Below are 85,277 nucleotides of genomic sequence, written 5' to 3' on the forward strand. Positions count from 1 at the left end.
CTGAATTCTACAAAATGACCCGAAATTGCCTCAAGTGTGAGAAATCCGCGACGAGATTGCTGTCAGCAGACAAACCAGCAACACCGTTGGCAACACCAATATCAGTTTTTAAAACTGCGTTACCCACGGCGGCAGTAGCAGCCGCTGCATCGGCAGAAGCCTGTGTTGCTGTGGCATTGGCGTCAGTGGCATTGGTAACGGCCGTGGTAACCGCAGTCGCATTATCCCCAACAACTTTGCCCAGATCGGCAAGCGTCTGGCTGGTCGTGCCGCCCGTGGCAGTTACAGAACAAGCAGAAAGATCAAGGCCCGTAGGTGCGCCGTAAGTTGTAGCCATTGTAAAATTACTCCGAAACGGCGCAAAGCACGCCGACATTATTGATTGTGTTAGGGAAGAAAACGCTGCCGTCTGTCAGAACAATTCCGGTATCGGCATCTACAGACAGGCCAGCAGGCAGAGATGAAGGATTGCTGATGTAGGACGCAGGCGCGACATACACATTCCCGTTCACAGTGAAATCGGCAGGAATAGTGCCCGTAACGCTAGGCCGTGCTACTACAGCAGCGCCCAAAACAGTCAGGTAATCATCATCCTGCATGGCCGTAGCCATTTCAGAAAGCGCAATATCACCTGATAATGTCCGCACTTTTGAGCTTTCGTCCAGCGTTAAAAGTGGTTTGAGTGTGGCTGGCTGCGTCTGTGTGGCAGGTGTAACAGCCAGTGCAGATTGCAAAGCCGTGCCGTCTGTCAGTGCCAGATTGCCGCTTGCATCCAAAGCAGCCACACCATTCGCTTTGCCGCGTGCTGCGTTTACACCATTGGCTGCATTCTCGGTTGCCTGTTCTGCTTGCGCTGCGGCTGTTGCTGCCGCTGTCTGAGCCGAACTTACCGCATCCGACAAACCGATAGTTTCTGAAATACCCTGAGCCAAAACAGAAATCGGAACCTGTTCGGCCTGTGTGGTTCCTGATGATGTAACGACACCCACAAGTGTATCCGTAGCAGATACAGCATTCGCCTGTGGCAAAGACGAAATAGGGGTGCCAGAGGACGTGGTCGTTCCCGACATTATTTACGTTCGTCCAAAAGAACGCCTCCATTTTTGAAATGGGATTCCGAGTGCCAATATGTGACATTATTCGGAAAAATCTTGAATTTTACATCTGGAATGATGTTTTTCATTTCCGAGATGATAAAGCAGAGATAGCAGTGACCACGCAAGAACATAAAAAAACAAAATTAGAACAAATGTTCACGCTATAAAAAGAACATCCGTCCAGGTCTGAAAAATCTGGTTCAGAAGATCTGCGCCGGATGGAGATGTTAAATGCGTGCCATCAGTTGACAGCAGGCGATCTAACGAAATCTGATTGGTATGACTGCGATCTAGGGCCAGAATGGAATTGTCCGGAAGCCGCAATGCATTGGAAATTACAGGATTTCTGTCTGAGAATTCTGTAACTGGGTTGGCAATGCTGGCCACGCCGCTGACAATAGCAATTAAAACATCCTGAGAAATTACACGCCCTTGCTGCGTTGTTATTTCTACATTGACTGTCTGTGTAGTGCCCGGCTCACCTCCACCCAACAAGACGCAAGTCAGACCATCCACAATACTGCACCATGAAACAGATAGGTCTGTGGGGAGCCCTTGTGCCGTTAGAACCGATGCTGAAACATGAAATATGTAATCGTTCGTGCAGCAAAGAATTTCAGATGCATTCAGGGAAAAATCAAAATTCTTCGCACTACTTTTAGGCGCCCATGAAAGAGGGATAATGCTCGCTACGAGCCCCCTCGCCCGCAGGTTTGTAGGCTCCGGTATTACGATAGTTTGCGCCCAAGCAGGCTGCCATATTGGGAACGGGATTGGCGGGGGCATTATGCGTAATACCCATACGATGTGACAGTTACCTCACCCCCAGCAGCCCATGCCCCATTTGTTGGATATTTCGCCCATAGGCGCGCTTGTGTGGCATTTTCGACTTTGCTTGACACAGCATAGACATTTGTTCCGATGCCACATGCTGTCACAAATGAATAGGTAGTCCATCCTGTAGGGATGTTAACTAGCCATCCCTCTGCTGGGCAGGGATTTGGAATTGCCTCAGAAAATACCTGACAGAGCATTCCTTCTGGAAGCGGCAACTTACTTTCAACTGTCGTAATATTTGCTTGCAGAGTATTATCAGCATTGGTGCGGGCCGTAACTTCCGAGCTAATGGCTGCACTGACCATATTTAGAGTTGGGACGGCAAACGAAACCCCGCCTGCCGTCACCTGCACATATGCATCAGGATTATTTTCTGTCCAGTCAACCCCTTGTAAATTGGTTACAGAGGCATTTGATGAACCCGAAGCTGCGGCGAAATAAGCCTGAATGTCTGACAAAAAAACAAACGTATTTGCCCCAGAAGTAACTCGATCCGATTGATTGAACAGCCAAATAAATTGAGAAGCCCCACTTGTGCCGGGGAATATTAAACGTAACGCCCCCGCTGTCGCTGTACCAACATTCTCCTGTACACACATACCGAATTCGCAATTACGGCCAGAAATCACGCAACCGAAATGCGGGCTGGCATTAAACGCGCCCGTTGTGGTCGAAGGATTTATATTTGTAACAAGTTGGTCACCCGTAGAGGTATCGCCCGCCTTCTTCACATATGTAAAAACGGCGATTGCATCAGTCAGTTACCCATCAAACAAAACATTCCAAGTCGCCCCACTAGCCCCAGGCGTTGTGACGTTGCTATCTGCCGTAGAAACCCAGAAGGAACCAGGGGTAGATCCTGACACGATAGCGCCAGCAGGATACCCGCCGATGGCCTGCGCAAAGGTAGTATTGAAAGGGCCAACGTAACCCGCCTGCAAAACCTGAACGGCGCGAGATAGGCGATTCAGAAACCCGTTCATGTCTGCACCACGAGGAGGCGAGCCGCCAGCCGCACGGTCAATAAAGGTCTCTGGGGGGAACCCTAACGCAATACTGGCGCTGCCATCTCCTGCTGTGGCTTGCGTGTCTGGAACAGTTGATACGTTTCCAGATGCCGCTGCTGCCGCAATAAGGGCGTTAAAAAGCCCCAGATCATCAGACTGTTTCATCAGGAAGAACTTTTTATTGAATAGGAGATTGCAACGCCTGCAGGTCGTGGCAGCACGCCAGAATTTTCGATGATTGAAACCTGCACGTCGGTCGGCACAAAATTGAACACGTAAGTCATGCTCATATTGCCGTTGTCCTGCACATAGGCATCCCCCTGCCCCACAAAGAGCGTTGTTAGAATCTTGTTGATTGAGAAGACCGAGCCGTCAGTGATGTTAGCGAGTGCCTTGGCTTTTATGAGCTGGCGATATCCATCATCAGACAAGCTGTAATTGTCTGTCGCTGCATTTCCCGCGAAGAAAGGAGCGCTGTTAAACCCTTCCTCTGTCAGATCATTCGCTTCGGAAAACCCGAAGTATTTACTGGATGTGACCTTGAGAACGCGGCTGACGCCAACAATACGGCCCCATACATCCAGCCCATACCCTTGGGCAGTATCCAAATCCCAGACATCTGCGTACCACGCGTCTATCAAGGTGGACGGATCTAGCGCCTGATTCCAGCCTTCAATCAAAGAGCCAATGGTTGGCGATGATGAATACTGAGACAGTATTGTTTTCTGGACGTTTTGCATGTCACGCGATTGCGACAGTAATGTTCGCCGCTTCTATGGTGGGAATCTGATCGGCCTGCATTTTCAGTGTAAACCCGGCTTGATTGGCCGCTATACCTTTGGTGATTTCAACAATCTGCACCCATGAGCCCAAGGCCGCTATTGGTGCATAATACCGGCTGGCAAAAAGCAAACTGGCAATACGCGCCCGCGTGCCACCATCCCGACCATTGAAAGCGGAAATGATGGCCGCCTGCACATCTCCCGTTGCCGTTGAAGGAACAGAAAAACCTCTTTTAAGATTTACAGCAATGTAAACTGGCGTGGGCGTGGCGCGCGCAAACTGCACCGTATAGCTTGGCTCTGTAGTGTAGCCACTGTTTAGGTCGGTCACGGTCACGCTGCTGGTGCCGGTATAACCACAACCTGGCGGCTTTTTGCTCAGGATGGCGCGCGCAATATCTTCATCCGCTCCGCCATTCACACATACAAACAAGCTAGCCTTGCAGATATGCAATATCATGGGCCTGCGCCCCTCCCCTCCCACAGATAAACGAAATGCTGGCAGGGAAATATTCGATACCAGTTATTCAAACTGCTTTGCGTGTTTGGTACGCTCTTGATGAGTGCAACAGAACCGATGCCGATGACATGATCCTTCTAGAAAAGAATGGGCTCATGACTAGAGAAGTTGTCGAAGACACAAATAATTTTGAAGATTTGGAGACAGGCGAGACAGTTTGGCACTTTAACGCTGCTGGACATGCATTGGCCGCTGCCATCCGCAACCTAGGAACTGCGGCATGAAATATGCATCCCGCAGAGGCCCTTGGGATAGATGGAAGTTTACGAATGAAGATTGGCTTGCCGAAAGCAAAGAGCATCAAGGGGGGGAAGTGGTATGGGGGGCTAGCATGACTGAACGCAAGAAATAGGTATCCGCTCTGGCATGCGCCATATTCAATAAGCATACAGATATAGATGAGTGCATCGCCATTGCTAACAAATACATCCAAGAAGTCGAGGAGCGCGCCCAGGCAGAGTGTGCGGCTGATACGCGGCGGTTGGAGTGGTTGGCAGATATGAAAGTAGGAGTTGAATACAGAAAAGAATTCGGTTGGGGAGTATATGAAATGCCTGAAGGAATGCTTGGAGACGCACCAACCTTACGTGCCGCTATGAAGGGCGGGGAATGACTGACGCACGCATTGAGGCGGCTCTTTCTTGCTGCTGCTTGGAATGAGCCATGCCTGCTCGGTGATCCTATTGCATGCCATAACCTTGATGAGGTGTGCATGCATAAGACCCACCAAGAAAAATATCGCGGCAATGAAAGGTGTTGTTCGAAAGATGATAATTGCCACCCTCCCAGCAGCAGACGCAGCCACAAAATCCCATATCGTGCCACACAACATCCCAGCCGAACGCATGCGAATGGCAAAGAACACCCTATACTGTTGGAAAGGTGGCGCTTTCACCAATGAAGATGCAATCAGTATGATTGTTTGTGGCGTTGCTAATCCGCCATTAAAGGAGGGTAGGAATGGGTGAGACGCTGCCTGATCTTATGACCACAAAAGATGTTCTGACGCGCCTTCTGGAGCATCTAGAGTATAATGGTGGCCCTACGCATAGACGATGGGGAAAGAAGTTTGTTTTCTTCCCCGATGATTACCAAAGACTTATCGAGAGTATGAAATATCCATCAAACTCGTCACGTTCTCCCACACGAAAAATTTTTTTATCAAGGGGACGAGTGGGGGTAAGCGAATACTGGAAAGTACGGGCATAGCAAATCGCCGCCTCGCAGAAGAATATCGGACAAAAAGAGAAGCGGAGTTCTGGCAAGAAAAACTCTATGGAACCCGCGCTGTCATAACCTTTGCCGATGCGGCCACGGCATATACGAAGGATACGCCATGTTCCGCAGCAACAGGGCGTTATGTAGATAGGCTCGTGAAATACTTTGGAGAGACCAAGCTTTCCAGTACCAATAACGCCTCACTTCGAGGGACATATGCCAAAATATTAAAGGCTGAAGAAAGCGCATCTCCATCCACAAAGAAGCAGGCAATCAGAACGCTGTTGCTGGCAATTCTAGAGTTTGGGGCAATACAAGGCTGATGTGATCTACCGGCCCTTGCACTAATCACCATTAAGCGCTTCCTGTTGCCCGAGCAGGCAACGGCACTTGTCCAACACGCAGCTCCCCATTTGCAGCCTTTATTTGTATTTCTGCTGGGAACTGGATGCCGACTATCAGAGGCGTTGGATCTCCAGTGAAAGGATATCAACCTGCACGGGGCGCGTGCTGTTGTCTGGCAAAAGCAAGGTCGCCAGAGGCATGTTGATTTATGCCCGGCCGTAATCCGTTGGCTATCATCTATAAAATGGTGTGACAGCTATGTATTTAGGCCAGAGAAGAAAACCGTGCATGACATCATAACGGGGAACGCTACGATTCCGGGCGCCAGTACGGAGGCCAGATTAAAAGCGGATGAGCGGGCGCTTGCCACCGCGCCGGGTTATCAGGCCGAATTTGGGAATGGGTTCCAAGATGGCGGAAAAAGGCAAAGCAGGCTTTCGTGCCAGAGTTCACACCTCATGACCTGCGCCACACATGGGCATCATGGCATTACTGCGTACACAAGAATCTTCTGCTGCTGAAATCAGATGGAGACTGGTGCAGCATCAATACCGTGACGATATATGCCAAACTCATGCCGCCAGTTTATCGGGAGGATATTATCAAATGGTGGCGGGATGGCCCGCGCATCATTCCGCATCCATAAAAACTAGTAACCACTTCATAACCACACACCGTAAAATAGTGCGTGTAAAAGCGGTTTATCATGTACCGATTTGGATTGAAGATATTTTCTAAATTTTCGAAAAATCCGCAGAAAACTTCTGGTTAGGGATGGTGGGCGCAACAGGGATTGAACCTGTGACCCCTACCATGTCAAGATAGTGCTCTACCGCTGAGCTATGCGCCCATCCGTAACCGTGGGCCGCCTTTTATCCTTCTTGCGTGGCAAACGCAACCCCTTAGAATACCAGCAACATGAAAAACCTTGCCCATTCCCTGCTGCCACGCCATTTGGCACGTTTGCTGGAAAACACATCAGAGGCAGACTTGCCAGATCAGACAAGCCGGGCCATCGCGCCTGCTCCGTTTGTGGTGCAAGGTAGCGTGGGTGCGCCAATTGTGCTGGCCTCCCCTCATTCCGGGCAGTTTTACCCAGAAGCCTTTGTGCAAAACTCCCGCCAGCCTCTTTCTGTCTTACGCAGTGGGGAGGATAGTCATATTCACCTTTTGGCAGAGCAGGCACATGCCTTAGGGCCAGCCTTGCTACATGCCACCTTCCCCCGCGTATTTTGCGATGTAAACCGTGGCGCGTGGGATCTGGATACGCGCATGTTCCATGGCCCCATTCCTGCTTTTGTACGCCCTACAGAACGTGGTCTTGCCGGTCTTGGCTCCATTCCACGTATTGTTGGCAACAGAAAACCTATTTACCGGCATCGCCTGCCTTTTATGGAAGCCGCCCTGCGCATCCGCCATTACTGGATGCCTTACCATGCCATGCTGGCCGATATGCTGGACAAAACACGCGCAAAACACGGCACCTGCCTGCTGCTAGACTTACACTCCATGCCCGATGTGCCTGAAGCGGCAAGCCCGGACTTTGTGCTGGGCGATGCCCACGGCACCACATGCCACCCAGATATTATCAGCACAGCCGAACAGACCTTACAGAGCCTGGGCTTCCGCACCACGCGCAACCAACCTTACGCTGGTGGATATATCACCCGCCATTATGGCAGGCCGCCGCCAAACCCCCCTGCCCCGCCAATTGGCACAGCCGAACAGACCTTACAGAGCCTGGGCTTCCGCACCACGCGCAACCAACCTTACGCTGGTGGATATATCACCCGCCATTATGGCAGGCCGCTGCAAAACCTGCATGCCCTGCAAATTGAAATGCGCAGAAGTTTGTACATGGATGAAGAAACCCATATCTGCCACGCAGGCTTTGCACCGCTTTCCAACGCGCTGGCCACGCTTACGGAAAAGTTTCTGAAACTCTTTCCCGCTTCCCACGGTTTATAGAAAAGAAGCATGCGTATTATCTAACGGAGTGGATATTGAAAACGCAGCGCAACCACCACATCTGATAATCACATAAAAGCAAACAATGCATTACAGGACGTGAACATGACAGAAACAACCCAGAACACCACACCCAATGCCGAAACGCGGGAGTTTAGTGCAGAAGTTGGGCGGATGCTGGATCTGGTTGTCCACTCTCTTTATTCTGAAAGAGAAATCTTCCTGCGTGAACTTGTGGCCAACGCAGCAGATGCCACAGACCGCAGACGATTTGAAGCCCTGACAGATGGCGCTCGTGCCCTGCCAGAAGATGCCAAAATTCATATCAACCCGGATAAAGACGGACGCCTGCTGACCATTACCGATGATGGTTCGGGCATGACCAAGGAAGAACTTATTAACAACCTTGGCACCATTGCACGTTCTGGCACCCGCGCCTTTGGCCAGCAGCTTGAAAACGCCAAACCGGAAGATCGCCCCAGCCTGATCGGTCAGTTCGGTGTGGGCTTTTATGCGGCCTTCATGGTGGCAGATAAAGTGGATGTTGTGTCCCGCCGCGCGGGTTCTGATGAAGCATGGCGCTGGACTTCCGATGGACGTGGATCTTACACGCTAGAACCCGCCACGCGTGATAAGCCGGGCACAGATATCACCCTGCACATCAAATCTGATGCTGAAGAGTTTCTGGACCCCACCCGCCTGCAAACCATTATTCGCAAATGGTCGGACAACATTGCATGGCCAGTTACAATCCTGCATGACGGTAAGGAAGAAACCGCCAATGAAGGTAAAGCACTTTGGCTAAAACCCAAAAGTGAAATTACAGAAGAACAGCTTGAAGAATTCTACCGACACCTGACCCACAACTTCGATAAACCGTGGGATACCCTGCACTGGCGCGCAGAAGGCACCATTGAATTTGCAGCCCTGCTGTTTATCCCTTCCATGCGACCTTTTGAATTTGCGGAACAAACGCGCGAAAGCAAGCTGCGCCTGCATGTGCGCCGCATGTTTATTACTGATGAAGCCGAAATTCTGCCGCCGTGGCTGCGCTTTGTGCAGGGCGTTGTAGATACGGAAGACCTGCCGCTTAACGTTTCGCGCGAAATGTTGCAGGCTACCCCTGTGCTCGCGCGCATTCGCAAGGCTGTCACCAGCAAGGTGATGGGTGAGCTGAAAACCCGCGCCAAGGATGCCGAAAGCTACGCTGCGTTTTGGGAAAATTTTGGCCCGGTGTTGAAAGAAGGCATGTGGGATGACCCAGCGTACCGCACGGAAGTTGCCGCACTCAGCCGCTTCCGCTCCAGCGCTGTAGATGGTCTGACCTCTCTGGATGACTACATCAGCCGCATGAAGCCGGAACAGGATGCCATTTACTATGTAACGGGTGATAGCGCAGAAGTGCTGGCGGCATCTCCGCAGATTGAAGGCTTCAAGGCACGCAGTGTGGAAGTGTTGCTGCTGTCTGACCCGGTTGATTCCTTCTGGCCAGAACGTCTGGGCACGTATGAGGGCAAAGCCCTGCGCAACGTGGCACAGGGTATGACTGATCTGGAAAAATTTGGTGCGCCAGAAGAAACATCTGCCGAAAAGGCAGACATGGAAGCCCTGATTCCAGCCCTGAAAGAAGCACTGGGCGAAGATGTTTCAGACATATGCGCCACAGATCGTCTGGTTTCCAGCGCAATGGTGCTGAGTGCGCCAGAAGGTGGGCCGGATCTGCAACTGCGCAAACTGCTGCAACGCAGCGGGCAGAACATGCCAGAAGCGGCACCCATTCTGGAACTCAACCCGGCACATCCTATCGTGCATACGCTGGCACAAAAGGTAAAAGCTGGTGAAAAAGTGGATGCCTTGGCCCATATTCTGCTGGATGTTGCCAGCATTCAGAATGGTGACACTCCCAAGGATGTAAATGCCTTTTCTCGCCGCCTGATGGAATATCTGGCGCAGGGCACACAGCCAGAAGCCCCCAAGGCCTAAGGCTCGGCTTCACAAAATATTTATATGTTTCAAAAAGGCCCGGTTCTGCCGGGCCTTTCCTTTTTGTAAAACAAGATTTTCAAAAACTATTTTACAACAACAGCGCAGCAAGATCTGACCAATTACAGTAGAAAAGAACTTTTCCCACTCTGGCGCATTCTAGTAGGCAGAACCCGCTATTGCGCTTTTATTACAAAAGATAGCGGCACTTTTTTGAATAAGACCTGTTGTATGGAAAATTTTGAAAGGGCTATCTAAATGTTCTCCACCAAAAAAACAATAATGGCTGCAAGCTGTATTCTGGGGCTCAGTGCCGCAAGTATGGCACACGCACAGACCACACCTTCCCATCTTCCAGCAGGCACCACATTTCCGACCACTCCTGCAGATGCCCTTCCGGTAACAGATCCGGCCCATCCGGCTTCTGCTCCTACAAATGGCGCACAGGTTGTGGGGAATGTTTCGGGCACCTCTACCACAGCCACCCCCGGCGTTTTGGGGGAAGGTGGCCTGCCATCAATAGAAAACGCAAGCACCGGCAACGTGGCGGGGCTGCTTTCCTATTGCGTGCATAAGAATTATGCCTCTGGCACAACACCACGCAGTGTGGCCCGCAATCTTTCCAAACGCTCCGATGTGCGGAACGATCAGGGATATTCTTTAGGGGGGCAAGGGTTGCTACAAAACAGCACATCCAAACCCTTTGATATTGCCACGCTTGAGCTTTCCAAGCGCGTAAAGCTGTGCAGCGACCTTACAAAAAAGGGCCAAAGCCTGACAGACTAATATCCTTCATACATGGGCAGGCCATAGCAGCCTGCCCTACTTTATAAATATGCCAAACCTGCCTCTGCTGGCGTTACTTTTTACTTTCTGCTTTTTTGACATCCTTCCAAATACCATCAAGCATTTCCACGCTTTGGTCTTGCATGGAAAGTCCCTGTTCCGCCAGAACAGCCTCCACACCTTCAAACCTGCGAGTGAATTTGTCACATGCCTGGCGCAAGCAGGCTTCCGGGTCCAGCTTCAGCCTTCGTGCCAGACTGGCAATAGAAAACAGAACATCGCCCAGTTCATCCTGCATGCGCTCACGATTACCGGCTTCCAGTTCAACAGAAAACTCTTCAATCTCTTCATGAACCTTGGCCACCACGCCAGAAATATCTGGCCAGTCAAACCCCACACGTGCAGCCCGCGCAGCCAGTTTGGAGGCACGTAATAATGCAGGCAATGCTGGCGGCACTCCCGCCAAGGCACCCGGTATAGCTGCCCCTTTACCAGTTTGCCCGGCACTACGTTGCCGTTCCTGCGCCTTCAACGTCTCCCATTGGCCGGGAATGTCCTGCTTTGGTTGCGGCGTATCCGCTACGGCATGGTCTTCCAGCACATCGGCTCCAAACACCACATGGGGGTGGCGGCGGATCATCTTTTCCGTAATCATGCGGGCTACGGTTGCAAAATCAAACCGCCCCTCTTCCTGCGCAAGCTGGGCTTGATATACAACCTGTAGCAGCAGGTCTCCCAATTCATCGGGAAACGCATTCCAATCTTTTTTCTGGATGGCATCCAGCACTTCATACGCTTCTTCAATGGCGTAGGGTGCTATGGTTTCATGCGTTTGCTCTCTGTCCCATGGGCAACCCTCCTTGGGGTCTCGCAAACGGGCCATAAGGGCGAGCAGACGTTGCAATTCGTATGCTGCTTGCGGGCTATTGCCCTGTTGTGCGCTTTTTGTTGGTTGGCGGGATGCGGGGGAAGTGGTCATGCTTGTTTCTGCCTTTGGTTTGCATACATACACCGCTACCCGGTGCAAAAAGATATAATGGCATTTTGCCATAAACAGCCGTGCCGTCTATGCGGCAGCACCCAGAAAGCCTAATCTGCCGCCAGAACCAGAATGAGGTAAGGCATGACACAGAAACCCGTAGTCTTTATTGATGGTGAAGCCGGCACAACAGGGCTTGAAATTCGCGAACGCCTTGCCCCTTTGCCTGTCACGCTCCATTCCGTAGAACACGCACACCGCAAGGACCCAGCCGCCCGTAAGGAAGCCATGCAGGCGGCCGATCTGGTTGTGCTGTGCCTGCCTGATGATGCCTCCCGCGAGGCTGTTGAAATGGCCGCAGGCCTAGGCGATGCCGCACCCCGCATTCTGGATGCCAGCACGGCTTTCCGCACAGCACCCGGTTGGGTTTATGGCTTTCCCGAACTGGAAGTTGGACAGGCTGAGGCTATTGCCATTGCCCCCCGCGTAGCCAACCCCGGCTGTTACCCCACAGGTGCCATTGCCCTGTTGCGCCCGTTGGTGGATGCCGGTGTGATGGATGCGCGCTACCCGGTGTGTATTAACGCTATTAGCGGATACTCCGGCGGTGGCCGCAGCATGATAGAAGCGCATGAGCGCGATGGTGGCCCTGCATTTGAGCTGTATGGCCTGAAGCTTGAGCACAAGCACGTGCCCGAAATTCATCAACATGCGGGGCTTAAGCGCAGGCCGGTTTTTGTGCCTTCTGTTGGGCATTTTGCGCGCGGCATGATTGTGTCCATCCCGCTGCATTTGGATGATCTGAACGGAAACGTGAGCGGGGAAGACCTGCACAACATTCTGGAAAAACGCTACGCAGGGCAAGACCATGTACGTGTGCTGGCCGCAGAGCCAAAACTTTCTGCCGAAGCCCTTGCGGGAAGCGACAGAATGGAACTGCGCGTGCATGCCAATACCCAGAACCGACAGGCACTGCTTACCGCCCGTTTGGATAATCTGGGCAAAGGGGCATCTGGCGCTGCGTTGCAGAATATCCGGCTGATGCTGGGCCTGAACGCCGCCTAAACTCTGCCCCGCCCACGCAAAATAGAAGAAAGGTTAAAGACTATGAGCAACCGTGTTGCGCTTGTAACCGGCGGAAGCCGAGGCATTGGTGCCGCTATTGTTGAGGCTCTGGCAAAAGATGGCTACGACATTGCCCTGTCTTACGCCAACAGTGCAGAGGCTGCCGAAAAGGTTGCCCAGAAAGTGCGCGCACTTGGCCGTAAGGCCGTTACAATCAAAGCCAATGGTGCCACGGTAGAAGGCAACAAGGCCGTTATTGCCAAAACCATTGCAGATTTTGGCCGGATTGATGCGCTGGTGTGCAATGCGGGCATGTTTCCTTATGGCCCAATTAACGAAACCAGCGTTGAAGATATTGAAAAAGTTCTCAACCTGAACGTGCGCGCTGTTATGATTGAAACAGCAGAAGCCACAAAGCACATGCAAAAAGGTGGGCGCCTTATCTTTATCGGTTCTGCCTTTGGTGCGCGTGCGCCTTTCCCCGGCATTTCCCTTTACGCCACCACCAAAGCGGCACTCCGCGGCTTTGCCAAAGGCGTTGCGCGGGATTTGGGGCCAAAAGGCATTACGGCCAACGTGGTGGAACCCGGCCCGATTGATACGGACATGAACCCGGCTGAAGGCGAAGTTGCAAAACTGATCAGCAGTTTTGTCGCAACCGGTGCTTATGGCACCGTAGCAGATATTGCTTCTACTGTTGCCTTCCTTGCCAGCCCGCAGGCTGAATACATTACGGGTGCAGCCATTCCGGTTGATGGTGGTCTGGAAGCTTAAAAAGCTACCCATTTTCTAATGGGATTTTATTATGAGCCCCAACATCTGTAAAAAGATGTTGGGGCTTTTTCTATTCCGTAGCCCCTGACAGCAGAAACTATGCTGACAACACAGCATATTCCTGTTGGTCGGCCTGTACAACATATGGGCCAGCTGCTCGGACTTCCAAGCTAAGAATACCCATTTTGCTTGTTACGATGTTGTGCAGTGGCAACAAGGCATTGCCGTCTGTCCATGCGCAATCTTGCCAGCCCATATCATGCCACCCTTCTGGCTTGGATGGCACCAGATGCTCCTGAACCTGCTGCGACACCCGGATAGAGCCAAAATGGATTTTGCCAACAGCAACACCCATTTGACGACGATCATCCACAAACGGTCCGATAGAATCACAAGGGCGGCTGGAACGAGATACCACGCGCACACTCTCCACCCCTGCGGGAAGCATGAAGCTGTAAATATTCTCGGATTTTTTGAATGGATAAATAGTTGCCCCACTGTTGGTAATTAACTTGAGGTCCGGGTCTTCAATAAGAACTTTTGGTTCTGCGCGGCCCTCGATTCCCAGACCTTTTGCTTTTTCTTCCAATTTTTGGAAAATTGGTTCAACAAAATCACGCTGAACACCCAATGGTGCAGCGGCATGTTCCTCCCAGTTTTTCTGCTTTCCACCAATTCTGATAACTTTGCCCGCCTGCCGGAAGTTACGACGGTTTCCTGTATCCAGATAGCTTTCAGTCAGCATTCCATCTGCCATAATGACTGAATGTTTTTCCGTTTCAATATGATAGTAATCATAAGATGTCATGGTGGTATCATAATAAATGGAACGACCATTTACCAACATACGTGCAGGAACAAACTTTCCTTCCACAAACAGACAGTGTTCGGGTGTTATCAACATATCTTTAAAAGGTACGTTTTCTGCAATAGAATTTTTTAGAATCCGTATAGGGCATCCAGCTTGATCTTCTGGCAAATTGGCATTGACAACAATATGTGCTGTTCCTGCCCATACCACTTCTTTTTGTTCTTCTGTACCATCAATAAAAACAGAAACCTTTTCACCGGGAGCAATATCCTGCACCGGCATATATCCATTTTGTGTTTTTATTAAAGAATCTTTTAAAAAACATGAAAATGTATCGCTATACGTTCCATCTGTTGAAATAGTTTTAGGTGTTTCCTTACCATCCAAACTAGGTTCGATACCTAGAGGATTAATAACTGTAGCTGTATCTGGGATCACAACGTACAAGTCTTGGTTGCTATAACCAATGCCTGCGTTAAGATTTGTACTGATAATTGTTACTTTATTTGTTGAATCATAGAGTGCGAATAAATCAGATCCAAAATTAGAAAGATCTAATGTGAAATGGTAATCATATGGATTGCTGATTTCATAATAATTGGAACCTGTCAGTCCGGATGCACCCGAAAGAGATACATCCTGATTTGATGAGGTAATTTCTATAGTATTTGAATCTGACATTTGAGAATCACCATATAATTTCATGAAAACATGCCAAAACGTAAGAGGTTTTGAAGCATGCCTATGAATGCAAAAATTACATACCTGATTTGATTATTTATTTTTGATAAGCATTAATGAACAAAATAAATACACAACATATAATATACATTGGTTTATTTAATTAATTTGTTAGGTATTCTTTTATTTGTTACTTTACTATACTATTGTCAGAAAATATATTTTGCCAGAATATAGGTCTGCCGCAATGGCACAACTTTCTTAGTCGAAGGTGAAAACCTATGAAAACTCTGAACGATTCCGAAATCGTTATGGTTGCTGGCGGCACGCTGGGCGATGCTCTGGGCACCACACTGACAGACACACTGGCTGGTCTGGATGTTGGTCTGGCCACCATCCTTGGCGGCGTGAACAGCACGGTTAATGCTCTGGTTCCTGCTGTAACAAGCGGCGTAACCACGATTGCTGACGGCCTGCTGACGGGTCTGGACGCCACGACCAATGGCGTGACCTCCCTTCTGGGTGACGTTCTGAAAGTTTAATTTCAGAAATTTCCAGGCGGTTTGCAAAAAGCCGCCTGGTTATTTTGCAAAAATACTTAAAGTGGTAAAACCTTGCACTCTTCAAAAAAGCCTGCATGAGTTCGGACCTTTTTAGGCGTGAGGTTCTGGAAGCACGGCGCCAATCATGGCTTGGGCAGGTTCAGGCCTCTCAACCGCTTTCTATCCGGATTGCGGCATGGTTCACGCTCGCCCTTGTGGTACTGGCCATTCTCTACACTATCTGGGGTGTTTATACCCGGCGTGTGCACGCTACCGGCTTAATGGTTCCCCCTTCGGGTCTTATTACCGTTAACGCCAATACAACTGGCACCATTGCCCAACAAAACGCCATGGAAGGTCAACACGTTAAAAAAGGTGATGTTCTGTTCACCATAGATCTGGAAGCCACATCCTCATCAGGCCCCACGCAGGAGCATATTCTCTCCCAGTTACGCCACCAGCGCGATCTGTTGCAGCAGCAAAAAGATATTCGCGCCCAAGATGCGCCCGTGGAAAAACAATCCATGGTGACCCAGATCCGTTACCTCAACCAGCAACACCAACATATCGGGCACCAGCTTGATAACGATGCCCATGTGCTGCCCGTGGTAGAAGCTGCCGTACGCCGTATGCAAACGGCACAATCCGCACATCTGGTGACAGAAACACAGTTCCAGAGCCAGCTTTACACCTATGCCCAACTGCTCAGCAGTCATGCACAGTTTTTGCAAAGCTATACGGATACAGAAGGAAAGATTGCGGACCTTACCACAAAGCTCATCCGTTACGATGGCCAACTGGCGCATGATCTAAATGATCTGGACAAGCAAATAGCCCAGATTGACCAACAGATTGCCGAAAGCGAAGGCCACCGCAGCAGTATTATCCTTGCTCCGGATGATGGCACCCTCACCGCCATTCGCGTTAACCCCGGCCAGCAGGTTTCCTCTGGCACACCTTTGCTCACGTTATTGCCCACAGGCCATGCTCTGGAAGCTGAATTGTATGTCAGCTCTGCCTCTATAGGGTTTTTGCATGAGGGCGAACCCGTGCTGCTGCGCTATGCTGCCTTTCCCTACCAACGTTTTGGTTTGTATCGCGGTCATGTCAGCGAGATCACTCGCGCGCCCGTCACCGCAACAGATGGCACAGGCCAGAAAGCTGCCCCTTCAGACAAAGACAAAACGCAATCCCAAAATCCGGGGCAAGATATTTACCGCATTCGTGTGCGCCCCGATCAGCAGTTTGTTGAAGCCTATGGCCAACACAAGCCCCTTGAAGCTGGCATGGAAGTGGAAGCCGATATCGCTATTGATACTCGCAGATTGTACCAATGGATTTTCGACCCTGTTATTAGCATGCGCGATGATTTTTACGCCGTGAGCGGAGGATTGAGGTAATGGGCGTAACCCTCAAATCCCTTGAATTCGGGTGGCGTTCGCGCACGCCTGTTATTTTACAGGTAGAAGCCGCAGAATGTGGTTTGGCATGTCTGGCCATGATTATGGGCCATTATGGCAATCAGATTGATCTGGCCACATTGCGCAGGCGTTATTCCATATCCGTTAAAGGCGTTACTCTGCGCGATCTTATCGCCACGGCTGATACGGTGGGCCTCTCCACCCGTGCCGTGCGGCTGGAACTGGAAGATCTACCCAACCTGCGCATGCCTTGCATTTTGCACTGGAGCATGAACCACTTTGTGGTGCTTACGCAGGTTAAAGGCAACAAAGTTACCATTCATGATCCAGCAGTAGGCCGCCGTACACTGAGCATGGGCGAAGTCTCGCGCGAGTTCACGGGTATTGCCCTGGAAGCCACCCCAAACGATAGCTTCCGCCGCGAGGATGACCGAGAAACCCTGCGCCTGCGCGATCTGTTTCGCCATGTAGCAGGGCTACGCCCAGCCCTTATGGTGCTAGGTGCGCTTTCTCTTGGGCTGGAAGTGATTGCGCTGATCATGCCCATGGTCTCGCAGGTCGTGATTGATGAAGTGGTGGTAACGGCCGATCACGAACTGCTTATTACCATTGCCTGTGGCATGGCCCTGCTTTTGCTCTTGCAGATGCTTATTGGCTGTGTGCGTCAATGGGCCGTGCTACTGCTGAGCACACGGGTTGGCCTGCAATGGAACACCAGCCTGTTCGACCATCTCTCTCGCTTGCCGCTGGATTACTTTTCCAAACGCCATGTAGGCGATGTACTCTCACGCTTTAACTCACTGGGTACCATCCAAAAAACCATCACCACCGATATGGTCCAAACGGTTATGGATGGGCTGATGGCCGTGGGCATGGCCATCATGCTGTTCATTTATGGTGGCTGGCTGGGCATGGTGGCTATGGTGGCCACGGGGCTGGATGTGCTGTTACGGCTGATTACCTACCGCATCTACCGTGAGGCATCTGAAGAACAGATTGTTATTGATGCCCGCCAGCAAAGCCATTTTATAGAAACCCTGCGCGGCATGGCCAGCGTAAAGCTTTTGGGCCTGCGCGAGCGCCGCCGCACCACATGGCTGAATTTGCTGGTGGACAGCATTAACATCCGCCTGCGCTTACAACGGTATGATCTGATCTATGGCCGCATGGGCGATCTGATTTTTGGCGCTGACCGCCTGATTATGATGGTTCTGGGTGCGGGTGCTGTTATGAGCGGCCATATGACAGTAGGCATGCTGGTGGCTTTCCTGTCCTACAAAGATCAGTTCGCCACACGCATTGGCAATCTGATTAGCAGCGGCTTTCAGATACGTATGCTGAATGTGCAGACAGACCGTTTGTCCGACATTGTGATGACAGACCCGGAAGCCACAAGCACCACGGCTGCAGTGCCCCCACCCCGCTTGGGTGAGCAACGGGCCAATGGCACGCTCAGTTGCTCTGGCCTGTCTGCACGCTATGGCTCGCAGGATCCGTGGATCTTCCGCAACATCTCACTGGAAGTGCCTGCAGGCAGCAGTGTAGCCATTGTCGGCCCTTCGGGCTGTGGCAAAACCACATTCCTTAAGGCCCTGATGGGGCTGATGGAAACGCAGGAAGGCAGCATCCGGCTGGATGGTGCGGATTTGGAAAGCCTGACGCTTGAAGGCTATCGCAACCGCATTGCCGGCGTATTGCAAGATGATGGCCTGTTCTCTGGCTCCATTGCAGACAATATCAGTGGATTTTCCGAACAGGTGGATGAAGCATGGCTGGTAGAGTGCGCCACCCGCGCCGCCATTATTGATGATATCAAACGCATGCCAATGGGGTTTGAAACCTTGGTAGGTGATATGGGCAGTGGGCTTTCTGGCGGGCAAAAGCAGCGCGTCATTCTGGCACGCGCGCTCTACCGCAAACCTGAAATCCTGTTTCTGGATGAAGCCACCAGCCATCTGGATGAACTGACCGAACACAAGGTGGCCGAGGCCCTACGCGATATGAACGTAACCCGGATTATGGTTGCACATCGCCCGGCAACCATCGCACATGCGGATACCATCTATATCTTCCAGCCCGGTGGGGTTCTGACGCAATATCAACCACCCAATAAGCAAAACAGAGCTGCGTCTTAACCTGTTAGTTTAGGGAATACGCACAACCAGCCGCCCCCGCACATGGCCTGCCAGCAGCATATCTGCAGCCTGCGGGGCTTCCGCCAGATCAATCTCACGCACCATGTCATCAAGCTGCCGCGGGTTTATTAGTTCAGCAAGGCGCGCCCATGCCTCCTGCCGCTCTCGCCTCGGGCATTGCACGCTATCAATGCCTACCAATGTCACACCACGCAAAATAAACGGGGCAACCGTTGCGGGAAAATCCATCCCTCCGGCTAATCCACACGCTGTAACCACCCCTTGCGGGCGCATACTTGCACATACAGAGGCCAGAACCTGCCCCCCCACAACATCAACCGCACCAGCCCAACGCGCTTTTTCCAACGGGCGGGATGGCGTGGTAAAATGCGCACGCGGTAATACTTCAGCAGCCCCCAAACTGTGCAGGTAAGGCTGTTCCTCTAACCGCCCGGTTACAGCCACAACCTGATACCCCAACCGCGACAGCAGCATGATAGCCACACTGCCCACCCCACCGCTGGCACCCGTTACAAGTACTGGCCCGCTTGCTGGTTCCACCCCTTCACGCTGAAGGGCCTGCACACATAGCATGGCTGTAAAACCTGCCGTGCCGAGCGCCATAACCTGCCGCCCGTTCAACCCCAAAGGTTGTGGCAAAGCCCATAAACCCGGCACGCGCGCCAGTTGGGCAAACCCGCCCCAGCGGCTTTCCCCCAAGCCATGCCCAGTCACAATAACATCCTGCCCAACAGGAACTGCCGGATGTGTAGAGGCTTCCACTTTGCCTGCCAGATCAATACCCGGCACCATGGGCCAGTTACGTATGATCGGGCCTTTACCTGTAAGGGCAAGCGCATCCTTGTAGTTGAGGGATGACCACTGCACCCGGATTGTTGCATCCCCTTCTGGCAGGTCTGCTTCATCCAGTTCGCGCAGCGTAACCTGCTGGCCAGTTTGTGTTTTTTCTACATACAGGGCTTTAAACATGTTTTTTCACCGCTGGTTAAGCTTTTGCCACCCATCAACCGGCCAAAATCTGGAGCACGGTACGCAGTACACCAACGCATGCAAAGCCCATCTGTGCCTGCATGACAGTATTTTGAAGTTTCCTCTCATTCCTGTTGGGAACAAAAATTAAACTAGGTATCTGTTCGGCCTGCGGGTATAGATGAAGCCACCATTACAGGTTTCACTTTATTTCGGACGTTCTCTTGTTCCTGTTTATTATGGGTCTGCTGACCCTTGTCCTGCTGATTGCTGTCAGCATTCTGATTTCACTTTCCGAGATATCCTTCGCAGCCGCGCGGGAGGTCAGGCTTCGCAGTCGTGCAGAAGCAGGAGACAAGCGCGCCCAAGCCTTTTTGGCCCTGCGCCGTAACAGCGGGCAGGTGATGACCGCCATCCAGATCTGCCTGAACGGTGTAGGCATTCTGGGCGGTATTGCCAGTTCCGAAATGTTCACCCCGCCTGTCACCGAATTTTTAAGCCGCTGGGGTATGTCAGACTGGTGGGCACAAAATCTGGCCTCTACCTTCAGCTTTATTTTTGTAACCGGCGCCTTTGTTCTGTTTGCTGACCTGCTGCCCAAGCGCGTAGCCATGAACAACCCGGACAAGGTGGCCATGGCCGTAGGGTGGTTCCCCCGCGTAGCCCTGCGGGTGCTGTATCCGTTTGTATGGATTTTCTCCAAAATTTCCGATGCCATTTTGCATGCCCTGAAAATTCCGGCAGCTTCTGCGGTGGAACCCATAACGCCGGAAGACCTGCATGCCATTCTGGCCGCTGGCACGGCATCCGGGGTACTGCTGCAACAGGAACACCAGATGATTGAGAACGTGCTGGCCCTACAGGCACGTTCCGTAACCTCCGCCATGACCCCGCGTGATGAAATCATCTTTCTGGATATTCAGGACTCGCCCGAACATAACCACGAAAAGGTACGCACCAACCCTTATTCACGCTATCCGCTGTGCAATGGTGGGCTGGATAGAGTTATCGGCTCCATCCGTGCGGAAGACGTTCTAGCATCTGTGGTGGATCCTTCCATTGCACCCTCTGGCCGCCCCCACAGCAACCCCATTGCCCGGATGCGACGTGAAGTTCTCTCTGTTCCCGAAACGCTGAATCTTTGGGATACACTGGCCCAGTTTGATACGCACGGCACCGGCTTTGCCCTGATTGTTAATGAATACGGGCTGGTTGTGGGGCTGATTACCTTTAAAGACATTATGGGCGTGCTGATGGATGGGTTAGCTAGCCCGTTTGAAGAACAGGCCATAGTCAAGCGTGATGAAAACTCATGGCTGGTGGATGGTGCCGCCCCGATTGGTGATGTCATCCGCGAGCTGCATGTATTGGATTTGCCCGATAGCGAGCAGTTTGACACAATTGGTGGCTTTATTATGCACCGTCTGCGCCGCATGGCCCGCAAGGCAGACCGGGTAGATGCCGCTGGTTTCCGCTTTGAAGTGGTGGATGTGGAAGGTTTCCGTATCAACCAGCTGCTTGTGACACGTATGACCGAGACCTCATGAATTTTCCCTGCTTCCGTTCCTCCCCTTTCCTTTTTGCCGGCCTTCTGGGCACCACTTTTTCTCTTTTTCCACCTGCAATCATTATTCCAGAGGCATTTGCTGCACAGACAGATGCCTCTGATGCCACATTGGAACGGGTTGTGCTGGTTTCCCGCCACGGAATACGCAGCCCAACCAAACCTTTGGACAAGCTGGAAAAAAAGACCCGTCATACATGGACACCATGGCCTGTTCCCCCCGGTGAGATGACAGCACATGGCCAGTTTGATCTGGGCCTGATGGGGCAGTTTTTAAAAAGCTATTACCACATTGCCAGCAGGGATAGCTCCGCCCGTTGCCTGCTAGAACAGCCAGCTTTTATCTGGGCAGATTCCGCCAGCAGCCGCACACAACACAGCGGTGATATTCTAGCTGCGGCCTTGAGCGATGGGTGCCAGACGCAGGCCCGTTCTATGCCTGCCAAAACGCATGATCCACTGTTTAATGCCCTGGCGGCCCAAAAGACCGCACTAGATACGAATGACGTTGAAAAAGTTTTAGATCCTGAACCAACACCAGATACACAATTGCCACCACCTGTGCAGTCTGGCATTGCAACCTTGCAGGCCCTGTTTGCCCCCAATGCCTGCACCACTGGTACATCACCGTGTTTTTCCAAACACGCGCCGCTCTCATGGAAAAAAGGTACGCCTCACGCCGAAAATGGCATGGCGTTAGGTTCTACTGTTTCGGAAGCTCTGTTGCTGGAATATGCGCAGGGGCTTCCTTCTTCTATTACCACAGCAAATGCGGATGCCGTGCAGACACTTAATAGCGTTCTGCCTGTGCATAATTACCAAAGTGCACGTATGCGGCGTACTCCAGCCATTGCCATCCCTCGTGGTGGCAAGCTGGCCCAAGCTATTTTAACACTCTTGAATGAACAGCCCCTTCCCTTACCGGATGGTAGCGTGCTGCCTGCGCAAGCCCGTGTGGTGATGTTTGCCGGGCATGATACGACGCTGGATATGCTGACAACTCTGTTTGGGTTGGACTGGACCTTTACAGACCAGCCAGACCCCACCGCCCCAGATACAACTCTGGCTTTTGAAACATGGAAGCACCCTGATGGACGCAAAGAAATCCGCTTTGCTGTTTTCCATCAGTCTCTCGCCCAACTGCGAGACGGCCTGAAGCTGGACAATGTTGCCGGGCAAGGTGCGCCCATGCCGTTAACCAGCACACTGTGTAACCAGCCTGACAATGAAACCTGTTGGCTGGAAAACCTGAGCCAAAACGTGCCGCAACATTAACCTTATACTGTGCCTGTGCATTGCTACCGCAGTACACAGGCAAACACATTAGTTACTGCATGGGTTTAAGAAACCGAAATACAGAGCGTGTAATTTTGTTACCCTTGTAACGCACCTGCGTTTTTTTGGGCAAAACGCCAAAATGTTCTTTTACCCGGTAAGTATCCAGGCTGAACCCTGCTGCCAGCGCTTCCTTGTAAAGCTCATCAAACTTCTGTTGCAGATCTGGGCGCGGATGGTTGTAAATTGTGCCATCAAACCAGTGTTTGCGATCTTCCCCCTTCAAACGTTGCAAGGAATATTTGTGGGAGAACTGCGTGCCCATATCCGAATAATGCAGGAACTTTAACGCTTCCAGCGACATGCCATCGCCATCCAGATTGCTAAAGGCAGGATCTAGCGGCTGGATATATTCGGGATGCTTTTCAAAAAACGTTTTCAGCTTTTTGTGGGCCGAAGCGTCTTTCTTGATTTCTGCCAATGGGGGCAAAAGCTTCATGGCGGCTTCGCAATCCCACATCAGGGTACCCAGCCGCAAATCTCGCCCATGGCCAGATGCGAGCATCACCTTACCTTGTGGAATAGGCTGGTTCCACAGTTCAGCAATATCTGAAAGGGCAAAAATATCAGCATCCATATACAGCGCACGGCCTTTGCCACCACAATAGGCAGGAATCCCCCAACGGAAGCCAGAAAAAGGCGTTGGCCATTCCGTTGTATTCCAGCCTTCCTCCGGGTTCAGGCCAGAATACCAAAAACTGGAAGGATCACGCGTAAGCTGCATGAAAGTAATATCAACCGGCAAACTGCTATATTTTGTAATACTATAGTGTAACACCATTAACTGTTCGAGGTCACAATCATTTGGATCACAGCCAACAAACAGTTTCACTACGGCATTCATTCGTAAGTCTTTCATATTGATTTTTTGTTATTAGAATAAACGTTTGCATAACAGAAAGAGCCAACGCTTCAAACAGAAGTAAGGCTAGTTTATTTCTTAATTACTACAGGACCGTTTATCTTGTAAAAAAGCTTTTCTTGGTCATATTTTCATTCTTTCTTTTCCTTAAAAATGGCATGATTATCTACCATATATACGTATGTATCATGGCTTATATACAGAGGACAAATATACATGAAACTTCATAAAGCAGCGTTTGCCTTTCTGCCGGCACTTTTGCTGGCTGCTTGCGCTGAAACGCCCATGGGCCCGACTGCACAGGTATTGCCCGGCCCCGGTAAGGATTACGGTACCTTTCTGCAGGAACAGAATTTCTGCCGTTCTCAGGCTGCTGCTGCTGTTCATGGTCAGGCCGGTAGCCAGAATCGGAAGGTCCTGTATGGCGGGCTGGCAACCACTGCGCTTGGCGCTGGCTTAGGTGCTGCTGTTGGTGGCGGCACGGGTGCCGGCATTGGCGCCGCAGCTGGCGCATTGGGTGGTGGCCTTGGTGGCAGTGCATATTCCAACAGCCAGCAGGGTGGAATTCAGACCCAGTACAACAATGCGTATGTAGCCTGCATGGTTGCTTACAAAAACGTGCTGCCTGCGCCCAATGCTGGCTACATGCCTCAGCAGTAAACGCTACGCTTTATCAGCCCATACATATTACGCGGGCTAATAACAGCAAAAAGGGATCGTTCCTTGCGGAACGATCCCTTTTTTAGTGGCAAAATATTGGGTTTAGAATGCCGCCTGCACACGGGCAGCAACGGAATTTCCGTCGCGTCCAAGAATGTTATAGGCTTGGCTGTTACGCGTTACGATAAAGTGGTTGAAGTCCAACATCACGCGGAAGTGGCGGTTGGGATACCAGTTCACCCCACCAGACCATACTGTCTGGCGGCCACCGCGCACACTGTTTGCCGTATCATCAAAATCAGCCACACTGTAACGGCCAGAAAGTTCCAGCGCACCCCAGTAACCATGTGCGGGGTCAAATTCGTGTTCCACACCCGGTGCAGAGAAAGCACCTTCTTTTTCGTTATACATACGCGGCTTGCCAAACAGCGTATAGTTGGCCGCGCCATAGTAACCCTCGAACGACAGAGACGGCAGAGACTGCCCGCCCTGCTGCTGGTTACGGGTTACGCCGATGTGGTAATATTCACCCTTCAGCACCAGCTTTTTCCAGCGGAAGCCGAGTTCCGGACCCGCAGACCACACGGAACCAATGTTGCGCAGGGCTCCTGTGTTCAACAACGCTGTTGTTGTCAGGTTAACTTCTGGTGCTTCCTTAAAGGTATATGTGCGACCATTTGTGCCATCGTTCACTTTGAACGCACTGATGGCAGAAAGACCCAGATGCACGTCTATGTCTTTAGAAACATAGGGGCGCCCGGCAACACGGAAGGTGCCGCCTGTCTGGCTATCGCCAATGTTGGTATCCTTGGCGCGGTTACCAAATGTCTGGCCTGTGAAATACCCTGCAATCCACCAGCGTTTTTCATAATGCAAGCCACCAACACTAAAGCGGGCATCGCCTGCGGCAATGTTACGCACGATATCCGTGATGGCAGGACGTTCCATCATTTCGAAATCGTTGGAGCTTTCGGAATCTTCTTCCGTCACGCGAGGCTGGAAGTAGCCTACTGTCAGGATGGTGTTGTGCAAGCCGGTATAGTTCAGGTTGGCTTCATACAGGCCATCAGACCCATCCGCGCTGCCGGACCCGAAATCAGGCGTTACGTTTGCCACCCAGTCTTTATACCGGAAGGTGAATGGAATACGCAGGCGGCGTGCGTTTTCTGTAAAGCTGGAGAAATCACCCTTGGTCTCGCCCCGACGCGGAGACATACCCATAAAGCCCCCGAAGTCTTCATGGAATGCCAGACCAATGGACAAACCGTAAGCTCCATCTTCAGATGCAACCGTAAAGCGTCCTTTGGGGAAACCGATGGTCATGCCACCAACGTGCACGTTTTCGTCCTGCTGCGTCGCTGCCTTGAAATCTTTCCATGATGTCGTCATGCCACGATCAGAAGGAGGCGTGCCAACACCGTTGTTCAGCAGAATGTTTTTATGCGGAACTTGTTCACCAAACTTTACGTTGGGATCTACATCGTTATCAGCATATTTTTCAGGGAACTTATACCCGTTCTGTGCCGTTGTACGTGCAGTCCGGCGTGAAACAGGGCCTTTCTGCCGTGTTTCATTTTGAGCGATCTGAGATTTAAGATGTGTGATCTGCCCCATCATTTCACGCCGCATTTCAGCCATTTCGGCTTTTAGGGCGCGGATCTGGGCATCATCTGAACTGGAAGCCTCGGCCACTGGGGCGATTCCAGACATCAAAATAGAAGCAAATGCAAAAGATGGAAGAAGCGGTGAACAACGACGCATCATGGCCATTCCAAAACAGAAGAGGAGCGATGCGTGGTGAATAACTTTATTCCAACTTTTTGTGCGTGACGCTTAGATGATGGTTTCATGACAGTTTCATGAAAAAAGCGGCCCACAAAGGGGCCGCTTTCCATGATAAAATATATTATTGAAATAAGGGTATTAAAAACTGCTTATTTACCAGCCTGCCATGCGGATTGAATGCTATCCTTAACAGCCTTGGGCAGTGGCACGTAATCCAGCTTTGCTGCAATGGAATCGCCCTTGGCAAAATCCCAGATAAAGAAGCGCTTTACAGCTTCATCACGCGCAGGGTTACGTGCAGGCAGCGGCACCAGCACATAAGTGGCAGAAACAATCGGCCATGCCTGTGCGCCAGAAGTATTCAGCAAATTGACAGAAAAATGCGAAGCATTTTTCCAATCTGCAGCTTCTGCTGCCTGAGAGAAACTAGCCTGAGAGGCTGCAACGGCCTGACCAGAACTGTTCTTGAGGCGAATGGTGGTCAGGTGGTTACGGCTGGCATAAGCATATTCCACATACCCTACACCACCTTCGGTATTCTGCACGGTGGCAGATACGCCATCGTTCCCACGTGCGCCCAAACCACCCGGCCAGCTGATGGATGTGCCTGCGCCGTACTGATCATGCCAATTTTTGGAAGACTGATCGAGGTAGGATGTAAACACAAACGTTGTGCCAGACCCATCTGCACGATGGATAGGAGCAACAGCCGTATCTGGCAGGGAAACACCCGGGTTGAGTGCTGCAATTTTTGGATCATTCCAGCTGGTGATATCGCCGGAATAAATAGAAGCCAGCACATCACCGCTCAGCACCAGCACATCTGCCTTAATGCCCGGAATGTTCACAACCGGCACAATTCCACCCATAACGGTGGGGAACTGAAAAAGATGTGCACTTTCCAGCTTTTTGGCATCCATAGGTGCATCAGATGCCCCAAAATCCACCGTGCCAGCCAAAATCTGGTTTTGCCCAGCGCTGGACCCTACAGTCTGATAATTTACATTAACACCTGTATCTGCTTTGGCGGCAGAGGCCCAAGCCTCATAAATCGGGGCAGCAAAACTGGATCCCGCACCAGTTACACTTTGTGCATGAGAAAAAGAGGGCACAGCAGCCAGCAAGCAGGCAACCGCAGCAGCACAGGTTTCAGACCGAAAAGAAAAACGCATTTTGGGGAGCATCCCTAAGCATCAACACAAAACGGCACCAGTACATGCCGCCTCTGCTTCGTAAAGGAGGGAACGCAAAAATGGGTTACGTCTGCAAGACAGTTTGGTGACAGTTTAATGAATGATCAGCCACTAACGGCAAAAGTGGCAGCCAGATATGGCAGGATGTGCCCTGCCCCACTGCACTTTCCACCACAAAACGTCCTGCATGCCGGCTGACAATATGCTGCACAATGGCAAGCCCCAACCCACTACCCTGCACAGCCGCCGCAGTTTTGGCCACGCGGTAAAACCGTTCTGTTAAACGGGCCAGATGCCGGGCCGGAATACCGGGGCCATTATCTGTTACACTCAGCACAATACCTGGCGCAGATGGCCAACGTTGATCAGCCTCAGCCTGTTGGCAGGTTATGGTAATAGAGACAGGTTTACCGGCCTTTGTTTTTTCTGAAACAAGGCTATATTTTATGGCATTTTCAACAAGATTAACCACAACCTGCAAAAGCTGTGTTTCATCCCCGGCAACCTGCCAGTTCTTGTCTTCTGGCGGCTGCACATCAACCGTAACAGGCAAACCGGCAGCCAGAAGATCCCCTTCTGTCTGGCACTGATCAAACAGATCAACCAACTTCACCGCTTCCCGCGGTTTTTGGTGTTCCTGCATTTGCACGCGGGAAAGATAAAGCAGACTGTTCAGCAGGTTCTGCATCCGCTTGGCCTGCTGGGCCATAATTTCCAAAAACTCTTTTTGTGCCACAGGGTCATCTGCAGCTGGCCCTTGCAGAGTTTCTATAAATCCTAGCAATGCGGCCAAAGGCGTGCGTAGTTCATGGCTGGCAAAGGCCACAAAATCTGTGTGCTGGCGTTCTGCAACAACAGCATCTGTTTCATCATACAGATCAACAAACACCAATGTTGTTTGCGCATTGGGGGATGTGTTTTCCCGGCGCATACTTATTGGCAACAAGGCTGCTGGCAGAGTCTGTTTTTGTAAAACAGCCTGAACCACCCGTAGCCGTGGAATATCCAAAATAACACGTACGCGCCCCGGCTGTGTGCTCCCTGCCTTTTGCGCAAGCACCACATCCAGTTTGGCCTGAAACGCCGGATGGCGCACTATACTGCCAAGGTCTCCATCAAACTGTTGTTCAGCCATTTTGGAAACCACGCACAAACCGCGTGTTTCATTTATCACCAGCATGGCAGTCGGCAGGCAGGCCATAACCTGCTCCAGGCAAGGTTGAGAAACTTCCTTACTGGGGCTGCGCCGAGCCAGAACAGGCACACGGCTTACAGAGGCTCGCATACGCCCAAGCACCATGCCACCCAAAGTTGCCATGGCTGCACCAACCATGGCCCCTTCCCCCATTATCAGCCATGCCTGTGCAACCATGCCAAAAATTTACCCTGTTCTAGCCGTGCGGCAGATCCAGCGCATACCCTCTGGCTCGCACTGTACGGATAAGATCCTGCTCATCCCCTTCATTCAGGGTTTGTCGCAGGCGGCGGATATGCACATCCACCGTGCGCAATTCCACAAAAGAACTGCGTTCCCAAGCATGTTTCAAAAGCTCCTCGCGAGAGAAAACTTTACCCGGGTTGAGCATAAAGAATTCTAGCAGACGGTATTCGGTTGGCCCCAGAGCCAGCAAACGTCCGCTACGTTCCACCTTGTGGCTCACCCGGTCCATCACCAGTGTATCAAACCGCAGGGTTTTATCTGCTGGCGGCAAGCGGCGCAGCATGGCTTTTACGCGCGCAAACAACGCCTCCATGCTGAAGGGTTTTACAAGATAATCATCCGCTCCGGTATCTAAACCGCGGATCGTATCTGTTTCTTCCCCACGCGCACTTAACATCACAATAGGAAGCGTTGCTGTTTTGGGCTGCCCTCTTAACTGGCGGCACACTTCCAAGCCAGAAATACCTGGCAGCATCCAGTCCAGCAGCAACAGGTCAGGGCGTTTTTGGCGCACTTGTTCAAGCGCTGCTTCACCATCCCCAACAACGCGGACTGCATATCCCTGCTTTTCAAGATTGTAGCCGATAAGCCGGGAGAGTGCCGGATCATCCTCAACCACCAGAAGATCTGCCTTATTCATGCTTTCCCTGCTTTTTGTAACATGATTGAAAGATAGGGGGTTCTCACAGCAAAAAACAACGTCCCGCCACCTCGCAAGAAAGAGATCATGTGTGAAAACCGCTTATATATCGGGCAAAAAGTACCCGTATGAAAGTTTTGTGAAACCCTCACAAAGTTGCAACAAAAAAAGGCCTTCCCTTATGGAGAAGGCCCTTTTGTTACAAACGCATTGCCTGCCGGATCAATCTTCAAACGGGTCGCGCATCAGAATGGTGTCATCCCGATCTGGGCTGGTGGAAAGCAGGGTAACAGGTGCACCCACCAGCTCTTCAATACGGCGCACGTATTTAATGGCCTGCGCTGGCAGGTCTGCCCAGCGGCGTGCACCGTGGGTGGTTTCCTTCCAGCCTTCCAGCGTTTCATAAACCGGGCGCACACGCTGCTGCGCTGCCGGGGCGGACGGGAAGCGTTCGATCTTCTGGCCGTCCAGTTCATAGCCAACGCAAATCCGGATTTCATCCAGACCATCCAGCACATCCAGCTTGGTAAGCGCCAGACCGTTTACACCACCAACGCGCACGGCATGACGCACCAGAACGGAATCGAACCAGCCACAACGGCGCGGACGGCCCGTGTTGGTGCCAAATTCATGCCCACGTTCGCCAAGGCGGCGGCCTGTTTCATCATGCAGTTCTGTGGGGAACGGGCCTTCACCCACACGGGTGCAATACGCCTTGGCAATACCCAGAACAAAACCCGCAGCCGTTGGGCCCATGCCCGAACCCGTACCCGCATTGGCAGCAACTGTGTTGGAACTGGTAACAAACGGATAGGTGCCGTGGTCCACATCCAGCATGACAGCCTGCGCACCTTCAAACAGAATGCGGCGGCCTGCACGACGGGCGTCATCCAGAATATCCCAAGTAGGCGCCATATAAGGCAGCACTTTAGGGGCGATATCTGTCAGGAACTTAAGCAGTTCTTCTTTGGTGAATACGGGTGCACCCAGCCCTGCCAGCAGGGTGTTGTGATGCAGCAGCAGTTCATCCAGCTTCCAGTCCAGCGTTTCTGGCTCGGCCAGATCACACAGGCGGATAGCGCGGCGGGCCACCTTATCTTCATACGCTGGGCCAATGCCACGGCCCGTGGTGCCAATTTTACGATCACCACGCGCAGCCTCACGCGCGCGATCCAGTGCACCGTGCACAGGCAGAATCAGGGGGGCATTTTCTGCAATCTTGAGCGTATCGGGCGTAACTTCCAGCCCCTGTTCCTGAATACGGCCAATTTCTGCCAGCAGCGCCTGCGGGTCCACCACCACGCCATTGCCAATAATGCCCAGCTTGTTGTTCACCACGCCGGAAGGCAGCAGGGAAAGCTTGTAAACCTGATTGCCCACAACCAGCGTATGCCCGGCATTGTGCCCACCCTGAAAGCGCACAACAATATCGGCCCGACTGGCTAGCCAATCTACGATTTTGCCTTTGCCTTCATCACCCCACTGGGCGCCAATCACGGTTACGTTGGACATGGATGGTGTGCTCCTGAAAGAATCTTGCCGCTAACTGAAAGAGAATACAGCCCCTTACGGGGAAAAATCATGACAAGGCCATGCAGTTGGTACCACGCAATACATGCGTGCAGCCCAAACGGCGTGCTTCGGCCTCTGGCTCTGCGGTGAGAGAAGATGCCGCCAGCGTGGCGTAACCTTGCGTGCGCAGGCGTACGGCCTCCCGCTTATCTGCTCCCGGTGCCAGATAGACACGAGGGCGCGCAGGGGTTGGCGGAATCATGCGGAACAGCACATCTGGGCGCAACGTCAGCCCACAGGCGGGTTCATTATCATTACACAGGTAACGACCACCGCGCCCCAGCTCTTCCGAACGACCAACGGCAAACAGCGTCACACACACACCTGTATGATATTTCCAGCCCCGAAACTCTACCGGGTCCACCGTCATCCGCAGGTTGGGGCACTGCTCACGCAGGGCGGCCACCGTATCTACCAGACGGTCCAGAACAGCACGCGCCTTGGGTGGAAGGGTAATTTCCGTCAGCCGCGCTACGGCATGTTCGGCCAGACCTGTGGCTTCCAGCAATGCAATAAGCGTACTGGCCAGTGCCCCACCCTGCTCGGCCACAGCGGCGGAATCCTTACGGTCCAACGCACGCATAAGGGCTGCACGCTGCGCTTCGGGCACTTTGCTTTCTTCCAGCAGGGCCGGAATAAAGGGCGGCATGGTGAGATCGAAGGAAACATCCTTCACACCCAGACGCTCAAGAGCTTCCGCCCCAACAGACATCACCTCTGCATCCGCCTCTGGCGAATCCGGGCCTATCAGTTCGATACCTGTCTGCATAATCTGGCGGCTGCTTTCTTCCGCCGCCACGGGGGACACCACAACACACACACCGGCGTAGGAAACACGCAGCGGGCGCGGTGTGCTGGCCACACGCGTTGCCGCCATACGGGCAACCTGCGGCGTAATATCCGGGCGCAGCACCATCATGCGGCGGGTATCCGGGTCCATCACCCGGAAACTCTGTTCCGCAAGGGCCGCACCGGCACCCGCCAGATACGTGTCCTCAAACTCTATAAGAGGAGGCCGCACGCGGTCGTATCCGTGGGATGCAAACACGTCCATAAGCGTGGCAACACCCTCTGCCTCGGTTCGGGCATCGGGTGTTAAAAAATCTACAAAGCCTGCGGGCAGCAGCGCCGGGCTGAAAGGCGGGTCTTCCGTCATGCTTCGGGCTATAGCACTGCATGGCGTGCCCGTCATGCCCGCAAAGGGGCACTTTTTGCGCTATATGCTTCTAACAGGTGTGGTTTTTTCAGCCATCTGCGTTGCCGGGCAGGGTTTCCCACCCTGTGCCAATAAAAGTCAGCACCCGGCGGCCCATGCCATCTGCACGCAAAACAATCAGATTCTGGTCTTCCAACCAGCCTAGCAAACGGCGCGCACGCCCTTTTGAAACCGTGCCATACACCCGCGCAATAGCGGCATCAGATGGGCATGGCTGCCGCTCCAGCGCAGCACGGGCCAGAAAAAGCCCCACAGCCTGAAGGTCCTCCGGCAAGGTGGAGGCCAGAGCTTCGGCCTCCTGCCATTCGGGCTGGGTGGATGTTTCTTCATCCACCCCACTACGGGCTGTAGCCAAGGCCCGGTTAAAGCGCCGCATATCCAGCGCATTGCGCCCAAGCCCAGCAATACGGCACCGCACCAGAAAATCCTGATACAAAACAGGTGCCGGACGAAAAGCTGCTTCCTCATCCTCCATCATGTCACGCAGGATGGCGCGCATCCGGGCTTCACGCTCGGTTTGGGTTTCGGATGTTTCTTCGGGGGCTTCCTGCTCGGCTTGGGCGGCCTGTGCCTCACCATGTGCAGCAAGTTGGGTGAGCAAATCAGGCGGCGGAGGCGCAGGTGCCTTGCGGGGGCGGACAGGCATATCCTGCACAGGCACGGGAGCCAGAATAAGATCATGCACAGGCGCTGGCGGCGGCTCAAACGGTGTAAGAACCGGCCCGGCAGAACGGCTTTCTGTTTCTACCGTGCCAATACGCACCGGCGTTGGCCTGCGGCACAGGGCCGGACCAAGAGCAACAAAGGTGCCGCGCGCCAGATCACGGAACGATTCGGCCTGCCTACGCTCCATCCCCAGCAGATCTGCCGCGCGGGACATATCAATATCCAGAAATGTCCGGCCCATTAAAAAGTTGGAAGCCTCTGCGGCCACGTTTTTAGCCAGCTTGGCCAAACGCTGTGTGGCAATAACCCCGGCCAGACCACGTTTACGACCACGGCACATCAGATTTGTCATAGCGCCGAGGGATGCCCGCCGGGCTTCGTCCGAAACCTCCCCTGCGGCGGCTGGGGCAAAAAGCTGGGCTTCATCCACCACCACCAGCACCGGATACCAGTATTGGCGCGGCACCTCGAACATGCCGCCCAAAAATGCAGCCGCCCAGCGCATCTGCTGGTCTGCATCCAAGCCTTCCAGATTCAGCACAACAGACGCACGGTGCATGCGCATACGCTCACCCGCCGCATGCAGCGCCATTTCGGAATGGTCTACGCCATCGATCACCAGATGGCCGAATTTTTCCGCAAGGCTGACAAAATCCCCCTCCGGGTCAATAATCGCCTGCTGCACCATGCGGGCAGATTGCTCCAGCAACCGCCGCAGCAAATGCGATTTACCAGACCCCGAATTGCCCTGCACCAGCAGGCGCGTGGCTAGAAGTTCGGCCAGATCTAATTGCGCCGGGCCACCCCCCGGCACTTCACCCATTATAATCATGCTGCTCATGGCTGGAGGGGATACCGCTTAGCCCCTGTATCCTGCAACCATGCCTGTAGGCCCTTTGCCGCCGCGCGCCCTGTGGCAAGGCAGGCATGCAGCAGATAGCCGCCGGTTGGGGCCTCCCAATCCAGCATTTCACCCGCCACAAACACACCGGGCACTGCACGGAGCATAAAACCATCTGTGCAGGAGTCGGACGTAATGCCACCAGCGGTGGAAATGGCACGGGCAAGCGGTTGCGGAGCGCTCAACACAACGGGTACAGCTTTTAACCGCGCAGCCAAGGCTTGAGGAGAAGAAGGGATATCCTGCCCCCCTTCACGCAGCAGTGCAACGGCAACAGGCGGCAGGCGCAATGCCTTGCGTAATTTATTGGAAAGGCTCTCACGCGGGCGGGTGGCGGCCAGACGGCGGGCTATTTCCTGTTCTGGCATATCCGGGCGCAAATCTACCATCACAATGGCCACGCCTTCTTCGGCAATTGCAGCCCGGATAGGAGCAGACAGCGCATAAATCGCGCCGCCTTCCAGCCCGTTGGCCGTTACCATCACTTCACCCTGCACACGTTGCCCTGCAAAGCTGAGAGCTACAGGCTTAAGCGGCACGCCTGCAAAGCGCTCCTTAAACAGATCAGACCACGCTGTTTCAAAACCACAATTTGCGGGCTGTAATGGTGCTATATTTACACCCTGCTGCGCCAGAACCGAAACCCAGCCCCCTGCACTGCCCAAGCGTGGCCAGCTTGCCCCGCCTAGCGCCAGCAATGTGGCATCTGCTTGCATGGGGTGTGGTTCATCCTGCCCTTCGCGCTGCACAAGCAGGTTGCCTTGGGCGTCCCACCCTTTCCATGCTGTGCGGGTATGAAACACAACTCCAAGCTCCCGTAGCCGCGCCAGCCATGCACGCAGCAACGGAGATGCCTTCATGGCCGAAGGAAATACGCGGCCGGAAGACCCTGTAAAATGGGCTTGCCCCAGCCCTTCCATCCAGTGCTGGATATCTTGGGTTGTCCACGCATCCAATGCTGGCCGTAACCAAGATTGCGCCACCCCATAACGCCGCATCAAGGCCTCATGCGGTTCGGAATGCGTGATGTTTAGCCCACCCCGCCCCGCCATAAGCAGCTTGCGGCCAACACTGGGCATACGCTCCAGCACCTGCACGCAGTATCCAGCCTGCGCCAGATACTCCGCCGCAGCCAGCCCCGCAGGGCCAGCCCCGACAATAACGATGTTTGCGGCTGAAGCGTGTGTCATGGACAAAATATTACTGGAATCGGAAAAGCGGAATCATACCGCCTTTCCGTCAGCACTGCGCACGGCTTTTGCCAGATCTTCAATCTGCGCCAACACGCGCGGAAGCGTTTCTGCCGTAGCGCGGCCTTTGTCATCCAGCGTTTCCGCCAAAGTAGAAAGCAGGGCCGAAGCCACAACCGCACCATCTGCAATGCTGGAAGCATTAGCCGCCTGCTGCGGCGTACGCACACCAAACCCAATGGCAATCGGCAATTTGGTAACCTTGCGCAGACGTGGAATAGCAGCTTCCAGATCATGCGTAGTGGCAGAACGTGTGCCCGTAATGCCCGTAATACTGACGTAATACACAAAGCCAGATGCGTGAGAGAGCACATAAGGCAGGCGCTCATCCGATGTGGTAGGTGCCACAAGCCGGATGATGTCCAATTTATTGGCCTTGGCAAATGGTGCCAGCACATCGGCTTCCTCTGGCGGCAGATCCACCAGAATCAGCCCGTCCACACCAGCGCTGGCGGCATCACGGCAGAAGCGTTCATACCCGTAGGATTCTACCGGGTTCAGATACCCCATAAGGATAATGGGGGTTTCGTTATCCTGCTGGCGGAAGTCCGTGACCATATCCAGCACACCTGCCAGCGTGGCCCCGGCTTTAAGGCCACGGCGGGCAGCAGCCTGAATAACCGGGCCATCGGCGGAGGGATCTGAAAAAGGCATGCCAATTTCAATCAGGTCTGCGCCAGCAGCGGGCATTTTGCGCAGCAGTTCGAGCGATGTATCCCAATCCGGATCATACGCTTCCAGATACGGAATAAGCGCGCCGCGGCCTTGGGCCGCAAGTGCTTTAAAACGGGCTGCTATACGGCTCACAGCTTGACCCCCAGATGTTCGGCAACAGTGAAGATGTCTTTATCACCCCGGCCAGAAAGGTTGACCACCAGCAGGGTATCCTTGGAAAGCGTAGGCGCAATTTTGGCGGCATATGCCACAGCATGGGCGGATTCCAGCGCAGGAATAATACCTTCCATGCGTGTGCAGAACTGGAAGGCATCCAGTGCCTCATTATCCGTAATGCCTACGTATTCTGCGCGGCCGATATCATGCAGCCATGAATGCTCCGGCCCTACTCCGGGGTAATCCAGCCCAGCGCTAATGGAGTGTGCTTCTTCAATCTGCCCATCTGCGTTCTGAAGCAGATATGTGCGGTTGCCATGCAACACACCGGGGCGCCCACGTTCAATAGAAGCTGCGGTTTTGCCGCTATCCAGCCCGTGGCCAGCGGCTTCCACACCAATCAGACGCACAGATTTGTCATCCAGGAACGGATAGAAAATCCCCATAGCGTTGGAACCACCGCCAATGGCCGCCACCACAACATCTGGCAGACGGCCTTCGGCGGCCTTCATCTGGGCCTTGGTTTCCGTGCCGATCACGCTCTGGAAATCACGCACCATAGCCGGATACGGATGCGGGCCTGCCACTGTGCCAATAAGCATGTAGGTATCGGCAATATTGGCCACCCAATCACGCATGGCCTCGTTCATGGCGTCCTTCAGCGTGCCTGCGCCGGAGGTAACGGGCACCACCTCCGCACCCAGCAGACGCATGCGGAACACGTTGGGCTTTTGCCGTTCCACATCGGTGGCACCCATGTAGATCACGCATTTCAGGCCAAACAGGGCACATACGGTTGCCGTGGCCACACCATGCTGGCCGGCACCGGTTTCCGCCACAATACGGGTGCGACCCATACGCCGAGCCAGCAAAATCTGCCCCATGACGTTATTGAGCTTGTGTGAGCCCGTATGATTGAGTTCTTCACGCTTAAGAAAAATTTTAGCGCCACCCAATTCTTCCGTCATGCGCTGGGCAAACCAGAGTGGGCTGGGGCGGCCGACATAATCTTTCAGATAATAATCCAGCTCCTTCCGGAAAGCCGGATCAGCCTTGGCGACCTTATAGGCCTCATCCAGTTCCAGAATGAGGGGCATAAGGGTTTCCGCTACAAAACGGCCCCCATGACGCCCACCAAAATGCCCCCGCTCATCCGGCTGGTGCCGGAGGGAATTGCTATGCACCGCTGACGTGCCGTGTTCCTTCGGATCTGCCATTTCTGGTCTGCCGCTCCCATACCGCGTGAAAAACCGCGCCTGCCAGATATGTAAAAGCCTGACATCGCCTGTCATAACGAAGCCGCAGGCTTACCAGATACCGTAAGGCGTTGCACAGCCCTGCAACCACGTAACCTTGCCAGAAACATGTAGAAGGCCGCATAATTTGTAACAGTTGAATATTTGCAGCCCACATCGCCACCTGACATTCTGTGTTCAGAAAACAGTGGCCCTGCCTGCCTTCGGTAGCGCGCGCACACAAATGGAGAATCGCATGTTCCTGGCCCACCGGCCTGGTATGCCCGCACGGGCTATTGAGACCGCAGCCGACGCCGCCGATGCCGTATGGCTGGACCTTTTAGACCCCACACCGCAGGAACAGGCTCTGGCAACCCAGTTATGTGGCCAGCCCATTCCTACACTGGATGATCTGAACGAAATTGAAAGTTCATCCCGCATTAGTGTGCGCAATGGCGCGGCCTTTCTTTCCTCCCCTTTATTACAAAAAACCGGCCCGGAATTTCAGACAACACCCGTAGGCTTTATTCTCACGCAAAACCGGCTGTTCACTATTCGCTTTCAGGCTTACCAATCTTTTGAAACCGTGGCGTTGCTTGTGGCGGACCATGCGCAGGTTATGCCCACCCCCCATGCCATTCCCACGCCAGAAACAACGGCTCCTACGCCTGCATCCACCGCGGCTCCCTCTGCCCCGTTACACACCCAGCATGATGCGACCCTGCATGCCGGGGAAATTCTGGTGGCATTGATTGAAACCATTGTAGACCGGCTGGCCGATATTTTGGAAAGCGTTGGAGACCTGCTGGATACCCTCTCTCACGATATTTTCCGCACCCGCCCTTCCGGGTCTGCAGTGCGCAACATTGCCTCTTGGCAGCGTGACCTGCTTCAGCGCGTGGGCAGTTCGGGCAATCTGTGTTCACGTATGCGCGATACGCTTTTGGGTATGGAGCGCATTGCCCTGTTTTTGAGCGAAAGCCGCAAAACGGCCAGCGCCATCCCCACCCCCGGATATATGCTGAGCACACGCCACATCACCACGGATTCCGTACCCCAAGAGGGGGAAAGCAATACTGCCGCCGCTTATGCGCTTTCCAACCCGCTGCGGATGCGCATTACCACCGTAAGCCGAGACCTTTCCTCGCTAGATGCCTATGTTTCCCAAGCGCAGGACAAAGTGGAATTTCTGCTAGATGCCACGCTAGGCTTTATCAACATTGAACAGAATGGGGTGATGAAGGTACTGACAGTTGTCAGCTTCATTGGGGTGGCCCCCACTTTGATTGCCGGCATCTATGGTATGAACTTCAAGAACATGCCTGAACTGAACTGGTCTTTCGGATACTGGTATTCACTCGGGCTTATGGCCTCCACCATTGTATTGCCTCTACTGTGGTTCTGGAAAAAAGGCTGGCTGGGAGGAATTAAGTAAGATGCAACAGTTCTGGAAAACGGCTTTTTTCTGCGCCTCTCTTATGGGGGCCGTTGCTACGGCACATGCAGCTTCTTCCACACCGGTTCAGGCTCCGCCACCCAATGGGTATCAGGCATTTTTTGATCATCTCAGCACCGAGCCGCTGCGTTATGCCGCCATTTCTTCGCACAATGGCAAACGGCTTCTTGTGGGGCTTCACCCCTCAACAGAAGGCCATGTAGCTGGAGAATTAATGCTGCTGGATACCACCATGCGCCCATTGCTCACTGCGGATGTAGAAGGCACAGCACCTGACCTGCAAAATGGGCAAACAGGTACGTGCCAACTCACAACCACCCTGAAGGAAGACAGCCTGCACCTGAACGGCCCGTGTTCGCGGGACCAGATTTCCGGTGGGCTTACGCGCACTATGCACCCTTCCCAACTGTGGTCTCAGGTCAACAGCTTTATCTCTCCCGATATGTCAGTTTCTGCCGTGTGGCTAACGCGCGCTGGGTGGAATGCTGCCATTACGCCCGCACCCACGCCATAAAGCCCACCCCACAAGGTTATTGACGATACATCTGGCCGTCGTTATTATACGGCCCCATAGTGCTGGCTGACTTCACCTGCCCAGTGCATCCTCCCTTTAGTCTGGATTATTCTGCCCCGGCATCACCTTCCAGCAAGGTGTCTATTTGCCATAGCCACGCGCTTTCGGCAGCCGATGGCATGAGAAATCCTGACATATCCCTTATGAACTTTTGCCAGTCAGGGCATTTCCTAGATGCATCTTGCGGAACTCAAGGCCAAATCCCCAGCGGATCTTCTGGCCTGCGCTGAAGACCTGAATATTGAAAACGCGTCATCCCTGCGTAAGCAGGACATGATGTTTGCCATCCTGAAGGCACTGGCCGACAACGACCAGGCGATCTACGGCGAAGGCACGCTTGAGATCATGCATGACGGGTTTGGTTACCTGCGTTCCCCCGAATCTAACTATCTTCCCGGCCCGGATGATATTTATATCTCCCCCACTCAGGTGCGCCGCTTTGGCCTGCGCACGGGTGATACGGTAGAAGGCCAGATTCGCGCCCCGCGTGACGGTGAACGCTACTTCTCCATGCTCAAGATCAACACGATCAACTTTGAGCCACCGGATGCCGTACGCCACCGGATCAACTTTGATAACCTGACCCCACTTTACCCTGAACGTCGCCTTCAGATGGAAGTGGAAAGTCAGGCAACCGCACCAGAACCGAAGGCAGAAAAAGGCAAGAAAGGCGCGCAGAAAGACTTTACGCCGCGCGTTATTGATCTTGTTTCCCCCATCGGTATGGGCCAGCGTGCCCTTATCGTTGCGCCGCCCCGTTCGGGTAAAACGGTTATGCTGCAAAGCATTGCCTCGTCCATCAGTGCCAACCATCCGGAAGTTTTCCTGATTGTTCTGCTGATTGATGAACGCCCCGAAGAAGTGACCGACATGGCGCGCTCTGTGCGCGGTGAGGTGATTGCTTCCACCTTTGATGAACCCGCACACCGCCACGTGCAGGTTACAGAAATGGTGCTGGAAAAAGCCAAGCGCCTTGTTGAACACAAGCGCGATGTGGTGATCCTGCTGGATTCCATCACCCGTCTGGCCCGCGCCTACAACACCGTTGTGCCCTCATCCGGCAAGGTGCTGACCGGTGGTGTGGATGCCAACGCCCTACAGCGGCCCAAGCGCTTCTTTGGTGCTGCCCGTAATATTGAAGAAGGCGGTTCCCTCACCATTATCGCCACGGCGCTGATTGATACCGGCAGCCGTATGGACGAAGTGATCTTTGAAGAATTCAAAGGCACGGGTAACTCCGAACTGGTGCTGGATCGCAAGCTGGCAGACAAGCGCACCTTCCCGGCTATCGACATCACCAAGAGCGGCACCCGTAAGGAAGAACTGCTGGTGGATCGGGCTACGCTGTCCAAAATGTGGGTTCTGCGCCGTATTCTGGCCCCTATGGGCACGATGGACGCCATGGACTTCCTGCTGGACAAGCTGAAATACAGCAAAACCAACAACGACTTCTTCGAAGCCATGAACAACTGAACGGGCAGGCTTTTTCGCCTCTCCCTCTATCAGTTCTTTTCTGCAGAGCGCCTGCTTCGGTTTACGAAGCAGGCGTTTCCTGTTTTTTGCGCAGTGTGAGCACCACGCTACCATCGGGCTGCGGCACATCAGACAAAATGGTATGCCCCAGCGCACGGGCAGACCGGCTGATATTCTTCAGCGGCTCCTCCCCTTTCAGGCGCACCGCCAGCAAGCCACCCGGCGGCAGGCCATCCAGCGCCAAGCGCGTGCGCACAAATGTCATGGGGCATTTTTCTGTTGTAATATCCAAAACGGCAATGCGCGGCTCTTCCTGCACGTTAAAATCGGGCACATAGGCAGCAGAACGAGTCATTCAGAAACTCCACAAAAGGACGAAAAACATAAGCTCATCTGCAAAAGATAGGGGCCTGCATCGCATAAAAAAACTGCCAGCGAGTGTAAAATTGGACAAACCCTATCACTTTCGGCTACCTGAAACCTGAAACACAAATTGTAACTCAAAGCAGGATTTGTGATCTTGAAGGCACAGTCGGCAGAATCGCGGATCGAGCAGCTGTGTGTTGAACACGGCCTGAAAATGACCGGACAGCGGCGCGTTATTGCGCGTGTTCTGTCTGAAGCAGACGACCACCCAGATGTGGAAGAGCTGTACCGCCGTGCCTTAACGCTGGATTCCCGCATTTCAGTGGCCACGGTATATCGCACCGTACGCCTTCTGGAAGAAAAAGGCATTCTGGAACGCCGCGATTTTGGCGGCGGGCGCGCACGGTATGAAGCAACGGAAAATGGGCGGCACCATTATCATCTGATAGACGTGGATAATGGGAAGGTTATAGAGTTTGAAGACCCGGAACATGAAGCCTTGATGAAAAAAGTGGCTGATCGGCTGGGCTTTGAATTTGTTTCCATGCGGCTGGAGCTGTTTGGCCGCAAAAAATCCGCTGCAAAGTCGGGCACCAAAACATCCTCTCGTGCCCGCCAGAAAGGAAATGCTGCATGAGTGCAACGCGCAACAACGGAGGGGGGCTTTCTGCGCTGGATCTGGAACGCAAAGGCTTTCCTGAACTGCGTGGTGGCACCCTGAGCGTACGCATTGCAGAAACAGAGGCCGAGCTGGAAGCAGCCCAAGCCCTGCGCTATCGTGTTTTTTATGAAGAAATGGGCGCACGCCCTGAGGGCGAAACCCTGCGTCTGAAACGCGATATTGATGAATTTGACAATGTAGCAGACCACCTTCTGGTTATTGACCACGCCATTGCCTCAGACGCACGTGGCGTAGTGGGCACATATCGGCTGGTGCAAAGTGACGCCGCTAAAAAAATCGGGCGTTTTTATTCTTCCAGCGAGTATGACATTACGCCGCTAAAAGAATTCCCCGGTAAACTGCTGGAAGTAGGTCGGTCCTGCGTAGATAAAAACTACCGTGGACGCACAGCCATGCAGTTGCTGTGGCGCGGTATTGCCTCCTACATTTTCCTGCATCAGATTGATCTGCTGTTTGGCTGCGCCAGCCTGCCGGGAACAGACCCGGACAAAATGGCAGATGAACTGACGTATCTGTATCATAACCACTTGGCCCCTCCGGCCCTGCGCGTGCGTGCATTGCCAGACCGGAAAGTGGAAATGCTGCGCACAGACCCGCACAGCCTGAACCTGCGCCGGTGCCTGGCTGGGCTGCCACCGCTTATTAAAGGCTATCTGCGGCTGGGCGGCTATGTGGGTGATGGCGCTGTGGTGGACCCACAGTTCAACACCACAGATGTGGCTATTCTGGTGAAAAGTGAGCTGCTGGCAGATAAATATTACAGGCACTACGAACGCCGCCTGCGCGATGCGCTGGACTGATAACGGACAGCTTTTTCAACGTCCGTTTTCTTTTTCTGTCAGTCAGTAAACTAAGGTTTGCGCCGTGGTAAAACTGCCCGCGTTTTTTCAAACGGCGCATACCCGCCTGCGTCGATGCTGGCGGGAAAATTGGCGTTTTATGGGGTTCATGCTGGGAGTTGGCGCTCTTTCTGCGCTGGCTCTGCCCCCTTTGCACTTTTTGCCCATATTGCTGCTCACCTTTGGCATACTGGGCCGGATACTCAACACCACAACAAGTTGGAAACACGCGGCTTGGGCTGGCTGCCTGTTTGGCTTCGGCTTTTACACGGCCGGGCTTTACTGGCTGGTCAATGCGGTGCTGATCCGCGCAGATGAATTCTGGTGGTTTGTGCCCTTCCCTTCCATGGGGTGCGCCCTGATTCTTGCACCGATGGTCGGTGTACCCGCAGCACTCAGCACATTTGTGCCCTCAGGGTTGCGGCGTCTGGCATTTTTTGCGGGTGCGTGGACTGTATTTGATATGGGCCGCACATTTTTATTCAGTGGCTTTACGTGGAATGCACTGGGGAGCTGCCTTGCCATACCCGGCCTTGTTGGGGACCTGCTGATTCAACCTGCCGCATGGGTGGGAGAAGATGGGCTGACCTTAGCGCTTGTACTGGCAAGCCTGCTATGCGGAAGTGCCTTGTTAGACAGCCTGCATCTGCACACACCATTTACACCACAAGCAGCAGCACCGTGCTGCACATCTACAGCGCGGCGCAGAATTTACGCGGGCAGTTTAGCTGCCTCTGTGCTTTGGCTTGGTGTTGGCGCAGTACGCTTTTACAGCATTCAACCGCAAGGCGAATCCGGACCGATAGCTGTTATGGTGCAAGGCAATGTGCCGGAAACTGAAAAAGTAGGTAGGTTACGCCCCAGAGATATCTTTTTGCGTTACCTGCGCCTTACTACCCAAGGTGTGCAGCAAGCTCGGCAGCTTCAGATTCAGCAGGCAGCCTCTGGCACACCTTACCGCCCTATTGTGTTTTTATGGCCAGAAACCTCTTTCCCCGGCTATGATCTGCTGCAGGATACGCCCAAGGCTCGCGAAGTTATTATGGATTGGGCGCTGGGGGCAGATGCAGGGATTATTGGGGCACTCCGCCAAGATGATAATGGGCGTTACCGTAATTCCGTTTTAGCTTTAGCGCCCGATGGTGCCGTAAGTGCTGTGTATGACAAAGCACGCCTTGTACCTTTTGGAGAGTATCAACCCTCCTTCATTCCTTTGCAGATTGTACCACAAGGCGGATTGGCTGCTGGCCCGGGCCCTCAAACATGGCATTTGGCCAACATTCCTCCTGTTGGGCCGTTAATCTGTTACGAAGTTATTTTTTCAGGTGATGTCACCAACCGTCATGATCGGCCCCGTTGGCTTGCCAATATCACAAATGATGGGTGGTTTGGCAACAGTGCGGGACCGCGCCAACACTTGGAATCCGTGCGCTTGCGCGCCGTAGAAGAAGGGCTGCCCATTGTAAGGGCTGCCAATACAGGTATTTCTGCGGCCTTTGATGGCAGAGGCCATCTTCTGGCCAAATTGGGGTGGGACAAAACAGGTGCACTCGTTTCTGCTGTACCTGCGGCCCTGTCTCGCACGTTTTTCGGGCATTACGGACAGGCTGTTCCTTTACTATTCTGCATTTTGCTGATTCTCGGGGTGTCTATCCGGCGCAGAAAAGCCTAACTTTTTCTTAATTTCCTGTTCACCGTTTTTTCAGTTTTATGGCGCAGTTGCCTTAAAGCAGGTGTCTGCGCTGTTTTTCTTTTGGAGGAGACGGCAAACATCTTTATAAAATGTTAACCTTCTTGAGCATATTCCCTCGTGAAAGCAGGAAAAGTTTCGAGGCGTGAAACATACGGAGCAGGAACCGATCGACACCACCATGATCCAGCCTCATGCTACTGCCAGTGCTATTGATGCCCATGTTGGCAAACGCATAAGACTACGCCGCACATTGCTGGGACTTTCTCAGGAAAAGCTGGGAGAAGCTTTGGGAATTACCTTCCAGAAAATCCAAAAATATGAACGCGGAGCAAACCGGGTAGGTGCTTCGCGATTGTATCATATTGCCTGTGTGCTGGATGTGCCGATCAGCTTCTTTTTTGATGATATGCACCCCGTCGGGGCTGTTTCCAACAAACATGCGCAGTTTTCGGAAACACGTAAAAGCTTTGACACAACATCAGACAAAAATGCGCCCGCAACCCCTGCAACAGATACAAAAAGCATTTTCAAAAAGCAGGAAACACTGGAACTGGTGCGTGCATATTACAGTATTCCAGATGCGCAAATGCGCCGAAAAATTCTTGAGCTTATGCTAACAATGAGCAACCCCAAATAAACAAAGGGCGGCCCTTAAAGCCGCCCTTTTTAATTGAGTGGATCAGAAGCTCTGATCGTCTCCGCCACCCCAGTCTCCACCGGCGTCTCCGGCATCTCCGCCCCAGTCAGAACTGTTCGCGTCAAAGTTGGGGTCTGCGCTGGTGCCAGCACCACCAAATGGATCTGCGCCGGCGGCTCCAGCGCCAGCTCCCGCATCACCATAGTAGTTGTTAATGGTTTCCGTGGGGGCTGCACCCCCGCCCCAACCTGCATCACCACCGGCTGCACCTGCATCATGGTGCCCGCTGAAAAGGCTGGTCAGCGCATTGGCGGCCATCATACCACCCGCAACACCTGTAGCTGTGGAAAGCGCACTGCCCAAAAAGCCCGAACCACCCTGAAACATGGAGGGGCGCATACCATAAGGCATGGGCTGCGGCTGATACTGCGGCGGCATGGGAGCTGCAGCAGGGCGACCACCCCAACCCGGAGGAGCTGCCGTTGGCTGCGGTTGCGGCTGCGCATTCTGCCCACCACCAAACAGGCCGCCAAAGAAACCACCAGATTTCTGCTGCCCGGCGCCCTGCTGCTGCTGTGCCTGTTGCAACGCCTGCTGAGCCTGCTGCAACTGGAACTGAAGCTGCTGAATACGGTTTTGCGCTTCTACCAGTGCGGCTTCCTGCACAACTGCCATCTGGGTAATGCGGTAACGCGCTTCCGGGTATTTCTGGAATTCCTGCGCAATAAACTGGTCTGCCTCCGGGTCAATCGGGGGCAGGTTGGGCCGCGTAGAGGGCACACTGGCAAAACCACCCTGTGGTGCACCGCTTACACGCGCAAAGAATTTTTCGATCAGATCGCGTTCGTCGTTATTCATCCCATACCTTCCCTGCCCTTTTGGGCCTAACACTGGCGGCTATAGCCTTTGTTTTTACGCCAACACTCTGTCCAAGATGTGGCGCGGATACAAGCCCGATGCAAGAAGCCCTGCGCAGGAAGAATTGCACCATGGCCTGCCTTCTCTTCCGGTTCGGCGCATGGGGCTGTATGGTGTGCCCGCACGCAGCATGTATGAGCTGCATTATAACGTAACCTACCGGAGTAGCACCCTGATCATGGACCCGGCGTCTCCCCGCCCCACTGAGCGGCCTCTTTCCTTTCAGGATCTTATCCTGACCCTTCACCAGTTCTGGTCCAAACAGGGATGCGCCATTCTCCAGCCCTATGATCAGGAAATAGGTGCGGGCACCCTTTCCCCCCACACCACCTTGCGCGCCCTTGGCAGCAAACCCTGGAAAGCGGCCTATGTGCAGCCCTGCCGCCGCCCGTCTGATGGCCGGTATGGGGAAAACCCAAACCGCTTGCAGCACTATTATCAGTATCAGGTTCTGCTCAAACCCACGCCGGAAGAAAGCCAGAAACTGCTACTGGACAGCTATCGCGCCATCGGGATTGACCCGGAACTGCACGATATCCGTTTTGTGGAAGATGACTGGGAAAACCCCACCATCGGTGCATGGGGCCTTGGCTGGGAAGTCTGGTGTGATGGTATGGAAGTCACGCAGTTTACGTATTTCCAGCAGGTTGGCGGTATTCCCGTAACCCTGCCCTCTACCGAGTTGACATACGGTCTGGAACGTCTGGCCATGTATGTGCAGGGCGTAGAGAACGTGTACGATCTGGATTACAACGGCGCGGGCCTGACCTACGGCGATGTTTTCCTGCGCGCCGAAAAAGACTATTCCCGCCATAATTTTGAACTGGCGAATACGGACCTGCTGTTCCAGCACTTTACAGATGCGGAAAAAGAAAGCGTGGCACTGGCAGAAGCCGGTGTGGCCCAGCCTGCATATGACCAGTGCTTAAAAGCCAGCCATCTGTTCAATCTGCTGGATGCGCGCGGCGTTATCAGCGTGAGCGAACGTGCCGCCTATATTGCCCGAGTGCGTAATCTGGCCAAGCTATGCTGTGAAACCTGGCTGGCTGGCGAGGACAAGTAAGATAATGCCCGAACTGCTGATAGAACTGTTCTCTGAAGAAATTCCGGCCCGCATGCAAAGTCAGGCAGGGGAAAACCTCCTGCGCTTGCTGACAGAAGCTCTGGCCCCTCTGCACCCGCAAAATGCCGTGGCGGCCACTGGCCCGCGCCGTATTGCCGCCAGCCTGAACATTGATGCCACCGTACCCGGCCGCACGGTTTCTGAACGTGGCCCACGTGAAGGCGCGCCAGACAAGGCGCTGGATGGCTTTACCCGCAAGCACGGCGTAACGCGTGATGCGCTCACGCTACAGAACGGCTTCTGGATTCTGGAGCGTGAAGAACCAGCCGTAAGCGCACAGGCCCATATTGCGGCTGTGCTGCCTGATCTGCTGCGGCGCTTCCCTTGGCCCAAATCCATGCGCTGGGGTGCTGGCAGCAGCTTTACATGGGTGCGCCCGCTGCGCCGCATTCTGTGCATTCTGGATGGTGAAACCGTGCCTTTCTCCCTCGCTCAGGGTGAAGATAACGGGCACAATCTGGTAGCTGCCAACCTTACAGAGGGCCATCGCTTCCTCAACCCCGGTGCTGTGGCTGTTTCCAGCGCTGCAGAATGGCGGAAAACCCTGCATGATCGCCATGTAATGGTGGATGCTGCAGAACGCCGCAAAACCATTACAGAAGGCCTGAACGCTCTGGCAGCCTCCGAAGGGTTGCAGATTGTGCCAGATGCCGGATTGGTGGACGAAGTGGCCGGGCTGGTGGAATGGCCTGTGCCGTTCCTTGGCCAGATTGATGCGCAGTTTATGGAACTGCCGGCTGAAGTGATGCAGGTTTCCATGCGCGTAAACCAGCGTTACTTTGCCCTGCGCAACAGCGATGGCACGGCCGCGCCGCGCTTTGCTTTTGTGGCCAACATTGTACCCGCAGATGATGGCACACTTATTGTCACCGGTAATGAACGCGTGCTGCGTGCCCGCTTTGCAGATGCCCGCCACTTCTGGGATCTGGACCGCAAGCAAACGCTGGCTTCCCGCCTGAAGGCGCTGGATTCCATCACCTTCCATGCCAGCTTGGGCTCTCAGGGTGATCGCACGCGCCGCATGGTGCGTCTGGCCGGTATTCTGGCCGACATGGTGGGCGCCCCCAAGGCCGATTGCGAACGCGCAGCCGAGCTGAGCAAAACCGACCTGACAACCGGCATGGTTGGAGAATTCCCCGAACTTCAGGGCGTGATGGGCGGTTACTACGCCAAGCATGACGGCGAAAGTGCTGCCGTGGCGCAGGCCATTAGCGAGCAATACACTCCGCGCGGCCCCGGTGATTCGGTGCCAACTGCTCCGGTTTCCGTTGTGCTGGGTCTGGCTGACCGCATTGATATGCTGGTGGCCTTCTTTGCTGCGGGTGAAAAACCTTCCGGTTCGGGAGATCCGTTCGGTCTGCGCCGCGCAGCCTTGGGTGTTATCCGCCTGATCCGTGAAAACAATCTGCGGCTTGATCTGGTGCGCCTGTTTGTTCTGGCAGCCGAAGCTCTGCCTGCTGATTTGCAGGATGCGCCTGATCTGGATCTGCTGCCTCAGTTCATTGCTGAACGTCTGCGCGTGCAGGTGCGCTCTGAAGGTGCGCGGCATGATTGTCTGGCCGCAATTTCCGTTGATAACTCCGATACTGACATTGTGCGCCTGCTGGCCCGTGCCCATGCCTTGCAGGACATGCTGGAAACGGAAGACGGCAAAAACCTGCTGGCCGCCACGCGCCGCGCCGCCAACATTCTGCGGATTGAAGACAAGAAAGACGGCCCGCACGAAGATACGCCAGACCCCGCCCTGTTCACGCAGGATGAGGAACGCGCCCTGTTTGACGCGCTGGAACGTGTGGAACCTGCCGTGGAAAAGGACTTTGCCGCCGAACGCTTTACCGATGCCATGCGTGAAGCCGCCAGCCTGCGCGAACCGCTGGATAAGTTCTTTGAAGTGGTAACGGTAAATGCCCCAGAACCAGAACTGCGGCTGAACCGCTTAAAGCTGCTTTCCCGCGTTGTGCGTATGATGCGGCTGATTGCAGATTTCAGCCAGATTGAGGGGTAATTACCCAGATAACCTTAACGTGGCTTGCTGCCTGTAAACGCGGCAAGCCACGGTAAATTCTGCCAGCAAAACCCCCATACAATGCGTTGCACGCAGGCGTGTAGCTGATACCCACAAAAAGCATAGTGTCTGCCCCAATACTCTTTTAGACAGACACGAACCTTTCTCCGGCAAACCAAAGCTGGAACAGGCTTTTCCAGTTTTTTGCATGGTAGAATAGAATGACGTCTTCCCGCTCTCTCACCCTTGGTGTGCTTAATGGTATGGGAAGCGGTGCGTTATGGGGCACTGTATTTATTGTTCCCCTGCTTCTGCATGATTTTACATCTCTGCAAATGACAGCCGGGCGTTACATTGTTTACGGCCTGATCTCTCTGGCCTTACTATTGCCCCGTTGGAATATTCTTAAAAACATTCTGGGAAAAGCCGAATGGATTGCGCTTATCCGCTTATCTATTCTGGGCAATGTTCTGTATTACATTCTGCTTTCCACCGCCATTACAACCGTAGGCGGCCCCGTAACCACGCTTATTATTGGTTTTTTACCCATTGCCGTGCTGATTATGGGCATACGGGCCGGTAGTAGCATCCGTGTCAAACAGATTGCTGCCCCCATGAGTCTCAGTATTATTGGCATTCTGCTGATTGTTTCGCGCAGTTTTACGGCTCATGCCACAGCCACTCCGACGCATTCAGTTGCTTTTTCCACCCAGATTATTGGATTGTTCTGCGCTGTAGGAGCCTTGGCATCTTGGACATTGTATGCCGTTGAAAACACACGTTGGCTGTTAAAAACCTCTACGGTGAGTGACCATGACTGGTCCCTGCTGACAGGCGTTGTAACTGGCGCACTAGCCCTTGTGCTGGTTATTCCCGCTTTTGTTTTTCATGCTGCGCCCCATGCTTGGCTAGATTGGGCACGTTTTTGGGGCGTATGTAGTGCTACGGCGCTTTTGGCTTCTGTAGTCGCCAACGGGTTATGGAACCGAGCCTCCCGCCTGCTGCCGCTCACACTTTCTGGACAGATGATTATTTTTGAAACGCTGTTTGCTCTGCTTTACAGCTTTGTATGGGCGCATCGCTGGCCAAGTATTGTAGAATTTTGCGCCATTATCTGCCTGATAACAGGTGTGCTGTGGTGCACGGCAGCCCACCGTACACCACACAACACATCTGAATAAAAGCTGAAATCAGGTTCGGGGTGTGCGGCCAAAAAAGAGGCTGATCACCAGCAGCACCACAAACACAAACAGCAGAATTTTCGCTATTTCTGTAAAGTTGCCTGCCGCGCCAGAAAACCCGAATATGGATGCCAGAAGGGCAAAAATTAGAAAAATCAGAACCCAGCGTAAAATAGCCATCTACTTTCTCCCTTCCGCCACACGTCAATACGTATGACTGTTAGTCACCTGTAGTAGAAAGACTAACGCACAAAAGCGGCAACAGTTTGCTGTTACCGCTTTGAGCTTACGTTGTACGCCTCTAGGGCGGCTTTAGTGTTCTTCTGCGCCGGGAATAATATCATAAGCTGGGCTACCGGCAGGTGGCCCGGGTGGCGGGGCATCACCTACCGCAATACCCACCATCTTTTCGGCTGATGCACCAATTTCTCGCGCATCAATGGCCGTGCCAAGTTCACCACTGCTGCCTGTGCCAACAGCATAGAGCATTTGGCCCGGTGTAAGCAGATTAGCCACGCGCGTAGCTTCACGCGGAGCAATGCAGATAACGGAGTGATCTTTCAAAATCACACCGGAAAGTTCCCCATTGGCATTGTAAAGCTGCTGCCAGATTTCGCCATGCAGCACCAAATCCGGGCCGGCAATCATTTCTGTAGAATGCACAGGCATGGCAATAAAGTTATCCTGCATGCCACGGCCACGCGGGCTGGTAATTCCAAATGCCCGAATAATAGGCAGTGTGCGGCCTTTTAACCCGCGGATGGAAATAGCATCCCCCGGTTTAACCAGCCCAGCCAATGCATGCGTTTGTTCAGGAGAAACAAAAACCTGCGTGCCATCTTCCAGCACCAGCCCAAACACACCCCCATGAGGAGAAGGCAGAAACTGCGCGACCTTACCGCTAAAGGAAGGCAAGCCAGAAAGATCATACACACCATCTGCCTGCTTTTCTGTGTGTGTCTGCCGAGCAGAAAATGACTCTGCCTTGGTGGCAGGCGTTTTATGTGCTGGCGCGGCTACAGCCACGGAAGACACGAATAAGGCAGCAGACAAAGAAAGCAGATAGCGCATAGTCCAACCGATTATGAAACGCCGCCCCCGCCCATATGTGCACGGGGGACAGCATTGCGTGAGATTCGTGGCCCTATTCTTTGCCACGAACTGTCATTCCCGCAAGAGCGGGAAAAGCGTGTCAGTGGCGGAAATGGCGCATACCAGTAAACACCATGGCAATACCGGCAGCATCTGCTGCGGCAATCACCTCGTTATCACGGATGGAACCACCGGGCTGGATAACCGCTGTGGCCCCAGCGGCAACAATGGTTTCCAGACCATCTGCAAACGGGAAGAACGCATCAGACGCAGCAACAGAACCCTGCGTAAGCGGCGTGTCCTGCCCGGCAGCCTTTGCGGCCTCACCACTTTTGGAAGCCGCAATACGCGCAGAATCCACACGGCTCATCTGGCCAGCGCCAATGCCTACCGTGGCGCCATCCTTGGCATACACAATAGCGTTGGACTTAACGTGCTTAGCCACACGGAATGCAAAGATCAGATCCTGCATTTCCTGTTCCGTAGGGGCGCGCTTTGTCACCACCTTCAGGCCTTCACGGCTGATCTGGCCGTTATCACGCGTTTGAGCCAGAAAACCACCGGCTACGGAACGCACCACAATGCCTTCTGCCGCAGGGTTAGGCAGGCCACCGGTTAGCAGCAGACGCAGGTTCTTTTTGCGGGACAGAAGCGCCTTGGCATCTTCTTCCGCATCGGGAGCCACAATCACTTCTGTAAAGATGGTGGAAATTTTTTCTGCCGTGGCAGCATCCAGCGTGCGGTTAAGGGCCACAATGCCCCCAAAGGCAGAAACCGGATCGCACCGCAGGGCCTGATCCCACGCAGCTGTCAGCGAAGGTGCAACAGCCACACCGCAGGGGTTGGCATGTTTTACAATTACAACGGCTGGGCTATCAAATTCGGCAACAGCCTCAAACGCAGCATCGGTATCATTGATGTTGTTGTAGGACAGAGACTTGCCCTGCACCTGCTGTGCCGTTGCCACGCCCGGGCGCACTGTGCCATCGCGATAGAAAGCAGCCTTCTGATGCGGGTTTTCACCGTAACGCAGAATTTCCGCACGCTGGCCAGCCATAATAAACCGTTCGGGGAAAGGCTGCTGAGCCTGCTTAGCAAACCATGCAGCAATAGCGGCATCATAAGCGGCAGTGCGGGCATACGCAGCACCCGCATAGGCACGGCGCATTTCCAGTGTGGTGCCACCATCGCCCAGCGCATCAATCAGCCCTTCATACTGGGCTGGGTCTGTCAGCACCACCACATGGGCGTGATTTTTGGCGGCTGCGCGAATAAGTGCCGGGCCGCCGATATCAATGTTTTCAATGCACGTGTCTGCATCTGCGCCAGAAGCAACCGTTTTTTCAAACGGATACAGATTCACAGCCACCAGATCGATCGGGCCAATGCCGTGTTCTTCCATCTGAGCCACGTGGGCTGGCAGATCACGCCGCCCCAGAATGCCGCCATGAATTTTGGGCACCAGTGTTTTTACCCGGCCATCCAGAATTTCGGGAAAGCCTGTGTAATCCGAAACTTCCGTAACAGGGATGCCCGCATCGCGCAGCGCCTTGGCAGACCCCCCGGTAGAAAGAATTTCCGCTCCCTGCGCTGCAAGAGCGCGGGCAAGGTCAAGCAGACCCGTTTTATCGGAAACAGAAACAAGGGCACGACGGATAGGCAGCGTCGTCTGGCTCATGGCGGACCTTTCGCATGGCAAAAACGTAATGCGGGCTGATGAACCCACATGCCACATGCAGACCATCAGCCGAGGGGTGAAAAACGACAAAACCCGCCTTAGCGGCGGGTAAATGTCCAGTACATAGGCTGGCGGCCAGCAGCAATGGCCTTGGCTTCATACCGTGTGGGGAACCAGCCTTCTGGCCGGGTTAAAACGGGTTCGGGCGCTTCAAAGTAATCCTGAACTGCCATAACTTCCTGCACCCATGCCTGATAGGTAGGATCATCACTGGCAACGCGCCATACGGCACCGGGCTTAAGCACACGTGCAGCCAGCGCCACATTTTGCGGATGCACAAAGCGCCGCTTGGCATGGCGAGCCTTGGGCCACGGATCTGGGAACATCAGGAACAACCTGTCCAGACACGCATCGGGCAGAACATTCAGCACTTGCCGGGCATCATCATCCCACAGCCGCAGCATTTCTGGCACAGGAGCCGTTGCTTCCTTTCCTACCGGCACAAGGCGGCTTAACAGGGAGCACAAACCGTTATGGAAAACTTCGGAGGCAATATACCCCACTTCGGGGTGTGCATTGGTTTGGGCAAGCACGTGCTCACCACCACCAAAGCCAACCTCAAACCAGATCTGTTCTGGCTTATGGCCAAAAACAGACGCCGGATCTGCCGCGCGTTCTAGCGGAAAGCGCATACGCGGCAGGGTTTCATCCAGCAGCCGTTCCTGACGGGGGCGCAACGGATGCCCACGCTGGCGACCGTACAGCCGCTCCGGCGGGGGTTTAACATCTGTTACCACAGGCTGACCATTTTCAGCCGAACCTTTAGCCTCCGCCATGAACAGAACGCCCTAAACTTAGCGGTTCAGCGCGCTACGCAGGGCATCAACCAGATCGGTCTGTTCCCACGTAAAGGTGTCCAGCTTTGCATCTGGCGTGCGGCCAAAGTGACCGTAAGCAGATGTGACAGCATAAATCGGACGGTTCAGGCGCAGGTGCTTACGGATACCACGCGGGGTGAGATCCATAACTTCACGCAGAATATCACCCAGACGGTTTTCATCCACGTCCTTGCCGGTTTCATCCAGATCCACATAAACGGACAGCGGATGAGACACGCCAATGGCGTAGGAAAGCTGAATGGTGCAACGGTCTGCCAGACCAGCGGCCACAACGTTTTTGGCCAGATAGCGGCAGGCATAAGCTGCGGAACGGTCAACCTTCGTGGGGTCCTTACCGGAGAATGCACCACCACCATGCGGAGCTGCACCACCATAGGTATCCACAATAATCTTACGGCCTGTCAGCCCGCAGTCACCATCTGGACCACCAATGACGAACACACCCGTAGGGTTGACGTAGAATTCTTTTTCCGGCGGCACCCAGCCTTCGGGCAGCACATTCTTAACCACTTGGCCCAGACGACCACGCAGTTCTTCCTGATTCACACCTTCATCATGCTGGGTGGAGATCACCACAGAGGTGGCACCAACCGGGCGGCCATTGACGTAGCGCAAGGTTACCTGGCTTTTGGCATCCGGCTGCAGGCCAGCCACAATCGGGTCACCCGCACGGCGCAGATCACGCATTTCATGCAGAATGCGGTGCGCGTAGTAAATGGGAGCCGGCATAAGGGTATCGGTTTCGTTCGAGGCATACCCGAACATGATCCCCTGATCGCCTGCGCCTTCATCTTTCTCGGCTGCGCTATCAACGCCTACCGCAATATCGGCAGACTGCGCATGCAGGTAATTGGCTGCTTCCGCACGGCGCCAGGAAAAACCTTCCTGATCATAACCGATATCTTTGACAGCTTCGCGCGCCAGTTCAATCAGCTTGTCCGATGTAACGGAAGATGGGCCACGTACTTCACCCGCAAGAATGATGCGGTTGGTGGTTACCAGCGTTTCACAGGCAACGCGGGCTTCCGGATCTGCCGCAAGATAAGCGTCCAGAACGGTATCGCTGATCCGGTCAGCAACTTTATCGGGATGGCCTTCGGAAACAGACTCCGAAGTAAACAGAAAATCGCCGTCTTTACGCATGATGGTGCCGTTTGCCCCACGCACTGTGAAAAAGGAAACAGAAGCCCGCCCTAAAAAAGGGGGACGAGGTCGTATGAAGGGATAGAAAGCAGCGGTCAAGAGTATTGACTAAACAGGCCAACCAGAATCGCCGTTTTCAGCCTTGCGCCCAACGCGGGGCGGACACTGCCCGCCCCTTTGTTCTGGCATTATAGCGGGGGCAGACCCAGCACATCTTCCATGCTGTAAAGACCGGGTTTGTGCCCTTTTACCCACTTGGCTGCACGCACCGCACCCGTGGCAAAAATGCGCCGATCAAACGCGCGGTGACCCAGAACAATCTGCTCATCGGCTGATGTGAACAATACTTCATGTTCGCCCACAATCTGCCCGCCACGTAAGGCTGCAAAGCCAATGGCCCCTTCCTTACGGGGGCCTGTATGGCCATCACGCCCGCTTTCACGCACGTCTGCCAGCTTTACACCACGCCCCTGTGCCACGGCCTCACCAATAGCCAAGGCCGTGCCAGATGGTGCATCCACTTTCTGCCGATGATGCATTTCCACAATTTCAGCATCGTAGGAGTCTGCTGGCAATACGCGGGCCATCATCTGCGCCAAACGCTGCACTAATGTGACGCCCGGAGAGTAATTGGCAGCATGCACCACAGCAATTTTTTCTGCTGCTTTGTTTACGGCTGACTGCTGCTCTGCTGAAAGGCCGGTTGTGCCCAGCACCCATGCCGCGCCCGCGGCAGCCAGAGCCTGCGCGTTCGGGATAACGGTATCAGCGTGGGTGAAATCAATCACCACATCGCTGTTGGCTGCAAGCTCGGCCATATCCTTAAACAGCGGCACACCTTGGGGCAGACCACTGGCTGCTTCCGGCTTACGTGTTGTGCCGCCAGAAAGGGTTGCCCCTGCGGCCTGCACTTCCTCCACTAACAAACGGCCCACGCGCCCCGTTATGCCTGCAATACCGATACGCATGAGCGCTTATTCCTTCCCTTCAAAAAAGTCCCGAACACGGCGGAAGAAGCCCGTATGTTCGGGGCTCTGCTTCACATCCTCACCGGCTTCTTTTTCAAATTCTTCCAACAGTTCACGCTGGCGCTTGCTGAGGTTTTGCGGCGTTTCCACCGTAACCTGAATGTACATATCGCCACGAGCGGTAGAGCGCAGAACCGAGAAGCCTTTGCCGCGCAGGCGGAAATGTGCACCGGTTTGCGTGCCAGCCGGAATTTTCACCTTGGTGCGGGAGCCATCAATAACAGGCACTTCAATTTCTGTACCCAAAGCAGCCTGCGCCATGCGCAACGGCACGCGGCAATAAATGTTGGCACCATCGCGCTGGAAAATACCATGTTCCGTAACGGAAACGTGGATATACAGATCACCCGGCGGCACACCGTTGCCCCCGGCCTCTCCTTCACCAGAAAGACGGATGCGGGTGCCATCTTCCACACCGGCAGGAATCTGCACTTCAACCGTGCGTTCCTTTTCCACTGTGCCTTCGCCGTGGCAAACCTTGCAGGGGTTTTTCACTACCTTGCCAGCACCATGACAGGTTGGGCATGGGCGTTCCACAACAAAGAAGCCCTGCTGCGCCCGCACCTTGCCTGCGCCGTGACAGCTTGGGCAGACTTCAACGCCAGATGCGCCATCATCAGAGCCGGTGCCGTGGCAGGCTTCGCACGCCACGCGGGTTATCACCCGCACATCTTTCTTTACGCCGCTGAAGGCTTCTTCCAGCGTGATTTCAACATGAGTCTGGATATCGTTGCCGGTGCGAGCACGGCCACCGCGGCGGCCACCCATCATGTCACCAAACATCTGTTCGAAAATATCGCCCAGACCACCGCCACCAAAGCCACCGCTAAAGTCAAACCCGCCGGGGCCAGGGCCACCGCCTTCAAACGCGGCATGGCCATACTGGTCATACGCAGCGCGCTTTTGTTCGTCCTTCAGGATATCGTAGGCTTGGTTGATTTCCTTAAACTTGGCTTCTGCTGCATCATCCCCCGGGTTCCGATCGGGATGATACTTCATGGCCAGCTTGCGATAGGATTTCTTGAGTTCATCGGCCGTGGCTGTTCGGGAAACTTCAAGAATTGCGTAGTAATCGAGCTGAGTGGCCATGGAAGTCCTCTTGTCGGGGGCTGCCTCTAAAGCATGAGCACAGCATGTGTCCGAAACAACAAAAAGCGCCCGCCTTACAATGAAGCGCGGACGCCAGAAATAAAGTAAAGGGTGACTATGTTTGTCACATAGTCACCCTTGTGCATAGCGTCCGATCAGGACTTCTTGGTGTCGTTCACGTCTTCAAAGTCGGCGTCAACGATTTCTTTTTCGTCCGGCTTTGCTGCTTCTGCTTCCGGAGCAGCTTCACCAGCCTGACCAGCCTTGTAAGCGGCTTCACCCACCTTCATGGCTGCCTGTGTCAGGCGTTCGGTTGCGCTTTTCAGAGCTTCTGCATCTGTGCCTTCCATAGCGGCCTTAACAGCAGCAATGGCGCTTTCAGCTTCGCTCTTTTCAGCGGCCGGAACCTTGTCACCAGCTTCGGTCAGAGACTTTTCAGTCTGATGCACCAGAGCTTCGGCATTGTTGCGCAGTTCTACCTGCTCACGCTTGGCTTTATCGGCTTCAGCGTTGGCTTCAGCGTCCTTCACCATCTTGTCGATATCGGTATCGGACAGACCACCAGAAGCCTGGATCTTGATCTGCTGTTCCTTACCGGTTGCCTTGTCCTTAGCAGACACGGACACAATGCCGTTGGCATCGATATCGAAAGTCACTTCAATCTGCGGCACACCACGCGGAGCTGCGGGAATACCGGTAAGGTCGAAGTTACCCAGCAGCTTGTTATCGGCTGCCATTTCGCGTTCGCCCTGATAGACCTTAATGGTCACAGCGCTCTGGTTATCTTCCGCCGTGGAGAACACCTGGCTCTTCTTGGTCGGAATGGTTGTGTTGCGGTCGATCAGACGGGTGAACACACCACCCAGCGTTTCAATACCCAGAGAAAGCGGCGTTACGTCCAGCAGCAAAACGTCTTTAACATCACCCTTCAGAACGGCACCCTGAATAGCCGCACCAATGGCCACAACTTCATCGGGGTTCACGTTACGGGCAGGGTCTTTACCAAAGAAGCCTTTAACCGTTTCGATAACCTTAGGCATACGGGTCATACCGCCAACCAGAATGACTTCGTCAATCTGAGAAGCAGACAGGCCAGCATCCTTCAGCGCTGCCTTACAGGGTTCCAGCGTACGCTGCACCAGATCGTCCACAAGGCTTTCCAGCTTGGCGCGGGTCAGCTTCAGAACAAGGTGTTTCGGGCCAGACGCATCAGCTGTGATGAACGGCAGGTTGATTTCTGTTTCCTTGGAAGAAGACAGTTCGATCTTGGCTTTTTCTGCTGCTTCTTTCAGACGCTGCAGAGCCAGCTTGTCAGACCGCAGATCAATACCCTGTTCGCGTTTGAACTCATCTGCCAGATAGCCGATGATGCGGTTATCAAAGTCTTCACCACCCAGGAACGTATCACCGTTGGTGGATTTCACTTCGATCACGCCATCGGAAATTTCCAGAACGGAAACGTCAAACGTGCCGCCACCAAGGTCATACACAGCCACGGTGCCGCCGCTTTTCTTTTCCAGCCCGTAAGCCAGAGCAGCTGCTGTGGGTTCGTTGATGATACGCAGCACTTCAAGGCCGGCAATCTTACCTGCATCCTTGGTGGCCTGACGCTGGGCATCGTTAAAGTAAGCCGGAACAGTGATAACGGCCTGAGAAACTTTTTCACCCAGATAGGATTCAGCCGTTTCCTTCATCTTGCCCAGAACGAAGGCGGAAATCTGTGAGGGGGCATATTTTTTGCCGCGCGCCTCAACCCATGCATCGCCGTTGTCACCTTGAACAATGGCGTAGGGCACCATTTCCTTGTCTTTCTGGACTGTCGGATCATCAAAACGACGACCGATCAGACGCTTAACAGCGTAGAAAGTGTTGGCCGGGTTGGTAACTGCCTGACGCTTTGCAGCCTGACCCACCAGCATTTCACCACCTTCGGTGAAAGCCACCATAGACGGGGTGGTACGTGCGCCTTCGCTGTTTTCGATAACCTTAGTTTCGTTACCTTCACGCACTGCAACGCAGGAGTTGGTCGTACCAAGGTCGATACCAATAACTTTACTCATTATATATTCCCTTTCAGCGACCCCATCTGGCCCGAAGCACCAGAAAAGGCCCTTGCTTTCATTTACCCGCCCGCTCTGCCCGTAACGGGGTAAAAGCAGGCCTGAATGATAAACCTGATGTATGGTGGCGTTTTCTCTTTTTCAAGAAGGGAAAACACCTTGGCAGGCAGGATTTTTTTACCTGCCGCCATGCCGTAACCTCCTGATCAGGAAGCCTTGGCAACCACCACCATGGCTGGCTTAAGCAGGCGCCCGTACAGCGTCCATGTTGGCGTCCATGCCTGCATGACCGTACCGGGTTCGTGCCCAGCACTCGGCTGTTCTGCCATTGCCTGATGCAGGTTGGCATCAAACGGCTTGCCTGCCGGGTCATCACACTTGATGCCGTGGCGTTCCAGAATGGAAATGAAGGAGCGTTCCGTGCTTTCAATGCCTTCACGCATTTTGGTCAGCACAGAATCTTCGCCTTCCTGCGCAGGTGGCAGGCTGGCCAGCGCACGGCGCAGGTTTTCTGCTGCTTCCACCACGTCACGCGCAAATTTCTGCACGGCGTACTGGCGGGCATCATCCAGATCACGCTTTGCACGAGCGCGCAGGTTCTGGTTTTCAGCCTCTGAGCGCAGCCACTTTTCTTTAAAGTCAGCAGCGGTCTGCTCAAGTTCCTGAATACGCGCTTCCGGGCCGCTTGGCTGACCGTTCTGCGCAGCTTCAGCAGCGGCTTCGTGTTCCGGAGCCGTCTGCTCGGCCGGGGCCGGCTGTGCTGCCGGCGTTTCGACCTGTGTGGGATCTGTATCTTGGGTCATGCCTTTTGAAGTAAGCAACACAAACGCCGCCGACAAGACCCGCCACCCCTGCCATGTGCATGATTTTATGCCCTATCTACACAATACAGAAAAAAGCTGGCCGATTCTGGACAGGGGCACTTGGCAGGATAGGATGGCAGGGCCTAGTCTATAGGGCTTGCTCGCATGGCAGCAGGGAAGGACAACGCAGACAATGACAGAGCGCACCAAGCAGACAATTGCGCTGGTGGATGATGACCGCAATATCCTGACATCGGTGCAGATGACGCTGGAGGCAGAAGGCTTCAATGTTCGCACATATACAGATGGCGAATCGGCCTTGCAGGGTTTAACGGCTTATCCGGTTGATCTGGCTGTTCTGGATATCAAGATGCCCCGCATGGATGGCATGGAACTTCTGCAACGGTTGCGCACCCGCTCCAACCTGCCTGTCATTTTCCTGTCCTCCAAGAACGAGGAAGTTGACCAGCTTATGGGCCTGCGCCTTGGGGCGGATGATTACATCACCAAGCCGTTCTCCCAACGTCTTTTGCTGGAACGCATCCGCGCTCTGCTGCGCCGGAATGAAGTGAGCCGTGCAGAAGCCAATGGGGAGCCTACGGGCGGCGCATTGGTGCGTGGCAACCTTTCCTTGGATGAACTGCGCCATAAATGCACATGGAAAGGGGAAGATGTGCCCCTGACCGTAACGGAGTTTCTGCTGGTAAAAACACTGGCCCAGCGGCCCGGACTGGTGAAATCCCGCGATCAGCTGATTGATGCTGCGTATGGCGACACCGTGTATGTGGATGACCGCACCATCGACAGCCATATCAAACGTGTGCGCAAAAAGTTCCGCCAGGTGGATGACGAATTCAACCAGATCGAAACCCTATACGGTATCGGTTACCGATATCGGGAAGACTGATCGCGGTTCATGACCAGCCCGCCCGCCCCTTCTTTTTTTAAGGCGCTGGCAGGCCGCATTGGTGGCCTGCATTATCTGTCCATGCCGGGCAACAAGCCCCGCAAAGGCAGTATAGAAGCCACAGCGGCTTATCAGGCCTCTCGCACACGGCTGATTTCTCCGCTGATGCGGCGGGTCTTGCTGGTTAACATTCTGCCGATTGCCCTGCTGGGCGTGACCATTCTGTTTCTGAACCAGTTTCGGAACGGCCTGCTGGCAACAGAAGTTACCGCCCTGCGTGAACAGGCCCGAATTTATGCGGGCGCATTGGGGCAAAGTGCCGTACGCGCCGCACATCCCCATGCTACTAATCCGCAGGACCGTGACTATGTGCTGGAAGAATCTCTGGCCCGTCCACTGTTGCTGCGGCTTACAGAGCCAAGCCCCAACGCCCATGCCCGCCTGTTTGGGCCAGATGGCCGCTTGGTGGCTGACAATCTGGCAGACTGGCCCGAAACGGCAGAACCCGCCCCGGCCACACCGCGCAATGAGCAACGTGTTAAAACCATTCCTTTTCCACCAGCCACGCAGCCCGGCATTTATGAGCGGTTTCTGACATGGCTGTGGGGCAGCCATAATTCGGGCATTGTCACGCTGAATACGGATGAAGAAGACATTCCTGCCCGGCCCTCCGGCACAGCTGTCGGCACAAAAGGCGCACCGCCGCCACCTCCGCTGGAAGCGCCGCCCTATATCCGGCGTACCGCACGGGGGCGCCTGATTATTACGGTAGCTGAACCTGTCATGCATGATGGCAGCACCATTGGCATTATTCAGCTAACCCGCGTGGCCTCACAGGTTGATCGGTCCCTGTTTGCCATTCGGTCTTCCATTCTGTCCGTTTTTCTGATGGCTCTTGTGTTGACGGTACTGCTCTCGTGGTACCTCTCACTCACCATTGCGCGGCCACTGTTGCGGCTGGCCGCATCAGCACAGGTTATGCGTGATGCAACAGGCCGCACTGGCACCGTGCCCGCACGACTGCTGGCCAGACGTGATGAAATTGGCGATGTAGCGCGTGCCCTGCAAGCCAGCGCACAAGCGCTCTGGAAGCGTATGGACGCCATTGAACGCTTTGCCGCTGATGTCAGCCACGAAATTAAAAATCCACTGTCTTCCATCCGCTCGGCCATTGAAACACTGCTGCGTATTGAAGACCTGAACCAGCAACGCCGCCTGCTGACCATTATCAACGATGATGTGCGCAGGTTAGACAGGCTGATTACCGATATTTCAGACGCCAGCCGTCTGGACGCCGAAATGTCGCGCGCTAAGGCTGAACCTGTTGCCATTGCGCCGCTGCTTTCTGTTTTGGCAGAAATTCAGCAGGCTACCCGGCAAGATGGGCAACCCATTGTGCAAACAAATGTGCAGGGCGATACCCCAGAAAGCCCATTGGAAGTTCTGGCTGTAGAAGATCGTCTTGTGCAGGTTTTGCGCAACCTGATTGGTAATGCCATTTCCTTTTCTCCGCCCAACGGCCACATCACGCTCTCAGCTATGCCAACAGGCAAGATGGTCACCATTTCTGTGGCAGATGAAGGCCCGGGCATTCCGCAGGCCAAGCTGGATTCGATTTTTGACCGCTTTTATTCCGAGCGCCCGAAGAATGAAAATTTCGGCCAACACTCAGGCTTGGGGCTTTCCATCAGCCGTCAGATTATAGAAGCCCTGCACGGCACGATTTCCGTTGATAATCTGCACAACCAGAATGGGCAGGTTATTGGAGCCTGTTTTACCATTCAGCTCCCGCGGGTCATTGTCACCCGTTAGCCCGGTAAAACTGAGTGCATTTAGAAGGCGTAATCTTCTTCCTGCGCTTCAGCCACTTCTTCCTGCACAACCAGCTCAAAAATAATTTTGGGCTGGGAAGAAGGCGCATCCTTTAACCACATCAGTGTCATGATTGGGGAAATGGAAGGGAAAAACTGCCGAAAAACGGGAAAACAGGATGGAAAATTTTCGGCATCCGCAACGGTGCAAAGAATATGGGTAACATCATGCAAGGCATGCCCCTGTTGGGCCAGAAGCTCTACCCCCTGCTCCAGTGCTGCACGGCACTGCTCAGCCATATCAAGCCCTTTGATATGCGGCGCCGTTATGCCTGAAAGAACAAATCCGCCCGTTATATGTTTAAGATGTGGTGTATGCTGTTTCACCAAAGCCCGATCTGCCTGTTGTTTTTGCGTCATGACAATGTCAGGACGTAAGGCAAGAATGAACAGACCGCAATTTTCTCTTTCGTAACAAACGCCTTGTTTTACGTCACAAAACGCAACGATGTGTTACGAAGTGATGCCTGCCTTGAGGATAATGCCTTCTCACAACGGGCCAAACTGCAGTAAAGTGGCTGAGCAAAGCACTTAACAGGTTTACTGGCTGATTCCAGGTTCTGGCATCTTTCTGCATCATCAACCAGCACCTGCCAGCCTCAAGATGGAGAGGAAAAGCCGTTCATGGTTACGGCAGATGATACGCCCGCACCACGCCGCATTCTGCTGGTGTCCGGCCTATCTGGGGCGGGCAAATCCTCCATCCTGCGGATTCTGGAAGATCTGGAACACGAAGTTATCGACAACCCTCCACTTGGGATGTTGGATGATATTGTTGCCCGTGCAGAACGCCCTGTTGCCATTGGGGTAGATTCCCGCACCCGTGGGTTTGATGCTTCCGCCGTGCTGGAAGCCATGGCCCGCCTGCGCATGAACCCGCACCTGCGTGTTGAACTGATTTATGCCACAGCAGATGAAAGCGTGCTGCTACGCCGCTATACGGCAACACGCCGCCGCCATCCGCTGGCACCGCACGGCAGTATCAAAGAAGGTATTGAAGAAGAAATAGCCCTGACAGCTCCACTACGGGCTGCGGCTGATCTGGTGATTGATACAACAGATATGCCCCCGCCGGAGCTACGCCAGTTTGTAGAAAGCCGCTTTAGCCCGTGGACAGGTGGGGCGCAGGAAGGCCTGACTGTAGCGCTGATGTCCTTCGCCTACCCGGCGGGCCTGCCGCGTGAAGCTGATATTGTTTTTGATGCCCGCTTTTTGCGCAATCCGCATTATGTGCCCGAACTGGCCCCAAAAACCGGGTTGGATGCTGACGTAGCAGAATATGTGGCTGAAGACCGCGATTACCTGCCCTTCCTGAACCAGATTCATGCCATGCTGCAACTGGTGCTTCCGCGCTTTGTGCAGGAAGGCAAGAAATACGCCACCATTGCCATTGGCTGTTCAGGCGGGCGGCATCGCTCCGTAACCATTGTGGAAGCCTTGGCCAAAAGACTTTCCGCGCCTGACGGAATGGGGAAGTATGAGGGCGCGGGAAAATGGCCCATCATGGTCATGCACCGTGAACTGGCCCGGCAGGGCATTACCTCTTGGCGTTGGGCCAGAAAACCTGTGGAGCCTGCCTTGTCTGATTCTTCACGCACACTCTAATTCCAGACGGAAACATACTGCCCTCAGGCATGGCCCACCTGTCCGCTCAAGCGCAATGGGTCGATATTGATAGAAGCCAAGGCACGCCGCCATTTGGCTGCATGGTCGCTCCCAAACACAATATCCCGCGTGGCGGGTGCCACCAGCCAGGCATCCTGCTGAAGAATTTCTTCTTCAAGCTGTCCGGCTGTCCAACTGGCATGGCCCATAGCCAACAGGGCTTCTTGCGGGCCTTTGCCTGCGGCAATTTCCTTCAGCACATCCACGCTGCCTGTCAGGGCAACATTTGGGCTGACACTCAGGCTATTTTCCCCTTCCCATTCAGCGGAATGCAGCACAAGGCCCCGCCCTGCATCTACCGGGCCACCTGCACACAAACCAATCCGCCGGACCGGAGGCATGGGCTGGATATCAAGTTGGGCTAACAATTCATCAAAGCTGGCCACAGCCAAGCGCTTGTTCACCACCAACCCCATTGTGCCCGTATCTGGCGCATGTGCGCAGATATAAATCACACTCTGAGCAAAAGGTGTTTGCGCCAACATGGGGGAAGCCACCAGCAACATACCTGCGAGAGAATGTGTTTCTTCTGGCTCGGATGGCGCAGAAATAGAAGAATTTACGGATATCATACTCAGAATATGAGAAGCGCCTCTTTTTTTGACAAGATTGAACCTGCCTTTATGACTGACATATGCCCCGCCGCAATCTGTGAAGGGCAAATATTTTGTAAGGCAATTATAGCATGAATACCCTTTCGCGCTTTCTGGATGCGCTAGACAGCTATCATGTTACGGATGGCAGCAAGTTTAAACTAAGCGCGCATAATCCGAATGATGACGGCAATCTGGGCCTGACAAAAGCAGATGGAAAACTTCTGCTGCGCAAAGTCAAAAGCCTTTTGCAAATATTGCAAGAACTTCTCTACGCCAACCAGACCCACTCTCTGCTGATCATTTTGCAAGGTATGGATGCTGCAGGCAAAGATGGCACTATCAAGCATGTGATGTCTGGGGTGAACCCCCAAGGGGTTTCCGTAACGTCTTTCAAACAACCCGGCCCGACTGAACTGCAACACGGCTTTTTATGGCGCATCCATACCGCCGCACCGCAGGCAGGGCGTATCGTTATTTTTAACCGCAGCCAGTATGAAGATGTACTGGTAACCCGCGTGCATCCAGAATTGCTCCAGAACGCTCATCTGACGGGGGAAGTAAACACCCCTGAATTCTGGCAAGGCCGCTTTAGCGATATCCGCCATCTGGAACACTATTTTAGCCGCCAGGGCACTGTGGTGCTTAAGTTTTTCCTGAATATCTCGCCCGAAGAACAGCGGAAACGCCTATTGGCCCGGCTGGATATTCCGGAAAAGCGCTGGAAATTCTCACCTTCCGATTTGAAAGAGCGTGAATTCTGGAAGGAATATGCCACAGCTTATCAGGATGCCATTGCCGAAACAGCGCGCCCGTATGCGCCGTGGATTATCGTGCCTTCCAACCACAAATGGTATGCGCGCCTTGTGGTAATTGGCACCATTATTCGTGCTCTTAGAAACCTGCATCAGGTTACACCCAAGCCTGCGCCAGAAGTTGAACACTTTCTGGATGAATACCGTGCCCATCTTCTGGCTGAAAAAGGCCAGATCCCCACTCCACAGAACTGAACCTGAATGATGTCTTCACGTTTTCCCGCACTTATGCTGGCAGGCCTTACGGGTCTAGCAGCCTCTTGCCTCTCCTCCCCGGCACAAGCCCGATGGGGCTGGAAGCAGGAAGCCCCTGCTGCATCCTCCATGCCTGCGACCTGCAATAATCAGGATTTCCTGAACAAACAGCAGGATTATGAAAATGGCGGTGCCAAAGGGGATACACCCGTCCATATCTGCGGCACCGTGCGCGCAGTCAGCGCCAAGGCGCGCCATACACGCAGCGGGTGGCATGGATATTTTTATGTAACCGTTGCCCCCAACATTTCCATCCGCATTGTGACCAATCTGGATGAAATGCACACACCCTCATGGCCGTGGGTCAATAAGGGAGACCAGGTGGAAGTGGTGGGGCGTTATTATTACGATTCCTACCGCAAGCAGGGCATTGACTGGACACACCGTGGCACTGGCAAATCTTGGCCAATTCCGGGTTCTGTTACGGTTAACGGCACCAAGTACGACTGATCTTTTTCAGTTCCCGCAGCACATACAAACAGGGCCGCCAGATATTTTCTGGCGGCCCTGCAGTTATTTACGCACGTGGCAGACATTCATCAGCCCGTTGCTTCTTCCTCATGCTCACTGCCGTGGGTGTCTTCCCCATTGTTGGATGAGCTATTGCTTTCAACAATATCAAACGCCAGTTCACCGTTCTTCAGGCCAATTTTAACGGCTCCACCCTTTGCCAGCTTGCCAAATAGCAGTTCTTCGGCCAGCGGCTTCTTGATGGATTCCTGAATAACGCGCCCCAGAGGCCGTGCGCCATACAGCCTGTCATACCCACGCTCTGCCAGCCATTCCTTGGCTGCGGAAGACAGTTCGATGGTCACATTGCGGTCTGCAAGCTGTGCTTCCAACTGGAGCACAAACTTTTCAACCACCTGCCCCACAATTTCAGGCGAGAGGTGTGCAAACGGAATAATGGCATCCAGACGGTTGCGGAATTCTGGCGTAAACAGGCGTTTGATGGCCTCTTCATCCTCACCTTCACGCACCTGACGACCAAAGCCCACGGCTTCCTTGCTCATATCCGACGCACCGGCATTGGTGGTCATGATCAGGATAACGTTGCGGAAATCGACCGTCTTACCGTTATGGTCTGTCAGCTTTCCGTTATCCATCACCTGCAACAGCACGTTGTACAGATCTGGATGTGCCTTTTCGATTTCATCCAGAAGCAGCACTGCGTGTGGGTGCTGATCAATGGCATCTGTCAGCAAACCGCCCTGATCGAACCCTACATACCCCGGAGGCGCACCCAACAGACGAGAGATGGAATGCCGCTCCATGTATTCGGACATATCGAAGCGAACCAGTTCAATCCCCAGCGCTGTTGCCAGCTGACGGGCCACTTCTGTTTTACCAACCCCGGTGGGGCCAGAGAACAGATAGTTGCCAATCGGCTTTTCTGCATCACGCAGGCCAGCACGCGCCAGCTTGATAGCCGCAGACAAGGCATCAATGGCCTGATCCTGCCCGAACACCATCCCTTTCAGATCGCGTTCCAGAGAACGCAGCACTTCCTTATCATCCGCAGAGATGCTTTTGGGTGGGATGCGGGCAATACGCGCGATAATGTCTTCCACATCCTTCAGGTTCACCGTCTTGCGGCGGCGGCCTTCTGGCTGAAGCATGCGGGAAGCACCTACCTCATCAATCACGTCAATCGCCTTATCGGGTAGCTTGCGATCATGAATGTACTTGGCAGACAGTTCCACTGCCGCACGAATGGCTTCTTCCGTGTAACGCACCTTGTGGTGTTTTTCGTAGCTGCCTTTCAGGCCGCGCAGAATTTTCACCGCATCATCAATGGTGGGTTCAGGCACATCAATCTTCTGGAAGCGCCGCACAAGTGCACGGTCTTTTTCGAAGTGCTGCCGGAATTCCTTATACGTTGTGGACCCGATGCAGCGCAGAGTGCCTGCCGCCAATGCAGGTTTAAGCAGGTTAGAGGCATCCATCGCGCCGCCTGATGTTGCCCCAGCACCAATAACGGTGTGGATTTCATCAATAAACAGGATGGCGTGCGGGTCCTGATCCAGCTCTGTTACCACAGCTTTCAGGCGTTCTTCAAAATCACCGCGGTAGCGTGTACCTGCCAGCAATGCGCCCATATCCAACGAATAGATGGTGGATTTCAGCAGCACTTCTGGCACGTTACCTTCCACAATGCGGCGGGCCAGCCCTTCCGCAATGGCGGTTTTGCCTACACCCGGATCCCCCACATAAAGTGGGTTGTTCTTGGTGCGGCGGCACAAAATCTGAATGGTGCGTTCAATTTCCGTATCGCGCCCGATAAGCGGATCTACCTTACCGGCAATCGCCTTATCGTTCAGATTGACGCAATAGGTAGACAGCGCATCCTGATTGCCCTTCTGGCTTTTGCTTTCTGTCCGTTCGGGTTCTTCCCCGCCCTTTTCTGCATTGGATTCCGTACCCGCAACCGGGCGGCGCGTGGAACGATCCGGCGCTTTGGCAATACCGTGAGACAGAAAGTTAACAGCATCCAGCCGCGTCATATCCTGCAACTGCAGGAAATACACTGCATGGCTTTCCCGTTCGGCAAACAGGGCCACAAGCACGTTTGCGCCTGTTACCTCATCCCGCCCGGTTGATTGCACATGAATAGCCGCCCGCTGAATAACGCGCTGGAACGCGGCGGTAGGTTTTGGTTCTGTTGGCCGATCAGATGCCAGCCCGGCCAAATCCTTATCCAGAAAACCTGTCAGATCCGTGCGCAGGCGGTCCAGATCCACCCCGCACGCCCGGAACACCGTAACGGCGTCCGCATCATCAACCAGGGCAAGAAGCAGATGCTCAAGCGTGGCGTATTCATGATGCCGTTCACCGGCCAGAATGAGCGCCCGATGTAGAGTCTGTTCGAGATTGCGTGACAACATGACGAGACGCTCCTTTCCCCAGACATTGCAGGCACGGTAGCAACGCTACCCACCATACCCGCAGCCCTTGTTATCATATTTGGCTGCTTCTTCAGGAAATGCGAGTCTTATTCCGCGTAAAAAACGCGTATCATGCCGTTTTTTGGCAATAACGTTGCAGAAGTGATCAGTCTTTTTCGATCGTGCACTGTAATGGGTGCTGGTTTTGCCGCGCCAGATCCATAACTTGCGCCACCTTGGTTTCTGCTACTTCATAAGTGAACACACCGCACACCCCAACACCACGCCGATGCACATTCAGCATGATGTCTGTGGCCTCTTCCCGATTCTTCTGAAAAAAGCGTTCGAGCACGTACACCACAAATTCCATTGGGGTGTAATCATCATTCAGCATCAGCACTTTGTACATGGCCGGTTTGCGGGTTTTGGGTTTGGCCCGCACCACCACGCCAATATCAGCGCCATCATCTGAAGAATCCGCGCCTCCGCCACGGCGCAAAGGCCCATTACCCGTATGCAGAACAGGATCGCGATGCAGAACCATTATGGGCAAACTCCGGCAGCAGGTCAGACAAAATCATGGGGCTGTATCTTCCACCATATTGGTTACGGCAACCCCATATGGAAGAGGACATACCACGCCATACCTTTATAACGTGCCTATGCTCTGTGCACTGCCATATTTGTGCCACATAGGCAGAACACACGAAAACAGACACACTACCACGCCGCTAAAACTGAAACCCTGATTCGGATTTTTCCAGATTTATGCAGTCGTGGGCTTGCGATCTTAAGCGGCAGACGGAATAGTAACCCTGCAGGAAGCAGGTGGGGGTGGCAGTGGCAGACAGGACAGTAATGCGGCACGCAACAACGGCAGAAAACAATAAACTGCCCAAGCTGAAACGTAAAAAAACGCCATCTTTGCGCAAATGGATTGGCCTGCTGGCAGGATTAGCCGTTGGCACCACCGCCACTTATGGCAAAGCGCATGCACAATATGCGGGGCAGTTAAGCTCCATTGTGGTAGATGCACGCACAGGCGCTGTTCTTTCGCAAGATGATCCAGACCTCCGCCGCTACCCGGCCAGCCTGACAAAGCTGATGACCCTGTATATGACATTCAACGCCCTGCGCGCTGGTGCCATCTCACTGGATCAGGCTGTGCCCGTTTCCATCCATGCCTCTACTATGGAACCTTCCAAACTCGGATTGGTTCCCGGCTCGCATCTTACGGTTGAACAGGCGATTCTGGCTCTTGTTACAAAATCCGCCAACGATGCCGCCTGCGCATTGGGTGAACTGATTGGTGGCGGCAGCGAACCCCAGTTTGCCGCAATGATGACGCAGCAGGCCCATTACCTGGGCATGAGCAACACCACCTTCCGCAATGCCTCTGGCCTGCCTGACCCGGACCAGATGACAACAGCGCGCGACCTGTCCACTCTGGGCCGCCGTCTGATTTCTGACTTCCCGGAATATTACCACTACTTTTCAACACCGTATTTCAGCTTCCACCGCCGTATCATTCCCAACCACAACCCCATGCTGAAAGTGTATGCAGGGGCAGATGGCATGAAAACCGGCTACACACAGGAAGCCGGGCGTAACCTTGTTACCTCCGCCATTCGCGATAACGTGCGGCTTGTGGGCGTGGTTATGGGGGCTTCCAGCAATACCCAGCGCTCATTGGTTATGGCCAATCAGCTAGACCGTGGGTTTGATGCAGAAGGTGTAGCCCCTGTTGCACGGCCCCTTATGCTGGCCCGTGCCCAAATTGGCACACGCACAGCCCGCAACCATCATGCACTTATCATGGCGGCATCTGCCCACCGCCGTGTGGTGGAAGTGGCCTCAGCCCCTGCGGCACGCCGTGGCCGACACGTTCTGGCCATGCCAGTTTCTGGCGGCCACCATGTGCGGCTGATTGGTGCCAAGGTGCGGCCTGCAACGGCAACTTCTTCCAGAAGTGCAACCAAACACCGCACAGCACATAACCATACCTGAGTTTTTTCTGCCGATTCTTCCGGCTTAGGCAATCCGCAACGGCATAAGCGGGTTGCCTTTGCTGCCTGCTAGTTCCATCTTGCGGCTGACTCGTTTAACGCCTGCAAAATTTAGGGAGCAGCATTATGGCCGGCAGAGGCGGAATTATTCTGCATACTGAAGAAGATTTTAAAATGTTGCGTGCTGCCGGCCGTCTGGCAGCTTCTACGCTGGATATGATTACCCCTTACGTCAAACCCGGCGTGACCACTGGGGAACTTGATCGTATTATTCATGAATACACGCTGGCGCATGGCGCCGTGCCCGGCCCGCTGAATTATCGCGGTTACCCCAAATCCTGCTGTATTTCTGTTAACCATGTTGTGTGCCATGGCATTCCCGGTGATCGCGTTCTGCAGGAAGGGGATATCGTGAATATTGATGTCACCCCCAAGCTGAACGGCTGGTTTGGTGATAGCAGCCGCATGTACACAGTGGGCAAGGTTGCTATCAAAGCAGCCAAGCTGATTACGGCAACCTATGAAAGCATGATGCGCGGGATTGAAGCCGTACGCCCCGGTGCCACGCTGGGTGATATTGGGTACGCCATCCAGAGCTATGCAGAAAAACACCGTTATTCGATTGTGGAAGACTTCTGTGGCCACGGCATCGGCCAGACCTTTCATACCGAACCCAACATCCTGCACTATGGCCGCCCCGGCGAAGGCATGAAGCTGAAGGCAGGCATGGTATTTACCATTGAGCCCATGCTGAACATTGGCAAAGCCGATGTGAAAATTCTGGAAGATGGGTGGACAGCTGTAACGCGAGATCGCTCCCTTTCCGCCCAGTTTGAGCACATGCTGGCTGTAACCGAAAAAGGTTATGAAATTTTCACGCTTTCTCCTGCTGGCTATACCTGCCCACCCTACCCTGTAAAAGGATAAGCCCCCATGCCTGCTCCCATACAGCGTTTGTCCCTCCCCTCCCGTTTGGTGGCGATGGCAGTGCTTTGTATGGGAGTGGGGGCTACCACCATACAGCCGCTATGGGCAGCGGCACCCGTGGCATCTGCGCCAGACCCGCTGGCATTCAGCACAACGCAGCCTGATCACCTCCCACCTTTAGCACCCACACGTGGGGCGCACGGCATGGCCGTTTCTGCCCAACGCCTTGCATCTGAAGCCGGAGCGCACATTCTGGCCCAAGGCGGCAATGCAGCAGATGCAGCCGTAGCTATGGGGTATGCATTGGCTGTTGTTTACCCTGCGGCGGGTAACTTGGGCGGCGGTGGCTTTATGCTGCTGCGCCCACCGGGCAAACAGCAAAGTGTTTTTCTGGATTTTCGGGAAAAAGCTCCCGCTGCGGCCACCCCCACCATGTTTTTGGATGAGCACGGCAATGTGCTGCCCGATCAGTCCGTCATCGGGTGGAAGGCTGTTGCCATTCCCGGCACTGTTGCTGGACTGGAGGAAGTTCATAAACGCTGGGGCAAATTGCCGCGTCAGGCTGTGCTAGCCCCGGCCATTCGGCTGGCGCGTGAAGGCTTTGTGCTAGAAACGGGAGATGTGGCGCTGCTGAACACCTCTACCGAGGCTTTTCGTAAAGACCCCTATGCACGGGCTATTTTCCTGCGCCCCGATGGCTCTCCCCTACAGGTGGGAGACAAACTGGTGCAAAAAGACCTTGCCCGCTCGTTGGAACAGATTGCCCACCACGGGGCAGATGCGTTTTACAAAGGCCCCATTGCCCATGCCATTGTAGATGCCTCTCGCAAGAATGGTGGCATTCTCACCCTTGCAGATTTTGCACATTACGCACCGCGCGAACTCCCTCCGCTAACGTGCCATTATCGCGGGTTGGAGGTGGAAACCGCACCACCCCCAAGTGCCGGTGGTGTTGCCCTGTGTGAAATGCTGAACATTCTGGGTGGCTACAATATGCAAACCCTTGGTTTGCACACAGCCCCAGCTTTGCAGCGTGAAATAGAAGCCATGCGCCACGCTTATTCTGACAGGCGTGATCTGGGTGATCCGGCTTTTGTGCCCAACCCCAGCCAGCATTTGCTAGACACAACTTACGCAGCCGAAATACGGGCGCAGATTCCCACAGATCATGCTGTGCCTTCTACATCCCTGAAAGCCGGGGATGCCTCTGCCGAAAAACCTGAAACCACGCAGTTTTCTGTAATGGACAAAAATGGCTTTGCCATTTCCACCACCTACACACTGAACGGATGGTTTGGCGCCAAGGTGATTGGTGGCAATACCGGCATTTTCATGAATGATGAGATGGATGATTTTTCCATCAAACCCGGTGCGCCCAATATGTTTGGTATTCCCGGCAGCACAGCCAACGCCATTGCTCCGGGTAAAACACCTCTTTCTTCCATGACACCCACCATTCTCTCCCGTAATGGCAAGCCCGTTATGGTGATAGGCAGCCCCGGTGGCTCGCGCATTCCCACCATTGTGCTGTCTGTTATTCTGGGTGTTGTGGATTACGGATTGGATATCCAACAGGCCATTGATCTTCCGCGCCTGCATGAACAGTGGATGCCCGATGCGGTAGAAATAGAATCCGGCGCGGTTTCTTCTTCCGTAGAACATACGCTGGAGCATGAGGGCTACCATTTTGCCCCCCATGCGCCATGGGGCATACCAGAGGGTATTCTGGCCGGTAGCCCACGCTTAACAGACCAGACCACAGGTACCCCGCCGTATTTTGGCGGGTATGACAGGCGCCATCCCGGCGGTGCCGCTATAGGCGAGTAAGCCTATAGCCTGTCCAACTTGTGGGTGGTTCCCTTTGGGTCTTTCACTTGCTTGGAGCCTTGCACATAGTCAGGCCCCAACGGCACCTTGCCGTAACCACCGGGAATATCCAGCACATAGAGCGGCCACGCCAAACCGGTTACGCGCCCGCGCAACCCTGCAAGCAGGCGCTGCCCTTCCTCTACCGGCACATGAAAATGCGCCGTGCCGGGGGCTGGGTCCAACTGGTGCAGGTAATACGGGCGCATGCGGGTTTCCACCATGGCACGGAACAGGTCTTCCAACGCCTGCTCGCTATCATTCACACCACGCAGCAGAACAGATTGCCCCAGTAGCGGAATACCCCTGCGCACAATGCGCTTAAGGCATGCCCGCGCGGGCTCGGACATTTCCCGCGCGTGGTTGATGTGTACAGCCATCCACATGGCTTTGTCTGTTTCCAGCGCATCCAACAGGGCATCTGTTACCCGCTCCGGGTCCGCCACAGGCACACGGCTATGCACACGAATAGTCGTGACATGCGGCATGGCCGAAAGCGCTGCCACAATATGCCCAAGTCGACGCGGAGAGAGCATCAGCGGATCTCCCCCTGTCAGAATCACTTCGCGAATCTGCTCATGCGTGCGCAGCCACTCCAGCGCCTGTTCCAGCGCGGCATCATCCAACACGCCCCCATCTGGCCCCACATGCTCGCGCCTAAAGCAGAATCGGCAATAAAGCGGGCAGATCAGCAAAGGCTTTAACAACGCCCGATCTGCATAACGGTGCACAATGCCGGGCACGGGTGAAAGCGCGTTATCCCCAATAGGATCAGAGCGTTCCTCGGGCGCAATCTCCAGTTCCTGCGCAGAGGGCACAACCTGTACGCCTATCGGATCACCCGGCGAGGTGATTAAATCCAGAAAAGCTGGTGGAATGGCTGTGGCATAATGCTGGGCAACATCATCCAGCATCTCATGCTGTTTGGGGGGCACCAAACCGGCTGCTATCAGATCATCCGGGGTGCGCAATGTTTTGCGCCGTGAAAAAGAGGGCTTGACCGGGAAAGACATGTCACGCCTCTACTCCTCTCATGTCAGACTCTGCAACTGTTCAGCCTGATCCGGGTATGAAAGACCCCGATCATATTCTTGACCGGCTTCCTTTTCTGCTACGCCGTAATCTGGTTTTACGCGGAGCCCGCGCCTTTCTGGAAGCGCGTGGTTGTGTGGAAGTGGAAACACCTTACGCCGTGCCTACACCGGGGGAGGAGGTACATCTTCAACCCTTCCATACGGTACAAGAAGCACCTGATGGCGTGCAACAAAACCTGTTCCTGCACACCAGCCCGGAATTTGCCATGAAGCGTATTGTGGCGGCCACCGGGCTCCCTGTTTTTCAGTTTGCGCGTGTCTGGCGAAATGGCGAGGACAGTCACCTGCACGCCCCAGAATTTACCATGCTGGAATGGTACCAACCCAACATGACACTGGAAGGGCTGATGGATGAAACCGAGGCCCTTTTACAAGCCATATTGCCGCCGATTCTCCACCATTCTGGCCATAGCCTGAACATATCCGGCCCGTTTGAGCGGCTGACCATGCAAAAAGCCTTCCATCGCCATGCCGGTGTCGACCTTCTGCCTACAGAAGGGAATGCACAGGCATTGGCAAACGCGGCAGGCTGCACATTGCGTGAGGGCGAAACGTGGGAGGATCTGTTCTTCCGCCTGCTGATGGAGCGCATAGAACCAGCCATTGGCCGCACGCGCCCCACGTTTCTCACCCATTGGCCAGCCAGCCAAGCCGCCTTGGCGCGCAAAAGCCCGCAAGACCCACGTATGGCCCTACGATTTGAGCTTTATGCTGCGGGCATGGAGTTAGCGAACGCTTTTGAAGAGCTGACAGACGCCACAGAACAACGCCTCCGTTTTGAGGCCGACCGCCACCAGCGCAAAACCCTCTACCCCAACCGCCCAGATTGGCCGTTGGATGAAAAACTGCTCAGCGCCCTGCCCCATATGCCCACCTGCTCTGGCATTGCGCTGGGATTTGATAGGTTGGTTATGCTGGCTTGCGGCACAACACGTATACAGAACGTCTTGTGGATAAACGGTTAGTCTGCAACATTTGGCGCAACCATAATATGTTGTTCAACATTTATCCGTATGATGCCCGGTTACAAAACTGCCGGCGGGAGCCAGAGCTGCCATGATGCATAAAAGATTTATCCTGCTGCTGGGCGCTCTGGCCCTAACGGGTTGCCAGGTACCCAGCAAAAAGGAACGGCGCCAGCTTGATTCCATGATCGGCAAACAAACAACCGATGTGGTGCGTACATTTGGCGTGCCAACGCGGCAGTTTGTTTCTGGCAACCACACCTTTCTGGCCTATATCAACCAGCAAACCGACTACACCATGCCCATGAGCGGTTGGGGATGGGACGGCGGCTGGGGTGGCTGGGGCGGATACGGCCCCGGCTGGGGCATGGGCGGCTGGGATGGTGGATGGGGCGGCATGGGTGGTGGCATGGGCACAGCCTACACCTACACCTGCCAGACCACGTTTGAGCTGGTAAACGGTATTGTAACAGCCTGGACAATGCGAGGAGACGGGTGCTGAGTATACCCGGTGCGGTCTTCTACTTCATGAAGCCAGTCTTTCTTTTAGCGGCATGATCTTTTGGGAGACATCCATGCACTCTAAGCGTGTTCTGTACAGAACAGTCTTTACCTCACGTGCGCTTGCACCCGCAGCCATAGGCATTGCAGCCTTGGTGCTTGGCGGCTGTACGCAAAGCCGCGCACGGCAGGATACGTATAAAGTTGCCAATTCAACCTGTTCATACATGATGCCAACAGTTTCGGGCACACGCACATACGTACCCACCCAACAAAGCCAGAACTTTGCTGGGGCCGAACCAAAAGGTGCCCCAGATAGCAAGATTGCCTATCCCAATCCAGAAACACCGGCTTTTTGCGACCGTCCTTTGTCAGACACGCTTCCGAGTTCTCTGGAAATGGCAGATTACACCCATTTGCTCACGGCAACCGGGCTGCTTGCCATCCTCCAGCAAGATGGACCGTTTACAGTTTTCGGTATCCCGAATTCTGCGCTGGAAACCTATGATGCCCAAACAGGCAACAAGCTGACAAGCCCGGACAATACGGCAGTTATCAAGGAAATACTGTCTTACACCATTGTAAAAGGGCGGTGGCCTCTGGCCAAAATCAAGCAGGCGGCTCTGGCCTCCCCCACCCAATCGGTCGGGTTGCCTACCCTGAATGGCCAGTTGCTTTCAGCGTGGGTGGATGGGCCGTCTGGCCAAGTGGTTATTGGCAACGGACAAGGCATGACATCCCACCTATGGGTTACGGGAATTCCGCAATCTAACGGTGTGCTTTACTTCACGCAGGATCTTGTTCTTCCACCTGTTGCGCAACAAAACGCAGCTACCAGCACATCTGCTTCTGCGGCCTCTGTAACCCCTGCAAACCCACTGCCCACAGCACAGGCACAGGCACAGGCACAGGCACAGGCACAGGCCAACACGGTGGCCGCACGCACGCAACCGGCTACAGCCACCTACACCTCTCGCAAGGAAAACCTTACAACGCCGCCTGTTTTACAACTGCCCTGAAAACAGTTTGAGAACACAAAAAAGCCCCTGCCAGTGTAAATACCGGCAGGGGCTTTTTTATAGATGAAGCAGGCAAGAAAGCCTGCTGACATCACCGCAGAATTAGAGGGCAGACTGCGCCTTATCCAGCACCATGCTGCACAGCTTGGTTTTGAGTTCACCCTTCAGGTTTGCCAAGGAGAACATCTGGTTATTGCCAGTCTGCAGCAGGCCACGCTGGCCAGCTTCATACGCGCTGGAAGATGTCACGCCCGGCTGCTGTGTCAGGCTACCCAGAACGGATTGCGCTGTAGAAGAACTCTGCTGGAGCACATTGTTCTGCACACAGTAACCAAGAATACCGGCCAGATTGCCTGTGCTGGCGGAAGAAAGGCTTGGCAGCATGCTGGATGCCATGCTTGTGCCCTGACTTGCCACACCGCTTTCAGCACCAGACAGGGCACTTTTACCGATAGAGCCCAGTCCGCCGCCAAAACCCTGTGCATGCACAGCCGGAGCAGCCACAACACCAGCAGCCATAGCCAGCATCAGGAATGTTTTTTTATTCAGCATGGAAAATATCCAGTTCTCGATAATCGTGCCGCTTCCTTCATCTGCAGATCAGCATGATCTGTTTGATCAGAAAGCGCGTTCTGATACTTAGCATTGCCCGCAAACATGGCAAAAACCCGTATCAAACCCGACAAAAATCAGCCTTGCCACGCATCCGGCTGCTGCCACCACTGTTCAGGTGGCATAACAAAATCTGCCCCACTGGCATTTAACACCGCCAGATCTGCCGGTGTTTGTGCCTGCGCCACCACGGGCAGTTCCATCATCAAGGACCACCAGCGCGTAAGAGCAGAAACAGTTTCAAGCGATGCGCCATCTTCTGCACCAAAGCAGATATAATCTGCGCCATCTTCACCAGCGCACATGGCGGCATCTCGGCTTTCCCCCACAGCCACACCAAGCTGAAGATCCGGCCCGATAATACGCCGCACATCTTTTACAGAAGCCGCTGTATATGACGCAGAAAGGTGCACGCCATCACACCCGGTTTCCTGCGCAAGAGTGGGAGCGTTTTCCAGCATCAGGGCGATATCACGCGCCTGAATAACCGGTTTAAGCAGCAATACGGCCTGACGAGCCGCAGAAGCAGGCATATCCACCAGCCGCAGCAACACGGCTGCGGGCTGATGGTGCACTAAACCTGCCTCAAGGACAGGTAGAAAAGCCTGCGCATCAGACACAGCAGGCGTTACAGGATAAAGATCAGACATAGTGTTCCTTATCTCATGCCCGCTGCGCAGATACTACGGCTGTTTCAGCCTTTGAAAATGGTGGTGATTTTGTCCAGCAGGGCCAGAGCTTCTGCCTTCGGACGCTGGAACACGTTACGGCCGATAATGGAACCGAAGCCACCGCCATCCTGAATACCCTGAATGGTCTGCAGCAGTTCATCCGTGCTGGTATGCGCACCACCGGAGAAGATCACGATACGGCGGCCTGCAAAGCAGGACTGCACCACATGCTGCACGCGGGCAGCCAGAGTGGCAACGTCAATCTTGTTCTGCTCATACGCTGACTTGTTGGCATCCAGCGCCACAACTTCCGTTGGCGGCTTTACCTTGATGATGTGCGCACCCGTCAGCGCTGCCATATGTGCGGCATAAGCGCATACATCCACTGCGGTTTCAGCTTTTTTGTCCAGCACGGGGCCACGTGGGTAGCTCCATACAATAACGGCCAAGCCAGCAGCTTTGGCTTCTGCTGCCAGTTCGCGCAGTTCTTCCATCTGCTCGAAGCAGTATTCGGAACCCGGATAGATGGTGAAACCAATACCGGAGCAACCCAGACGCAGTGCATCAGACACGGTGCCCGTTACAGCCTGATCTTTTTCCGTTGCAAGACTGTTGGAGCTGTTGCACTTCAGAATCAGCGGAATTTCGCCAGCATATGTTGCTGCGCCGCATTCCAGCATACCCAGCGGTGCTGCATAGCCGCTCAGGCCAGCTTCAATAGCCAGCTCAAAGTGATAATGCGGGTCATACGCTGCCGGATTGGCTGCAAAGGAACGGGCCGGGCCATGCTCAAACCCCTGATCAACCGGCAGAATCACCAGCTTTCCCGTGCCACCCAGCTTACCTGCGTTAAGCAGACGAGCCAGATTCATCTTGGTGCCGGGATTATCGCTCTCGTACTGGTCGAGAATAGCCTTAACCTTGGGGGTAAGTGTCATGGGTAACAATCCTTTTTTTGCCTTGTGTCCGGCAGTTTATTTTCCGGATCTGAGGATTGGCAATAACCGTCGGTGAAATACCCGACAAGAGAAGACGTGTGACATAATGATGGTATAAGGTGAAATGATGGCGGCCGGGCACGCAACAACGTGCCAGATTCCTGCATATAAACCGCTTTTACCGCCTTAAACTGGGCCGTAGGAGCCTGCAACACTGCGTGTTTTTGGCCCATACGTACGGCACCCAATGCATAAGCTGCGCTGCCACCGCAATCCAGCGCATGCCAAAATGCACAGCCTACCGAATCCTCCAGCGCTGCAATAAGTGCCAACCACCAGCCCGCCCCCATAAAACCAGCCGCACCCGGGGCAGACAGAAAACCAAAACGCGCGCTTGTGCCGTCTATCATGCCCGCCACTTCACGCGCAGCACGACAGGCAGCCATGCCAGATTCGTATCCATCAATCGTAAACAGCCTGTCTGGCTGCAATTTTGGCAAGAAAAGTGAAGCGTTTTTGGTTAGCATGCTTGACGCCATCGCGTTTGCGGGTGATTCCTGAGCGCAGTTGACAAAAACAAGAATGCAGGATCAAGCCGTGGAGCCGTCTTTGCCCCAGACTGACGAACACGCTGGTAAACAGCACCCGGCCACACAGCCACCGGCTGGGCAAGACCCCATAGCCCGGCTGGATCGTGCCTTGCAACGCATTTCCTTTGCTGTTGAAAAAGGGCTGCAACAGCAAACCCGCACGGGCACGGAAAAACAGGAACTGGTGGCTAATGTAGATGCCCTTCTCTCCCGCGTGCGTGATGCGCTGGAGCGGGCGGATAAGCCATCCCCCCTTACCTTTTACAACCCGGCAGAACACGAACAGGGAAACTGATAGAGCATGGCACTTGTTTCGGTTCGGATTAACGGCCACAGCTATACGGTAGGGTGCGATAACGGGCAGGAACGCCACGTTCAGGCCATGGCCCAGCAGGTGGAGCGTCGCGTGCAGCGCGTGCGGGACATGGGCTTTAGCGGAGATGCCCGGGTGCTGGTGCTGGCCGCCCTTTTAATGGCGGATGAGATACAGGATCTTTCTGGCAGCCGCGTGCCAGATGCCACCATACAAGCTGCAAAAGATGCCGAACGCCTGCGCGCAGAGCAGGCTTTGACAGCCAGCCGTTTGGCTGATTTGGCCGAACGTGCGGAATCTCTTGCAGCGGAGCTTGAGCGCGCCTACATAGATGAGGCGGGGCTGCCCAACGCGTGAGGCAAGTCATCCCCTGGGCCGATAAGCACTTCCTAGGGAGCTGGCTCTGTTGTGGCCCTGGTCACATTATCCGGCGCCCACCTGCACTCGCAGGTCCTGGAGGTTGAAAGACCCACGGTTCATGGTGGCTCCGCACATTTCTTCCCCACAAGGTGATCCGCCTGCTGTTGCCGCGCGCAAAAAAGAATTGCGCCAGCACTGCATGGCTACGCTAAAGGCGCGTGATGAGGCGCTGGATAGCGGTATTCTCACCCACTTGCATACGCTTCTGCGCCCCCTGCTGCCTGCCGTTGTTGCTGGCGTGTGGCCTCTGCCGCATGAAGTGAACTTATGCCCGCTGTGCCACACATTAGTGGATGCAGGCGCAACCATGGTCCTGCCTGAAACACCACCACGTGGGCAGCCCCTTATTTTTCGGCGCTGGACGCCCCATACCCCCATGATGCAAGGCCGGTTTGGCACAGAATTTCCAGATGGCCCGGTGCTGCAACCCGCCATCATATTGGTGCCATTGCTGGGGTTTGACCGCACAGGCAACCGGCTAGGATATGGCGGCGGATATTATGATCGCACTCTGGCCGCCATGCCCGATGCCCTTAGTATTGGGTATGCACCATCCTGCCAGGAATTAGACAGTCTGCCTGCTGGCCCGTATGACAGGCCACTTTCCTGTATTGTGACTGAAAAGGAGATTCTCCGTTTTGACTAACTGCAAACACAGGAAACCCTTGGCGTGAGACTCCTTTTTCTGGGTGATATTGTAGGCCGCACTGGCCGCGAAGCCGTTTTAAGCCGCCTGCCCGCCCTGCGTGAAAAACTGGCGCTGGATCTGGTTGTAGTAAATGCCGAAAACGCCAGCCACGGCTTTGGCCTTTCCCCCGCTATTGCAACATCCCTACTGCAAGGCGGCGTAGATGTTCTTACCCTTGGCAACCATGCGTGGGACAGGCGCGATCTGATTGGGCACATTACCTCCGAACCCCGCATTGTGCGCCCACTCAACTATCCCCCCGGCACGCCCGGCCAAGGCAGTGTGGTGGTAGAATTGGCAGATGGCCGCAAAGCCCTTGTGGTCAACGTGATGGGCCGTTTGTTTATGGACCCGCTGGATGACCCATTCCGGTGCATGAATGAACTGCTGAACAAGCATCGCCTTGGCACCACCATACAAGCGGCTATTGTGGATGTGCATGCAGAAGCCACGAGCGAAAAGTGGGCTATGGGCCACATGCTGGATGGCCGCGTTTCTTTGGTAGTGGGCACGCATACGCATACGCCCACGGCAGACCATCGGATTCTGGCAGGCGGCACTGCGTTCCAGACAGATGCAGGCATGTGCGGAGATTACGACAGCGTTATTGGCATGACCAAGGAACCCGCCGTAACCCGCTTTGTGCGCAAAATGCCGGGCGAACGCCTGCAACCCGCTGAAGGCGAAGCCACAATATGCGGAATTATGGTGGAAACAGAAGATGCCACCGGCCTTGCCCGCCGTGTGGCTCCTCTGCGCCAAGGAGGCCTGCTGGCCCAGACACTGCCTGATTTTTAAAATCAGGCAGTGCGTTTGTAGCGCAGTTTTAGGCGGCCTGATCTTTCAAGGCAGCTACAGCTTGCTGTGTGGCAATAGTAAGGGATTGAGGCAGCGCATCCAGCGCAAACCATTCCAGCCCATCATGCTTATGTGGCTCGCAGATATGAGGCTGCCCGGTGTACTGCTGCACCGTGTAAACAGGGGCAACCCAATGTGCGCCTGCGGCCGGATCAATCTGATCCACCACGCAAAGTAGCGTACCCAACTGCACGGCTAAGCCGGTTTCTTCCTGCACTTCGCGGATAACAGCAGCCGGTACGGTTTCAAACGGATCAACCTTACCGCCCGGCAAGCCCCAGCAGCCTGCTTCTGGCTGTTTAAGGCGACGTATAAGCAGAATCTGGCCAGCATTATTCAGAATGGCTGCGCCACATCCTACTGCTGGTAAAGTCGGCTGCGCGCTCACCACACCAACCTTTTAATAGCGGCAACCGGAGCCAAACCTGCGGCCTTGGCTTCTTCTTTTGCCAACTGGATATCATCCCCAATCATTTCCTGATGGATACCACCCAGAATCCACAGCCCGGCCACATCTACAGCAGAAGCACCGCGCATATCGGTGGCCAGTGCATCGCCAATGGCCAAAATACGCTGGCGTGGCACATTCAGCATCTCAAAAACAGGTTCGTACACACGGGAGTATGGCTTACCAATCCAGCTCACCTTGCCGCCCTGTTCTGCATAAAAGGCAGCAAGTGCACCCGCACAAATCTGCCGTTTACCGCCTTTTACCACCACCATATCCGGGTTGGCGCATACCATTGGCAGGCCCCGTTCCAGACAGGCACGCAGTTCTGGCAGATACGGGTCTAGCGACCCCACGCCGCGTTCAGCATCTGGCCCGGTGTTCATGATAAAATCAGCATCGGCAGGCTGCGCCACGCGCTGCACGTCCAACCCATCATACAGGCCCAGATCATGCGTGCCGCCAATATGCAGCACTTTGGGACCAAGATTGGCAAACCAGGGGTCTGTTCGCGCTTTTAACAAGCGGCGGGTTTCTTCACCGCTTGTCATCACGCCATCATGCAATTCACGGGAAATACCAAAGGCTTCAAGCTGCGCGCACACCACATCTGCCGGACGAGGCGCATTGGAAAGCATGACAATTTTTTTGCCCGATGCACGCAGGGCCTGCAAACAGTCCACAGCACCGGGATACGGCTGCACACCGTCATGCACCGTGCCCCATAGATCTATGATATAGCCATCATACTGATCTGCCAGCGCGGCAAGGCCTGTAATCTGCTGCATATCTTCTACAGTTTGTTGCGATGTCATAGATCCTTACCCCGAATATCATCCAGCGTTTCAATGCCCTGCGTACGCATGATGTGCTGCATTTCGCGCTTTAACCGCCCAACCAGTGCGGGGCCTTCATAAGCAAATGCTGTGTAAACCTGCACCAGATCAGCCCCAAGGCGGATTCGGGTCAGAATGTCTTCCCCGCTTTCAATGCCACCACAAGCCACCAATGCCAGACGGCCAGCCGCAGCCTGCGCAACCAGACGCAGCATTTCCGTTGCGCGTGGTTTGAGCGGACGGCCAGAAAGACCTCCGGCTTCTGTGCGATACGGGCTTTGCAGGGAATCGGGGCGTGCCAGTGTGGTGTTGGTAACAATCAGCCCCTGCGCGCCACCAGCTACGGCAGCTTCTACAATCGGGCCAATGGCATCATCTTCCAGATCTGGTGCCAGCTTAATTAGCAACGGTGGTCGTTCTGCATGGCGAGCCGAAATAGCATCCAGAATCCCTCGCAGGCGGGCAGCATCCTGCAAACCGCGCAGGCCCGGCGTATTGGGGGAAGAAACATTCAGCACAATGTAATTCACGTATGGCTTAACGCGGGCCACCAGTTCTGGATAATCACGCTCCGGGTCTGCGCCGGTTTTGTTAATGCCGATATTGGCACCTACGGGTGCCCCGGCCCCACCGCCCCGGCCTGATGGCAACGGGCGAGACAGACGCGCCAGACGCACCGCAAACTTGTCGATCCCCTGGTTATTAAAGCCCATGCGGTTGATAACCGCCCGGTCTTCCGTAAGGCGGAAAAGCCGGGGCTTGGGGTTGCCAGCCTGCGGGCGTGGCGTAACGGTTCCGGCTTCTACAAACCCGAATCCCAATTGCGCCAAGGGGCGCAGAACACGGGCATTCTTATCAAACCCAGCGGCAATGCCGATGGGGTTGGAAAACCGCATACCCAGCGCGCGTGTTGCAAGGGCAGGATCATCCTTGGGCCGCTTTATGGGTACGGATACGCCCAGTGTCAGGGCATCCAAAGCCAGTTCATGGGCCTGTTCCGGATCTAACCGGCGCAGGAACGGAAGAGAGAGTGAGGCAAGCACAGACATGCCTTGTGTACTGCCCCAAGCCCAGCCTCAAGAAAAGCAGAAAAAACAGAGCCACCACACAAGCGTGAGAAAAGTTGATGCATTTTTATCTTGATAATGAGAATTATTCTCATCTAAATAGAGTTATCGCACACATGCCACACAAAGGATGAAGGCTTCTGCCTTCAGGAATGCGCCATGACACGTTCACCTGTTTACCTGACGGATCTTGCCTGCAGCGAACGGCTGACACTTTGGACCATTCGCCGCCTTGCAGGAATACAAACAAACCCCCACACGCCCACAACCGGGCCATCGGGCGGCCTGTTTCTACCCTGCTTCAGGCAGGAGTTTCTGGCTGTTGCACAAACCTTTCATGATGCGCTGACAGATATGGCCGCGCTGGAAATGCCTGCACTGGATATTCGGGTTGGCTGCGCTCTGTCTGTCACCAGCACAGAGTATCGTCTTTTATTGGCAACTGAAGCCGCGCAGAATGAGCGCAATACAGATATGGACACCCTGCTTCAGCCACTTGTGCCTTTTGCTGGACTGCGCGCACGTCTTGCTTCTGCCATTACAACGCTGGGGGCTTGCCTTGCCGGGGCGGGATACTGGCTCTCTTCTGTGGTTACCGTCCGTTATGCAAGAGTTTTCTGACCCATATTGACGTGT

The 85,277-nt window shown here is 54.2% G+C and carries 82 protein-coding genes, 1 tRNA gene, 1 other RNA gene and 1 pseudogene; 40 read left to right on the top strand and 45 right to left on the bottom strand.

Features of this window, described 5'->3' with window-relative positions:
* Nucleotides 1-7: 7 nt before the first annotated feature.
* The 7 genes from APA10_RS03455 to APA10_RS03485 form a co-directional block, all read right to left on the bottom strand.
* A complete protein-coding gene (locus tag APA10_RS03455) occupies nucleotides 8-337 on the bottom strand; it encodes a hypothetical protein (protein WP_050998007.1) in 330 nt (109 codons plus the stop codon).
* A gap of 7 nt (nucleotides 338-344) precedes the next feature.
* Nucleotides 345-1,070, bottom strand: a complete 726-nt coding sequence (locus tag APA10_RS03460; protein WP_035367320.1) for a hypothetical protein — start codon at nucleotides 1,068-1,070, stop codon at nucleotides 345-347.
* A gap of 183 nt (nucleotides 1,071-1,253) precedes the next feature.
* A complete protein-coding gene (locus APA10_RS15620) occupies nucleotides 1,254-1,883 on the bottom strand; it encodes a phage fiber-tail adaptor protein (RefSeq protein ID WP_456304105.1) in 630 nt (209 codons plus the stop codon).
* A complete protein-coding gene (locus APA10_RS03470) occupies nucleotides 1,883-2,563 on the bottom strand; it encodes a hypothetical protein (protein WP_124326499.1) in 681 nt (226 codons plus the stop codon). The genes APA10_RS15620 and APA10_RS03470 overlap by 1 nt, the downstream gene beginning before the upstream one ends.
* Nucleotides 2,564-2,695: 132 nt before the next feature.
* Nucleotides 2,696-3,106: a hypothetical protein gene (locus APA10_RS03475; protein ID WP_003631221.1), complete on the bottom strand. Its 411-nt coding sequence runs from the start codon at nucleotides 3,104-3,106 to the stop codon at nucleotides 2,696-2,698.
* Entirely contained in the window at nucleotides 3,106-3,681 is a 576-nt protein-coding gene (locus tag APA10_RS03480) for a DUF2612 domain-containing protein (protein ID WP_035366721.1), read from the bottom strand. Before APA10_RS03480 ends, APA10_RS03475 begins: the two co-directional genes overlap by 1 nt.
* 1 nt (nucleotide 3,682) lies before the next feature.
* Nucleotides 3,683-4,183: a hypothetical protein gene (locus APA10_RS03485; RefSeq protein ID WP_174714284.1), complete on the bottom strand. Its 501-nt coding sequence runs from the start codon at nucleotides 4,181-4,183 to the stop codon at nucleotides 3,683-3,685.
* A gap of 35 nt (nucleotides 4,184-4,218) precedes the next feature.
* On the opposite strand from APA10_RS03485, the gene APA10_RS03490 reads away from it, so the two are divergent.
* The gene (locus tag APA10_RS03490) at nucleotides 4,219-4,467 is read left to right on the top strand and encodes a hypothetical protein (RefSeq protein WP_035366720.1); all 249 of its coding nucleotides are present in this window, start codon (nucleotides 4,219-4,221) and stop codon (nucleotides 4,465-4,467) included.
* 1,778 nt (nucleotides 4,468-6,245) lie between these two features.
* Nucleotides 6,246-6,452, top strand: coding sequence for a tyrosine-type recombinase/integrase (locus tag APA10_RS03500; protein ID WP_003629769.1), 207 nt, complete (start codon nucleotides 6,246-6,248; stop codon nucleotides 6,450-6,452).
* Between the two features lie 129 nt (nucleotides 6,453-6,581).
* Here APA10_RS03500 and APA10_RS03505 read toward each other — a convergent pair.
* Nucleotides 6,582-6,656: transfer RNA gene (locus tag APA10_RS03505), tRNA-Val, on the bottom strand.
* Between the two features lie 68 nt (nucleotides 6,657-6,724).
* On the opposite strand from APA10_RS03505, the gene APA10_RS03510 reads away from it, so the two are divergent.
* The 3 genes from APA10_RS03510 (at nucleotide 6,725) to APA10_RS03520 (ending at nucleotide 10,543) form a co-directional block, all read left to right on the top strand.
* The gene (locus tag APA10_RS03510) at nucleotides 6,725-7,774 is read left to right on the top strand and encodes an N-formylglutamate amidohydrolase (protein WP_050998009.1); all 1,050 of its coding nucleotides are present in this window, start codon (nucleotides 6,725-6,727) and stop codon (nucleotides 7,772-7,774) included.
* Between the two features lie 105 nt (nucleotides 7,775-7,879).
* Nucleotides 7,880-9,757, top strand: coding sequence for a molecular chaperone HtpG (htpG, locus tag APA10_RS03515; protein ID WP_035365847.1), 1,878 nt, complete (start codon nucleotides 7,880-7,882; stop codon nucleotides 9,755-9,757).
* A gap of 258 nt (nucleotides 9,758-10,015) precedes the next feature.
* Nucleotides 10,016-10,543 carry a DUF2501 domain-containing protein gene (locus tag APA10_RS03520; protein WP_003629766.1) on the top strand — a complete coding sequence of 176 codons (528 nt, stop codon included), beginning with the start codon at nucleotides 10,016-10,018 and terminating at the stop codon, nucleotides 10,541-10,543.
* Between the two features lie 73 nt (nucleotides 10,544-10,616).
* Here APA10_RS03520 and mazG read toward each other — a convergent pair whose 3' ends face one another.
* Nucleotides 10,617-11,594 (bottom strand): nucleoside triphosphate pyrophosphohydrolase, encoded by a 978-nt coding sequence (gene mazG / locus APA10_RS03525; protein ID WP_035365846.1) that lies wholly within the window; start codon nucleotides 11,592-11,594, stop codon nucleotides 10,617-10,619.
* A gap of 72 nt (nucleotides 11,595-11,666) precedes the next feature.
* Here mazG and argC point away from each other — a divergent pair, with 72 nt between their 5' ends.
* Nucleotides 11,667-12,587, top strand: a complete 921-nt coding sequence (gene argC, locus APA10_RS03530) for an N-acetyl-gamma-glutamyl-phosphate reductase (RefSeq protein WP_003629761.1) — start codon at nucleotides 11,667-11,669, stop codon at nucleotides 12,585-12,587.
* A gap of 42 nt (nucleotides 12,588-12,629) precedes the next feature.
* A complete protein-coding gene (locus APA10_RS03535; RefSeq protein WP_003629760.1) occupies nucleotides 12,630-13,361 on the top strand; it encodes an SDR family NAD(P)-dependent oxidoreductase in 732 nt (243 codons plus the stop codon).
* 97 nt (nucleotides 13,362-13,458) lie between these two features.
* Here the strand turns inward: APA10_RS03535 and APA10_RS03540 are convergent, their stop codons facing one another.
* A complete protein-coding gene (locus APA10_RS03540; protein WP_003629758.1) occupies nucleotides 13,459-14,877 on the bottom strand; it encodes a Hint domain-containing protein in 1,419 nt (472 codons plus the stop codon).
* A 257-nt stretch (nucleotides 14,878-15,134) separates the two neighbouring features.
* On the opposite strand from APA10_RS03540, the gene APA10_RS03545 reads away from it, so the two are divergent.
* The 3 genes from APA10_RS03545 to APA10_RS03555 all read left to right on the top strand — a co-directional run bounded on the left by APA10_RS03545 (nucleotide 15,135) and on the right by APA10_RS03555 (nucleotide 18,951).
* Nucleotides 15,135-15,395: a hypothetical protein gene (locus APA10_RS03545; RefSeq protein ID WP_003629756.1), complete on the top strand. Its 261-nt coding sequence runs from the start codon at nucleotides 15,135-15,137 to the stop codon at nucleotides 15,393-15,395.
* A gap of 95 nt (nucleotides 15,396-15,490) precedes the next feature.
* On the top strand, nucleotides 15,491-16,795 hold the full coding sequence (locus APA10_RS03550) for an HlyD family secretion protein (protein WP_003629755.1): 1,305 nt from the start codon (nucleotides 15,491-15,493) through the stop codon (nucleotides 16,793-16,795).
* Entirely contained in the window at nucleotides 16,795-18,951 is a 2,157-nt protein-coding gene (locus tag APA10_RS03555) for a peptidase domain-containing ABC transporter (RefSeq protein ID WP_035367324.1), read from the top strand. Before APA10_RS03550 ends, APA10_RS03555 begins: the two co-directional genes overlap by 1 nt.
* 9 nt (nucleotides 18,952-18,960) lie before the next feature.
* On the opposite strand, the gene acuI is transcribed toward APA10_RS03555, so the two are convergent.
* A complete protein-coding gene (gene acuI, locus APA10_RS03560; protein ID WP_003629753.1) occupies nucleotides 18,961-19,941 on the bottom strand; it encodes an acrylyl-CoA reductase (NADPH) in 981 nt (326 codons plus the stop codon).
* Between the two features lie 224 nt (nucleotides 19,942-20,165).
* Here acuI and APA10_RS03565 point away from each other — a divergent pair, with 224 nt between their 5' ends.
* Together APA10_RS03565 and APA10_RS03570 are read left to right on the top strand one after the other, a co-directional pair.
* Nucleotides 20,166-21,488, top strand: a complete 1,323-nt coding sequence (locus APA10_RS03565) for a hemolysin family protein (RefSeq protein ID WP_003629751.1) — start codon at nucleotides 20,166-20,168, stop codon at nucleotides 21,486-21,488.
* On the top strand, nucleotides 21,485-22,780 hold the full coding sequence (locus APA10_RS03570) for a histidine-type phosphatase (protein ID WP_003629750.1): 1,296 nt from the start codon (nucleotides 21,485-21,487) through the stop codon (nucleotides 22,778-22,780). The genes APA10_RS03565 and APA10_RS03570 overlap by 4 nt, the downstream gene beginning before the upstream one ends.
* A 52-nt stretch (nucleotides 22,781-22,832) precedes the next feature.
* Here the strand turns inward: APA10_RS03570 and APA10_RS03575 are convergent, their stop codons facing one another.
* The gene (locus tag APA10_RS03575; protein ID WP_035365845.1) at nucleotides 22,833-23,699 is read right to left on the bottom strand and encodes a glycosyl transferase; all 867 of its coding nucleotides are present in this window, start codon (nucleotides 23,697-23,699) and stop codon (nucleotides 22,833-22,835) included.
* 219 nt (nucleotides 23,700-23,918) lie between these two features.
* Here APA10_RS03575 and APA10_RS03580 point away from each other — a divergent pair, with 219 nt between their 5' ends.
* Nucleotides 23,919-24,362, top strand: a complete 444-nt coding sequence (locus APA10_RS03580) for a hypothetical protein (RefSeq protein WP_003629747.1) — start codon at nucleotides 23,919-23,921, stop codon at nucleotides 24,360-24,362.
* Nucleotides 24,363-24,464: 102 nt separating this feature from the next.
* On the opposite strand, the gene APA10_RS03585 is transcribed toward APA10_RS03580, so the two are convergent.
* The 10 genes from APA10_RS03585 to trpB form a co-directional block, all read right to left on the bottom strand.
* Nucleotides 24,465-26,132 (bottom strand): OprO/OprP family phosphate-selective porin, encoded by a 1,668-nt coding sequence (locus tag APA10_RS03585; RefSeq protein ID WP_003623763.1) that lies wholly within the window; start codon nucleotides 26,130-26,132, stop codon nucleotides 24,465-24,467.
* Between the two features lie 164 nt (nucleotides 26,133-26,296).
* A complete protein-coding gene (pstS, locus tag APA10_RS03590) occupies nucleotides 26,297-27,331 on the bottom strand; it encodes a phosphate ABC transporter substrate-binding protein PstS (RefSeq protein WP_003623764.1) in 1,035 nt (344 codons plus the stop codon).
* 73 nt (nucleotides 27,332-27,404) lie between these two features.
* Nucleotides 27,405-28,712, bottom strand: coding sequence for a sensor histidine kinase (locus APA10_RS03595; RefSeq protein ID WP_003629744.1), 1,308 nt, complete (start codon nucleotides 28,710-28,712; stop codon nucleotides 27,405-27,407).
* A gap of 19 nt (nucleotides 28,713-28,731) precedes the next feature.
* The gene (gene phoB / locus APA10_RS03600; protein ID WP_003629743.1) at nucleotides 28,732-29,421 is read right to left on the bottom strand and encodes a phosphate regulon transcriptional regulator PhoB; all 690 of its coding nucleotides are present in this window, start codon (nucleotides 29,419-29,421) and stop codon (nucleotides 28,732-28,734) included.
* Nucleotides 29,422-29,643: 222 nt separating this feature from the next.
* Complete coding sequence (locus APA10_RS03605) at nucleotides 29,644-30,933, bottom strand: adenylosuccinate synthase (protein ID WP_003623768.1); 1,290 nt, start codon at nucleotides 30,931-30,933, stop codon at nucleotides 29,644-29,646.
* A gap of 67 nt (nucleotides 30,934-31,000) precedes the next feature.
* A complete protein-coding gene (locus APA10_RS03610; protein WP_035365844.1) occupies nucleotides 31,001-32,185 on the bottom strand; it encodes an ATP phosphoribosyltransferase regulatory subunit in 1,185 nt (394 codons plus the stop codon).
* Between the two features lie 52 nt (nucleotides 32,186-32,237).
* A complete protein-coding gene (locus APA10_RS03615; protein WP_003629740.1) occupies nucleotides 32,238-33,716 on the bottom strand; it encodes an ATP-binding protein in 1,479 nt (492 codons plus the stop codon).
* A complete protein-coding gene (locus tag APA10_RS03620; RefSeq protein WP_003629739.1) occupies nucleotides 33,713-34,966 on the bottom strand; it encodes a TIGR03862 family flavoprotein in 1,254 nt (417 codons plus the stop codon). Before APA10_RS03620 ends, APA10_RS03615 begins: the two co-directional genes overlap by 4 nt.
* Before the next feature lie 33 nt (nucleotides 34,967-34,999).
* On the bottom strand, nucleotides 35,000-35,833 hold the full coding sequence (gene trpA / locus APA10_RS03625; protein WP_003629738.1) for a tryptophan synthase subunit alpha: 834 nt from the start codon (nucleotides 35,831-35,833) through the stop codon (nucleotides 35,000-35,002).
* On the bottom strand, nucleotides 35,830-37,149 hold the full coding sequence (gene trpB / locus APA10_RS03630; RefSeq protein WP_003623779.1) for a tryptophan synthase subunit beta: 1,320 nt from the start codon (nucleotides 37,147-37,149) through the stop codon (nucleotides 35,830-35,832). The genes trpA and trpB overlap by 4 nt, the downstream gene beginning before the upstream one ends.
* A 187-nt stretch (nucleotides 37,150-37,336) precedes the next feature.
* Between trpB and APA10_RS03635 the strand changes: the two genes are divergently transcribed.
* The 3 genes from APA10_RS03635 to rho all read left to right on the top strand — a co-directional run bounded on the left by APA10_RS03635 (nucleotide 37,337) and on the right by rho (nucleotide 40,595).
* On the top strand, nucleotides 37,337-38,527 hold the full coding sequence (locus tag APA10_RS03635) for a magnesium transporter CorA family protein (RefSeq protein WP_174714283.1): 1,191 nt from the start codon (nucleotides 37,337-37,339) through the stop codon (nucleotides 38,525-38,527).
* 1 nt (nucleotide 38,528) lies between these two features.
* On the top strand, nucleotides 38,529-39,062 hold the full coding sequence (locus APA10_RS03640) for a hypothetical protein (RefSeq protein WP_003623783.1): 534 nt from the start codon (nucleotides 38,529-38,531) through the stop codon (nucleotides 39,060-39,062).
* 234 nt (nucleotides 39,063-39,296) lie between these two features.
* The gene (rho, locus tag APA10_RS03645) at nucleotides 39,297-40,595 is read left to right on the top strand and encodes a transcription termination factor Rho (protein WP_003623786.1); all 1,299 of its coding nucleotides are present in this window, start codon (nucleotides 39,297-39,299) and stop codon (nucleotides 40,593-40,595) included.
* A gap of 61 nt (nucleotides 40,596-40,656) precedes the next feature.
* Here the strand turns inward: rho and APA10_RS03650 are convergent, their stop codons facing one another.
* Nucleotides 40,657-40,950 (bottom strand): sulfurtransferase TusA family protein, encoded by a 294-nt coding sequence (locus APA10_RS03650; protein ID WP_003623789.1) that lies wholly within the window; start codon nucleotides 40,948-40,950, stop codon nucleotides 40,657-40,659.
* A gap of 159 nt (nucleotides 40,951-41,109) precedes the next feature.
* On the opposite strand from APA10_RS03650, the gene APA10_RS03655 reads away from it, so the two are divergent.
* The 4 genes from APA10_RS03655 to APA10_RS03670 all read left to right on the top strand — a co-directional run bounded on the left by APA10_RS03655 (nucleotide 41,110) and on the right by APA10_RS03670 (nucleotide 44,812).
* Entirely contained in the window at nucleotides 41,110-41,598 is a 489-nt protein-coding gene (locus APA10_RS03655) for a Fur family transcriptional regulator (protein WP_012812409.1), read from the top strand.
* The gene (locus tag APA10_RS03660) at nucleotides 41,595-42,443 is read left to right on the top strand and encodes a GNAT family N-acetyltransferase (RefSeq protein ID WP_003623791.1); all 849 of its coding nucleotides are present in this window, start codon (nucleotides 41,595-41,597) and stop codon (nucleotides 42,441-42,443) included. Before APA10_RS03655 ends, APA10_RS03660 begins: the two co-directional genes overlap by 4 nt.
* A 64-nt stretch (nucleotides 42,444-42,507) precedes the next feature.
* Nucleotides 42,508-44,154 (top strand): apolipoprotein N-acyltransferase, encoded by a 1,647-nt coding sequence (gene lnt, locus APA10_RS03665; protein ID WP_003629733.1) that lies wholly within the window; start codon nucleotides 42,508-42,510, stop codon nucleotides 44,152-44,154.
* A gap of 163 nt (nucleotides 44,155-44,317) precedes the next feature.
* Nucleotides 44,318-44,812, top strand: coding sequence for a helix-turn-helix domain-containing protein (locus APA10_RS03670; RefSeq protein WP_003629731.1), 495 nt, complete (start codon nucleotides 44,318-44,320; stop codon nucleotides 44,810-44,812).
* Between the two features lie 42 nt (nucleotides 44,813-44,854).
* Here the strand turns inward: APA10_RS03670 and APA10_RS03675 are convergent, their stop codons facing one another.
* A complete protein-coding gene (locus tag APA10_RS03675) occupies nucleotides 44,855-45,670 on the bottom strand; it encodes a DUF2076 domain-containing protein (protein WP_003629729.1) in 816 nt (271 codons plus the stop codon).
* 76 nt (nucleotides 45,671-45,746) lie between these two features.
* Between APA10_RS03675 and APA10_RS03680 the strand changes: the two genes are divergently transcribed.
* From APA10_RS03680 to APA10_RS03690, 3 genes are all read left to right on the top strand, one after another.
* Nucleotides 45,747-46,793: a glycine--tRNA ligase subunit alpha gene (locus APA10_RS03680; protein ID WP_003629728.1), complete on the top strand. Its 1,047-nt coding sequence runs from the start codon at nucleotides 45,747-45,749 to the stop codon at nucleotides 46,791-46,793.
* 4 nt (nucleotides 46,794-46,797) lie between these two features.
* Nucleotides 46,798-48,858 carry a glycine--tRNA ligase subunit beta gene (gene glyS / locus APA10_RS03685; RefSeq protein ID WP_003629727.1) on the top strand — a complete coding sequence of 687 codons (2,061 nt, stop codon included), beginning with the start codon at nucleotides 46,798-46,800 and terminating at the stop codon, nucleotides 48,856-48,858.
* A 221-nt stretch (nucleotides 48,859-49,079) separates the two neighbouring features.
* Entirely contained in the window at nucleotides 49,080-50,039 is a 960-nt protein-coding gene (locus tag APA10_RS03690) for a DMT family transporter (RefSeq protein ID WP_003629725.1), read from the top strand.
* A 9-nt stretch (nucleotides 50,040-50,048) separates the two neighbouring features.
* Here the strand turns inward: APA10_RS03690 and APA10_RS14420 are convergent, their stop codons facing one another.
* The 9 genes from APA10_RS14420 to APA10_RS03735 all read right to left on the bottom strand — a co-directional run bounded on the left by APA10_RS14420 (nucleotide 50,049) and on the right by APA10_RS03735 (nucleotide 59,831).
* Nucleotides 50,049-50,219, bottom strand: a complete 171-nt coding sequence (locus APA10_RS14420) for a DUF1328 domain-containing protein (protein WP_003623804.1) — start codon at nucleotides 50,217-50,219, stop codon at nucleotides 50,049-50,051.
* A 132-nt stretch (nucleotides 50,220-50,351) separates the two neighbouring features.
* Nucleotides 50,352-51,110: a hypothetical protein gene (locus APA10_RS03700; RefSeq protein ID WP_003623806.1), complete on the bottom strand. Its 759-nt coding sequence runs from the start codon at nucleotides 51,108-51,110 to the stop codon at nucleotides 50,352-50,354.
* A 121-nt stretch (nucleotides 51,111-51,231) separates the two neighbouring features.
* Nucleotides 51,232-52,809 (bottom strand): bifunctional phosphoribosylaminoimidazolecarboxamide formyltransferase/IMP cyclohydrolase, encoded by a 1,578-nt coding sequence (purH, locus tag APA10_RS03705; protein WP_003629724.1) that lies wholly within the window; start codon nucleotides 52,807-52,809, stop codon nucleotides 51,232-51,234.
* Between the two features lie 98 nt (nucleotides 52,810-52,907).
* Entirely contained in the window at nucleotides 52,908-53,645 is a 738-nt protein-coding gene (gene trmB / locus APA10_RS03710; protein ID WP_003629723.1) for a tRNA (guanine(46)-N(7))-methyltransferase TrmB, read from the bottom strand.
* A gap of 18 nt (nucleotides 53,646-53,663) precedes the next feature.
* Nucleotides 53,664-54,851 (bottom strand): methionine adenosyltransferase, encoded by a 1,188-nt coding sequence (gene metK / locus APA10_RS03715; RefSeq protein WP_035362213.1) that lies wholly within the window; start codon nucleotides 54,849-54,851, stop codon nucleotides 53,664-53,666.
* 188 nt (nucleotides 54,852-55,039) lie between these two features.
* Complete coding sequence (gene dapB, locus APA10_RS03720) at nucleotides 55,040-55,819, bottom strand: 4-hydroxy-tetrahydrodipicolinate reductase (RefSeq protein WP_003623816.1); 780 nt, start codon at nucleotides 55,817-55,819, stop codon at nucleotides 55,040-55,042.
* A 6-nt stretch (nucleotides 55,820-55,825) separates the two neighbouring features.
* A complete protein-coding gene (dnaJ, locus tag APA10_RS03725) occupies nucleotides 55,826-56,968 on the bottom strand; it encodes a molecular chaperone DnaJ (RefSeq protein ID WP_003629720.1) in 1,143 nt (380 codons plus the stop codon).
* Nucleotides 56,969-57,123: 155 nt separating this feature from the next.
* The gene (gene dnaK, locus APA10_RS03730; protein ID WP_003623819.1) at nucleotides 57,124-59,028 is read right to left on the bottom strand and encodes a molecular chaperone DnaK; all 1,905 of its coding nucleotides are present in this window, start codon (nucleotides 59,026-59,028) and stop codon (nucleotides 57,124-57,126) included.
* Nucleotides 59,029-59,234: 206 nt separating this feature from the next.
* Nucleotides 59,235-59,831 carry a nucleotide exchange factor GrpE gene (locus APA10_RS03735; RefSeq protein WP_035365843.1) on the bottom strand — a complete coding sequence of 199 codons (597 nt, stop codon included), beginning with the start codon at nucleotides 59,829-59,831 and terminating at the stop codon, nucleotides 59,235-59,237.
* Nucleotides 59,832-60,024: 193 nt separating this feature from the next.
* Between APA10_RS03735 and APA10_RS03740 the strand changes: the two genes are divergently transcribed.
* Both APA10_RS03740 and APA10_RS03745 read left to right on the top strand, forming a co-directional pair.
* On the top strand, nucleotides 60,025-60,738 hold the full coding sequence (locus APA10_RS03740; RefSeq protein WP_003623821.1) for a response regulator transcription factor: 714 nt from the start codon (nucleotides 60,025-60,027) through the stop codon (nucleotides 60,736-60,738).
* Between the two features lie 9 nt (nucleotides 60,739-60,747).
* Nucleotides 60,748-62,550, top strand: a complete 1,803-nt coding sequence (locus APA10_RS03745) for an ATP-binding protein (protein ID WP_003623822.1) — start codon at nucleotides 60,748-60,750, stop codon at nucleotides 62,548-62,550.
* A 20-nt stretch (nucleotides 62,551-62,570) separates the two neighbouring features.
* Here the strand turns inward: APA10_RS03745 and APA10_RS03750 are convergent, their stop codons facing one another.
* Nucleotides 62,571-62,969, bottom strand: coding sequence for a RidA family protein (locus APA10_RS03750; protein ID WP_003623823.1), 399 nt, complete (start codon nucleotides 62,967-62,969; stop codon nucleotides 62,571-62,573).
* 264 nt (nucleotides 62,970-63,233) lie between these two features.
* Between APA10_RS03750 and rapZ the strand changes: the two genes are divergently transcribed.
* Nucleotides 63,234-64,214 (top strand): RNase adapter RapZ, encoded by a 981-nt coding sequence (gene rapZ, locus APA10_RS03755; protein WP_003623826.1) that lies wholly within the window; start codon nucleotides 63,234-63,236, stop codon nucleotides 64,212-64,214.
* A gap of 23 nt (nucleotides 64,215-64,237) precedes the next feature.
* Here the strand turns inward: rapZ and APA10_RS03760 are convergent, their stop codons facing one another.
* Nucleotides 64,238-64,846: a YqgE/AlgH family protein gene (locus APA10_RS03760; RefSeq protein ID WP_003623828.1), complete on the bottom strand. Its 609-nt coding sequence runs from the start codon at nucleotides 64,844-64,846 to the stop codon at nucleotides 64,238-64,240.
* Between the two features lie 113 nt (nucleotides 64,847-64,959).
* Between APA10_RS03760 and APA10_RS03765 the strand changes: the two genes are divergently transcribed.
* Together APA10_RS03765 and APA10_RS03770 are read left to right on the top strand one after the other, a co-directional pair.
* The gene (locus APA10_RS03765; protein WP_003623830.1) at nucleotides 64,960-65,877 is read left to right on the top strand and encodes a polyphosphate kinase 2 family protein; all 918 of its coding nucleotides are present in this window, start codon (nucleotides 64,960-64,962) and stop codon (nucleotides 65,875-65,877) included.
* A gap of 6 nt (nucleotides 65,878-65,883) precedes the next feature.
* The gene (locus tag APA10_RS03770; RefSeq protein WP_003623834.1) at nucleotides 65,884-66,387 is read left to right on the top strand and encodes a DUF3465 domain-containing protein; all 504 of its coding nucleotides are present in this window, start codon (nucleotides 65,884-65,886) and stop codon (nucleotides 66,385-66,387) included.
* Nucleotides 66,388-66,476: 89 nt separating this feature from the next.
* Here APA10_RS03770 and clpA read toward each other — a convergent pair whose 3' ends face one another.
* Both clpA and clpS read right to left on the bottom strand, forming a co-directional pair.
* Nucleotides 66,477-68,822, bottom strand: coding sequence for an ATP-dependent Clp protease ATP-binding subunit ClpA (clpA, locus tag APA10_RS03775; protein WP_003623836.1), 2,346 nt, complete (start codon nucleotides 68,820-68,822; stop codon nucleotides 66,477-66,479).
* A 166-nt stretch (nucleotides 68,823-68,988) separates the two neighbouring features.
* Nucleotides 68,989-69,366: an ATP-dependent Clp protease adapter ClpS gene (gene clpS, locus APA10_RS03780; protein ID WP_003629716.1), complete on the bottom strand. Its 378-nt coding sequence runs from the start codon at nucleotides 69,364-69,366 to the stop codon at nucleotides 68,989-68,991.
* A gap of 314 nt (nucleotides 69,367-69,680) precedes the next feature.
* Here clpS and APA10_RS03785 point away from each other — a divergent pair, with 314 nt between their 5' ends.
* From APA10_RS03785 to ggt, 3 genes are all read left to right on the top strand, one after another.
* Nucleotides 69,681-70,829 (top strand): D-alanyl-D-alanine carboxypeptidase family protein, encoded by a 1,149-nt coding sequence (locus APA10_RS03785; RefSeq protein WP_003629714.1) that lies wholly within the window; start codon nucleotides 69,681-69,683, stop codon nucleotides 70,827-70,829.
* Nucleotides 70,830-70,954: 125 nt separating this feature from the next.
* Nucleotides 70,955-71,755, top strand: a complete 801-nt coding sequence (map, locus tag APA10_RS03790; protein ID WP_003623842.1) for a type I methionyl aminopeptidase — start codon at nucleotides 70,955-70,957, stop codon at nucleotides 71,753-71,755.
* 6 nt (nucleotides 71,756-71,761) lie between these two features.
* The gene (ggt, locus tag APA10_RS03795; RefSeq protein ID WP_035365842.1) at nucleotides 71,762-73,582 is read left to right on the top strand and encodes a gamma-glutamyltransferase; all 1,821 of its coding nucleotides are present in this window, start codon (nucleotides 71,762-71,764) and stop codon (nucleotides 73,580-73,582) included.
* A 2-nt stretch (nucleotides 73,583-73,584) separates the two neighbouring features.
* On the opposite strand, the gene APA10_RS03800 is transcribed toward ggt, so the two are convergent.
* A complete protein-coding gene (locus tag APA10_RS03800) occupies nucleotides 73,585-74,634 on the bottom strand; it encodes a lysine-2,3-aminomutase-like protein (protein WP_003629711.1) in 1,050 nt (349 codons plus the stop codon).
* Nucleotides 74,635-74,654: 20 nt separating this feature from the next.
* Here APA10_RS03800 and epmA point away from each other — a divergent pair, with 20 nt between their 5' ends.
* The 3 genes from epmA to APA10_RS03815 all read left to right on the top strand — a co-directional run bounded on the left by epmA (nucleotide 74,655) and on the right by APA10_RS03815 (nucleotide 77,200).
* Nucleotides 74,655-75,680 (top strand): EF-P lysine aminoacylase EpmA, encoded by a 1,026-nt coding sequence (gene epmA, locus APA10_RS03805; RefSeq protein WP_003629710.1) that lies wholly within the window; start codon nucleotides 74,655-74,657, stop codon nucleotides 75,678-75,680.
* 91 nt (nucleotides 75,681-75,771) lie between these two features.
* Nucleotides 75,772-76,182: a hypothetical protein gene (locus APA10_RS03810; protein WP_006116827.1), complete on the top strand. Its 411-nt coding sequence runs from the start codon at nucleotides 75,772-75,774 to the stop codon at nucleotides 76,180-76,182.
* Between the two features lie 52 nt (nucleotides 76,183-76,234).
* Complete coding sequence (locus APA10_RS03815; protein WP_035367325.1) at nucleotides 76,235-77,200, top strand: fasciclin domain-containing protein; 966 nt, start codon at nucleotides 76,235-76,237, stop codon at nucleotides 77,198-77,200.
* A 102-nt stretch (nucleotides 77,201-77,302) separates the two neighbouring features.
* On the opposite strand, the gene APA10_RS03820 is transcribed toward APA10_RS03815, so the two are convergent.
* The 4 genes from APA10_RS03820 to APA10_RS03835 form a co-directional block, all read right to left on the bottom strand.
* Complete coding sequence (locus APA10_RS03820) at nucleotides 77,303-77,728, bottom strand: DUF2501 domain-containing protein (protein ID WP_174714285.1); 426 nt, start codon at nucleotides 77,726-77,728, stop codon at nucleotides 77,303-77,305.
* Nucleotides 77,729-77,889: 161 nt separating this feature from the next.
* A complete protein-coding gene (locus tag APA10_RS03825; RefSeq protein WP_003630956.1) occupies nucleotides 77,890-78,462 on the bottom strand; it encodes a thiamine phosphate synthase in 573 nt (190 codons plus the stop codon).
* A 44-nt stretch (nucleotides 78,463-78,506) separates the two neighbouring features.
* Nucleotides 78,507-79,421, bottom strand: coding sequence for a class I fructose-bisphosphate aldolase (locus tag APA10_RS03830; protein ID WP_035367327.1), 915 nt, complete (start codon nucleotides 79,419-79,421; stop codon nucleotides 78,507-78,509).
* Nucleotides 79,418-79,948 (bottom strand): hypothetical protein, encoded by a 531-nt coding sequence (locus APA10_RS03835; RefSeq protein ID WP_003630954.1) that lies wholly within the window; start codon nucleotides 79,946-79,948, stop codon nucleotides 79,418-79,420. The genes APA10_RS03830 and APA10_RS03835 overlap by 4 nt, the downstream gene beginning before the upstream one ends.
* A 55-nt stretch (nucleotides 79,949-80,003) precedes the next feature.
* On the opposite strand from APA10_RS03835, the gene APA10_RS03840 reads away from it, so the two are divergent.
* From APA10_RS03840 to APA10_RS03855, 5 genes and pseudogenes are all read left to right on the top strand, one after another.
* Nucleotides 80,004-80,306, top strand: a complete 303-nt coding sequence (locus APA10_RS03840; RefSeq protein ID WP_003630953.1) for a hypothetical protein — start codon at nucleotides 80,004-80,006, stop codon at nucleotides 80,304-80,306.
* 6 nt (nucleotides 80,307-80,312) lie between these two features.
* Nucleotides 80,313-80,639, top strand: a pseudogene (locus APA10_RS03845) (cell division protein ZapA); the annotation flags it as partial.
* A gap of 21 nt (nucleotides 80,640-80,660) precedes the next feature.
* Nucleotides 80,661-80,816, top strand: a non-coding RNA gene (gene ssrS / locus APA10_RS14425) — 6S RNA.
* Nucleotides 80,803-81,390, top strand: coding sequence for a 5-formyltetrahydrofolate cyclo-ligase (locus tag APA10_RS03850; protein WP_003630952.1), 588 nt, complete (start codon nucleotides 80,803-80,805; stop codon nucleotides 81,388-81,390). Before ssrS ends, APA10_RS03850 begins: the two co-directional genes overlap by 14 nt.
* Before the next feature lie 24 nt (nucleotides 81,391-81,414).
* Nucleotides 81,415-82,230, top strand: coding sequence for a TIGR00282 family metallophosphoesterase (locus tag APA10_RS03855; protein ID WP_003624765.1), 816 nt, complete (start codon nucleotides 81,415-81,417; stop codon nucleotides 82,228-82,230).
* A 28-nt stretch (nucleotides 82,231-82,258) separates the two neighbouring features.
* On the opposite strand, the gene APA10_RS03860 is transcribed toward APA10_RS03855, so the two are convergent.
* From APA10_RS03860 to APA10_RS03870, 3 genes are read right to left on the bottom strand one after another with little or no spacing between them, the layout of a single operon-like run.
* A complete protein-coding gene (locus APA10_RS03860) occupies nucleotides 82,259-82,681 on the bottom strand; it encodes an NUDIX hydrolase (protein WP_174714281.1) in 423 nt (140 codons plus the stop codon).
* Nucleotides 82,675-83,553: a TIGR01459 family HAD-type hydrolase gene (locus tag APA10_RS03865; protein WP_003630948.1), complete on the bottom strand. Its 879-nt coding sequence runs from the start codon at nucleotides 83,551-83,553 to the stop codon at nucleotides 82,675-82,677. Before APA10_RS03865 ends, APA10_RS03860 begins: the two co-directional genes overlap by 7 nt.
* Nucleotides 83,550-84,623: a quinone-dependent dihydroorotate dehydrogenase gene (locus tag APA10_RS03870; protein WP_003624771.1), complete on the bottom strand. Its 1,074-nt coding sequence runs from the start codon at nucleotides 84,621-84,623 to the stop codon at nucleotides 83,550-83,552. Before APA10_RS03870 ends, APA10_RS03865 begins: the two co-directional genes overlap by 4 nt.
* Before the next feature lie 177 nt (nucleotides 84,624-84,800).
* Here APA10_RS03870 and APA10_RS03875 point away from each other — a divergent pair, with 177 nt between their 5' ends.
* Complete coding sequence (locus APA10_RS03875) at nucleotides 84,801-85,262, top strand: hypothetical protein (protein ID WP_250697610.1); 462 nt, start codon at nucleotides 84,801-84,803, stop codon at nucleotides 85,260-85,262.
* Nucleotides 85,263-85,277: the final 15 nt, after the last annotated feature.

It is taken from the genome of Acetobacter pasteurianus subsp. pasteurianus LMG 1262 = NBRC 106471, from assembly GCF_000285275.1.
Classification (GTDB): domain Bacteria; phylum Pseudomonadota; class Alphaproteobacteria; order Acetobacterales; family Acetobacteraceae; genus Acetobacter; species Acetobacter pasteurianus.

Excerpts from the sequence above, each read along its gene's own strand:
- APA10_RS03875 (WP_250697610.1), top strand. The coding sequence starts at position 84,801 with ATGACACGTTCACCTGTTTACCTGACGGATCTTGCCTGCAGCGAACGG.
- APA10_RS03830 (WP_035367327.1), bottom strand. The coding sequence starts at position 79,421 with ATGACACTTACCCCCAAGGTTAAGGCTATTCTCGACCAGTACGAGAGC.
- APA10_RS03535 (WP_003629760.1), top strand. The coding sequence starts at position 12,630 with ATGAGCAACCGTGTTGCGCTTGTAACCGGCGGAAGCCGAGGCATTGGT.
- APA10_RS03745 (WP_003623822.1), top strand. The coding sequence starts at position 60,748 with ATGACCAGCCCGCCCGCCCCTTCTTTTTTTAAGGCGCTGGCAGGCCGC.
- ggt (WP_035365842.1), top strand. The coding sequence starts at position 71,762 with ATGCCTGCTCCCATACAGCGTTTGTCCCTCCCCTCCCGTTTGGTGGCG.
- dnaJ (WP_003629720.1), bottom strand. The coding sequence starts at position 56,968 with ATGGCCACTCAGCTCGATTACTACGCAATTCTTGAAGTTTCCCGAACA.
- APA10_RS03700 (WP_003623806.1), bottom strand. The coding sequence starts at position 51,110 with ATGCGCTATCTGCTTTCTTTGTCTGCTGCCTTATTCGTGTCTTCCGTG.
- APA10_RS15620 (WP_456304105.1), bottom strand. The coding sequence starts at position 1,883 with ATGCCCCCGCCAATCCCGTTCCCAATATGGCAGCCTGCTTGGGCGCAA.
- APA10_RS03475 (WP_003631221.1), bottom strand. The coding sequence starts at position 3,106 with ATGAAACAGTCTGATGATCTGGGGCTTTTTAACGCCCTTATTGCGGCA.
- APA10_RS03610 (WP_035365844.1), bottom strand. The coding sequence starts at position 32,185 with ATGACGGGCACGCCATGCAGTGCTATAGCCCGAAGCATGACGGAAGAC.
- APA10_RS03615 (WP_003629740.1), bottom strand. The coding sequence starts at position 33,716 with ATGAGCAGCATGATTATAATGGGTGAAGTGCCGGGGGGTGGCCCGGCG.
- APA10_RS03570 (WP_003629750.1), top strand. The coding sequence starts at position 21,485 with ATGAATTTTCCCTGCTTCCGTTCCTCCCCTTTCCTTTTTGCCGGCCTT.
- APA10_RS03485 (WP_174714284.1), bottom strand. The coding sequence starts at position 4,183 with ATGATATTGCATATCTGCAAGGCTAGCTTGTTTGTATGTGTGAATGGC.
- APA10_RS03545 (WP_003629756.1), top strand. The coding sequence starts at position 15,135 with ATGAAAACTCTGAACGATTCCGAAATCGTTATGGTTGCTGGCGGCACG.
- APA10_RS03825 (WP_003630956.1), bottom strand. The coding sequence starts at position 78,462 with ATGTCTGATCTTTATCCTGTAACGCCTGCTGTGTCTGATGCGCAGGCT.
- trmB (WP_003629723.1), bottom strand. The coding sequence starts at position 53,645 with ATGGCGGAGGCTAAAGGTTCGGCTGAAAATGGTCAGCCTGTGGTAACA.
- clpA (WP_003623836.1), bottom strand. The coding sequence starts at position 68,822 with ATGTTGTCACGCAATCTCGAACAGACTCTACATCGGGCGCTCATTCTG.
- pstS (WP_003623764.1), bottom strand. The coding sequence starts at position 27,331 with ATGCTCCCCAAAATGCGTTTTTCTTTTCGGTCTGAAACCTGTGCTGCT.
- APA10_RS03540 (WP_003629758.1), bottom strand. The coding sequence starts at position 14,877 with ATGAAATTATATGGTGATTCTCAAATGTCAGATTCAAATACTATAGAA.
- APA10_RS03820 (WP_174714285.1), bottom strand. The coding sequence starts at position 77,728 with ATGCTGGCTATGGCTGCTGGTGTTGTGGCTGCTCCGGCTGTGCATGCA.
- APA10_RS03740 (WP_003623821.1), top strand. The coding sequence starts at position 60,025 with ATGACAGAGCGCACCAAGCAGACAATTGCGCTGGTGGATGATGACCGC.
- APA10_RS03680 (WP_003629728.1), top strand. The coding sequence starts at position 45,747 with ATGTGGCGCGGATACAAGCCCGATGCAAGAAGCCCTGCGCAGGAAGAA.
- APA10_RS03800 (WP_003629711.1), bottom strand. The coding sequence starts at position 74,634 with ATGTCTTTCCCGGTCAAGCCCTCTTTTTCACGGCGCAAAACATTGCGC.
- APA10_RS03650 (WP_003623789.1), bottom strand. The coding sequence starts at position 40,950 with ATGACTCGTTCTGCTGCCTATGTGCCCGATTTTAACGTGCAGGAAGAG.
- rho (WP_003623786.1), top strand. The coding sequence starts at position 39,297 with ATGCATCTTGCGGAACTCAAGGCCAAATCCCCAGCGGATCTTCTGGCC.
- APA10_RS03640 (WP_003623783.1), top strand. The coding sequence starts at position 38,529 with ATGCAACAGTTCTGGAAAACGGCTTTTTTCTGCGCCTCTCTTATGGGG.
- APA10_RS03595 (WP_003629744.1), bottom strand. The coding sequence starts at position 28,712 with ATGGTTGCACAGGCATGGCTGATAATGGGGGAAGGGGCCATGGTTGGT.
- acuI (WP_003629753.1), bottom strand. The coding sequence starts at position 19,941 with ATGTTTAAAGCCCTGTATGTAGAAAAAACACAAACTGGCCAGCAGGTT.
- glyS (WP_003629727.1), top strand. The coding sequence starts at position 46,798 with ATGCCCGAACTGCTGATAGAACTGTTCTCTGAAGAAATTCCGGCCCGC.
- mazG (WP_035365846.1), bottom strand. The coding sequence starts at position 11,594 with ATGGCAAAATGCCATTATATCTTTTTGCACCGGGTAGCGGTGTATGTA.
- phoB (WP_003629743.1), bottom strand. The coding sequence starts at position 29,421 with ATGAATAAGGCAGATCTTCTGGTGGTTGAGGATGATCCGGCACTCTCC.
- rapZ (WP_003623826.1), top strand. The coding sequence starts at position 63,234 with ATGGTTACGGCAGATGATACGCCCGCACCACGCCGCATTCTGCTGGTG.
- metK (WP_035362213.1), bottom strand. The coding sequence starts at position 54,851 with ATGCGTAAAGACGGCGATTTTCTGTTTACTTCGGAGTCTGTTTCCGAA.
- dapB (WP_003623816.1), bottom strand. The coding sequence starts at position 55,819 with ATGCGTATCGGTATTGCAGGCATAACGGGGCGCGTGGGCCGTTTGTTA.
- map (WP_003623842.1), top strand. The coding sequence starts at position 70,955 with ATGGCCGGCAGAGGCGGAATTATTCTGCATACTGAAGAAGATTTTAAA.
- trpB (WP_003623779.1), bottom strand. The coding sequence starts at position 37,149 with ATGACAGGCGATGTCAGGCTTTTACATATCTGGCAGGCGCGGTTTTTC.
- APA10_RS03870 (WP_003624771.1), bottom strand. The coding sequence starts at position 84,623 with ATGTCTGTGCTTGCCTCACTCTCTCTTCCGTTCCTGCGCCGGTTAGAT.
- APA10_RS03555 (WP_035367324.1), top strand. The coding sequence starts at position 16,795 with ATGGGCGTAACCCTCAAATCCCTTGAATTCGGGTGGCGTTCGCGCACG.
- APA10_RS03750 (WP_003623823.1), bottom strand. The coding sequence starts at position 62,969 with ATGACGCAAAAACAACAGGCAGATCGGGCTTTGGTGAAACAGCATACA.
- APA10_RS03690 (WP_003629725.1), top strand. The coding sequence starts at position 49,080 with ATGACGTCTTCCCGCTCTCTCACCCTTGGTGTGCTTAATGGTATGGGA.
- APA10_RS03635 (WP_174714283.1), top strand. The coding sequence starts at position 37,337 with ATGGAGAATCGCATGTTCCTGGCCCACCGGCCTGGTATGCCCGCACGG.
- APA10_RS03810 (WP_006116827.1), top strand. The coding sequence starts at position 75,772 with ATGATGCATAAAAGATTTATCCTGCTGCTGGGCGCTCTGGCCCTAACG.
- APA10_RS03585 (WP_003623763.1), bottom strand. The coding sequence starts at position 26,132 with ATGGCCATGATGCGTCGTTGTTCACCGCTTCTTCCATCTTTTGCATTT.
- APA10_RS03605 (WP_003623768.1), bottom strand. The coding sequence starts at position 30,933 with ATGTCCAACGTAACCGTGATTGGCGCCCAGTGGGGTGATGAAGGCAAA.
- argC (WP_003629761.1), top strand. The coding sequence starts at position 11,667 with ATGACACAGAAACCCGTAGTCTTTATTGATGGTGAAGCCGGCACAACA.
- APA10_RS03835 (WP_003630954.1), bottom strand. The coding sequence starts at position 79,948 with ATGCTAACCAAAAACGCTTCACTTTTCTTGCCAAAATTGCAGCCAGAC.
- APA10_RS03765 (WP_003623830.1), top strand. The coding sequence starts at position 64,960 with ATGAATACCCTTTCGCGCTTTCTGGATGCGCTAGACAGCTATCATGTT.
- APA10_RS03455 (WP_050998007.1), bottom strand. The coding sequence starts at position 337 with ATGGCTACAACTTACGGCGCACCTACGGGCCTTGATCTTTCTGCTTGT.
- APA10_RS03840 (WP_003630953.1), top strand. The coding sequence starts at position 80,004 with ATGCAGGATCAAGCCGTGGAGCCGTCTTTGCCCCAGACTGACGAACAC.
- APA10_RS03735 (WP_035365843.1), bottom strand. The coding sequence starts at position 59,831 with ATGACCCAAGATACAGATCCCACACAGGTCGAAACGCCGGCAGCACAG.
- APA10_RS03460 (WP_035367320.1), bottom strand. The coding sequence starts at position 1,070 with ATGTCGGGAACGACCACGTCCTCTGGCACCCCTATTTCGTCTTTGCCA.
- APA10_RS03490 (WP_035366720.1), top strand. The coding sequence starts at position 4,219 with ATGCTGGCAGGGAAATATTCGATACCAGTTATTCAAACTGCTTTGCGT.
- clpS (WP_003629716.1), bottom strand. The coding sequence starts at position 69,366 with ATGGTTCTGCATCGCGATCCTGTTCTGCATACGGGTAATGGGCCTTTG.
- APA10_RS03520 (WP_003629766.1), top strand. The coding sequence starts at position 10,016 with ATGTTCTCCACCAAAAAAACAATAATGGCTGCAAGCTGTATTCTGGGG.
- APA10_RS03760 (WP_003623828.1), bottom strand. The coding sequence starts at position 64,846 with ATGATATCCGTAAATTCTTCTATTTCTGCGCCATCCGAGCCAGAAGAA.
- APA10_RS03675 (WP_003629729.1), bottom strand. The coding sequence starts at position 45,670 with ATGAATAACGACGAACGCGATCTGATCGAAAAATTCTTTGCGCGTGTA.
- epmA (WP_003629710.1), top strand. The coding sequence starts at position 74,655 with ATGTCAGACTCTGCAACTGTTCAGCCTGATCCGGGTATGAAAGACCCC.
- APA10_RS03815 (WP_035367325.1), top strand. The coding sequence starts at position 76,235 with ATGATCTTTTGGGAGACATCCATGCACTCTAAGCGTGTTCTGTACAGA.
- APA10_RS03785 (WP_003629714.1), top strand. The coding sequence starts at position 69,681 with ATGCGGCACGCAACAACGGCAGAAAACAATAAACTGCCCAAGCTGAAA.
- htpG (WP_035365847.1), top strand. The coding sequence starts at position 7,880 with ATGACAGAAACAACCCAGAACACCACACCCAATGCCGAAACGCGGGAG.
- APA10_RS03575 (WP_035365845.1), bottom strand. The coding sequence starts at position 23,699 with ATGAAAGACTTACGAATGAATGCCGTAGTGAAACTGTTTGTTGGCTGT.
- APA10_RS03770 (WP_003623834.1), top strand. The coding sequence starts at position 65,884 with ATGATGTCTTCACGTTTTCCCGCACTTATGCTGGCAGGCCTTACGGGT.
- purH (WP_003629724.1), bottom strand. The coding sequence starts at position 52,809 with ATGAGCCAGACGACGCTGCCTATCCGTCGTGCCCTTGTTTCTGTTTCC.
- APA10_RS14420 (WP_003623804.1), bottom strand. The coding sequence starts at position 50,219 with ATGGCTATTTTACGCTGGGTTCTGATTTTTCTAATTTTTGCCCTTCTG.
- APA10_RS03660 (WP_003623791.1), top strand. The coding sequence starts at position 41,595 with ATGAGTGCAACGCGCAACAACGGAGGGGGGCTTTCTGCGCTGGATCTG.
- APA10_RS03620 (WP_003629739.1), bottom strand. The coding sequence starts at position 34,966 with ATGACACACGCTTCAGCCGCAAACATCGTTATTGTCGGGGCTGGCCCT.
- APA10_RS03510 (WP_050998009.1), top strand. The coding sequence starts at position 6,725 with ATGAAAAACCTTGCCCATTCCCTGCTGCCACGCCATTTGGCACGTTTG.
- APA10_RS03865 (WP_003630948.1), bottom strand. The coding sequence starts at position 83,553 with ATGACATCGCAACAAACTGTAGAAGATATGCAGCAGATTACAGGCCTT.
- APA10_RS03480 (WP_035366721.1), bottom strand. The coding sequence starts at position 3,681 with ATGCAAAACGTCCAGAAAACAATACTGTCTCAGTATTCATCATCGCCA.
- dnaK (WP_003623819.1), bottom strand. The coding sequence starts at position 59,028 with ATGAGTAAAGTTATTGGTATCGACCTTGGTACGACCAACTCCTGCGTT.
- APA10_RS03580 (WP_003629747.1), top strand. The coding sequence starts at position 23,919 with ATGAAACTTCATAAAGCAGCGTTTGCCTTTCTGCCGGCACTTTTGCTG.
- APA10_RS03550 (WP_003629755.1), top strand. The coding sequence starts at position 15,491 with ATGAGTTCGGACCTTTTTAGGCGTGAGGTTCTGGAAGCACGGCGCCAA.
- APA10_RS03850 (WP_003630952.1), top strand. The coding sequence starts at position 80,803 with ATGGTGGCTCCGCACATTTCTTCCCCACAAGGTGATCCGCCTGCTGTT.